General features: G+C 72.6%; 93 protein-coding genes, 2 tRNA genes and 3 pseudogenes (1 of these 98 cut by a window edge). 45 read left to right on the top strand and 53 right to left on the bottom strand.

Features of this window, described 5'->3' with window-relative positions; translation table 11 throughout:
- The 17 genes from AB0E62_RS06895 to AB0E62_RS06815 form a co-directional block, all read right to left on the bottom strand.
- Positions 1-101 (bottom strand): sugar phosphate nucleotidyltransferase (locus AB0E62_RS06895; RefSeq protein WP_358262032.1); only part of this gene is annotated, 101 nt, incomplete at its 3' end.
- Between the two features lie 157 nt (positions 102-258).
- The gene (locus tag AB0E62_RS06890) at positions 259-4830 is read right to left on the bottom strand and encodes an Rne/Rng family ribonuclease (protein ID WP_362189144.1); all 4572 of its coding nucleotides are present in this window, start codon (positions 4828-4830) and stop codon (positions 259-261) included.
- A gap of 262 nt (positions 4831-5092) precedes the next feature.
- Positions 5093-5869, bottom strand: coding sequence for a TIGR03936 family radical SAM-associated protein (locus AB0E62_RS06885; RefSeq protein WP_362189141.1), 777 nt, complete (start codon positions 5867-5869; stop codon positions 5093-5095).
- 48 nt (positions 5870-5917) lie between these two features.
- Positions 5918-6997, bottom strand: coding sequence for a hypothetical protein (locus AB0E62_RS06880; protein ID WP_362189138.1), 1080 nt, complete (start codon positions 6995-6997; stop codon positions 5918-5920).
- 85 nt (positions 6998-7082) lie between these two features.
- Positions 7083-8429, bottom strand: a complete 1347-nt coding sequence (locus tag AB0E62_RS06875) for a vanadium-dependent haloperoxidase (protein ID WP_362189135.1) — start codon at positions 8427-8429, stop codon at positions 7083-7085.
- Between the two features lie 118 nt (positions 8430-8547).
- The gene (locus tag AB0E62_RS06870) at positions 8548-10605 is read right to left on the bottom strand and encodes a restriction endonuclease (RefSeq protein WP_362189132.1); all 2058 of its coding nucleotides are present in this window, start codon (positions 10603-10605) and stop codon (positions 8548-8550) included.
- A 187-nt stretch (positions 10606-10792) separates the two neighbouring features.
- On the bottom strand, positions 10793-12754 hold the full coding sequence (locus AB0E62_RS06865; protein WP_362189129.1) for a TIGR03960 family B12-binding radical SAM protein: 1962 nt from the start codon (positions 12752-12754) through the stop codon (positions 10793-10795).
- A 70-nt stretch (positions 12755-12824) separates the two neighbouring features.
- Positions 12825-14324, bottom strand: a complete 1500-nt coding sequence (locus tag AB0E62_RS06860; protein WP_362189127.1) for a CYTH and CHAD domain-containing protein — start codon at positions 14322-14324, stop codon at positions 12825-12827.
- A gap of 60 nt (positions 14325-14384) precedes the next feature.
- Entirely contained in the window at positions 14385-15581 is a 1197-nt protein-coding gene (rodA, locus tag AB0E62_RS06855; protein WP_362189124.1) for a rod shape-determining protein RodA, read from the bottom strand.
- Positions 15578-17833 (bottom strand): penicillin-binding protein 2, encoded by a 2256-nt coding sequence (gene mrdA, locus AB0E62_RS06850; protein ID WP_362189121.1) that lies wholly within the window; start codon positions 17831-17833, stop codon positions 15578-15580. The genes rodA and mrdA overlap by 4 nt, the downstream gene beginning before the upstream one ends.
- A gap of 188 nt (positions 17834-18021) precedes the next feature.
- On the bottom strand, positions 18022-18699 hold the full coding sequence (mreD, locus tag AB0E62_RS06845; protein WP_362189118.1) for a rod shape-determining protein MreD: 678 nt from the start codon (positions 18697-18699) through the stop codon (positions 18022-18024).
- A gap of 12 nt (positions 18700-18711) precedes the next feature.
- Positions 18712-19680: a rod shape-determining protein MreC gene (mreC, locus tag AB0E62_RS06840; RefSeq protein WP_362189115.1), complete on the bottom strand. Its 969-nt coding sequence runs from the start codon at positions 19678-19680 to the stop codon at positions 18712-18714.
- Positions 19681-19847: 167 nt separating this feature from the next.
- The gene (locus tag AB0E62_RS06835) at positions 19848-20867 is read right to left on the bottom strand and encodes a rod shape-determining protein (protein WP_362189196.1); all 1020 of its coding nucleotides are present in this window, start codon (positions 20865-20867) and stop codon (positions 19848-19850) included.
- A gap of 271 nt (positions 20868-21138) precedes the next feature.
- Positions 21139-21552, bottom strand: coding sequence for a nucleoside-diphosphate kinase (ndk, locus tag AB0E62_RS06830; protein ID WP_181793777.1), 414 nt, complete (start codon positions 21550-21552; stop codon positions 21139-21141).
- 65 nt (positions 21553-21617) lie between these two features.
- Positions 21618-21980, bottom strand: coding sequence for a DUF4233 domain-containing protein (locus AB0E62_RS06825; protein WP_362189111.1), 363 nt, complete (start codon positions 21978-21980; stop codon positions 21618-21620).
- Between the two features lie 8 nt (positions 21981-21988).
- Positions 21989-23503, bottom strand: coding sequence for a folylpolyglutamate synthase/dihydrofolate synthase family protein (locus tag AB0E62_RS06820; RefSeq protein ID WP_362189108.1), 1515 nt, complete (start codon positions 23501-23503; stop codon positions 21989-21991).
- A 180-nt stretch (positions 23504-23683) separates the two neighbouring features.
- Positions 23684-26308, bottom strand: a complete 2625-nt coding sequence (locus tag AB0E62_RS06815) for a valine--tRNA ligase (protein ID WP_362189105.1) — start codon at positions 26306-26308, stop codon at positions 23684-23686.
- Between the two features lie 137 nt (positions 26309-26445).
- On the opposite strand from AB0E62_RS06815, the gene AB0E62_RS06810 reads away from it, so the two are divergent.
- A complete protein-coding gene (locus AB0E62_RS06810) occupies positions 26446-27441 on the top strand; it encodes a hypothetical protein (RefSeq protein WP_362189102.1) in 996 nt (331 codons plus the stop codon).
- 69 nt (positions 27442-27510) lie between these two features.
- On the opposite strand, the gene clpX is transcribed toward AB0E62_RS06810, so the two are convergent.
- The 5 genes from clpX to AB0E62_RS06785 all read right to left on the bottom strand — a co-directional run bounded on the left by clpX (position 27511) and on the right by AB0E62_RS06785 (position 32333).
- Positions 27511-28797, bottom strand: coding sequence for an ATP-dependent Clp protease ATP-binding subunit ClpX (clpX, locus tag AB0E62_RS06805; protein WP_014672712.1), 1287 nt, complete (start codon positions 28795-28797; stop codon positions 27511-27513).
- 174 nt (positions 28798-28971) lie between these two features.
- Positions 28972-29637, bottom strand: coding sequence for an ATP-dependent Clp protease proteolytic subunit (locus AB0E62_RS06800; protein ID WP_362189099.1), 666 nt, complete (start codon positions 29635-29637; stop codon positions 28972-28974).
- Positions 29638-29706: 69 nt separating this feature from the next.
- Positions 29707-30312 carry an ATP-dependent Clp protease proteolytic subunit gene (locus tag AB0E62_RS06795; protein ID WP_189984334.1) on the bottom strand — a complete coding sequence of 202 codons (606 nt, stop codon included), beginning with the start codon at positions 30310-30312 and terminating at the stop codon, positions 29707-29709.
- 392 nt (positions 30313-30704) lie between these two features.
- Complete coding sequence (tig, locus tag AB0E62_RS06790) at positions 30705-32078, bottom strand: trigger factor (protein WP_362189096.1); 1374 nt, start codon at positions 32076-32078, stop codon at positions 30705-30707.
- A gap of 178 nt (positions 32079-32256) precedes the next feature.
- Positions 32257-32333: transfer RNA gene (locus AB0E62_RS06785), tRNA-Pro, on the bottom strand.
- A gap of 238 nt (positions 32334-32571) precedes the next feature.
- Here AB0E62_RS06785 and AB0E62_RS06780 point away from each other — a divergent pair.
- Both AB0E62_RS06780 and AB0E62_RS06775 read left to right on the top strand, forming a co-directional pair.
- A tRNA-Gly gene (locus tag AB0E62_RS06780) sits at positions 32572-32645 on the top strand.
- 69 nt (positions 32646-32714) lie between these two features.
- Positions 32715-32972: a hypothetical protein gene (locus AB0E62_RS06775; protein WP_362189093.1), complete on the top strand. Its 258-nt coding sequence runs from the start codon at positions 32715-32717 to the stop codon at positions 32970-32972.
- A 104-nt stretch (positions 32973-33076) separates the two neighbouring features.
- On the opposite strand, the gene AB0E62_RS06770 is transcribed toward AB0E62_RS06775, so the two are convergent.
- The 3 genes from AB0E62_RS06770 to AB0E62_RS06760 form a co-directional block, all read right to left on the bottom strand.
- Positions 33077-33271: a hypothetical protein gene (locus AB0E62_RS06770; protein WP_030790404.1), complete on the bottom strand. Its 195-nt coding sequence runs from the start codon at positions 33269-33271 to the stop codon at positions 33077-33079.
- 383 nt (positions 33272-33654) lie between these two features.
- Positions 33655-33792, bottom strand: coding sequence for a hypothetical protein (locus AB0E62_RS06765; protein ID WP_362189091.1), 138 nt, complete (start codon positions 33790-33792; stop codon positions 33655-33657).
- A gap of 346 nt (positions 33793-34138) precedes the next feature.
- On the bottom strand, positions 34139-35308 hold the full coding sequence (locus AB0E62_RS06760) for a PP2C family protein-serine/threonine phosphatase (RefSeq protein ID WP_362189088.1): 1170 nt from the start codon (positions 35306-35308) through the stop codon (positions 34139-34141).
- Between the two features lie 161 nt (positions 35309-35469).
- Between AB0E62_RS06760 and AB0E62_RS06755 the strand changes: the two genes are divergently transcribed.
- Positions 35470-36714 (top strand): GNAT family N-acetyltransferase, encoded by a 1245-nt coding sequence (locus AB0E62_RS06755; protein ID WP_362189085.1) that lies wholly within the window; start codon positions 35470-35472, stop codon positions 36712-36714.
- Here the strand turns inward: AB0E62_RS06755 and AB0E62_RS06750 are convergent.
- Positions 36711-37532, bottom strand: coding sequence for a DNA-formamidopyrimidine glycosylase family protein (locus tag AB0E62_RS06750; protein ID WP_362189082.1), 822 nt, complete (start codon positions 37530-37532; stop codon positions 36711-36713). The two genes, AB0E62_RS06755 and AB0E62_RS06750, sit on opposite strands and share 4 nt — an antisense overlap.
- Positions 37533-37686: 154 nt before the next feature.
- The gene (locus AB0E62_RS06745) at positions 37687-38172 is read right to left on the bottom strand and encodes a ribose-5-phosphate isomerase (RefSeq protein WP_362189080.1); all 486 of its coding nucleotides are present in this window, start codon (positions 38170-38172) and stop codon (positions 37687-37689) included.
- A gap of 215 nt (positions 38173-38387) precedes the next feature.
- Between AB0E62_RS06745 and AB0E62_RS06740 the strand changes: the two genes are divergently transcribed.
- Positions 38388-39806 carry an amino acid permease gene (locus AB0E62_RS06740; protein WP_362189077.1) on the top strand — a complete coding sequence of 473 codons (1419 nt, stop codon included), beginning with the start codon at positions 38388-38390 and terminating at the stop codon, positions 39804-39806.
- A 145-nt stretch (positions 39807-39951) separates the two neighbouring features.
- Here the strand turns inward: AB0E62_RS06740 and AB0E62_RS06735 are convergent, their stop codons facing one another.
- Entirely contained in the window at positions 39952-40533 is a 582-nt protein-coding gene (locus AB0E62_RS06735) for a biotin transporter BioY (protein ID WP_362189074.1), read from the bottom strand.
- A 389-nt stretch (positions 40534-40922) separates the two neighbouring features.
- Here AB0E62_RS06735 and AB0E62_RS06730 point away from each other — a divergent pair, with 389 nt between their 5' ends.
- Positions 40923-42305, top strand: a complete 1383-nt coding sequence (locus AB0E62_RS06730; protein ID WP_362189071.1) for an amino acid permease — start codon at positions 40923-40925, stop codon at positions 42303-42305.
- 31 nt (positions 42306-42336) lie between these two features.
- Here the strand turns inward: AB0E62_RS06730 and AB0E62_RS06725 are convergent, their stop codons facing one another.
- Positions 42337-42801 carry an SUKH-3 domain-containing protein gene (locus AB0E62_RS06725; protein ID WP_362189068.1) on the bottom strand — a complete coding sequence of 155 codons (465 nt, stop codon included), beginning with the start codon at positions 42799-42801 and terminating at the stop codon, positions 42337-42339.
- Between the two features lie 143 nt (positions 42802-42944).
- Here AB0E62_RS06725 and AB0E62_RS06720 point away from each other — a divergent pair, with 143 nt between their 5' ends.
- Positions 42945-43592, top strand: a complete 648-nt coding sequence (locus AB0E62_RS06720; RefSeq protein WP_362189065.1) for a superoxide dismutase — start codon at positions 42945-42947, stop codon at positions 43590-43592.
- Positions 43593-43711: 119 nt separating this feature from the next.
- On the opposite strand, the gene AB0E62_RS06715 is transcribed toward AB0E62_RS06720, so the two are convergent.
- On the bottom strand, positions 43712-44374 hold the full coding sequence (locus AB0E62_RS06715) for a DsbA family protein (protein WP_362189062.1): 663 nt from the start codon (positions 44372-44374) through the stop codon (positions 43712-43714).
- Between the two features lie 139 nt (positions 44375-44513).
- Between AB0E62_RS06715 and pepN (AB0E62_RS06710) the strand changes: the two genes are divergently transcribed.
- The 3 genes from pepN (AB0E62_RS06710) to AB0E62_RS06700 all read left to right on the top strand — a co-directional run bounded on the left by pepN (AB0E62_RS06710) (position 44514) and on the right by AB0E62_RS06700 (position 49251).
- A complete protein-coding gene (pepN, locus tag AB0E62_RS06710) occupies positions 44514-47093 on the top strand; it encodes an aminopeptidase N (RefSeq protein ID WP_362189060.1) in 2580 nt (859 codons plus the stop codon).
- A 207-nt stretch (positions 47094-47300) separates the two neighbouring features.
- Positions 47301-48338, top strand: coding sequence for a hypothetical protein (locus tag AB0E62_RS06705; protein WP_362189057.1), 1038 nt, complete (start codon positions 47301-47303; stop codon positions 48336-48338).
- Between the two features lie 100 nt (positions 48339-48438).
- On the top strand, positions 48439-49251 hold the full coding sequence (locus AB0E62_RS06700; protein ID WP_362189054.1) for an SGNH/GDSL hydrolase family protein: 813 nt from the start codon (positions 48439-48441) through the stop codon (positions 49249-49251).
- Here AB0E62_RS06700 and AB0E62_RS06695 read toward each other — a convergent pair.
- Positions 49218-50378, bottom strand: coding sequence for a serine hydrolase domain-containing protein (locus tag AB0E62_RS06695; protein ID WP_362189051.1), 1161 nt, complete (start codon positions 50376-50378; stop codon positions 49218-49220). The genes AB0E62_RS06700 and AB0E62_RS06695 overlap by 34 nt on opposite strands.
- Before the next feature lie 123 nt (positions 50379-50501).
- A complete protein-coding gene (locus tag AB0E62_RS06690; RefSeq protein ID WP_362189048.1) occupies positions 50502-50972 on the bottom strand; it encodes an NUDIX hydrolase in 471 nt (156 codons plus the stop codon).
- A gap of 231 nt (positions 50973-51203) precedes the next feature.
- Here AB0E62_RS06690 and AB0E62_RS06685 point away from each other — a divergent pair, with 231 nt between their 5' ends.
- On the top strand, positions 51204-54500 hold the full coding sequence (locus AB0E62_RS06685) for a S8 family serine peptidase (protein ID WP_362189045.1): 3297 nt from the start codon (positions 51204-51206) through the stop codon (positions 54498-54500).
- A 68-nt stretch (positions 54501-54568) separates the two neighbouring features.
- Here the strand turns inward: AB0E62_RS06685 and AB0E62_RS06680 are convergent, their stop codons facing one another.
- Both AB0E62_RS06680 and AB0E62_RS06675 read right to left on the bottom strand, forming a co-directional pair.
- The gene (locus AB0E62_RS06680) at positions 54569-55558 is read right to left on the bottom strand and encodes a hypothetical protein (RefSeq protein ID WP_362189042.1); all 990 of its coding nucleotides are present in this window, start codon (positions 55556-55558) and stop codon (positions 54569-54571) included.
- A gap of 1 nt (position 55559) precedes the next feature.
- Positions 55560-56108 carry a sigma-70 family RNA polymerase sigma factor gene (locus tag AB0E62_RS06675; protein WP_362189193.1) on the bottom strand — a complete coding sequence of 183 codons (549 nt, stop codon included), beginning with the start codon at positions 56106-56108 and terminating at the stop codon, positions 55560-55562.
- Between the two features lie 331 nt (positions 56109-56439).
- Here AB0E62_RS06675 and AB0E62_RS06670 point away from each other — a divergent pair, with 331 nt between their 5' ends.
- The gene (locus AB0E62_RS06670) at positions 56440-57462 is read left to right on the top strand and encodes an aspartate-semialdehyde dehydrogenase (RefSeq protein WP_362189039.1); all 1023 of its coding nucleotides are present in this window, start codon (positions 56440-56442) and stop codon (positions 57460-57462) included.
- Between the two features lie 23 nt (positions 57463-57485).
- On the opposite strand, the gene AB0E62_RS06665 is transcribed toward AB0E62_RS06670, so the two are convergent.
- A complete protein-coding gene (locus AB0E62_RS06665; protein ID WP_362189190.1) occupies positions 57486-58613 on the bottom strand; it encodes an MFS transporter in 1128 nt (375 codons plus the stop codon).
- Positions 58614-58791: 178 nt separating this feature from the next.
- Between AB0E62_RS06665 and AB0E62_RS06660 the strand changes: the two genes are divergently transcribed.
- From AB0E62_RS06660 to pepN (AB0E62_RS06650), 3 genes are all read left to right on the top strand, one after another.
- A complete protein-coding gene (locus AB0E62_RS06660) occupies positions 58792-59676 on the top strand; it encodes a LysR family transcriptional regulator (RefSeq protein ID WP_362189036.1) in 885 nt (294 codons plus the stop codon).
- Positions 59677-59941: 265 nt separating this feature from the next.
- Entirely contained in the window at positions 59942-60172 is a 231-nt protein-coding gene (locus tag AB0E62_RS06655; protein ID WP_362189033.1) for a hypothetical protein, read from the top strand.
- 180 nt (positions 60173-60352) lie between these two features.
- A complete protein-coding gene (gene pepN, locus AB0E62_RS06650) occupies positions 60353-62929 on the top strand; it encodes an aminopeptidase N (RefSeq protein ID WP_362189030.1) in 2577 nt (858 codons plus the stop codon).
- A 59-nt stretch (positions 62930-62988) separates the two neighbouring features.
- Here pepN (AB0E62_RS06650) and AB0E62_RS06645 read toward each other — a convergent pair whose 3' ends face one another.
- Both AB0E62_RS06645 and AB0E62_RS06640 read right to left on the bottom strand, forming a co-directional pair.
- Positions 62989-63534, bottom strand: coding sequence for an NUDIX domain-containing protein (locus AB0E62_RS06645; RefSeq protein WP_362189027.1), 546 nt, complete (start codon positions 63532-63534; stop codon positions 62989-62991).
- A 9-nt stretch (positions 63535-63543) separates the two neighbouring features.
- Positions 63544-63840, bottom strand: a complete 297-nt coding sequence (locus AB0E62_RS06640) for a hypothetical protein (protein WP_362189024.1) — start codon at positions 63838-63840, stop codon at positions 63544-63546.
- Between AB0E62_RS06640 and AB0E62_RS06635 the strand changes: the two are divergent.
- Positions 63803-64147 (top strand): annotated as a pseudogene (locus AB0E62_RS06635) (UTRA domain-containing protein); the annotation flags it as partial. The gene AB0E62_RS06640 and the pseudogene AB0E62_RS06635 overlap by 38 nt on opposite strands.
- Before the next feature lie 3 nt (positions 64148-64150).
- Here AB0E62_RS06635 and AB0E62_RS06630 read toward each other — a convergent pair.
- Both AB0E62_RS06630 and AB0E62_RS06625 read right to left on the bottom strand, forming a co-directional pair.
- Positions 64151-64564, bottom strand: a pseudogene (locus AB0E62_RS06630) (DMT family transporter); the annotation flags it as partial.
- Positions 64565-64602: 38 nt separating this feature from the next.
- Positions 64603-65550: an EamA family transporter gene (locus tag AB0E62_RS06625; RefSeq protein ID WP_362189022.1), complete on the bottom strand. Its 948-nt coding sequence runs from the start codon at positions 65548-65550 to the stop codon at positions 64603-64605.
- A 129-nt stretch (positions 65551-65679) separates the two neighbouring features.
- Between AB0E62_RS06625 and AB0E62_RS06620 the strand changes: the two genes are divergently transcribed.
- Positions 65680-66180 carry a MarR family transcriptional regulator gene (locus AB0E62_RS06620; protein WP_362189019.1) on the top strand — a complete coding sequence of 167 codons (501 nt, stop codon included), beginning with the start codon at positions 65680-65682 and terminating at the stop codon, positions 66178-66180.
- 145 nt (positions 66181-66325) lie between these two features.
- Here the strand turns inward: AB0E62_RS06620 and AB0E62_RS06615 are convergent, their stop codons facing one another.
- The 4 genes from AB0E62_RS06615 to AB0E62_RS06600 form a co-directional block, all read right to left on the bottom strand.
- Entirely contained in the window at positions 66326-66607 is a 282-nt protein-coding gene (locus AB0E62_RS06615; protein WP_362189016.1) for a hypothetical protein, read from the bottom strand.
- A 103-nt stretch (positions 66608-66710) separates the two neighbouring features.
- Positions 66711-68828: a 4-alpha-glucanotransferase gene (malQ, locus tag AB0E62_RS06610; RefSeq protein WP_362189013.1), complete on the bottom strand. Its 2118-nt coding sequence runs from the start codon at positions 68826-68828 to the stop codon at positions 66711-66713.
- Positions 68829-69068: a hypothetical protein gene (locus AB0E62_RS06605; RefSeq protein WP_362189010.1), complete on the bottom strand. Its 240-nt coding sequence runs from the start codon at positions 69066-69068 to the stop codon at positions 68829-68831.
- A gap of 251 nt (positions 69069-69319) precedes the next feature.
- Complete coding sequence (locus AB0E62_RS06600) at positions 69320-69856, bottom strand: HNH endonuclease (RefSeq protein ID WP_030608086.1); 537 nt, start codon at positions 69854-69856, stop codon at positions 69320-69322.
- Positions 69857-70170: 314 nt separating this feature from the next.
- Between AB0E62_RS06600 and AB0E62_RS06595 the strand changes: the two genes are divergently transcribed.
- The 11 genes from AB0E62_RS06595 to AB0E62_RS06545 all read left to right on the top strand — a co-directional run bounded on the left by AB0E62_RS06595 (position 70171) and on the right by AB0E62_RS06545 (position 86159).
- The gene (locus tag AB0E62_RS06595) at positions 70171-71283 is read left to right on the top strand and encodes a mechanosensitive ion channel family protein (RefSeq protein WP_362189007.1); all 1113 of its coding nucleotides are present in this window, start codon (positions 70171-70173) and stop codon (positions 71281-71283) included.
- A gap of 235 nt (positions 71284-71518) precedes the next feature.
- Positions 71519-72730 (top strand): ROK family transcriptional regulator, encoded by a 1212-nt coding sequence (locus tag AB0E62_RS06590; RefSeq protein WP_362189005.1) that lies wholly within the window; start codon positions 71519-71521, stop codon positions 72728-72730.
- A 115-nt stretch (positions 72731-72845) separates the two neighbouring features.
- On the top strand, positions 72846-74111 hold the full coding sequence (locus tag AB0E62_RS06585; protein ID WP_362189002.1) for a 6-phospho-beta-glucosidase: 1266 nt from the start codon (positions 72846-72848) through the stop codon (positions 74109-74111).
- On the top strand, positions 74102-75082 hold the full coding sequence (locus AB0E62_RS06580; RefSeq protein WP_362188999.1) for a BadF/BadG/BcrA/BcrD ATPase family protein: 981 nt from the start codon (positions 74102-74104) through the stop codon (positions 75080-75082). The genes AB0E62_RS06585 and AB0E62_RS06580 overlap by 10 nt, the downstream gene beginning before the upstream one ends.
- A 283-nt stretch (positions 75083-75365) precedes the next feature.
- Positions 75366-76736 (top strand): hypothetical protein, encoded by a 1371-nt coding sequence (locus AB0E62_RS06575; protein WP_362189188.1) that lies wholly within the window; start codon positions 75366-75368, stop codon positions 76734-76736.
- A gap of 14 nt (positions 76737-76750) precedes the next feature.
- Complete coding sequence (locus AB0E62_RS06570) at positions 76751-77782, top strand: glutamate ABC transporter substrate-binding protein (protein ID WP_362188997.1); 1032 nt, start codon at positions 76751-76753, stop codon at positions 77780-77782.
- Between the two features lie 41 nt (positions 77783-77823).
- Positions 77824-79104: a hypothetical protein gene (locus tag AB0E62_RS06565; RefSeq protein WP_362188994.1), complete on the top strand. Its 1281-nt coding sequence runs from the start codon at positions 77824-77826 to the stop codon at positions 79102-79104.
- On the top strand, positions 79101-81584 hold the full coding sequence (locus AB0E62_RS06560; RefSeq protein WP_362188991.1) for a tetratricopeptide repeat protein: 2484 nt from the start codon (positions 79101-79103) through the stop codon (positions 81582-81584). The genes AB0E62_RS06565 and AB0E62_RS06560 overlap by 4 nt, the downstream gene beginning before the upstream one ends.
- Before the next feature lie 4 nt (positions 81585-81588).
- Complete coding sequence (locus AB0E62_RS06555; RefSeq protein ID WP_362188988.1) at positions 81589-82866, top strand: protein phosphatase 2C domain-containing protein; 1278 nt, start codon at positions 81589-81591, stop codon at positions 82864-82866.
- A gap of 115 nt (positions 82867-82981) precedes the next feature.
- Positions 82982-84322 (top strand): VWA domain-containing protein, encoded by a 1341-nt coding sequence (locus AB0E62_RS06550; RefSeq protein ID WP_362188985.1) that lies wholly within the window; start codon positions 82982-82984, stop codon positions 84320-84322.
- A 34-nt stretch (positions 84323-84356) separates the two neighbouring features.
- The gene (locus AB0E62_RS06545; RefSeq protein WP_362188982.1) at positions 84357-86159 is read left to right on the top strand and encodes an FHA domain-containing protein; all 1803 of its coding nucleotides are present in this window, start codon (positions 84357-84359) and stop codon (positions 86157-86159) included.
- A 6-nt stretch (positions 86160-86165) separates the two neighbouring features.
- On the opposite strand, the gene AB0E62_RS06540 is transcribed toward AB0E62_RS06545, so the two are convergent.
- Positions 86166-87143: a methyltransferase domain-containing protein gene (locus tag AB0E62_RS06540; protein WP_362188979.1), complete on the bottom strand. Its 978-nt coding sequence runs from the start codon at positions 87141-87143 to the stop codon at positions 86166-86168.
- An 85-nt stretch (positions 87144-87228) separates the two neighbouring features.
- On the opposite strand from AB0E62_RS06540, the gene AB0E62_RS06535 reads away from it, so the two are divergent.
- Positions 87229-87633: a globin gene (locus AB0E62_RS06535; RefSeq protein ID WP_362188976.1), complete on the top strand. Its 405-nt coding sequence runs from the start codon at positions 87229-87231 to the stop codon at positions 87631-87633.
- A 13-nt stretch (positions 87634-87646) separates the two neighbouring features.
- On the opposite strand, the gene AB0E62_RS06530 is transcribed toward AB0E62_RS06535, so the two are convergent.
- The 3 genes from AB0E62_RS06530 to ettA are packed head-to-tail and all read right to left on the bottom strand — an operon-like array spanning position 87647 to position 90426.
- Positions 87647-88327 (bottom strand): hypothetical protein, encoded by a 681-nt coding sequence (locus tag AB0E62_RS06530; protein ID WP_362188973.1) that lies wholly within the window; start codon positions 88325-88327, stop codon positions 87647-87649.
- Entirely contained in the window at positions 88324-88755 is a 432-nt protein-coding gene (locus tag AB0E62_RS06525; RefSeq protein ID WP_362188970.1) for a thioesterase family protein, read from the bottom strand. Before AB0E62_RS06525 ends, AB0E62_RS06530 begins: the two co-directional genes overlap by 4 nt.
- Positions 88756-88761: 6 nt before the next feature.
- Positions 88762-90426 carry an energy-dependent translational throttle protein EttA gene (gene ettA, locus AB0E62_RS06520; protein WP_362188967.1) on the bottom strand — a complete coding sequence of 555 codons (1665 nt, stop codon included), beginning with the start codon at positions 90424-90426 and terminating at the stop codon, positions 88762-88764.
- A gap of 631 nt (positions 90427-91057) precedes the next feature.
- Between ettA and AB0E62_RS06515 the strand changes: the two genes are divergently transcribed.
- From AB0E62_RS06515 to AB0E62_RS06505, 3 genes are all read left to right on the top strand, one after another.
- Positions 91058-91687 carry a DUF6230 family protein gene (locus AB0E62_RS06515; RefSeq protein WP_362188964.1) on the top strand — a complete coding sequence of 210 codons (630 nt, stop codon included), beginning with the start codon at positions 91058-91060 and terminating at the stop codon, positions 91685-91687.
- 201 nt (positions 91688-91888) lie between these two features.
- A complete protein-coding gene (locus AB0E62_RS06510; protein WP_362188961.1) occupies positions 91889-92815 on the top strand; it encodes a DUF6114 domain-containing protein in 927 nt (308 codons plus the stop codon).
- A 63-nt stretch (positions 92816-92878) separates the two neighbouring features.
- On the top strand, positions 92879-93322 hold the full coding sequence (locus tag AB0E62_RS06505; protein ID WP_362188958.1) for a hypothetical protein: 444 nt from the start codon (positions 92879-92881) through the stop codon (positions 93320-93322).
- A gap of 202 nt (positions 93323-93524) precedes the next feature.
- Here the strand turns inward: AB0E62_RS06505 and AB0E62_RS06500 are convergent, their stop codons facing one another.
- Entirely contained in the window at positions 93525-93803 is a 279-nt protein-coding gene (locus AB0E62_RS06500) for an ASCH domain-containing protein (RefSeq protein ID WP_362188955.1), read from the bottom strand.
- 1415 nt (positions 93804-95218) lie between these two features.
- On the opposite strand from AB0E62_RS06500, the gene AB0E62_RS06495 reads away from it, so the two are divergent.
- Both AB0E62_RS06495 and AB0E62_RS06490 read left to right on the top strand, forming a co-directional pair.
- Positions 95219-95395: a hypothetical protein gene (locus tag AB0E62_RS06495; protein ID WP_362189199.1), complete on the top strand. Its 177-nt coding sequence runs from the start codon at positions 95219-95221 to the stop codon at positions 95393-95395.
- Positions 95396-95571: 176 nt separating this feature from the next.
- Positions 95572-95823: a hypothetical protein gene (locus AB0E62_RS06490; RefSeq protein WP_362188952.1), complete on the top strand. Its 252-nt coding sequence runs from the start codon at positions 95572-95574 to the stop codon at positions 95821-95823.
- Between the two features lie 247 nt (positions 95824-96070).
- Here the strand turns inward: AB0E62_RS06490 and AB0E62_RS06485 are convergent, their stop codons facing one another.
- Both AB0E62_RS06485 and AB0E62_RS06480 read right to left on the bottom strand, forming a co-directional pair.
- Positions 96071-96505 carry a DUF6415 family natural product biosynthesis protein gene (locus tag AB0E62_RS06485; protein ID WP_362188949.1) on the bottom strand — a complete coding sequence of 145 codons (435 nt, stop codon included), beginning with the start codon at positions 96503-96505 and terminating at the stop codon, positions 96071-96073.
- Positions 96506-96606: 101 nt separating this feature from the next.
- Positions 96607-96981 carry an ATP-binding protein gene (locus AB0E62_RS06480; protein WP_362189185.1) on the bottom strand — a complete coding sequence of 125 codons (375 nt, stop codon included), beginning with the start codon at positions 96979-96981 and terminating at the stop codon, positions 96607-96609.
- Between the two features lie 461 nt (positions 96982-97442).
- On the opposite strand from AB0E62_RS06480, the gene AB0E62_RS06475 reads away from it, so the two are divergent.
- Entirely contained in the window at positions 97443-98834 is a 1392-nt protein-coding gene (locus AB0E62_RS06475; RefSeq protein ID WP_362189182.1) for a Tat pathway signal protein, read from the top strand.
- A 39-nt stretch (positions 98835-98873) separates the two neighbouring features.
- On the top strand, positions 98874-99350 hold the full coding sequence (locus AB0E62_RS06470; protein ID WP_136099921.1) for a TrmO family methyltransferase: 477 nt from the start codon (positions 98874-98876) through the stop codon (positions 99348-99350).
- A gap of 19 nt (positions 99351-99369) precedes the next feature.
- On the opposite strand, the gene AB0E62_RS06465 is transcribed toward AB0E62_RS06470, so the two are convergent.
- Positions 99370-100599: a hypothetical protein gene (locus tag AB0E62_RS06465; RefSeq protein ID WP_362188946.1), complete on the bottom strand. Its 1230-nt coding sequence runs from the start codon at positions 100597-100599 to the stop codon at positions 99370-99372.
- 330 nt (positions 100600-100929) lie between these two features.
- On the opposite strand from AB0E62_RS06465, the gene AB0E62_RS06460 reads away from it, so the two are divergent.
- The 8 genes and pseudogenes from AB0E62_RS06460 (at position 100930) to AB0E62_RS06425 (ending at position 107535) form a co-directional block, all read left to right on the top strand.
- Entirely contained in the window at positions 100930-101787 is an 858-nt protein-coding gene (locus tag AB0E62_RS06460; protein WP_362188943.1) for a sugar phosphate isomerase/epimerase family protein, read from the top strand.
- The gene (locus AB0E62_RS06455) at positions 101784-102719 is read left to right on the top strand and encodes a Gfo/Idh/MocA family oxidoreductase (protein ID WP_362188940.1); all 936 of its coding nucleotides are present in this window, start codon (positions 101784-101786) and stop codon (positions 102717-102719) included. Before AB0E62_RS06460 ends, AB0E62_RS06455 begins: the two co-directional genes overlap by 4 nt.
- Entirely contained in the window at positions 102667-103893 is a 1227-nt protein-coding gene (locus AB0E62_RS06450; RefSeq protein ID WP_362188937.1) for a methionine adenosyltransferase, read from the top strand. The genes AB0E62_RS06455 and AB0E62_RS06450 overlap by 53 nt, the downstream gene beginning before the upstream one ends.
- Entirely contained in the window at positions 103890-104768 is an 879-nt protein-coding gene (locus AB0E62_RS06445) for a hypothetical protein (RefSeq protein WP_362188934.1), read from the top strand. Before AB0E62_RS06450 ends, AB0E62_RS06445 begins: the two co-directional genes overlap by 4 nt.
- Positions 104765-105823, top strand: a complete 1059-nt coding sequence (locus tag AB0E62_RS06440; protein ID WP_362188931.1) for a hypothetical protein — start codon at positions 104765-104767, stop codon at positions 105821-105823. Before AB0E62_RS06445 ends, AB0E62_RS06440 begins: the two co-directional genes overlap by 4 nt.
- Complete coding sequence (locus tag AB0E62_RS06435; RefSeq protein ID WP_362188928.1) at positions 105820-106548, top strand: coenzyme F420-0:L-glutamate ligase; 729 nt, start codon at positions 105820-105822, stop codon at positions 106546-106548. Before AB0E62_RS06440 ends, AB0E62_RS06435 begins: the two co-directional genes overlap by 4 nt.
- Positions 106549-106780: 232 nt before the next feature.
- A pseudogene (locus AB0E62_RS06430) lies at positions 106781-107197 on the top strand (YdcF family protein); the annotation flags it as partial.
- Between the two features lie 11 nt (positions 107198-107208).
- Positions 107209-107535, top strand: coding sequence for a hypothetical protein (locus AB0E62_RS06425; protein ID WP_362188925.1), 327 nt, complete (start codon positions 107209-107211; stop codon positions 107533-107535).
- Positions 107536-108493: 958 nt separating this feature from the next.
- Here AB0E62_RS06425 and AB0E62_RS06420 read toward each other — a convergent pair.
- Entirely contained in the window at positions 108494-109201 is a 708-nt protein-coding gene (locus AB0E62_RS06420; RefSeq protein ID WP_362188922.1) for a CBM20 domain-containing protein, read from the bottom strand.
- Positions 109202-109755: 554 nt separating this feature from the next.
- Between AB0E62_RS06420 and AB0E62_RS06415 the strand changes: the two genes are divergently transcribed.
- Complete coding sequence (locus tag AB0E62_RS06415) at positions 109756-110271, top strand: hypothetical protein (protein ID WP_362188920.1); 516 nt, start codon at positions 109756-109758, stop codon at positions 110269-110271.
- A 134-nt stretch (positions 110272-110405) separates the two neighbouring features.
- Here AB0E62_RS06415 and AB0E62_RS06410 read toward each other — a convergent pair whose 3' ends face one another.
- Positions 110406-111790 carry the final stretch of a LuxR C-terminal-related transcriptional regulator gene (locus tag AB0E62_RS06410; protein WP_362188918.1) on the bottom strand. The gene runs 1414 nt beyond the window's last position, so 1385 of the gene's 2799 nt are visible here — the last part of the coding sequence; its start codon lies off the right edge, out of view; its stop codon occupies positions 110406-110408.

Below are 111790 nucleotides of genomic sequence, written 5' to 3'. Positions count from 1 at the left end.
TCCACGCCCTCCGGCCCCACCGGCACCAGCGCCTTGGGCAGCGTGTCGGTGTAGGGGCGCAGACGCCGTCCGGCGCCGGCCGCCAGCACAAGGCCTATCATCGCGGTTTCTCTCCTTTGGTTCAGGTGCGGACCGTCGGCCCCGTCCGGCCGGGGCGCCGTACGCGGTCGACGGTCGGTCGCCCGCCGGCCGGGGCCGGCGGGCAAAACGGGTGTGGCCCTGTCCGTGGACAGGACCACACCCTGTACGGCGGCGCGCTCAGTCGTCGGCGGCCGGGGACGACGGCGCGGACTTCGCCGTCGACTTCGCGGCGGCCGTCTTGGCGGTCTTCGTCGCCTTCTTGGCCGTCGTCTTCTTCGCGGCCGTCTTCTTGGCCGCGGTCTTCTTGGTGGTGGCCTTCTTCGCCGCCGCCTTCTTCGCCGGTGCCTTCTTGGCCGCCGTCTTACGGGCGGTCTTCTTGGCCGGGGCGGCCGCCTCGGCCTCCTCGGCTCCCTCGGTCACCGGAGCCTCGGCCACGGGGGCCTCGGCCGCCGGAGCTTCCGCCGCCGGAGGGGCCGCCTCGGACGCTGCCGACGGGACGACCACGACGGCCGCCTCCTCGGGCGCGGTCGGCGCGGTGGCCTTGCGCACCGCACGGCGGCGCGGGCGGGCCGGCGCCGGGGCGCTGTCGACCACCGGCTGCTCCGCCTCGGCGGGCTTCCCGGCCTCGGCCGGGGCCTCGGCGACCACGGCGGACGGCTCCGCCGGGGCCGGTACGGCCTCGGCCGCGGGCGCGGTCTCCGGCACCGTCACCACGGCCGCCTCGGCGCCCGCGGGGGAGCCGGCCGGGGCCGACACCTTCCGGGTCGCCCGACGGCGCGTACGGCCCTTGGGCGCGGCCTCCTCGGCGGCCGGGGCCTCCGCCTGCGGCGCCGGGACCACCTGGTCCTCGACCGCCGCCGGCTCGGCCAGCGCCTCGGCTGCGGACTCCTGCCGCACCGGGCGCGCCGCCGCCTCCTCGGCGGTGACGTCCTGGGCGGTCGGCGCCGCGGCCTCCGCGACCGGCTGCCCGGCCTCGGCCTTCTCCTCCGTGCGAGCGGCCTTCTCTGCCTTCTCTGCCTTCTCGGCCTTCGGCGCGCCGGCCGGAGCGGACGCCCGGCGGCTCGCCCGGCGCCGGGTACGGCCACGGGTGGCCGCCGCCTCCGCCTCGGCGACGCTGCTGTACAGCTCCTCGTCCGGCGCGAAGTCGGGCGCGGGCAGGGCGACCGGCTCGGCGGCCTCGGCGGCCACCTCGGCGGCGGACTCCACCTCGGGCGTGACGGCTGTACCGGCCTCCACGGCCACGGCGGGGGTCTCGTGCACGTGCTCGTGCACGGGCTCCGCCGCGTCGGCGCCCCGGCCGCCGCGCTTCTTGCGCTTGCCGCCGCCACCGTTGGCCGTGGCCTGGTCCAGGTGGACGATGACTCCGCGGCCGTTGCAGTGGACGCAGGTCTCGGAGAAGGACTCCAGCAGGCCCTGGCCGACCCGCTTGCGGGTCATCTGCACCAGGCCCAGCGAGGTGACCTCGGCCACCTGGTGCTTCGTACGGTCCCGGCCCAGGCACTCCAGCAGGCGGCGCAGCACCAGGTCGCGGTTGGACTCCAGGACCATGTCGATGAAGTCGATCACGATGATGCCGCCGAGGTCGCGCAGCCGCAGCTGGCGCACGATCTCCTCGGCCGCCTCCAGGTTGTTCCTGGTGACCGTCTCCTCCAGGTTGCCGCCCTGGCCGGTGAACTTGCCGGTGTTGACGTCGATGACGACCATCGCCTCGGTCCGGTCGATCACCAGCGAACCGCCGCTGGGCAGCCAGACCTTGCGGTCCAGCGCCTTGGCGAGCTGCTCGTCGATCCGGTAGGTGGCGAAGACGTCGACCTCGCTCGTCCACCTCGACAGCCGGCCGGCCAGGTCCGGGGCGACGTGCGAGACGTAGCCGTGGATGGTCTGCCAGGCGTCGTCGCCGCTGACGATGACCTTGGAGAAGTCCTCGTTGAAGATGTCGCGCACGACCCGGACGGTCATGTCCGGCTCGCCGTACAGCAGCGTCGGGGCGTTGCCGCTCTTGGCCTTCTTCTGGATCTCCTCCCACTGCGCCTGGAGCCGTTCGACGTCACGGCGCAGCTCGTCCTCGCTCGCGCCCTCGGCGGCGGTGCGCACGATGACGCCCGCGTCCTCGGGGACGATCTTCTTGAGGATGGTCTTCAGCCGGGCCCGCTCGGTGTCGGGCAGCTTGCGGCTGATGCCGGTCATCGAGCCCTCGGGCACGTACACCAGGTAGCGGCCCGGGAGGGAGACCTGGCTGGTCAGACGGGCGCCCTTGTGGCCGATCGGGTCCTTGGTGACCTGCACCAGGACGGACTGGCCGGACTTCAGGGCGGACTCGATGCGGCGCGGCCCGCCCGACATGCCGAGCGCCTCGAAGTTGACCTCGCCGGCGTACAGGACGGCGTTGCGGCCCTTGCCGATGTCGATGAAGGCGGCCTCCATCGACGGCAGCACGTTCTGGACCTTGCCCAGGTAGACGTTGCCGACGTACGAGGTCGACTGCTCCTTGTTGACGTAGTGCTCGACGAGCACGCCGTCCTCCAGGACGCCGATCTGCGTACGGTCACCGTGCTGGCGGACCACCATCACGCGCTCGACGGCCTCGCGGCGGGCCAGGAACTCGGCCTCGGTGATGATCGGGACGCGCCGGCGGCCCTGCTCACGGCCTTCCCGGCGGCGCTGCTTCTTGGCCTCCAGCCGGGTCGAGCCCTTGATGGACTGCACCTCGTCGGACGGCTCGCTGGGCTTGCGCGGCTCGCGGACCTTGACGACGGTGCGCTCCGGGTCGTCGGCGGACGGCTCGGTGTCGGCGCCGCTGTCACCGGCCCGGCGCCGGCGGCGACGGCGCCGGCGGCTGCTGGCGCTGGACCCGGCGTGCTCGTCGGCGCGGCCCTCCTCGGCGTCCTCTTCGTCCTGCTCGGCGGTGTCCTCGGCGTCCTGCGCGGCCTGCTCGGCGGCCAGTTCCTCGGCGTCGGCGTCCGCGCCGTCGCCGGACTCGCCGTCGGCCGCGTCACCGCGCCGGCGGCGGCGTCCGCCCCGGCGGCGACGGCGGCGCGAGCCGGACTCCTCGTAGCCGTCGGGGCCGTCGGTCTCGTCGCCTTCCTCGTCGTCGGCGAGGTCCTCGGCGGGCTCGGGGGCCTCCTCGGCCTCCTCCGGCTCCTCCTCGGCGGCGGGCTCGGCGGGCGGGGTCTCCTCGGCGGCGGCGCGGCGGCGACGGCGACGGCGGGTGCCGGTCTCGGCGCGCTCCTCCGGGTACTCCTCGGGCTCCTCCGCCTCGGCGGCCTCGGCCGCGGCCTCGGCGGCGGCGCGCTCCGGGGTCTGGAAGCGGGGTTCGGTGAACACCGGCGCCTGGAAGACGGCGACGGCGGGACGGGCCGGGCGGCGCTTGCCCTTCGCCTCGGCGGGCTCGGCCGGTTCGGCGGGCTCGGCGGGCTCGGGCGCGGCGGACTGCGCGGGCTCGGCGAACCCGGACGCGGCCCGTACGGCGCGGCGCCGGGCGCGGCGCGGCGCGGCGGCCTCGGCGGCGGGCGCGGGGATCTGCGGGGCCTCGGCGGCGGGGGCCGGCTCGGTGGTGTGCGTGGTCACGGGGGCCTCCGGCTCCGCGGGGGTGGCCGGAGTCCGCTCCTCGGCCCGGGTGGCGGCGGGGGCCTCGGCGGCCTCCTCACCGGCGGGCGCGGAGACCCGGCGGGTGGCCCGGCGCCGGGTGCGGCGCGGGGCGGCCTCTTCGACGGGCACCCCGGCAGCCGCCTCGGCGGGCGCCTCCTGCGGCTCGGTCTCGGCGGCGGGCACCTCTTCGGCACCCTTGGGCGCACCGGCGGGCGCCGACGCACGACGCGTGGCCCGGCGACGCGGACGCGCGGGCTCGGCAGCTTCTTCGGCGGCCGGCTCCGGCTCGGCGGAAGCGGTGGGCTCCGGCGCGGCGGCCACGGCGGGCTCGCTCACCTCGGCGGCGGCCTCGGCCGCCTCGGCACCCTTGGGCGCACCGGCGGGCGCCGACGCACGACGCGTGGCCCGGCGACGCGGACGCGCGGGCTCGGCGGCCTCTTCGGCGGCCGGCTCCGGCGCCGCTTCCGTCCCCGCGGCTGCCGGGGCGGCGGTCTCGGCGGCGGGGGCGGCCGTCTCAGGGGCCTCGGCCGCCGGCGCAGCGGCGGGGGCCGACACGCGGCGCGTGGCCCGGCGGCGCGGACGCGCGGCGGGAGCGGCCTCGGCGGGCGTCTCCGCCGCGGCGGTCTCGGCCTCGGCGGGCGTCTCGACGGCCGGAGCGGTCCCGGTGGTCTCGTCGGTGGCGGTGGGCGCGGTCGGCGCGGACACGCTGCGGGTGGCCCGGCGCCGGGTGCGGCGCGGCGCGGCCTCCTCGCCGACGACGACGGCGCCGGCCTCGGGGACGGCGGGGGCCGGCTCGGCGGCGGCCGGGACGACGGTCTCGGCGGCCTCTGCGGCCTCGGCGGTCACCGGGGAACCGGCAGGGGCCGACGCACGGCGTGTGGCCCGGCGACGCGGACGCGCGGCGGGCTCCGCGGCCTCTGCCGCCTCTTCGGTCGCCTGGGCCTCTTCGGCGCCGGTGGTCTCGTCGTCCTCGACCGCCTCGGCGACCTCGTCGGTCTCCGCGGCCGGTATGGCCGGCACGGTGACCTCGGCGGGCGCCTCGGCCGCCGCTGCGGGCGGGCCCGCCGGGCGGGAGGCGGCACGGCGACGCCTGCGCGGGGGCAGGGTGTCGCTGGGGGTGTTCAGTTCGGAACCCTCTTGGGGTTCGTTCGGTCCGAGCATGCGGGCATTTCTCCCGTCAGGCTCCCGGGCGCCGCACCTGGTCCGGCGCCGGTCTCGAGGGACCGTCCGCCGTTGACGTCCGCGGCCCGCGCGATGCGCGGTGGCCGCCGTCCGGGGCGCGGGCGCCGCACGGGAGCACTCTGTGTCCTGTCTCGCCGGTTCCGTACGCCTTGTCGGTACGGCCTGGCGAAAGTCTTCTGGTCGGTGCGCTGCCCGACCCAGGTGGCTCCCGAGTCCGAGGGCGGCGCTACGACGTCCGTCCCTACGCGGGACCTTCCGGCACCGGCGCCGTCGCGGCGGCGGCCGGCTGGGCCGTCAGGGCCCCGGCAGCCTCGCGGTCGGGCGCGAGCGGGTCGGTCACCGTGCCGGTCTCTTCATCGAACAGCCCCTGCGCCAGCCTGGTCACCGCTGCGGGGACCGGCGGCGCCAGGTCGGCCACGGCGCGGAGACCGGACAGGACGTCGTCGGGTCGTACGGCAGGCGTCACGTGCCGAACAACCAGCCGCAGTATCGCACAGGGCCGGTCGCTCGGCCTATCAGCCGGAGCGCCGTGCGTTTCCAGGCTCACCACCGCCGGGCGGGCGTCGAAGGTGCGGACGCCGTTCTTGGTCATCCGCTGCACCTCCACGGCGCCGGCCCCGGTGAAGGCCTCGACCGCGCGCTCGGCCTCGGCCGGCTCGACGCCGTCCAGCCGCAGCTCCCACACGGAGGCCGTCAGCCGGTCTGCGAGGCCGGAGGTCCGTGCCTCGACCGCCTCGATGATGTCGAGCCCGGCGGGCAGCGACTCGTCGAGGAGGACGCGCAGGGTCTCCGGGTCGCGCGGTGCGGTGAGCGCGATCTCCAGGTACTCCGCCTCACTGCCCGTGCCGGTGGGTGCGGCATTGGCGTACGACACCTTGGGGTGCGGCGTGAACCCGGCCGAGTACGCCATGGGCACCTCGGCGCGGCGCAGCGCCCGCTCGAAGGCGCGCTGGAAGTCTCGGTGGCTGGTGAACCTCAGGCGGCCGCGCTTGGTGTAGCGCAGACGGATGCGCTGCACCGCGGGTGCGGGCGGCGGGCCTTCGGGCTGTCGCTTGCCCAGTGTCGCTCAGTCCTTCGTGAGTGCGGTCGTACTCCTACCAAGAGTACGTGTGCCGGGAGCCACGGGTTCCCGCCGGTCCACCGCGGCCGGCTGCCGCGGGGTGCCGAACAGCATCCGCCGGAACTCGGCGCGGGCCTGCCGCACCGTGTCGCGGGCCGTGGTCACCGCTTCCCGGGTAACCCGTCCCACCGCGCGTACGCCCGCGGCGACGGGCCGCAGGACGGCGGCGCGCACGGCGTGCCCGACGGGGGTCAGGACGGCCCGGTACGCCCAGCGCGCCGGCTCCACGAAGATCCACCGGAAGAGGGTGCCGAGGGCCCGCCCGGCGGCCCGGGAGATCCGCCCCGCGATCCGCCAGGCGTGCCCGAGGGCGTCCCCCACCTCGCGGGCGACGAACGCCAGGAACCGGCCGACGGGCGCGAGCACCCAGCGCCACAGCGCGAGCGCGGGCAGGACGAACAGCACGCGGGCCGTCCAGTACAGGGCCAGGCCGATCCCGGTGACGAGCAGGCCCAGCAGCCGGGCGAGTCCTCGCGCGCACCAGGCGACGGCCCGGCCGACGGGCGCGAGCACCCAGGTGTACAGCCAACGCACGGGGACGACGACCAGGTACCGCACCAGCCAGGCGAGGGCCGCGCAGACGCCGAGCCCGAGGGCGGCCAGTACGGCGCCGACGCCCTTCAGCACCCGGGCCAGCGCCCGCCCGACGGGGACCAGCACGCGCGCGTACACCCACGCGAGGGCGTGTCCGACGGGGGTGAGGACGTACCGGTGGAACCACACGGCGGGTACGACGACGAGGACCCGGCCGAGCCAGGCGAGCGCCCTGCCGACGGGGACCAGGAGGTAGCGCCACAGGGCCACGAACGGCCACACGAACAGGGCCCTGCCGGTCCACCGGAGGGCGCGTCCGAGCGGCCTGAGCACGGTGTCCCGCAGCAGCCGCCCGGCGACGACGAGCACGTCCCACACCATCCGCACCGGCACGACCAGCACCAGGACGACGATCCGCACGGGCAGGCGGACGGCGACGACCAGGCACCCTTCGGGCTGGTGGCGCGGTTCCGGCGGCTTCTGAAGATCCATGTCCGAAAAGACGCGGGAACCCGCCGATCGGATCCAGATCTGTCATGTTCATCGCGGAACAGTGCCGTCGCCCCGGCCCCCCGGGTCAGTCGGTGGTGCCGCCCCCGGCGACCGGCCGGAAATAGTGGTCCAGCGCCCAGGCGGCCACCCGGGCGCCGGCGCGGCGGCCGGCCACGCCCGCCGTACGGAAGTGAACGCCGCCCCACACCCGGGCGTCGACGACGTCCCGGTCGAGGTCGTCGGCCCACCGGTAGTACCGCCTGGTGCCGGTGACCTCCGAGGGGACGTCGAGGTCGATGCGCGAGGTGCCGAGGACGCCGGTCAGGGCGCGTGTCACGGCGGCGGCGACGGTCGGGTGGCCGGCGAGGTAGTCCGGGTGGGGCGGCGTGGGGAGCAGCGGCTCCCAGTCGGGATCGGCCGTCGTCGCGGCGTTGCCGTCGGTGTCCGCGAGGCGGATGGCGGTGATCGGCCGCCAGAAGCCGTAGTGGAGCTTGGCGTCCCAGGCGGTGACGACGGCGTCGGTGGCCGACGCGTTCACGGCGGCGAACAGCCGGGCCGTCGCGGCGATGCCGAGCCGGTGCCGGGCTGCGTGGTCGCGTACGGCCGTCTGGACCTGCGCGACCAGGTTGCCGCTGAAGAAGAGGGCGGTCGCGGTCTGCCGCGCGGTCCTGCCCGAACCGGCCCTCGCGCCCATGACCCGCACCTCCCGGACGTCCTTGGCGTAGGCGGCCGAGGACAGGGCGGGCGGCGGGCCGGGACGGAACTGGCGCGGGGAGGTGAGCAGGAGGGGGCGGAGCCTGGCGAGCCAGGTGTCGAGGAAGGGCTGGTACGCGGGCGGGGTGGGCCGCCAGACGCCCGGGGCCGGGGAAGCGGTGTACGGGACGTCCGCGAATCTGCCGTCCCCTTCGCGGAGTGCGACGATGCGGGCGGCGGCGCGCTTCCCGTAGGCCACGCCCAGGTCTCTGGCCCGGTCGGCCGGGAGAGCGTCGAGCGAGCCGGCGTAGGCGGTGTCGAGCCGCTCCCTGAAGGCGGGGAAGTACGCGAGCAGGACGTCGTGGGCCGCGGTCGCGGCGGCCGCCGCGGAGGACGCCCCGGCCGGACCGCGCTCGCGCCACTTGTACAGGGCGTAGCCGCCTTCGATCCCCACCACGGCGTTGTACACGGCGACGGAGACGAACCCCTGCCAGACCGCCGCCTGCCCGGAGGGACGGGGGCCGAGGGCGGCCGTGATGGTGTCGGTGGCGACGGCGTTCCACTCCCGGACCACGCCCGCCGGGCCGGCACCGGTCCGCTGCCCCGCGCCGGGGGGAGTCGTCGCGGCGGGGGGAGTCGTCGCGGCGGTGAGCGTCAGAAGGGCGACGGCCGCGACGGCGCAGGCCAGGACCCGGACACGGGAACGCGGCGGAACGGGGACAGGAGGCTCTTGGTACACGGCGTGCTCCATGGCGTCGAGTGCCCAAGAACTAACAGCGGCCCCCCGCACCGCCAAGGCAACGCGCCGCGCCCGAGCGCCCGCTCACCCGCCACCGCACTTCTTCAGTCCCGTGGCGTCACTCCACCTCGATGCCGTACTCCTGGACGAGCTGCTCCAGCCCCCCGGTGTACCCCTTCCCTCCAAGCACGAAGTCCCAGTCGCCACTGGGCCTGCGCCGGAAGGAACCGAGCACCAGTGCCGTCTCGCCGGAACGGCCATCGGAGACTTCGAGTCGGCCGAGCTCAGTCATTGCCGGGTCCAGCAACCGGATACACGCATCGGTGAATCCGGACAGGTCGGCCCCCGGGTTCACCTCCGGGTCCACGGCCGCCACGAGCACGAACCGATCAGCTGCTCCCGGCAGCGCGTCGAAGGAGACATGGAGTGCCGCCCTGTCCGGCGCCACGGCCGGCACCGCGCGTACCGAGCCGTCCGGGGTCCGCGGGTTGTTGAAGAAGACGAAGTGGTCTTCGCTCAGGATCCGGTCGCCACGGCAGACGAGAGCGCATACGTCCAGTGCCACACTGCCGGACCACGTCATCCCCAACACGTTGTGGTTGTCGGGCGCTGTTGCAGGACTGGACGGCGACGGCCGCGCTGGAGTCGGTCGTCCACCCTCTCCCAGGCGCCCGCGAAGCCCATGCCGGTGCAGCAGGTCGACGAGTTCACCGCCCGTGATGAGCTCCAAAGGCTTGCCCCTGGCGAACGTGTATGAGCCGGGGCCGAAGCCCGCCGTGGTCACCAGCACTCCCTTGTTGGCGCCGACGTCCTGGACCGTTCCGTACAGATCACGCACCGCGGTGGGCGGCACTGTGCTGCGGTAACGCTTCACCTGTACGACGATCTTGCCGCCACGGATGGGCGTCGGGTCCAACGCGTCGACGTCCACGCCCCCGTCATTCGAGCGTTGGGTCGTCACAGCCTGCATCCCCATGGCACGGAACAAGTCGGCAACGAGTGACTCGAACGCAATCGGATCCATGTCATACAGATCCGGCTCCTCATCACCGCCGTGGGCGGCGACATGATCACCGACATCCTGAGGCTTTCGGCCCGGGCGTACGGAAGAGAGCTGATCAGGGCGGGACGCGAGCTGGCCCCTCAACGCGTCGGTCAGACAGCTGATCGCGTCCACCTGTTCCAGGTGAAGGCCGGTGAACGCCGCCCGCCGGGCCATGACGGTCGCAAGAAAGATGTGCGTTCGTCTGCCCGTCGCCGGATCATGGGCGTCCACGAAGCCGTTCAGGACCACCGAGTCGAGGATGCCGTACTCGTCCGCGACGAAAAGCTGATGCAGGACCAGCAGCAGGCTCTGCGCCAGCACCTCTCGGTACAGCCCACGGCGCTGGGTCACAGGACGCGCGGATTCCTTCTCCTCGTCCTGGGCGGGCACGTACCTCACGGATTTCGCCTCGGGAACCACGTCGTACCCAGGCAGCTCCCAGTCCAGGACCAGCTGCCGGGCCGCTGAGTCGAAGGCTGCCGCGACCTGCCGAGGAAACCCTTCGGGCCAGGCAGTCGACGAGTAGAGAGCCGCGGAGAAGTACTCGACAACGGAGTCAGGATCTCCCCGCCTGACACCCTCGGTCACCTCGACGATGCCGGCATTGTGCCGACGCACCTCCGCCCGCTGGGCCCCGGTCCTCTGCTCGTACTCTCGCTGGAGGGCCGCCAGCTGCCGCTGTCGCTGTGCTTCGGCGGCTTGCGCGGCGTGCCAGTCCCGTTCGAAACGAGCCTGCGCCTCCGCCTGAGCCTGGACTCGCCGGTTCGCGGTCCAGCCTCCCTGCGCCTGGTACTGGCTCGGATCCGGCATGCGCACGGGCCAGGCGAGCTGTCCCGGGTCGAACGGCGGTATCTCTTCCGCGCGCATCAGGGACGACGCCCTGAAGGCCGGCGCCCGACAACCCGCGGCCAGCAGCCCCTGGAGGGAGGCGACCCGCGCGTCCAACTCCTCCGTGCGCCGTCTCGCCTCTGCCTGCCGGTACTGCCGGTACTCCTGCGTGGCACGTCGTTGATACGCCCGCGCCTGCCGTGCCTCTTCCCGGCGCCGTCTGGCTTCGGCTTCCACTTGACGCTGGTGCTGACGCTGCATTTCTGCCCAGGCACCGACAAAACCAGCAGAGCGACGACTCATGCGCTACGGGCCCTCCCCAGGATGTCGGCAGAGCCGACCGAGCTCTGGTTGCCCCCACAACCAGTGGTACGACTTTAACCAGCAATCACCGCTACGGTCCTCAACTTGCCGAAGGCACCTTGCACCGGTTGTCACGGCAGGTCATGACACCTGCGCCCCCTCCGAAGCGAAGGGGGCGCTCATGGTGTCAGTGCGCGTGACCACTCGAAGCCGGCGTCGGACCGGCGTTCTTCACCGTCAGGGGCAGCAGCTTCTTGCCCGTGGGGCCGATCTGGATGTGGGTGTCCATCTGCGGGCACACCCCGCAGTCGAAGCACGGCGTCCAGCGGCAGTCCTCGACCTCGGTCTCGTCGAGGGCGTCCTGCCAGTCCTCCCAGAGCCAGTCCTTGTCCAGGCCGGAGTCGAGGTGGTCCCAGGGCAGGACCTCCTCGTACGTGCGCTCGCGGGTGGTGTACCAGTCGACGTCCACGCCGAAGGGGGCGAGCGCCTTGTCGGCGCAGGCCATCCAGCGGTCGTAGGAGAAGTGCTCGCGCCAGCCGTCGAACCGGCCGCCGTCGTCGTACACCGCGCGGATCACCGCGCCGATGCGGCGGTCGCCGCGGGAGAGCAGGCCCTCCACGATGCCGGGCTTGCCGTCGTGGTACCGGAAGCCGATCGAGCGGCCGTACTTCTTGTCGCCGCGGATCTTGTCGCGCAGCTTCGCCAGGCGCGCGTCCGTCTCCTCGGCCGACAGCTGCGGCGCCCACTGGAACGGGGTGTGGGGCTTGGGCACGAAGCCGCCGATGGAGACCGTGCAGCGGATGTCGTTGGAGCCGGAGACCTCGCGGCCCTTCTGGATCACGCGCGTGGCCATGTCGGCGATCTGGAGGACGTCGTCGTCGGTCTCGGTCGGCAGGCCGCACATGAAGTACAGCTTCACCTGGCGCCAGCCGTTGCCGTACGCCGTCGCCACCGTGCGGATCAGGTCCTCTTCCGAGACCATCTTGTTGATGACCTTGCGGATGCGCTCCGAGCCGCCCTCGGGGGCGAAGGTCAGACCGGACCGGCGGCCGTTGCGGGTCAGCTCGTTGGCCAGGTCGATGTTGAAGGCGTCCACGCGGGTGGAGGGCAGGGAGAGGCCGATCTTGTCGTCCTCGTACCGGTCGGCGAGGCCCTTGGCGACGTCGCCGATCTCGCTGTGGTCGGCGGAGGACAGGGACAGCAGGCCCACCTCCTCGAACCCGGTCGCCTTCAGGCCCTTGTCGACCATCTCGCCGATGCCCGTGATGGACCGCTCGCGCACCGGTCGGGTGATCATGCCGGCCTGGCAGAAGCGGCAGCCGCGGGTGCAGCCGCGGAAGATCTCCACGGACATCCGCTCGTGGACGGTCTCGGCGAGCGGCACCAGGGGCTGCTTCGGGTACGGCCACTCGTCCAGGTCCATGACCGTGTGCTTGGACACCCGCCACGGCACGCCGGAGCGGTTGGGCACCACGCGGGCGATGCGGCCGTCCGGCAGGTACTCCACGTCGTAGAAGGCCGGGATGTACACCCCGCCCGTCTTCGCGAGCCGCAGGAGCACCTCCTCGCGGCCGCCGGGGCGGCCCTCGGCCTTCCACTCGCGGATGATCCGGGTCATGTCGAGGACGGCCTGCTCGCCGTCGCCGATCACGGCCGCGTCGATGAAGTCGGCGATGGGCTCCGGGTTGAAGGCCGCGTGACCGCCGGCCAGGACGATCGGGTCGTCCTCGGTGCGGTCCCGGGACTCCAGCGGGATGCCCGCCAGGTCCAGCGCGGTGAGCATGTTCGTGTAGCCCAGCTCCGTGGAGAAGCTGAGGCCGAACACGTCGAAGGCCTTCACCGGGCGGTGGCTGTCCACCGTGAACTGCGGGACGCCGTGCTCACGCATCAGCGCCTCCAGGTCCGGCCAGACGCTGTAGGTGCGCTCGGCGAGGACGCCCTCCTGCTCGTTGAGGACCTCGTAGAGGATCATGACGCCCTGGTTGGGCAGGCCGACCTCGTACGCGTCCGGGTACATGAGCGCCCAGCGGACATCGCACTCGTCCCACGGCTTGACCGTGGAGTTGAGCTCTCCGCCGACGTACTGGATCGGCTTCTGCACGTGCGGGAGCAGAGCTTCGAGCTGCGGGAAAACCGACTCGACAGGCATCTCGCGAACCTTCATGAGCTGACGGGGGTGACCATCAAGCGTAACCCGACCGGCGGGCCGTCCCGAACGCTCAGCGGGACAGCACGGTGCCGGCCTTCTTCCAGCGCTCGGCCAGCTCCGCCTCCAGCCGGGCCGCGCGGCTCTCCTCCCTGCCGTACAGCAGCCCGTGGGTGAACGCGCTCTCCCCGGCCGCGTGGGCCACCGCGGCCAGCTCGCGCAGGGCGCGGCGGGCCATGACGCCGTCCTGGTGGTCGCCGAGCAGGGTGGTCAGGCCCTTCATGGCCTTGGTGAGGGAACGGGCGGGGGCGCCCAGGGCCTCGGTGGCGGCCTCGGCCGCGTACCGGGTGCGCTTGGCCTTCTTGCGGGCCTCGTGCAGGGCGCGGTCGCGCTCCTCGCCCGGCGGCAGCGCGAGCGCGTGCTCCATCAGGGCCGTGAGCTTGCGCCCGTCCTTGCGTACGGCCCGGGCGAGCGCCTTCTTCGGTTTCCGGCCGGCCGCCGCGCGCAGCGGGGGGTCGGCGAGCAGGGCGTCGAGGGCGTCCAGCAGGGCCAGGTAGCGGTGGGAGTCCAGGACGCCGGTGAGATGGGCGTGGGCGCCGTGGCGGGCCTCGGCCCAGGCGGTGAGCCGTTCCCGGACGGGGCCGGTGACCAGGGCGGGCGGCAGCGCGTCCAGGGCGGTCGTCAGCCGGTCGGCCAGCACTTCCTGGTCGCGGTCGACGCCCAGCTCGCCCGCGAGCCACTTCAGCTCGGCGCCGACGGGGCCGGTGACGGCGCGGTCGAGCAGGCCTGTGAACGTACGCAGGGTGCCGCGGGCCCGGCGGGTGGCGACCCGCATCCGGTGCACCGAGTCGGGGATGCCCCGGCGCACGGCGGGGTCCAGCGCGACCAGCGCGTCCCGCTGGGCGCGCAGATAGGCGAGGACATGGTCGCCGGCGGTCTCGGGGGCGGCGGGCACGGCCGGCTCGGCGGGGCGGTCCGGCGCGGTCTGGGCCAGGGCGCGGGCCAGTTTGGAGGGGGACGCGGACGGCCGCAGGCCCGCCGCGCGCAGCCGCTTCTCCAGCCGGTCGAGCAGGGCCGGGTCGCCGCCGTCGGCGAGTTCCACCTCGATCTCGGTCCACCGGGCGGTCGCGCCGGGGCCGGTGAGCCGCTCGGCGGTCACGGTGTCGAGGCTGGCCTCGGCCAGCAGGGTGCCGTTCGCGTCGACCAGGTGCCGTACGTCCCGGGCGGAGCGCAGCCGGACCAGCGGCACCAGTGCCCGGTCCCGGACCCGGGAGCGGACGAGGGCGGCGATCTCCTCGGGCACGGTGTCGCCGAGCGGCGCCCGGATCTCGTCGCGGACCCCGGGGGCGACGGGGAACTTCAGATGCCAGCCGGCGTCCGCGCCCCCGGTGCGGCGGCGCAGGGTGAGCGAGGCCGCGGCGAGGCGTTCGTCGGCGGTGTCGTAGTAGGTGGCGTCCAGCTCGACCACGCCCCGGTCCAGGACGGCGGCCACCGGGCCGACGCCGGTCAGGTCGGGCAGCCCGCTCCCGTCGGCTTCGTACTTGCGCTCGATCTCACGTTTCGTGTCCGCCATGTACCGAATCTAGTGGCGGCGGCGCCGCCGCGGCAGGGGGCGCCGCCGCCACCGGGAGGGCTAGGCCGACATCGGCCGCTGCACCTTGATCGACTGGAGCAGTCCCACGGCCACCCACACGGCGAACATGGAGGAGCCGCCGTAGGACACGAAGGGCAGGGGCAGACCGGTGACCGGCATGATGCCGAGGGTCATGCCGATGTTCTCGAAGGACTGGAAGGCGAACCAGGCGACGATCCCGGCGGCCACGATCGTGCCGTACAGCTCGGTCGAGTCCCGCGCTATCCGGCAGGCGCGCCACAGCAGCAGGCCGAGCAGGAAGATGATGAGACCGGCGCCGACGAAGCCCAGCTCCTCCCCCGCGACCGTGAACACGAAGTCGGTCTGCTGCTCGGGCACGAACTGGCCGGTGGTCTGCGAGCCGTGGAAGAGTCCGGCGCCCGTCAGTCCGCCGGAACCGATGGCGATACGGGCCTGGTTGGTGTTGTAGCCGACGCCCGAGGGGTCCAGGTCCGGGTTGGCGAAGGCCGCGAACCGGTTGATCTGGTACTCGTCCAGGATGTGCAGCTGCCAGATCGCCACACAGCCGATCACCCCGGCGGCGAGCAGACCGAACACCCACCGGTTGGAGGCGCCGGAGGCCAGCAGCACGCCCAGGATGATCGCCACCATGGCCAGGACCGAGCCGAGGTCGGGCATCAGCAGCAGGATCATGATGGGTACGGCGGACAGGCACAGCGCCTGGAACACCGTGCGGTGGTCGGGGTACGGCTTGTCGCCCGCGTCCACCCGCGCCGACAGCAGCATGGCCATGCCCAGGATGATCGAGATCTTGAGGAACTCGGCCGGCTGGAGCGAGAAGCCGCCGATGACCAGCCAGTTGCGCTGGCCGTTGATCGTCGCCCCGAGAGGGGTGAGGACGACCAGGGCGAGGAGCACCGACAGGCCGTAGAGGACCGGCACGGCGTTGCGCAGGGCGCGGTGGCCGAGCCAGATCGTGGCGATCATCAGGGCGATCCCGATGCCGAGGTTCATCAGGTGCCGCAGCAGGAAGAAGTACGGGTCGCCCTGGTTGATCTCGGTGCGGTTGCGGGTCGCCGAGAACACCAGCAGCGAGCCCAGCAGGGACAGCGCGGTGGCCGCGAGCAGGATCGGCCAGTCCAGCCGGCGGGTTAGCGAGTCGCGGGCGAAGATCCTGGTCCAGCCGGGCCGCTCGGGGCCGTACCGGGAGACGGAGAAGCTGTTCGTGCCGGTCATGAGGGCATCCTCCGGCTTCCCCGGGCCCGGTGCCCGCGGCGCCTGCGGGTGTCGCGGTTGCCGGTCGTGGGCGACGGCGTGGTGCCCGCGGGCTGCTGGTCGTCGCCGTTGGTCGGGTTGTCCTGCTGGGCGGCCTCGGTCTCCTTGGCCGGGTCGCCGGTGACCTTCGGGGCGGCGATGGTGCCGTCCGTGCGGACCTTGGGCAGACTCTTCTGCGGCTCGGGCAGCAGCGCCTTCCGGTCGTCGACGGAGCCGTCGCCCTGGACGCCGTAGAGCGCGCTGTAGATGTTGCGCACGGCTTCACCGGAGGCGCCGGAACCCGTACCGGCCTGGGCGATCGTCATGATCACCGTGTAGTCCTTCGAGTAGGTGGCGAGCCAGGACGTGGTCTGCTTGCCGTAGACCTCCGCCGTGCCGGTCTTGGCGTGCAGCGGGATCTTGTCCTGGGGCCAGCCGCCGAACTTCCAGGCCGCCGTACCGCGGGTGATGACGCCGGCGAAGGCGTCATCCATGCCCTTGAGGGTGGCCTGGCTGACCGGGAGCTTCCCGCGCTTCTTCGGCTTGATCTCCCGCACGGTCTTGCCGTCGGGGCTGATGACCGCCTTGCCGATGGTCGGCTGGTACATCGTGCCGCCGTTGGCCACGGCGCCGTAGATCACGGCCTCCTGGATCGGCGTGACCAGCGTGTCGCCCTGGCCGATGGAGTAGTTGATCGAGTCGCCCTCGCGCATCTTGTTGCCTTCGAGGCAGTTCTCGTAGGCGATCTTCTCGACGTACGAGCCGTCCTTCTTGCCGGACTTGCACCAGGCGTCCTTGTTGGCCTCCCAGTACGCCTGCTTCCAGCGGCGGTCGGGGACGCGTCCGGTGACCTCGTTGGGCAGGTCGACGCCGGTCTCCTTGCCGAGGCCGAACTGGTGGGCGGCCTGGTAGAAGTAGTCCTTGGGGCGGCCCTTGGGGTTGCTGCCGCCGTCCTTCTTCCACTCCTTGTCGGCCAGGTAGTAGAAGACGGTGTCGCAGGAGACCTCCAGGGCGCGGCCCAGGGAGATGGGGCCGAAGTTCTCGCCCTCGAAGTTCTTGAAGACCTGGTTGCCCACCGAGTAGGAGCTGGTGCACGGGTAGCGCCCGTCGAAGGGGTAGCCGGCCTCGACGGCGGCGGCCGTGGAGATCACCTTGAACGTCGAACCGGGCGCGGCCTGACCCTGTATGGCCCGGTTCAGCAGGGGGTAGTCGGAGTCCTTCCCCGTGAGGGCCTTGTAGTCCTTGGCGGAGATGCCGCCGACCCAGACGTTCGGGTCGTAGGTCGGCGCGGAGGCCATCGCGACGATCCGGCCGGTCTTGGCCTCCATCACGACCACGGCGCCGGAGTCGGCCTTGTAGTTGGTGCCGGTGATCTTGTCGTACTGCTGGCGGGCGGCCTTCATGGCCTTGTCCAGCTCGTACTCCGCGACCCGCTGGACGCGGGAGTCGATGCTGGTGACCAGGTTCGCACCGGGCTCGGCCGCCTCCGACTCGGCCTTGCCGGTGACCCGGCCGAGGTTGTCGACCTCGTAGCGGGTGACGCCGGCCTTGCCGCGCAGCACCTTGTCGTACGTCCGCTCCAGGCCGGAGCGGCCGACCATGTCGGAGCGCAGATACGGCGAGTCGGTGTCCTTGGCCTGCTGGATCTCCTCGTCGGTGACGGGCGAGAGATAGCCGAGCACCTGGGCGGTGTTGGACTTGCCGGGGCCCGGATAGCGGCGCACGGCCTCGGGCTCGGCGGTGATGCCGGGGAAGTCCTCGGAGCGCTCGCGGATCTGCAGGGCCTGCTTGGGCGTGGCCTCGTCGGTGATCGGGATCGGCTGGTACGGCGAGCCGTTCCAGCAGGGGCGGGGGGTCTTGGCGTCGCACAGCCGGACCTTCTGCATGACCTCCGTCGGGCTCATGCCGAGGACACCGGCCAGCTTGGTGAGGACGGCCTTGCCGTCGTCGCGCTGCTTGGTCAGCTCGGTGCGGGAGGCGGAGACCACCAGCCGGGTCTCGTTGTCCGCGAGGGGCACCCCGCGGGCGTCCAGGATGTCCCCGCGCACGGCGGGCTGGACCACCTGCTGGACGTGGTTGCCCGACGCCTCCTTCTGGTACTCCGCGCCCTCGCGGATCTGGAGGTACCACAGCCGGCCGCCGAGCGTGCCGAGGAGGGAGAGGACGAGGATCTGGATCACGACGAGCCGGACCTGGACCCGCGGGGTCCGACCGGTCTCGGGAATGTTGGTCACTGCGGCTGTCTCCCCCTCTCAGTGCGCGGACGTCCGCGCGCGGACGTCTGTGCGTGACATGTGCGGACGAGGTGTCCGGCGGCGAACCCGCTGCCCTCGTACGCCTGGTGAACGACCGGCCGGTGAACTCCCGTTCCAGGACGGCCGACCCGTTCGAGTGAACCTGCCGGGCGCGGACCCGTCGCCGCTCACAGCCGCTTGACCCCCTTGATGCGGCCGACCCGGGCGGAGCGGGTACGGGCCTTGGCCTTGAGCGCACCGATGCCGCCGCGCCGCTCGCCGACGCGCAGGCCGGTGCCGGAGGACAGCCAGCCGGAGGAGATGTCCCCGGCCTTGGCGGCGGGGCCGGTCTCGGTGAGCGGGTCGTTGTCCGCGCGGCGGGCGAGCCACATCACCCCGGGCACCACGAACGGGGCGAGCAGCAGGTCGTACAGGGCGGCCGAGAACAGCAGCCCGGGCAGGCCGACATGGCGGGCGGCGGTGTCGCCGACCAGGGCGCCCACCCCGGCGTAGAGCAGGGTGGAGCCGACGGCGGCGGCGACCACGACGGCCATCGGCCCGGCCGCCGACTTCAGCCGGCCGTTCTCCGGGCGGATCAGCCCGGCGAAGTAGCCGGTGACGCACAGCACCAGCGCGTAGCGGCCGGCCGCGTGGTCGGCGGGCGGGGCCAGGTCGGCGAGCAGGCCCGCGCCGAACCCGACGAGGGCGCCGCCGACATGGCCGTACACCATCGCCAGGCCGAGGACGGTGAGCAGCAGCAGGTCGGGCACCGCGCCGGGCAGATGCAGCCGGGCCAGGACGCACACCTGAACGACCAGGGCCACCACGACCAGCGCGCTGGAGAGCAGGATCCGGTTGACACGCATGGGATTCGGCTCCTACTGCTGCTCGTCGCTGGCGGTGTCGGTGTCGGCACCGGTGTCCGGGGTGCGGGCGCCGGTCGACGGGTCGACCGTGACGGTCACCGTAGGCGTCGGCACCGGCTTCGGCCTGTCCGGGAGCACGGTGTCCCGCGGGTCCTTCTTGGGACCCTGCATGACCACGCCGACGATGTCGAGCTTGGTGAAGCTCACGTACGGGGTGACGGACAGGGTGCGGGTCAGGGCGCCGCCGGAGGGGTCGACACGGGAGACCACGCCGACCGGGACCCCGGGCACGAACGGCTTGTCGGACTGCGAGCCGAAGGTGACGAGCCGGGCGCCCTTCTTCACCTCCGCCTTGCCGTTGAGCAGTTCCACGCGCAGCGGACGGTCGCCCTGGCCGGAGGCGAAGCCGAGTTCGTCGCTGCCCTCCATGCGGGTGCCGACGGTGAAGTCCGGGTCGTTGGCGAGCAGCACGGTGGAGGTGCTCGGACCGACGGTGGTGACCCGGCCGACGAGGCCGTCGCCGTTGAGGACGGTCATGTCCCGCTTGATGCCGTCGTCGGCGCCCACGTCGATGGTGATGGTCCAGGAGAAGCCCTGCGCCGACCCTATGGCGATGACCTGGGCGCCCTTGATGGCGTACTGCCCCTCGCCGGCGGTCTTCATCAGTTTGTCGAGCTGCCGCAGCCGGCTGCGGTTGCGGTCGTCGCTGCCGAGCTTGGCCTTGAGGGCCGCGTTCTCCTTCTCCAGCGCGGCGAGCCGGTCGTGCCGGCCGCCGGAGTCGCGGACGGCGGAGACGGCGTCGCCGACCGGGTCGACCGCGCCGGACAATCCGTCCTCGACCGGGCCGAACACCGCCGCGGCGGCGTGCCGGGCACCGTCGACCGGGGAGTTCCGTCCTCCGCGGATGTCCACCGTGATCAACGCGAACGCGATGGCGACCAGCAGGACCAGGAGCAGCCGGCTCTCTTTCGTGTCCCTCACGTGCGGCGGCCGTGCCCTTCCTCAAGTAGGAATTCGGCGGGCCCTCGGGAAAACGCGAATGGTGCGGCGCAAACCGAAGAGGCCCAATAGGGGGAGCGTATGCCTCTATATCAACGATCCGCCGCACGAGAGGAGAACGTCTCGTACGGCGGAATGGAGGAGCGACCTCATCTGCGCGGCTGGGCGTCCAGAACCTGCTGCAGCGCCTCGAACTCCTCGACGCACTTCCCGGAGCCGAGCGCGACGCTGTCCAGCGGGTCCTCGGCGATGTGGATCGGCATGCCGGTCTCCCGCCGCAGCCGCTCGTCCAGCCCGCGCAGCAGCGCACCGCCGCCGGTCAGCACGATGCCCCGGTCCATGATGTCGCCGGACAGCTCCGGCGGGCACTTGTCGAGGGTGGTCTTCACCGCGTCCACGATCGCGTTGACCGGCTCCTCGATCGCCTTGCGGACCTCGGCCGCCGAGATGACGACCGTCTTCGGCAGCCCGGACACCAGGTCCCGGCCGCGGACTTCGGTGTGCTCGTCGGCGTCCAGGTCGTACGCCGAACCGATCGTGATCTTGATCTGCTCGGCGGTGCGCTCGCCCAGCAGAAGGCTGTACTCCTTCTTGATGTACTGGATGATCGCGTTGTCCAGCTCGTCCCCGGCGACGCGGATGGACTGGGCGGTGACGATGCCGCCGAGCGAGATGACCGCGACCTCCGTGGTGCCTCCGCCGATGTCGACCACCATGTTGCCGGTGGCCTCGTGCACCGGCAGACCGGAGCCGATGGCGGCGGCCATGGGCTCCTCGATGATGTGCACCTGGCGGGCGCCGGCCTGGGAGGACGCCTCGATGACCGCGCGGCGCTCGACCCCCGTGATGCCCGAGGGCACGCAGACCACGACCCGCGGCCGGGCCAGGTACCGCCGCTTGTGGATCTTCAGGATGAAGTAGCGCAGCATCCGCTCGGTGATCTCGAAGTCGGCGATCACGCCGTCCTTCAGCGGACGCACGGCCACGATGTTGCCCGGCGTCCGGCCGATCATCTTCTTCGCTTCGGAACCGACCGCGAGGATCCCACCCGTGTTGGTGTTGATCGCCACGACGGACGGCTCGTTCAGGACGATTCCGCGACCCCTGACGTACACCAGCGTGTTGGCGGTCCCGAGGTCGACAGCCATGTCACGGCCGATGAACGACATTGAGTTCCCCATCCGGATTCATCTGGCCTTCCTGCGGCTTTTGAGGGCATGTCAGGTAGGCGAGGCGGGTGCTGTGACGTGAAGGCTTCCATCGTAAACGCGCCGCCACGAACACTGCGCGAGGGTCTCCGCCATTGTCACCAGATGGCGTGCCGCCCCGCTTGTGGAGACGGGCGTTCGGGGGCGCCCGTTCCCTCAAATGCGCGGACCGTCGGCATGGGTGCGCGAAAGGCCCGGGACCGTGCCCGGGCCCGCTCCGCCGCCACCGGTCCTACGCGCGACCGGGGAAGAAGATCTTCACCTCGCGCTCGGCGGACTCCTCCGAGTCGGAGGCGTGGATCAGGTTCTCGCGGACGATCACGCCGAAGTCACCGCGGATCGAGCCGGGCGCGGCGGCGACCGGGTCGGTCGGGCCCGCCAGCTGACGCACGCCCTCGATCACCCGCTCACCCTCCACGATCAGCGCGACGACCGGGCCGGAGGACATGAACTCCACCAGCGGCTCGTAGAACGGCTTGCCCACGTGCTCGGCGTAGTGCTGCTCCAGGGTGGCACGGTCCAGGGTGCGCAGCTCCAGCGCGGTGATCTGCCAGCCGGCCTTGCGCTCGATACGGCCGATGATCTCACCGGTCAGCCCACGACGGACGGCGTCGGGCTTGAGGAGGACAAGGGTGCGCTGGCTCACGAGGGGCTCCTTACACGACTCACGGGTGCGGTGGCACGAGGTTACAGGGCGTGCCGGGACGTCCGTCACGCAGCGTCAGCCGGGGAGGAGGACGACTGCGACCCGGCCGCGAAGCGGGCCTTCGCCTCGTCCACCTTTCTCCCGAAGTGCACCGATGCCCACCACAGCGCCGCGAAGACCGCGCCCATGAAGAACATGGTCGGCACGAAGACGCCGGAGGCGATCAGGGCGAGCTGCAGGGCCCAGCCCAGGGCCACCCCGCCGGGCCGGGTCACCATGCCGCACAGCAGCACGCACAGCAGCATGGCGATGCCGCTGACCAGCCACACCGTCGACGTGGCCAGGTCCGGGTCCTTCATGGCGACCAGCCCGGCGAAGCCGATGATGAAGAACTCGCCGATCAGGGTCGACGCACAGAGCGTACGCATCTCGTCTCTCAGCCCTTCCCCAGCAGCAGCCGGGCCTCGCCGACCGTGATGACGGAACCGGTGACCAGCACGCCGCCGCCCGCGAACTCGCCCTCCTCCTCGGCCAGCGTGATCGCGGCCTCCAGGGCGTCCGGCAGCCGGGGCTCGACCTGCACCCGCTCGTCGCCGAAGACCTCGACGGCGATCGCGGCCAGCTCGTCCGCGTCCATGGCGCGGTGGCTGGAGTTCTGGGTGACGACGACCTCGGCGAAGATCGGCTCGAAGGCCTCCAGCAGCCCCCGCACGTTCTTGTCGCCGCTCGCGCCGACGACCCCGATCAGCCGGCTGAAGTCGAACGCCTCGCGCACCGCCTCCGCGGTGGCCTCGGCGCCGGCCGGGTTGTGCGCGGCGTCCAGCACGACGGTGGGAGACCGCCGGACGACCTCCAGCCGGCCCGGGGAGGACACGGCCGCGAACGCCTTGCGCACGGTGTCGATGTCCAGCGGCTCCGCGCGCTGCGCGCCGACGCCGAAGAACGCCTCCACGGCGGCGAGCGCGACGGCCGCGTTGTGCGCCTGGTGGGCGCCGTGCAGCGGGAGGTACACCTCCGGGTACTCGCCGCCGAGGCCACGCAGGGTGATCAGCTGTCCGCCGACGGCGACCTGCCGGGCGACGATGCCGAACTCGAGCCCCTCGCGGGCGACCGTGGCGTCCACCTCGACGGCCTTCTTCAGCAGCACCTGCGCCGCGTCCACCGGCTGCTGGGCCAGGATGACGGTCGCGTCCTGCTTGATGATGCCGCTCTTCTCGCCGGCGATCTCCGCGGTGGTCTCGCCGAGCCGGTCGGTGTGGTCGAGACCGATGGGGGTCACGACGGCCACGTCACCGTCGATGACGTTGGTGGCGTCCCAGGAGCCGCCCATGCCGACCTCGACGACGGCCACGTCCACGGGGGCGTCGGCGAAGGCGGCGTACGCCATGCCGGTGAGGACCTCGAAGAAGGAGAGCCGGTACTCCTGCTGTCCGTCGACCATCTCGACGTACGGCTTGATGTCCCGGTACGTCTCGATGAACCGCTCGGCGGAGACCGGGGCGCCGTCCAGGCTGATCCGCTCCGTGATCGACTGCACGTGCGGGCTGGTGTAGCGGCCGGTGCGCAGCTCGAAGGCGCCGAGCAGGGCCTCGATCATGCGGGCGGTGGAGGTCTTGCCGTTCGTGCCCGTGATGTGGATCGAGGGGTACGTGCGCTGGGGCTCGCCCAGGACGTCCATCAGCGCGGAGATCCTGCTGACCGAGGGCTCCAGCTTGGTCTCGCCCCAGCGGGTGGCCAGCTCGGCCTCGACCTCGCGCAGCGCCTCGTCGACCTCGGGGTCCTCCGGGCGCGCGGGTACGTCGGCCTGCGGCGGGCCGCCCTGGGTGCGCAAGGTGCGGCTGCCGGCCTCGATCACCGCGAGGTCGGGGTCGCGGGTGGTCTCGGCTTCGATGATCTCGTCGAAGCTGTCGAGGGGGTCGGGGGTGTCGCTGGTGCCGGGGTGGTCGCTCACGGTGCCCAGTCTACGGAGACCGGCCGACAAAGGGTGCGGTGGCTCGGTCCGCCTGTGGACAGGGGGTGGCGGGGGGCGCGGGAGCGGGCTCCGGCCGCTCCTCGCGCGGTTCCCGGCGTCCCTGGCGAGGCATGCCGAAGGCCCCGGCGCCTGGAGGGCACCGGGGCCTTCGGCAACGGCTCACGCCTGCGGCAGCTTCTCCAGCTGCGCGGTGATGCGGGCGATGTCCTCGTCGGCCTTGGCGAGGCGGGTGCGGATCTTGTCCACGACGTGGTCGGGGGCCTTGGCGAGGAAGGCCTCGTTGCCGAGCTTGGCCGTGGCCTGGGCCTTCTCCTTCTCGGCCGCCGCCAGGTCCTTCGCCAGGCGCTTGCGTTCCGCGGCGACGTCGATCGTGCCGGAGAGGTCGAGCGCGACCTGGGCGCCCGCGACCGGCAGGGTCGCCGTGGCCGTGAAGGACTCGCCCTCGGGCTGGAGCCGCAGCAGCTGCCGGATGGCGGCCTCGTGCGGGGCGAGGGCCGTGCCGTCCAGGGTCAGGCGGGCCGGGACCCGCTGGCCGGGCTGGAGGCCCTGGTCGGCGCGGAAGCGGCGGACCTCGGTGATGACCGACTGGAGGGTGGAGATCTCCTGCTCGGCCGCCGCGTCCCGGAAGCCGCTGTCGGCCGGCCAGTCGGCGATCACGACCGACTCGCCGCCGGTCAGCGTGGTCCACAGGGTCTCGGTGACGAACGGGACGACCGGGTGGAGCAGCTTGAGGGTGACGTCGAGGACCTCGCCCAGGACCCGCTTGCTGACCTCGGCCGGCTCGCCGCCCGCCTGGAAGACGGTCTTGGACAGCTCGACGTACCAGTCGAAAACCTCGTCCCACGCGAAGTGGAAGAGGGCGTCGGACAGCTTGGCGAACTGGAAGTCGTCGTAGAGGGCGTCGACTTCGGCGACCACCGAGTTCAGGCGGGAGAGGATCCAGCGGTCGGTCGCGGACATCTTCGCCGGGTCCGGCAGCGGGCCCTCGACCGTCGCACCGTTCATCAGCGCGAAGCGGGTCGCGTTCCAGATCTTGTTGGCGAAGTTCCGGGAGCCCTGGACCCAGTCCTCGCCGATCGGCACGTCGACGCCCGGGTTGGCACCGCGGGCCAGGGTGAAGCGCAGGGCGTCGGAGCCGTACTTGTCCATCCAGTCCAGCGGGTTGACCGCGTTGCCGAAGGACTTCGACATCTTCTTGCCGAACTGGTCGCGGACCATGCCGTGCAGGGCGATGGTGTGGAACGGCGGGGTGCCGTCCATCGCGTACAGGCCGAACATCATCATCCGGGCGACCCAGAAGAAGAGGATGTCGTAGCCGGTGACCAGGACCGAGTTCGGGTAGAACTTCGCGAGCGACTCGGTCCGCTCGGGCCAGCCGAGGGTGGAGAACGGCCACAGGCCGGAGGAGAACCAGGTGTCGAGGACGTCGGTGTCCTGGTGCCAGCCCTCGCCCGTGGGCGGCTGCTCGTCGGGGCCGACGCAGACGACCTCGCCGTCCGGGCCGTACCAGACCGGGATGCGGTGGCCCCACCACAGCTGGCGCGAGATGCACCAGTCGTGGAGGTTGTCGACCCAGTCGAAGTACCGCTTCTCCATCTCCTGCGGGTGGATCTTGACCTTGCCGTCGCGGACGGCGTCGCCGGCGGCCTTGGCCAGCGGGCCGACCTTGACCCACCACTGCATCGACAGGCGCGGCTCGATGGTGGTCTTGCAGCGCGAGCAGTGGCCGACGGAGTGGACGTAGGGCCGCTTCTCGGCGACGATCCGGCCCTCGGCGCGCAGCGCGGCGACGATCGCGGAGCGGGCCTCCAGGCGGTCCATGCCCTGGAAGGGGCCGTGGACGGTGATGACGGCGTGCTCGTCCATCACGGTGAGGGACGGCAGGTCGTGGCGCCGGCCGATCTCGAAGTCGTTCGGGTCGTGGGCCGGGGTGACCTTGACGGCACCCGTGCCGAACTCCGGGTCGACGTGGGTGTCGGCGACGACCGGGATGGAACGGTCGGTCAGCGGCAGCCGGATGAGCTTGCCGACGAGGTGCTTGTAGCGCTCGTCGTCGGGGTGGACGGCGACGGCCGTGTCACCGAGCATCGTCTCGGCGCGGGTGGTGGCCACGACGATGGAGTCCTCCCCGTCGCCGTAGCGCATGGAGACCAGTTCGCCGTCGTCGTCCTGGTACTCGACCTCGATGTCCGAGATGGCCGTCAGGCAGCGCGGGCACCAGTTGATGATGCGCTCGGCGCGGTAGATCAGCTCGTCGTCGTAGAGCCTCTTGAAGATGGTCTGGACGGCCTGGGACAGGCCCTCGTCCATGGTGAAGCGCTCACGGGACCAGGCGACGCCGTCGCCGAGGCGGCGCATCTGGCCGCTGATCTGGCCGCCGGACTCGGCCTTCCACTGCCAGACGCGCTCGACGAAGGCCTCGCGGCCCAGGTCGTGACGGGACTTGCCCTCCTTGCCCAGCTCGCGCTCGACCACGTTCTGCGTGGCGATGCCGGCGTGGTCCATGCCGGGCTGCCACAGCGTCTCGTGGCCCTGCATGCGCTTGCGGCGGGTGAGCGCGTCGATCAGGGTGTGCTCGAAGGCGTGCCCGAGGTGCAGGCTTCCGGTGACGTTCGGCGGCGGAATGACGACGGTGTACGGCGGCTTGTCGCTCTTCGCGTCCGCCTCGAAGTAACCCCGCTCCACCCAGCGCTCGTACAACGGCCCCTCTACATCGGCCGGCGCGTACTGGGTCGGCAGTTCGGTGTCGGGCGCGGGGGGCTGCTGCTGAGCGTTGTCGGTCACGGGGGCCAGTTTAGAGGTGTCACGGGGTGGTCCCGAAACGCGTTTGTTCTGTAACGGTGCGGCCCCCGATGCCGTGGGTTTCCCGGGCCTGGGCCAGGATGTCACGAACACATAAGCTTCTGGAGGGGAACCCAGGAATGAGCAACAACCAGCCGGGCCCGTACGGCCAGCCGCCCCAGCAGCCGGGTCCGTACGGCCAGCCGGGGCAGCCTGGGCCGTACGGCCAGCCGGGCCCCTACGGCCAGCCGCCGCAGGCTCCCCAGCCCGGCTACGGCTACCCCCAGCAGGCCCCTCCGGCGCCGCAGCCCGGGTACGGCTACCCGCAGCAGGGCATGCCGCCGCAGGGCGCCCCGCAGGGCATGCCCCCGCAGCCCGGCCCGTACGGCCAGCCGCCCCAGCAGCCGAACCCCTACGGCCAGCAGCAGCCCTACGGCATGCCGCCGCAGCCGCCGCAGCCGGCCGGCGGGAAGAAGAAGACCGGTCTGATCATCGGCGCGGTGGCCGTGGTGGCCGCACTGGCGGTCGGCGGGTACTTCGTGCTCGGCGGCAGCGGCGGGGGCGGTGTCGCGGACGACGGCCCGCACAAGCTGACGACGCCGGCCACGGTGCTCACCGAGTACAAGAAGAAGGACGGCGACAGCGACACGATGACGAAGGAGGATCTGAAGGACGCCGAGAAGTGGGGCGTACATGATCCGAAGGACGTCAGCGCGAAGTACGAGTCCGGCGACGAGGACAACCCGCTGAGCAAGAAGATGATCCAGTTCGGCGGTGTGTACGGCACGATCGACGATCCCGAGAAGGCCGTCGACGCGATGTTCGCTTTCATGAAGACGAAGGCCCTGGAGGAGAAGGACAGCGAGGTCACCCTCAGCGGCGAGCCGAAGGCGTACACGCCGGCCGGGCTCGACGGCGCGGTCCTCAAGTGCCAGCAGGCCAGCGTCCCAACCGGCGCGAGCAACGGCGGGCCGAAGAACGTGACGATGAGCATCTGCATCTGGGGCGACCACAGCACCCTCGGCCTGGTCATGCCGATGGACGTCGCCAACCTCGCGGCGGGCCGCAGCGGCGATCCGGCGGCCGACGCGGCACTCGTGGCCAAGTTCCGCGGTGAGGTCCGCGTCAAGGCCTGACGCGTCCGCTGCGGCGAAGGGGCCCCGGTCGGTCGACCGGGGCCCCTTCTGCGCGTGTCCGTCCGGCGGTCACGCCGTCTTCTGCTCCCCCGAACCCCGTCCCCGGGCGTCGCGCGGGATCAGGGTGGGGTTGACGTTGGAGAGGACCACGTCGGCGGTGATGACCACGCGGGCCACGTCCTTGCGGGACGGGACCTCGTACATCACGCCCTGGAGGACCTCTTCCATGATGGCGCGCAGGCCGCGGGCGCCGGTCTGGCGGAGGATGGCCTGGTCGGCGATGGCCTCCAGCGCCTCACGCTCGAAGTCCAGCTCGACGCCGTCGAGTTCGAACAGCCGCTGGTACTGCTTGACCAGGGCGTTGCGCGGCTCGACCAGGATCTTCAGCAGCGCCTCGCGGTCCAGGTTGTGCACGGACGTGATCACGGGCAGCCGGCCGATGAACTCGGGGATCATGCCGAACTTGACCAGGTCCTCCGGCATGACGTCCTCGAAGACGTCCTTGGCCTCCAGCTCGCGCTTGGACAGGATCGTGGCGCCGAAGCCGATGCCCTTGGCGCCGGCCCGGGCCTCGATGATCTTCTCCAGGCCCGCGAAGGCGCCGCCCACGATGAACAGCACGTTCGTCGTGTCGATCTGGATGAACTCCTGGTGCGGGTGTTTGCGGCCGCCCTGCGGCGGGACCGAGGCCGTCGTCCCCTCCAGGATCTTCAGCAGCGCCTGCTGGACGCCCTCGCCGCTGACGTCCCGGGTGATCGACGGGTTCTCGCTCTTGCGGGCGACCTTGTCGATCTCGTCGATGTAGATGATCCCGGTCTCGGCCTTCTTGACGTCGTAGTCCGCCGCCTGGATCAGCTTCAGCAGGATGTTCTCGACGTCCTCGCCGACATAGCCCGCCTCGGTCAGCGCCGTGGCGTCGGCGATCGCGAACGGGACGTTCAGCATGCGCGCCAGGGTCTGCGCGAGCAGGGTCTTGCCGGAGCCCGTGGGGCCGAGCAGCAGGATGTTGGACTTCGCCAGTTCGATCGCGTCGTCCCGGCCGCTCGCGCCGCCGTTCTCGCCCGCCTGGACCCGCTTGTAGTGGTTGTACACCGCGACGGAGAGCGCCTTCTTGGCGGCCTCCTGGCCGACCACGTAGCCCTCGAGGAATTCGTAGATCTCGCGGGGCTTGGGCAGTTCCTCCCAGCGCACCTCGCTGGTCTCCGCGAGTTCTTCCTCGATGATCTCGTTACAGAGATCGATGCACTCGTCGCAGATGTACACACCGGGCCCTGCGATGAGCTTCTTGACCTGCTTCTGGCTCTTGCCGCAGAACGAGCACTTGAGCAGATCGCCGCCGTCACCGATGCGTGCCACGGTGTGCTTCCCCTTCGCCTGGGAGACGCCTGGACGTCGTGAACGAGTCCAGCGGCTCCTGGTGCTGCCTTATGTCCGACGGTACCTTGCCGGGCCCGGTGTTCGGGCCCCCCTTGGCAGGGTTCACTTTGCCGTGCACCGCGCCAAGGGGGGCTCGGAGTGCCGCGATCCGCGTCAGCGGACGGCGGCGTTGTTCAGCTTGCGGGTGGAGATGATCTGGTCGACGAGGCCGTACTCCAGCGCCTCCTCGGCCGTGAGGATCTTGTCGCGCTCGATGTCCTCGCGGACCTTCTCGAGCGGCCGGTTCGAGTGCTTGGCCAGCATGTTCTCCAGCTGCTCGCGCATCCGGGTGAACTCGTTGGCGATGATCTCCAGGTCGGAGAGCTGGCCGCGGCCGGTGGAGCCGGCCGGCTGGTGGATCAGCACCCGGGAGTTCGGCAGCGCCATGCGCTTGCCGGGGGTGCCGGCGGCGAGCAGGATGGCCGCGGCGGAGGCCGCCTGGCCCATGCAGACCGTCTGGATGTCGGGCTTCACGAACTGCATCGTGTCGTAGATCGCCGTCAGGGCGGTCATGTCGCCGCCGGGGCTGTTGATGTAGATCGAGATGTCCCGGTCGGGGTCCATCGACTCCAGGCACAGCAGCTGCGCCATGACGTCGTTGGCGGAGGCGTCGTCGATCTGGACGCCCAGGAAGATCACGCGCTCCTCGAAGAGCTTCGCGTACGGGTCGTACTCGCGGACGCCCTGGGAGGTGCGCTCGACGAAGCGCGGGATGACGTAGCGGCTGTCGGGCCGGGGGCCCTCGTACATGCCGCTGGCGGCGCCGGGGAAGTTGCTCATGGGGTGTTCACCGTCCTGGTGGCGTTCTGGGGGCTTCGGTCTCGGCGGTGCGTGGCGTGGCCGGGCCGGTCAGGCACCGGTGCCGCCGCCACCCGGAACACCCGAGGCGTGCGTGATGATCTCGTCAATAAGACCGTACTCCTTGGCCTCTTCCGGGGTGAACCAGCGGTCGCGGTCGCCGTCGCGGATGATCGTCTCGACCGTCTGGCCGGAGTGCAGCGCGGTGAGCTCCGACATGCGCTTCTTGGTACGCATCAGGTACTCGGCCTGGATCTTGATGTCCGAGACCGTGCCGCCGAGGCCGGCGGAGCCCTGGTGCATCATGATGTCCGCGTGCGGCAGGGCGAAGCGCTTGCCGGCGGCACCGCCGGTGAGCAGGAACTGGCCCATCGAGGCCGCCATGCCCATCGCGATCGTGACCACGTCGTTCGGGATGTACTGCATGGTGTCGTAGATCGCCATGCCGGCCGTCACCGAGCCGCCGGGGCTGTTGATGTAGAGGTAGATGTCCTTGTCGGGATCGGCGGCAAGGAGCAGCAGCTGCGCCGTGATCTTGTTGGCGATGTCGTCGTCAACCTGCTGGCCGAGGAAGATGATCCGCTCGTTGAGCAGCCGGTTGTAGACCTGGTCGCCGAGGCCACCACCGATGGAAGGCTCGCCGGCGGCGGAGGGCATCAGATTCGTCACGTATCCACCTGCTCGTCTTACGACGGCGCCGGGCCGTCTCACGTCGTCCTGCCGGAGGCTTGGCGGGGGGTGTCAGGAGACTCCCCTGCCCCCGTATTCATGGACCCTAACGCTCAGGCTCCTTCGGGGAATCCCGGAGATGGGGGTGTTCGCCGGGGGCGTAGCGCGGGGCCGGCCGCCGGACGCGGCGCGCGGGGCCGGCCGCCGACGCCGGGCGCGGTGCGCGGGGAGCGGTGCGGCACGTCGTGGGGCCGCGGGCGCGTCCCGGCTCGTCCCCCGGTCCCCGCGCCCCTCGGGCCGGCCCGCCGCCCCGGTACGCGAACGGGCCCCGGGGAAGTCCCCGGGGCCCGCTGTACGCCTTACCGGCGCCGGAGGGCGGCTCAGCCCTCGGCGTTCTCCTCGGCGGACCCGGAAGCCTCGGCCTTGGCCTCGGTCTCCTCCTCCTCGTCGTCCAGGTCGACGGTCTCGCCGTTGGTGTCCTTCACCGTGGCGGCCTCGACCACGACGGCCAGGGCCTTGCCGCGGGCGACCTCGCCGACGAGGAGCGGAACCTGGCCGCCCTCGACGACGGCCTGGGCGAACTGGTCGGGGGACATGCCGGAGGAGGCGGCACGCCGCATGAGGTGCTCGGTGAGCTCCTCCTGGTTGACGTTGAGCTGCTCCTTCTTGACCAGCTCGTCCAGGACGAACTGGGTCTTGATGCCCTTGACCGCCGCCTCGCGGGTCTCGGTCTCGAACTCCTCGGCGGTCTTGCCCTGGATCTCCAGGTACTTGTCGAGGGTCAGGCCCATCTGGGCGAGCTGGTGGTGCTCCAGGTTGTGCTTGCGGGTGTTGATCTCGTCCTCGAGCAGCTTCTCGGGGACGGGGACCTCCACCAGCTCCAGCAGCTTCTCCAGGACGCGCTCCTGGGCCTGCGTGGCCTGGTCGAACTGCTTCATGTTGGCGAGGCGCTTGCGGCTGTCCGCCTTCAGCTCCTCCAGGGTGTCGAACTCGGAGGCGAGCTGCGCGAACTCGTCGTCCAGCTCGGGCAGTTCACGCTTGGCGACCTGGGTGACCTTGACGGTGACCTCGGCCTCCTTGCCGGCGGCGGAGCCGCCCTTCAGCTCGGAGGTGAAGGTGGCCTCGCCACCAGCCTCCAGGCCCTTCACGGCGTCGTCGATGCCCTCCAGCAGCTCACCGGAGCCGATGGTGTAGGACACGCCGTTGGCGATGCCGTCCTCCAGGACCTCGCCGTCGACCTTGGCCTCAAGGTCGATCGTGACGACGTCGCCGTCCTCGGCCGCGCGCTCGACCGGGGTGGTGGAGGCGAAGCGCTCGCGGAGCTGCTCGACCGACTTCTCGACGTCCTCGTCGGTGACCTCGACGGCGTCGACCTCGACCTCGATGCCGGAGTAGTCCGGGATCTCCAGGGCCGGGCGGATGTCGACCTCGGCGGTGAAGTTCAGCGTCTCGCCGTCCTTCAGCTCCGTGATGTCGACCTCGGGCTGGCCCAGCACGTTGAGCTCGGCCTCGTTGACCGCCTCGGTGTAGAACTTCGGCAGCGCGTCGTTGACGGCCTCCTCCAGCACCGCACCGCGGCCGAACCGCTGGTCGATCACGCGGGCCGGGATCTTGCCCTTACGGAAGCCCTTCACCGTGACCTGCTGGTTGATCTTCTTGTACGCCGCGTCGAGGCTGTCCTTGAGCTCCTCGAAGGGCACCTCGACAGTGAGCCGAACCCGGGTCGGGTTCAGGGTCTCCACGGCGCTCTTCACGGTTCGGTCTCCTTGTGGCTGACTTCTTGGTTTCTGCCGGAGCCAGACAGGTCCGGCGGATTCGCCGCCCGGACGAGTACGTAGGCCGTGAGGGCCAGGACACACGGGCGCGCAGCTTGCATAGTAACCGCAGCCGGTCAGCGCCCCAAAAGGCGATCTCCACGACGTCGTGTGCCGGTGGTCGGGGTGGCGGGATTTGAACCCACGGCCTTCCGCTCCCAAAGCGGACGCGCTACCAAGCTGCGCCACACCCCGTCTGGTGTGCGACACGTAGGGTACATGCCCCGGCCCGTCGCGTCGGCCGGTTTACCGGCGGCAACACGCGGGGCGCGCCGCGGGGCCGCCGCCGCTCGGCGTGGCGGCGCCTCAGGGTCTGCGCCTCAGGGTCTGTCGCGAGTCTCACGGCCGTCATGGTCGAAGTCGTTGGCCTCGGCGGCGGGCGACCCGCTACGATGCCTCCAGTTCCGGGGTCACCGACCCGCGGCGCGGTGTTGCGGGCGTAGCTCAATGGTAGAGCCCTAGTCTTCCAAACTAGCTACGCGGGTTCGATTCCCGTCGCCCGCTCCAGGTCGGCCCGGGGCCAGGCGGAGGAGCGTTCCTCCGCCTGGCCCCGGCCGCTTTTCGTATGTTCATGCCATGACGCGCCCTCTGACGCCCTCGGATCACATCGGCGACCGGGAGGCCTTCCTCGCCTTCCTCTCACGCCTGCGCGCCGACTACGAGGCCAACGGTCCGCAGTGGGAGAACCCGACACTGGACGGGTTCCTGGAGGCGCTCGAGGCCTGGGTCGAGGGATCCGCGGCCTGGTACCGGCACTTCGACCACGAGATGCCGGCCGACGGCGACTGGACCTTCTTCGCCCGCGCCCTGACCGCCGCCCGGGTCTACGAGTAGGACCGCCAGGTTCGCGCGCGGCCGGGCCGTCCGCGCGTCTTCGCACGCCCGGGCCGCCGGTGGGTGTGGCGTGCGGCGGCTCGGCGGGGCGGGGCCTGGGCGGGTCAGAACCTGATCGAGTTGATGGAGTCCGCTATCGAGTTCAGGAAGCGGGTGAGCGGTGGGGCCATGCCGGTCGAGGCCAGGAAGAAGCCGAAGAGGATCGCGACGATGGCGGGGCCGGCCTTGAGGTTCCCCCCTCGGATCAGCACCACCAGGATGACCGCCAACAACAGCACCACGGACAGTGAAATGGCCACAACTGATCACACCCTCGGTCGGTCCGCTCTCCCGGCCCGGAGGTACGGCCCGCGCACCCCCGCCAGGGACATCGTGCCACCAACCCGGCCCCCGTATGCGGCTGATGACGAATCGTCGGGCCGTGCCGCCCGTGGCGGGCGATCCGCCGCACAGTAATTCGATCAAGCACCCACGCGGGGCCCGCCCCGGAATTACCCGACTTCGTTTCCGTGCCCGCACATCTCATGCTCATGTAATTAGAAATTGATGACACAGAGGCGGCGATGCATGCCCCTTTTAGTCAGGATTAATCAGGACATTGCGTGAATACTCGAACCCGCTAACCGGGAATGATTGCGGGGGTTACCCAAAAGCAGCGCGCGCATCCGGTCGTACTTCCCGGTCAGCCGGGTCCGGACCGGCTCGGCGAGGGCGGCGAGGCGCCGCGGGTCGGCGTTGTGCGCGAGGTCGGCCTGTCGGTCTGGCCGTGGTGGGCGGCACGGGCGAGGGCCCCGACCTCGGTGAGGGTCAGCAGCGGCATGCCGTCAGTGTCCCGCAGGAGCTGAGGGGTGGGCCGGCGGCGTCCTCCGCGGCGGGCGGGGTGCTCCCCCGGTGTCCCGGCGGTGGGGTGGGAACCGTGCGCTGGGTCGCGCGCGGTGAGGCGGGGCCGGGCCCCTGGTACTCCCTGCCCGCGGCGGACGGGAGCGTTCCCCTCGGCGGCTCCCGGGCGGGCCGCCGAGGGGAACGTGCCGGAACGGCTCGGCACCCGGCCGGGCCGGCCACGGAACGGCTCGGTGCCTGGTCGGCTTCACGCCAGAACGACTTCACGCCTGACCGGCTCTGCTCCTGACCGGCTTCCGGTCTGACCGGCTCGGTGCCGGATCCGTTCAGCGGTTCGTGGAGGTCTCGCGGCAGATCAGCAGCAGGGCCCGGTCGTCGTTGACGTCCTTGGCGACCGCTTCGATGAGGTGCCAGGCGGCGCCGTGGAAGCCGCCCGGCACATAGCGGTCGGCCTCGCCGGTGAGCCGGTCGATGCCCTCCACGATGTCCCGCTCGGCGGTCTCCACCAGACCGTCTGTGAACAGCATCAACACGTCCCCGGGCCGCAGCGAGCCCTTCACGGGGTCGAACTGGGCGCCGTCGTACACACCGAGCAGCGGACCCTCGGCCGCCTTCTCCTCCCAGCGTCCGCTGCCCGCGCTCAGCTGGAGCCCCGGCGGATGGCCCGCGGAGTACAGCTCGTAGTCCCCGGAGTCCAGGTCCAGCACCAGGTGGATGGAGGTGGCGAAGCCCTCCTCCCAGTCCTGGCGGAGCAGATAGCCGTTCGCGGCCGGCAGGAAGGCGTGCGGGGGCAGCGAGCCGAGGAGACCGCCGAAGGCACCGGACAGCAGCAGGGCGCGGGAACCGGCGTCCATGCCCTTGCCGGAGACGTCGGTGAGGACGACCTCCAGCGTCCGCCCGCCGTTCGTCCGGGCCGCGACGACGAAGTCACCGGAGAAGGACTGCCCGCCCGCCGGGCGCAGCGCCATCTCGTGGTGCCAGCCCTTGGGCAGCTTCGGCAGCTTGCTCTGCACCCGGATCCGCTCGCGCAGGTCGAACAGCATGGTGCCGCCGCGCCGCCAGGGCACCCCGACCCGGCTGCGGAACTGCGCGGTCAGCAGCCCGAAGAAGCCGCACGCGGCGACCACCAGGACCACACCGGGGGTGACCCGGGAGGGCCCCTCGGTGTACGGGCCGAGCCGCACCGACTCCACGATGAGCGCGGTGGCCGCCGCCGCGTACAGCCCGAGCAGGCTCGCCGGGCGCAGCAGCAGACCGCCGGCCACGATCGGCAGCACCAGACTCGCCGGGGACCACCACACCGAGTCGAACAGGGTCAGGGCCGCGAGGAGCGGGACGGTCAGCAGCAGTCCGGCGAAGGCGATCCAGTCGGAGCCGTCGCCGCGGAAGTAGTCCACGGCGCTTTTGCGCAGCCCGACGCGGGCCCGGTGCCACCGCTTCTTGCACCGGGCCGCGAACGTGTCGGCCTTCGCGCGCCGCTGTCGTCCTGCTGCCATCAGTTCGGGACCCTATCCAGCGGACCGGCCGCTTGGCACGGGAGGTCCCACTTGTCCCCCGTGCGGAATTCCGCTTCGCCGCGCGCACGCCGGGCCGCGCGGCGCCCGCGCCGGGAGGAAATCCGCTGGCCCGCTCCCCGGTGCCCTGATAGGCATGGCGCATGGGGACTGTTCACGGAACCGAGTTGAGGGTGCTGCGCGAGGACGAGTGGGACCGGTGGTACGACGCCTTGTACCGGGCCTTCGGCGCGGGGCCGACCTCCGGCGAGGAACGCGAGGTGGAGCGCGCGGCCACGGAGTTCGACCGCTCCCTCGCGGCCTGGGACGGGGACACGCTCGTCGGTACGTCGGGGGCGTTCAGCTTCCGGCTGACCGTGCCGGGCGGCGCCTCGGTCCCCACCGCAGGGGTGACGATGGTGAGCGTCGCGGCCACCCACCGGCGGCGCGGGGTGCTGACCTCGATGATGCGCCGTCAGCTGGACGACTTCCAGGCGCGGGGCGAGCCGGTGGCGATGCTGACCGCGTCCGAGCCGGCCATCTACGGCCGCTTCGGGTACGGCGTCGCCACGTTCCGGATCAGCGCCGAGATCGACACCGGCCGGGTGACCCTGGCCCTGCCCGCCGGCACCGACGAGGTGCGGGTGCGGTCCGCGGCGCCGGCCGAGGTGCTGGACGCCTGCGAGGCGGTGTACGCGGCCCTGGTCCCGCGCCGGCCCGGCATGCTGGCCCGGCAGCCGCACTGGGAGCGGGTCCCCCTGGTCGATCCGGAGCGCCATCGGGACGGGGGGACGCCGTTGCAGTGCGTGGTCGCCGAACGGGACGGCGAGATCACCGGGTACGCCCGCTTCCACACCAAGGGCGGGTGGAGCGCGGGCGGTGCGGCCGAGGGCACGGTACGGCTGCGGGACCTGGCCGGGCTGGACCCGGCGAGCGAGGCCGCGCTGTGGCGCTTCCTGTTCGGCATCGACCTGATGACGACGTTGTCGGTGCCGTCGCGGCCGGTGGACGACGCCCTGCGGTACCTGGTCTCCGACATCCGCCGCTGCGATCCGCGGCTGCGTGACGACGCCTTCGTCCGGCTGGTGGACGTGGGCGCGGCGCTGTCGGCGCGGACCTATCAGGCGCCGGTGGACGTGGTGTTCGAGGTGGAGGACGCCTTCTGCCCCTGGAACGCGGGGCGTTGGCGGCTGTCGGGCGACACGAAGGGCGCATCCTGCGAGCGTACGGCCGATGCGGCGGAACTCGCCGTGGACGTACGGGAGCTGGGCTCGGCCTACCTCGGCGGGGTGCCCCTGCTGTCGCTGGCCGCGGCCGGCCGGGTACGGGAGCTGAGGCCCGGGGCGCTGACGGAGGCGTCGGTGGCGTTCGGCTCACCGCTGGCCCCGTGGCTGCCGCACGGTTTCTAGCCGTCGGCCCGGGCCCCCTGGCAGGTGGGGCACCAGAAGAGGTTGCGGGCGGCGAGGCCGGCGGTGCGGATCTCGTCGCCGCAGATGTGGCAGGGCAGGTGCGCGCGGCGGTAGACGTAGACCTCGCCGCCGTGGTCGTCCACGCGGGGCGGGCGGCCCATCGCCTCCGGGGTGTGCTCGGGGCGGACGGTGTCGATCCGGTTGTTCCGCACGCCCTCGCGCATCAGCCCGACGAGGTCGGCCCAGATCGCGTCCCACTCGGCCGGGGTGATGTCACGGCCGGCGCGGTACGGGTCGATGCCGTGCCGGAACAGCACCTCCGCGCGGTAGACGTTGCCGACGCCGGCGACGGTCTTCTGGTCCATGAGCAGCGCGGCGATCGTCGTACGGCTGCGGGAGATCCTGCGGTACGCGGCGGCCGGGTCGGCGTCCGCGCGCAGCGGGTCGGGGCCGAGCCGGTCGTGGATCTGCCGCTTCTCGGCGTCCGTGATCAGGGCGCAGGTGGTGGGGCCGCGCAGGTCCACGTACGACGTGTCGTTCGCCAGGCGGAGCCGGACGGTGTCCGTGGGCGGGGGCGCGGGGGCGTCGCCGAAGCCGACCTTGCCGAAGAGGCCGAGGTGGATGTGGACCCAGTCGGCGTCCCGGAACCCGAGGAAGAGGTGCTTGCCGTGGGCCTCGGTGGCGGTCAGCTCGGTGCGGTCCAGCAGGGCGGCGGCGTCGGAGAACTTGCCCTGGGGGCTGGTGACGCGGGGTGCCGTCCCCAGGAAGCGCCCGGCGTAGTCCTGGGCCAGCCGGTGAATGGTGTGCCCTTCCGGCACAGCGGGTGTCCTTTCCTGCGACTTCGCCGCCCCTCCGGAGCGGGCGCCTCGGGGCACCACGGGTGGGCGTCCCGGGCTGCCGGCCGGTCGCCGGGAGGGGCGGACGGGCGGACCGGGGCCCTGGAGGCGGGCCCGGTCCGCGTCCGCGTCGGCGTCAGCCCTGGGGGTGGTGGGCCGGGATCGGCGGCAGGGCGCCCGTCGTCTCGTAGTCCGCCAGCATCTCGATGCGCCGGACGTGCCGCTCGTCACCGGAGAACGGCGTGTTCAGGAAGACCTCGACGAACTTGGTCGCCTCCTCGGTGCTGTGCATGCGCGCACCCACGGCCACGACGTTGGCGTTGTTGTGCTGACGCCCGAGCGCCGCCGTCTCCTCGCTCCAGGCCAGCGCGGCCCGCACGCCCTTCACCTTGTTCGCGGCGATCTGCTCACCGTTGCCGGAGCCGCCGATCACGATGCCGAGGGCGTCGGCGTCGGCGGCCGTCCGCTCCGCGGCACGCAGGCAGAACGGCGGGTAGTCGTCCTGGGCGTCGTAAATGTGCGGCCCGCAGTCGACGGGCTCGTGCCCGGCCGCCTTCAGCCACTCGACGAGGTGGTTCTTCAGTTCGTAGCCCGCATGGTCGGAGCCGAGATACACGCGCATGCCACGAGTGTGACACGCCGCTACCGGGGCAGCAGCCTCAGGGTGCCGACGGCCGGCCGGCCCACAAGCATGTGAGTCATGCCATAGATCCTCAAGGGAACCACAGGTAACGATACGGATTCGGAGGTTCCCGATTCCGTTCGCCTCGGATTCACTGGACCGACTCGTACACCGCTCGTACGGGCAGCTCCACCTGGCGCAAAGGAATTCCGTCCATGACCCCTGGTTCGGGCCTCCAAGCAGGACTCAAGAACCGCCATCTGTCGATGATCGCGATCGGTGGCGTCATCGGAGCCGGTCTCTTCGTCGGTTCCAGTTCGGGTATCGCCACCGCGGGACCCGGCATCCTCCTGTCCTATGCCCTCGTCGGCACGCTCGTCGTCCTCGTGATGCGGATGCTCGGCGAGATGTCCGCGGCCAACCCCACCTCCGGCTCCTTCTCCGCGCACGCCGACCGCGCGCTCGGCCGCTGGGCCGGTTTCTCCATCGGCTGGCTCTACTGGTTCTTCTGGGTCGTCGTGCTCGCGGTCGAGGCGACCGCCGGCGCGAAGATACTCGAGGGCTGGGTCCCGGCCGTCCCGCAGTGGGGCTGGGCACTGATCGTGATGACCGTGCTGACCGCGACCAACCTGGTCTCCGTCGGCTCCTACGGCGAGTTCGAGTTCTGGTTCGCCGGCATCAAGGTCGTGGCGATCGGCGCGTTCGTCGTCATCGGTCTGCTCGCCGTGTTCGGCGTGCTGCCCGGCGTGGACGCCGACAAGGCGTCCTTCGGCAACCTCACCTCGCACGGCGGCTTCCTGCCGCACGGTCCGGGCGCGATCCTGACCGGTGTGCTGCTGGTCGTGTTCTCCTTCATGGGCAGCGAGATCGCCACCCTGGCGGCGGGCGAGTCCGAGGACCCGCAGCGCGCGGTCACCAAGTCCACCAACAGCATCATCTGGCGGATCGGCGTCTTCTACCTGGGCTCGATCCTGGTCGTGGTCTCGCTGCTGCCGTGGGACGACCCGACCATCGCGAAGGACGGCTCCTACGTCGCCGCGCTGAACTCGCTGGGCATCGCCCACGCCGGCCAGATCATGAACGTCATCGTGCTGACGTCGGTGCTGTCCTGTCTGAACTCCGGCCTGTACACGGCGTCCCGGATGGCCTTCTCGCTCGGTGAGCGCGGTGACGCGCCCAAGGCGTTCGCCCGGGTCACCAGCCGGGGCGTGCCGATGGCCGCGATCCTCGCCTCGGTCGTGTTCGGCTTCGTCGCCGTCTTCTTCAACTACCTGTCGCCAGACAAGATCTTCCTCTTCCTGGTCAACTCCTCCGGCGCGGTCGCGCTGTTCGTGTGGCTGGTGATCTGCTTCTCGCAGCTGCGGATGCGCAAGATCATCCAGCGGGAGGCGCCGGAGAAGCTGGTCGTGAGGATGTGGCTGTACCCGTATCTGACCTGGGCGACGGCGACGCTGATCGTGGGCGTGCTCGTCTACATGCTGTTCGACACCGAGCACGACGGCCGCAAGACGGTGCTGCTGTCGCTGCTGGTCGCGGCGATCGTGCTGGTGATCGCGGTGGTCAGGCAGCGGATGGCGGCGGCCCGCCCGGCGCCCGCGGCAGAGTCCCCGGCCGACAAGGTGTCCATCGGCTGATCCGCCCCCGCCGTACCGGCCGTACCGCCTCACCGGCCGTACGGAACGAAGAGGCTCGCCAGGGTCGTGGAGTGATCCCGACCCGGCGAGCCTCTGTCGTGCCGGTCTCCAGGCCCTGTCGGGCCCAGGTCCTGTCTGACAGGGCCTAGCGGTTGCCGAGCGCCTTCCAGGCGGCGGGCAGGGCGCCCATGGCCAGGGCGGCCTTGAGGGCGTCCCCGATCAGGAACGGGGTGAGGCCCGCCGCGATCGCCTGGGAGGCGGACAGGTGGGCGGCCAGGGCCAGGTAGGGCACGCCGACGGCGTAGATGACGGCCTCGCCGAGGACCATCGCGCCGGCCATGCGCAGCGGCGAGCGGTCGGCGCCGCGCCGGGCCAGGGTGCCGACGACGGCGGAGGCCAGCAGCATGCCGAGGACGTAGCCGAAGGAGACGAGACCGGTGCCGGCCTTGCCGTCCGCGAACCACGGCACGCCCGCCAGGCCGGCGACCGCGTACAGGGCGAGGGAGAGGACGCCGCGGCGGGCGCCGAGGGCGGTGCCGACGAGCAGCGCGGCGAAGGTCTGGCCGGTCACCGGCACCGGGGAGCCGGGCACCGGCACCGACAGCTGGGCCGCGAGGCCGGTGAGCGCGGCGCCGCCGACCACGAGGGCGGCGTCGCGGACGCGGGAGGCCGGGAGCAGGTCGGCGAGGACTGCGCCGGGACGGACGGTGGCGGTGGCGGTGCTCATGGGGACTCCACGGAGTGGTGTGGACACGTCGGGACACCGTGACGCTATACCGGCCCGTTCGCGCCGATCACCGTCCGCGCTCGACAAAGGCCTGAGCGGCTGCTTGGTGGGCTCCGGACAAACGAAGCGGCTTACACCGGCCCGGGCGTGACGCTGATCACTGGGGCGGGGACGTTTCCGTCACGTACTTCGAGACGCCCTCCGACTGTGGGGTCCCGCCAAAGGGCGAGCAAGTCGTGCACGAACCCTGTTCACGCTCGTCGTCGTAACCGTAGATTAACCCTGCGCACCAGAGGTGTCCGGATAGTGGTCAGACCCTTCGCCTGAGCGAACGGGACGCGGAGACTGGCGGCGTTTTGCCGCCCATCGCACGGGGGAGAGCAGCACCCATGCCCAACAGCACGACCACGGAGACGGCACCGCAGCAGGCGGACGGCTCCCTCTCCCACGGCCTCAAACAGCGTCATCTGTCGATGATCGCCCTGGGCGGGGTGATCGGCGCCGGCCTCTTCGTCGGTTCCGGCGCGGGCATCGCCGCCGCCGGGCCGTCCATCGTCCTCGCCTACGCCCTCTCCGGGGTGCTGGTGATGCTGGTGATGCGGATGCTCGGCGAGATGTCGGCCGCCTACCCGTCGTCGGGCTCCTTCTCCACGCACGCCGAGCGCGCCATCGGCCCCTGGGCGGGCTTCGCGTCGGGCTGGTCGTTCTGGGTGCTCCAGTGCACGGCGGTGGGCCTGGAGGGCATCGGCGCGGCGAAGATCGTCCAGGGCTGGCTGCCGGGCACCCCGCAGTGGATGTGGGTGGCCCTGTTCATGGTGGTGTTCTGCGGCACGAACCTGGCCGCCGTGAAGAACTTCGGCGAGTTCGAGTTCTGGTTCGCCGCGCTGAAGATCGGTGCGATCAGCCTGTTCCTGGTCCTGGGCGTGCTGGCCATCGCGGGCGTGCTGCCCGGCACGGACGCGCCCGGCACCTCGAACCTCAGTGACTTCCTGCCGAACGGCGGCAACGGCCTGGTGATCGGCCTGCTCGCCTCGGTCTTCGCGTACGGCGGCCTGGAGACGGTCACCATCGCGGCGGCCGAGTCCCAGGACCCGGTGCGGGGCGTGGCGTCCGCCGTGCGCACGGCGATGTGGCGCATCGCCGTGTTCTACATCGGCTCGATGGCGGTCGCCGTCACCCTGGTCCCGTGGGACTCCAAGGAGGTCACGGCGAAGGGCCCGTACATCGCCACGCTCGAACACCTGGGCATCCCCGGGGCGAGCCGGCTGATGGACGTGGTCATCTTCATCGCCCTCCTCTCCGCCATGAACGCCAACATCTACGGCTCCTCGCGCATCGCCTTCTCGCTGGTCGAGCGGGGTCAGGGCCCGAAGGTGCTGGCACGGCTGTCCGGCGGGGTGCCCCGGATCGCGGTGGTCGCCTCGTGCGTGCTGGGCTTCGTCTGCGTGCTGCTCAGCTACTGGCGGCCTGACGACATCTTCAAGTGGCTGCTGAACATGATCGGCGCGGTCATCCTGATCGTCTGGATCTTCATCGCCGTCTCCCAGCTGCTGCTGCGCCGCCGCATCGAGCGTGAGGCCCCCGGGCGGCTGGTCGTGCGGATGTGGGCGTTCCCGTGGCTGACCTGGGTGGCGCTGGCCGGCATGGCCGCGATCTTCGTGCTGATGTGGCGCGAGCCGGACACCCGGACCCAGCTGTACTCCTCGGGCGGCATGGCCGTGGTCCTGGCCGCGGTCGGCTACGCCTGGCAGCGGCTGCGCGCCAGGGACTGAGCGCGGGGGCGGGATCCGCCCGGGGCGCCCGTCACGTGGCGGGGTCCAGCGGATGTCCCCGCGAATACCTCATCAGCGCCGAGTACTTCTCCTCGCCGAGGAAGTACTCGCCGCTGTGGTGCAGGTAGAAGAAGCGCCCCGCTTCGTCCATGAGGACCGTCCCGCCGTCGTAGGTGTCGTGCGCGACGGGGAAGAGGTTCCTCCCCAGTGCGTCGGCGAGTTCCCGGACGTCTTCCGCCGCGCCCCGGTACATCAGCCGCGGACGGAACTCCACCCTGTCGCCGGTGGAGGCGTGCCGGGGCGCCACGAGGCCGACGTGTTCGCGCAGGAACGCCAGAGCGGGCGCGACGACCTCGAGCCGGCCGCCGTCCGCGCGGAAGTCCCGCAGGACACCCGCCACCTCCGCGGCGGCGAGGGCGTCGTACCGGCGCCCCGGACACCATCCGGCGTCCGACAGCCAGGCGTCCACCGCCTCGGGTGACTTCAACACGGGCACGGCCCCATCGTCACAGACGCCGCGCGTCCCCGGACACAGGCCCCCACACGAAAACGCGTGGGGGCCTTCCTGTTGCCCTGATCCACTTGTTGCTAGCGTGTAGTTGCAAGAGACTTGCAATAAGGTTCCGGAGGGGAACACCCATGCCCGTCTACACGCTGCCCGAGCTGCCCTACGACTACTCCGCGCTCGCCCCCGTCATCAGCCCGGAGATCATCGAGCTGCACCACGACAAGCACCACGCGGCCTATGTGAAGGGCGCCAACGACACCCTGGAGCAGCTGGCCGAGGCGCGGGACAAGGAGTCGTGGGGCTCGGTCAACGGCCTGGAGAAGAACCTGGCCTTCCACCTCTCCGGGCACATCCTGCACTCGATCTACTGGCAGAACATGACCGGCCCGAAGGACGGCGGCGGCGAGCCGCTGGCGCAGGACGGCGTCGGCGAGCTGGCCGAGGCCATCAGGGAGTCCTTCGGCTCCTTCGCCGGCTTCAAGGCCCAGCTGTCCAAGGCCGCCGCCACCACCCAGGGCTCCGGCTGGGGCGTGCTCGCCCACGAGCCGCTCAGCGGCCGCCTGATCGTCGAGCAGGTCTACGACCACCAGGGCAACGTCGGCCAGGGTTCCACCCCGATCCTGGTCTTCGACGCCTGGGAGCACGCCTTCTACCTCCAGTACAAGAACCAGAAGGTCGACTTCATCGAGGCCATGTGGCAGGTCGTCAACTGGCAGGACGTGGCCAGGCGCTACGAGGCCGCCAGGTCCCGCGCCGACGTGCTGCTGCTCGCGCCCTGACCGGGCGCCCGGATCGTCCTGCCTCGTGATCGTCTTCTCACCCTTCACGGCGGCAGGCGGATGAGAGAAGACCCCCGTGAGGACGTGACTCACGGGGGTCTTCCCTGTACGGACAGCGGTTACAGGTTGCTGAAGTCCGGGCCCTTGGTCCGGGTCCGCTTGATCTCGTAGAAGCCCGGTACCGAGGCGACCGCCACCGTGCCGTCCCACAGGCGGGCCGCCTGCTCGCCCTTGGGGGCGGGGGTGACGACGGGGCCGAAGAAGGCGATCTGCTCGCCGTCGGGGCCGGGCAGGGCGATGACCGGCGTGCCGACGTCCTGGCCGACCTTCTCGATGCCCTCCTTGTGGGAGGCGCGCAGCTCGGCCTCGAACTCGAAGTCCTCCTGGCCGGCGTAGTCGATCAGCTCGGCGGGCAGGCCGACGTCGGCGAGCGCGCCCGCGATGGCCTCCAGGGTCGCACCCTCGCCCTTGTTGTGGATGCGGGTGCCCAGCGCGGTGTAGAGCGGGCCGACGACGTCCTCGCCGTGCTTCTGCCAGGCCGCGGTGACCACGCGGACCGCCGGCCAGGCCTTGGTGGTCAGCAGCTCGCGGTACTCGGCGGGCAGCTCGTCCAGCTTGTCCTCGTTGAGGACCGCGAGGCTCATCACGTGCCAGCGGACCTCGATGTCGCGGAGCTTCTCCACCTCCAGCACCCAGCGGGAGGTCATCCAGGCCCACGGGCAGAGCGGGTCGAACCAGAAGTCGACGGGGGTCTTGCCGGGCGAGGGGGCGGTCTCGGACATGGCGCTCCTTGGCGAAACGTATGTTTCCCGCGTCAACGAGGCGGGCGCCACCCGCATTCCCCGCTGTCCGCCGTCAGGACCGCATGGCAGGATCGGTCCTGTCTCAGCCGCTCTGTACGCGATCAAGGGAGTGCCGTCCGTGCCCGGTGAGAATCTGTCCCGCGACGAGGCCCGGGAGCGGGCCGCCCTGCTGTCCGTCGACGGTTACGAGGTGTTCCTGGACCTGCGGTCCGCCGTCGGCGACGGGGACGGCGAGCCGCGCACGTTCCGTTCGGTGACCACCCTGCGGTTCCGCTGCAACGAGCCGGGCGCCGCCAGCTTCGCCGATCTGATCGCCCCCCGGGTCACCTCGGTCTCGCTCAACGGCCGGGACCTGGACCCGGGCGAGGTCTTCGACGGCTCGCGGATCGCCCTGGAGGACCTGGCGGCGGAGAACGAGCTGGTGGTGGACGCGCAGTGCGCGTACTCGCGCACCGGCGAGGGCATGCACCGCTTCGTCGACCCGGAGGACGGCGAGGTCTACCTGTACACGCAGTACGAACCGGCCGACGCCCGCCGGGTGTTCGCGAACTTCGAGCAGCCGGACCTGAAGGCGCCGTACCGGTTCGAGGTGCGGGCGCCGGAGGGCTGGACGGTGTGGGGCAACGGCGCCGGCGAGCTGGTGGACGGGGTGTGGCGGTTCGCCGAGACGAAGCCGGTCTCGACGTACATCACGTGTGTGGTGGCGGGCCCGTACCACTATGTGACGGACTCCTACAGCCGCACCCTCGAGGACGGCACGAAGCTGGAGATCCCGCTCGGCGCGATGTGCCGCAGGACGCTCGCGCCGTACTTCGACGCCGACGACATCTTCCTGGTCACCAAGCAGGGCCTGGACTTCTTCCACGAGCACTTCGACTACCCGTACCCGTTCGGGAAGTACGACCAGGCGTTCGTGCCGGAGTACAACCTGGGGGCGATGGAGAACCCGGGCCTGGTGACGTTCCGGGAGGAGTACGTCTTCCGGGGGAAGGTGACGCAGGCGTCGTACGAGGCGCGGGCCAACGTCATCCTGCACGAGATGGCGCACATGTGGTTCGGCGACCTGGTCACCATGGAGTGGTGGGACGACCTGTGGCTCAAGGAGTCCTTCGCGGACTTCATGGGCACGTTCGCGAACGTGGGCGCGACCCGGTTCAAGGACGCCTGGATCACCTTCGCCAACCGGCGCAAGGCGTGGGCGTACCGGGCGGACCAGCTGCCCTCCACGCACCCGGTCACGGCGGACATCCGCGATCTGCAGGACGCCAAGCTGAACTTCGACGGCATCACCTACGCCAAGGGCGCCTCGGTGCTCAAGCAGCTGGTGGCGTACGTCGGCCAGGACGCGTTCCTGGAGGGCGCCCGGCGCTACTTCAAGCGGCACGCGTACGGCAACACGCGCCTGGGCGACCTGCTGTCGGTGCTGGGCGAGACGAGCGGCCGGGACATGAGCGCGTGGGCGCGGTCGTGGCTGCAGACGGCGGGCGTGAACGCGCTGACCCCGCAGGTGCTGCTGGACACCACGGGCGGGCGGATCGCCGAGCTGGCCGTCGTCCAGGAGGCCCCGGAATCGCACCCGGAGCTGCGTCCGCACCGGATCGTGGTGGGCCTGTACCGGCGGACGCCCGAGGGCACACTGGAGCGGTACGCGCGCGCGGAGACGGACGTGCACGAGCCGCGCACGGTGGTGGCGGAGCTGGCCGGACAGCAGGCGCCGGAGCTGGTGCTGGTCAACGACGACGACCTGACCTACTGCAAGACCCGGTTCGACGCGACCTCGCTGGAGACGCTCCGCACGGACCTGGGCGGGCTGACGGATCCGCTGGCGCGCGCCCTGTGCTGGTCGGCGCTGTGGAACATGACCCGGGACGGGCTGCTGCCGGCGCGGGAGTTCATCGCTCTGGTGCTGCGGTTCGCGGGCCGGGAGTCGGACATCGGCGTCCTGCAGATGCTGCACGCCTGGGCGAACACGGCGTTGACCCACTACGCGGCGCCGGCCTGGCGGGAGACCGGCGGCGCGCTGCTGGCCGAGGGGGCGCTGCGGGAGCTGCGGTCGGCCGCGCCGGGCAGCGAGCACCAGCTGGCCTGGGCGCGGTTCTTCGCCTCGGCGGCCTCCTCGGAGCCGGACCTGAAGCTGCTGACGGAGCTGCTGGACGGCACCGCGCGGATCGAGGGCCTGGAGGTGGACCAGGAGCTGCGCTGGGTGTTCCTGGAGCCGCTGGCGGCGCACGGGGCGGCCGACGAGTCGGTGCTGGCGGCGGAGCTGGCCCGGGACGACACGGCGTCCGGCAAGCGGCACCAGGTGCGGTGTCTGGCCGCGCGGCCGCAGGCCGCGGTCAAGGCGCAGGCGTGGGCGCAGGTGGTGGAGTCGGACGCGCTGTCGAACGCGCTGGTGGAGGCGACGATCGCGGGCTTCGCCCAGTCGTCGCAGCGGGAGCTGACCGCGCCGTACGCGCAGCTGTACTTCGCGGCGATCGAGCGGGTGTGGCGGGAGCGGTCGATCCAGATCGGCATGGATGTGGTGCGGGGGCTGTTCCCGGCGCTGCAGGACCGGCCGGAGACCCTGGAGGCGACGGACGCCTGGCTCGCCGGGCACGAGGACGCGGCGCCGGCGCTGCGGCGGCTGGTGCTGGAGGCGCGGGACGACCTGGCCCGGGCGCTGCGCGCGCAGGAGTGCGACGCGGCGGCCGGCCGCTGAGCCTTGGCCTGAGCCTGCCCGGTCGGTGACCGTTACGAAATCCGGGCAGACAGAGCCGTAACCCCTGGTCCGCACCCGTTCGGACCAGGGGTTTCCGCCGCCTCCTCGGCATCCGAACACCTGACCTTTAGTACCGTCTTGTCCGCATTCTTCGACGGATGTGTAACAGCGGTTACGGGCCCGGCGGGGCGGGGGAAATCCGAGGCCATGACGCACGACGCCCCCCTCTCCCCGCGCCCTCTGCACCACCTCGCCGACGTCCACCGACGGGTCCTGACGGCGGCCCAGCTGCGCGCCCACGGCGTGTCCCCGGCCGAGCTGGCCGAGCGGTGCGGTCCCGACGGCCCCTGGCGGGAGCTGCTGCCGCGGGTGATCCTGCTGCACTCCGGCCCGCCCACCGGGGAGGAGCGGCTGCACGGGGCCCTGCTGTACGCGGCCGGCGCGGCGCGGCAGGGTGTGCCGGCCCAGCCGACCGCCCAGGGCCCGCACCGGCCGCAGTACCCGGACGCGGTGCTCACCGGGCCGGCGGCGCTGGCCCTGCACGGGTTCTCGGCCGCCCCGCCGCCGGCCGCGCTGAACCGGGTGGACGTCCTGGTGTCCCGGCCGCGCCGGCCGCGCTCCGTCGGCTACGTCCGCGTCCTGCGCACCGCCGAGCCGCCCGAGCCGCAGTGGATGGCGGGGCTGCCCGTGGCACCGGTGGCCCGGGCGCTGGCGGACGCGCTGGCGGAGCCGACGGACACCGAGACGGTCCGGCGGCTGCTGACCGAGGCGGTGCGCGGCGGGCACTGCGAACCGGGCCCGCTGCTGCGGGAGCTGGCCCGGGCGCGGCTGCTGCACCGGCCGCACGTGGCGGACGCGGTGGACGCGGTGTTCGCGGAGGGCCGCTCGGTCGCCGAGGGCCGGCTGTACCGGATGGTCCGCGAGTACGGCCTGCCCGACCCGCTGTGGAACGTCGGGCTGCGGCTGCCCGGCGGCCCGGACCTGGGCCGCCTGGACGCCTACTGGCCGGACCACGCGGTGGCGGTCGAGCTGGACACCCGGGTCACCCGGCACGACGAGGACGCCGCGTGGTCGCGGTACGCCGGCAAGCGCGAGCACCTGGAGCGCCTCGGCATCACGGTCGTGCACCTCACGCCGAGGAAGCTGCGGGACTGCCCGGAGCAGCAGGCGACGGTGGTGCGGACGGCGCTGATGGCCTCCGCCGACCGCGACCCGGCCGCGTACGTCGTCGTGCTGCCCCGGTAGCCGCCGGACCGGCCAGTTCTGATCGTCCGCCCGGGTGAGGACTCACCCGGGCGGACGCACGCGGCGGGCGGGGCGGTACGGGCCCCGGTACAGGAGAGTCATGAGAAAGACCCGAACGACGGCGGTCGCCTGCTCCCTGCTCCTCGCGGCGGCGTGCGCGCTCGCCGGCCCCGCGACCGCCCAGGTGACCCCGCGCGCCCCGGCCGGCGGCTATGTGGCCCTCGGCGACTCCTACTCCTCCGGTGTCGGCGCCGGCGACTACCTGGCCTCCGGCAAGGAGTGCAAGCGCAGCAGCCGGGCCTTCCCCGTGCTGTGGGCCGAGGCCCACGCGCCGGCCACGTTCAGCTTCGCCGCGTGCAACGGCGCCGGCACCGACGAGGTGCTGGCCGAGCAGCTCGGCCACCTCAGCCCGCGCACCTCCCTGGTCTCCCTCACCGTCGGCGGCAGCGACTCGGGCTTCGCCGGGGTCATGGCGCTCTGCGCGATCGGCGGTGCCGACCGCTGCCACAGCGCCGTGTCCCGGGCCCTGGACACCATGGACGGGTCGCTGACGGACCGTCTCGACCGCCTCTACACGGCGATCCGGGACCGGGCGCCCGCCGCCCGGGTCGTGGTGCTGGGCTACCCGCACCTGTACCACCTCAAGGGCGGCTGCGCGCTCGGCCTCCAGGACGGCGAGCGCGCCGCCCTGAACGACGCCGTGGACCATCTGAACGGGGTGATCGCGGGGCGGGCGGCCGCCCACGGGTTCACCTTCGCCGACGTCACCGCCGCCTTCTCCGGCCACGAGATCTGCTCGTCCCGCCCCTGGCTGCGCAGCGTCGACGTCCTGGCGCTCACCGAGTCGTACCACCCCACGGCGCCGGGCCAGTCGCTCGGCTACCTGCCGGTGCTCACCCGTGTCTCCGGCTGACAGAACTCCTTCTCGATCACGGCCGTCGTGTCCCCGGCCCAGTCGCCGTTGAGGTTGAGGGCCAGGGCGTGCCGGCCGTCCTCCGTCGCCGCCGCCTCGGACACCGAGCCGTGGATCCCGCCGTCGTGGCCCCAGACGTGGGTTCCGCAGGCCAGCCGGGTGTCCATGAGGCCGAGGCCGTAGCGGACGCCGGGGTGCACCTTGGTGTCCACGGCGTCCTTCATCTCCCGCAGCTGGCGGGGCGGCAGCAGTGCCCCGCCGAGCAGGGCGCGGTAGAAGCGGGTGAGGTCGGCGGAGTCCGAGATCATCTCGCCGGCGGAGGAGGCCAGGGAGGGGTTGAGGGCCGTGACGTCGCGGACCGGGCCGCCGGGGACGCGGAACGTCGAGTACGCCCTGCCGCTCGGCCGGGGCAGGGTGGTGCGGGTGCCGGGCAGCGAGGTGGCCCCGAGGCGCAGCGGGGCGATGACGCGGCGGGTGATCTCGGTGGCGTACGGGCGGCCCGTCACCTTCTCGATCAGCATCCCGGCGATGACGTAGTTGGTGTTGGAGTACCCCCAGGAGGCGCCCGGCGCGAAGTCCGGCGCGTGCCGCATGGCCACGTCCACCAGGTCCCGCGGGGTGAGGGTGTCGTAGCGGTGCTGGAGGAAGCCGGCCTCGGTGAAGTGGTCGCGCCGGAAGTCGTCGTCGTCGAGGTAGTCGTGGATGCCGCTGGTGTGGTTGAGCAACTGCCGGACGCTGATGCGGCGGCCGTCGTGGTCGTGGCCGCGGACCAGGCCCGGCAGCCAGGTGTCCACCGAGTCGTCCAGGGAGAGCCGGCCCTCCGCCTCCAGCTGGAGCAGGACGGTGGCGACGAAGGTCTTGGTGATGCTGCCGACGCGGTAGTGGTCGCGGGCCGACCGCGGCCGGCCGGTACGGATGTCGCCCACGCCGGCCGCCGTCGACCAGGTGCCGTGGGCGTCCCGCACGGTGGCGGTCGCGCCGGGCGCCCCGGCCGCGACGGCGGCCCGGACGGCCGCGCGGGTCGCGGTGTGCTCTCCGGGCGCGGGCCCGGCGGCGAGGGCCGGGCCCGCGAGGGCCGCCGTGAGGAGCAGGGCGGTGGTACCCGTCACAACTGTGCGTACGCGCATGTCTTCCCCAGCCTGTGGGTGCGGAGCGGTCGGGGGGAGGGACCGGGGCCGGGGCGCGCGGGTTGCCCGGGTGCGGGCCGGTTGAGTGACAACCGGCCATTTCCGGGACGGCTCTCTCCGCGCCTACGGAGCCACTTCTTCCGGCCGGTCCGGGAGCCGTCCGTGCGGCGGGCGTTCGCGCCACAGCCGCAGCCCGATGTCGACGAGCGGCACCCGGACCAGACCGGGGACGGCGGCCAGGTCGTGCCAGGCGGCGAAGTCGGTGGAGCCGCCGGTCTCGTAGCGGAGTTCGCCCCCGGTGACCTCGCCCGTGTAGATGATCCGCAGGGCCTGGTGGTCCAGGTGGCGGCCGATGCGCGGGTCCCCGGTCAGCCGGCGGGAGTGGACGCCGAGCAGGCCGGTCACCTCGATGCGGTAGCCGGTCTCCTCGGTGACCTCGCGGCGGACGGTGTCGTACGGGTCCTCGCCGTGTTCCATGCCGCCGCCGGGCAGCACCCACTCCGGGACACCGCCGGGCCCGGGTGACCGGGCGAGCAGGAGTTGTCCGTCACGGAAGCACACGGCGTAGGCCGCCACCCTCAAGTTCCTTCGCATGGACGGACGTTAGCCGGGCGGTGTGCGCGCCGGCGGGGGATTTTCCCGGTGCGGGCGGGGCAGCCCGCACGCAATGACCGAATTGCGACTCATACCGTCGGAACATGCCCGTTTCACATAGCGGGTTTTCCCCATACGTTCATTTCGATTGCGTCAACGGTCCCCAAAATCGCTCCCTTTCGGTCAGGCTGAGCGCTTCCGTCCGCTCGTTCCTTGACCTGAGGGATGCCGATGACCCACACCGCCCCCGAGCGTGATCCCATATCCGGCCCGAGACGCCTGGCCCGCACAGCCGTGGCCGTGGGCGTGGTGGCCGCCCTCGCCGCGGCCGGACCGGTGCCGGCGGCCCTCGCCGCCGGGCCCTCGCCCGCCCCGGCCGCCGGGCCGGGCGTCAAGTCCGGCCCCGACAAGCTGGGTCCGGACGACGCCGCCCTGCTCGCCGAGGCCAAGGCCGACGGCGCCAAGAGCGTCACCCTGATGATCGCGACCTCGCCCGGGAAGACGGAGCGGGTCGCCGGGGAGCTGGACGCGGTCGACGGCGGCCTGGTGGGCCGCACCGACGACGAGCTCGGCTACGTCCGGGCCACCGTCCCGACGAGCCGCGCGGATTCGGCCATCGACGCCGCCGTGAAGCTCTCCTCCGTGCGGGCCATCGACCTCAAGCAGGAGATCCCGCTGGACGACCCGGTGCCCACGGGCGCCAAGTCCCCCTCAGGCACGGCGGCTTACCCGGCGCCTGGCCGCAACACCCCGGCGGAGAACCCGTACAACCCCTCCTTCGAGACCGGTGCCGTGGACTTCGTCCGGGAGCACCCGAAGGCGGACGGGCGCGGGGTCACCATCGGCATCCTCGACTCCGGCGTCGACCTCGGCCACCCGGCGCTGCGCACGACGACCACCGGCGAGCGGAAGATCGTCGACTGGGTGACCGCGACCGACCCGGTCACCGACGGCGACGGCACCTGGCGGCGGATGACCACCGGCGTCACCGGCCCGGCCTTCTCGGTCACCACCGCGCAGGGCACCGAGAAGTTCACGGCGCCCGAGGGCTCGTACAAGTTCAACTACCTGTACGAGTCCGCGACCGCCGGCGGCGACGAGAAGGGCGACCTCAACCGGGACGGCGACACCACCGACGCCTGGGGCGTGCTGTACGACCCGGCCGCCGGCACGGTCCGCGTCGACACGAACGACAACCTGGACTTCACCGACGACCCGGCGATGAAGCCGTACAAGGACGGCTTCCAGGTCGGCCACTTCGGCACCGACGACCCGGCGACCGACGTCGCCGAGCGCGTCCCGTTCGTGGTCGAGACCCGCAAGGACGTCGTCTACAACGCCTCCGGCGCCAAGGCCGACTACGTCAGCATCGGTGTCATCGAGTCCGAGCACGGCACCCATGTCGCCGGCATCACCGCCGCCCACGGGCTGTTCGGCGGCAAGATGAACGGCGCGGCCCCCGGCGCGAGGATCGTCTCCTCGCGGGCCTGCACCTGGACCGGCGGCTGCACCAACGTCGCCCTCACCGAGGGCATGATCGACCTGGTGACCAAGCGCGGCGTCGACATCGTCAACATGTCGATCGGCGGACTGCCCGCGCTCAACGACGGCAACAACGCGCGCGCCGAGCTGTACACCCGGCTCATCGACACCTACGGCGTCCAGCTGGTGATCTCCGCCGGCAACTCCGGGCCGGGCGCCAACACCATCGGTGACCCGGGCCTGGCCGACAAGGTGATCTCCGTCGGCGCGACGATCTCCAAGGAGACGTGGGCCGCCGACTACGGCTCGGTCGTCGAGAAGAAGTACGCGATGATGCCGTTCTCCTCGCGCGGCCCGCGTGAAGACGGCGGCTTCACCCCGACCCTGAGCGCGCCCGGCGCCGCGGTCAACACCACCCAGACCTGGCTGCCGGGCGCCCCGGTCGCCGAGGCGGGCTACTCCCTCCCGGCCGGCTACTCGATGCTCCAGGGCACCTCGATGGCCGCCCCGCAGGCCACCGGCGCCTCCGCCCTGCTACTGTCGGCCGCCAAGCGCGAGGGCATCGGCCTCACCCCGGCCCGGCTGCGCACCGCGCTGACCTCGACCGCCGACCACATCAAGGGCGTCCAGGCGTACGAGGAGGGCGCGGGCCTGATCAACGTCGTGGACGCCTGGGACGCCATCGAGGACGGCGCCGACGCCCACGACTACACGGTCGTGGCGCCGGTCGACACCGCGATCGACGACGCCCTGAAGACCCCCGGCCACGGCACCGGCCTCTACGACCGCGAGGGCGGCCTGGAGGCGGGCCGGAAGAAGACGTACGACGTCACGATCACCCGTACGTCCGGCCCCGACAAGGCGGTCCGGCACGAGCTGCACTTCGAGAACAACGCCGGGCACACCTTCCGGATCGTCGGTGACGACGTCGTCCGCCTCCCGCTGAACCAGCCGGTGACGGTCAGGGTGCAGGCGGCGCCGGGGTCCGCGGGCCTCAAGAGCGCGATCCTGGAGGTCGACGACCCGAGGACCGAGGGCATCGACAAGCAGATCCTCACCACGGTCGTCGTCGCCGAACCGGTGAAGCACACCTGGTCCGCGACCGGTTCCGTGCAGCGCAACAGCACCCGGTCGTACTTCCTGACCGTGCCCGGGGGCGCCACCAGCCTGGAGGTCGCGCTCGGCGGGCTGAAGGACGGCAGCCAGACCCGGTTCATCGCCGTCCACCCCTACGGCGTCCCGTCCGACAACACCGGCACGCCGTACTGCTACCACAATTACCTCAACGGCAACGGCTGCAAGCCCGGCGTGCGCGCCTACGCCGACCCGCAGCCCGGCGTCTGGGAGGTCGAGGTCGAGTCCCGGCGCACCTCCCCGCTGCTCGACAACCCCTACCGGCTGGACGTCTCCGTCCTCGGCGCGGCCTTCGACCCGGAGACCGTGACCGTGCCCGAGGCCAGGGTGGGGACCCCGGTCGCCGCGACCTGGAAGGTGACCAACGGGTACGCCCCGCTGGACGGCACGCTGACCGGCGGCCCGCTCGGCTCCGCCGAGTCCGCCCGGCCGGCGATCAGGCAGGGCGAGACGCGGACCACCACGGTGGCCGTCCCGGCCGGCGCGACCTCGCTCGACGTCGCCATCGGGGGCGTCTCGGACGCGGCGGCCGACCTGGACCTGGCGGTGTACGACGCGTCCGGCAAGGAGGTCGGCAAGTCCGCCGACGGCGACTCGGAGGAGGCGGTCACCGTGCCGTCCCCGGCAGCCGGCACCTACACCATCGAGGTCGTGGGCTACGCGGTCCCGGCCGGCTCGACCGACTACGACTACCGTGACGTGTTCTTCTCCGCCGCGCTCGGCTCCGTCACGGTCGCCGACCCGGCCCCGGTCCACCTCGCCACGGGCGCCTCGGCGACGGTCACCGGCCAGGTCACGGCCACGGCCGAGGCCCCGGCGGGCCGTGAGTTCTTCGGCCGGGTCCAGCTGGTGAACGCGCGCGGTACGACGGCCGGCACGGCCAGTGTGAAGCTCGGCAAGGTCACGCCGTAACGGGGTGACGGCCGGGGAGGAGGGGCGGGTGTCCGTACGGACACCCGCCCCTCCTCCCGTGCCGGGCGTCAGCCGCCCTGCTGGAGGGTGTCGTCGGCGACCGGGCAGGGCGCGTCGCGGGAGCCGGACCGGGCCGTGGTGATCCAGGCGCGCTCGGTGGCCACGCGGGTGTCGCCGACGGCCCACAGGGTCGCGTACCGCTCGCCCTGTTCCACCCCGACCAGCACGTGCTGTCCCGCCCGCGGCGCCGGCCGGGCGTCCGCGCCGAGCAGGACGGTGACGTCGGCGGGACCGTCGGCGGGCTTGTAGGAGCGGGTCACGGTGAGCGTGACCCGGCTCCCGGAGTCCTCCGGCCGCCGCTCCACCCGCGCCACGGTGCCCTCCACGACCAGCCGCGAGCAGGCCAGCCGGCGCTCCGGCTCCGCCCACCGCCCCCCGCTCACTGCCTTGCTACCAGCGGCGTCGGCGCCACCCGCCGCCGAGTCACCGCCGCCGTCGGCCGTGCCGCCGCCCCGGGTCACCATCCAGCCGAAGCCCAGCACCAGCGCGAAGACCACGGCCCCGGCGAGCGTGCCGAGCACGCCCCGTACCGCCCGCCGCCGCCCGCCGGCCCGCCCGGGCCGAGGCGGCCGCGCCGCTCCGGCGGGGCGGGGACGGCGGCGGGGGCGGGGGGTGACCGGCGGGGGGGCCGGGGACCCGGTGGGCACGGTGCCGTCGGTCGCGATGTCTCCTGCCGCCTCTGCCCCGGCCGGCCCTTCCGCACCGGTCCGTCGCTCATCGGCCCGGTCCCCGTGGGTGCGGCCCCCGCTCGCGGTCTCCTCCCGGGCCGCCTCCCCGGTCAGCGCCCCGGCCAGCCGCGCCAGCCCCTCCCGCAGGACCGCCACGTCGGCCTGCGCGGCCCGGTGCGCGGCGAGGAAGACGGGGTCGCGGCGGGCCCCGGCCGGGAGGGCTTCCCCGGTGATCGCGGCCATCAGGGCGTCCGTACCGCCGTACTCCGCCGGTCCGCCGGCATCCCGGTCGCCTCCGGGAGCTCCCGCGTTCCCCTGGTCGGCGGTCATGTCACACCACCTCGTCCTCGTGCAGGCGGGCGCGCAGGGCGCGGACCGCCGTGTGGAGCCTGCTCTTGACCGTGCCCTCGGGGATGCCCAGCTCCTCGGCGATGTCCCGTACGGGCAGGTCGGCGAAGAAGCGCAGGACGACCACCTGCCGCTGGGCGGCCGGCAGCCCGTCCAGGCCGCGGGCGACGGCGAGGGAGAGCAGGCTGGTCTCCTCCCCGGAGGGGCCCGCGGGTTCGCACAGCGCCGCCAGCCGCTCCCCCAGCCGCTCCCGGCGCCGCCTGGCCCGGTGCCAGTCCATCGCCAGGTTGGACGCGACGACCGCGGCCCACGCCGACACGTCCCGCGGCGCCTGTCGCCCGCTCGCCGCCCGTTCCAGCAGCCGCAGCCGGACCTGCTGTACCCCGTCCGGCAGGTCCGACTGCGGCACCCCGCCCAGCGCGAGCACCGCCCGCACCCGGCGTTCCTGGGCCGCGTCCAGCGGATCGTCGCCGGCCCGGTCCCGGCCGGCGACGGTCGCTCCCTGGTCGCGGCGCGCCTTTCCGCGCAGCACAAGCCACCCCCTCACGCGTGTGCCCCTACGACGCGGCAGCGGGCCCGAACGTTCGGCGTCCGGCGGCCGGCCGTGGAGGCGTACGTCACACCTTCGTGTGGCCGGGGCCCGCGCGGGCAGGGACGGGACGGCACAGCTTGCGGCGCGGGGCCCTCCCGGACGGGAATTCCTCCAGCTCAGCGGGGTGCCGGGCGAACGCGGGGAACCGTTCGCGGGGTGGTTCTGTCCCATTCCTCGGGCAGGCCGGGCAAAGAATTGGACAGGTGGGCCGGGGTCGGCCGCATGATGGAAACGCCCCGGTCAGGCAAGAGAGACACAAGAGGGAGTCACCGTGAGGGTCGGAATCGTCGGAGCCACCGGTCAGGTCGGCACGGTCATGCGCAGGATCCTCGCGGAGCGCAACTTCCCGGTCACGCAGTTGCGCCTGTTCGCCTCGGCCCGTTCGGCCGGGACGGTGCTGGACGGGGTGACGGTGGAGGACGCGGCGACCGCCGACTACACCGGCCTGGACATCGTGCTCTTCTCCGCGGGCGGCGCGACCTCCAAGGCGCTGGCCGAGAAGGTCGCCTCCCAGGGCGCCGTCGTGATCGACAACTCCTCGGCCTGGCGCAAGGACCCCGAGGTCCCGCTGGTGGTCTCCGAGGTGAACCCGCACGCGATCGCCGACCGTCCCAAGGGCATCATCGCCAACCCGAACTGCACCACGATGGCCGCGATGCCGGTGCTGAGGCCGCTGCACGAGGAGGCCGGCCTCGAAGCGCTGGTCGTCGCCACCTACCAGGCGGTGTCCGGCTCGGGTCTCGCGGGCGTGGCCGAGCTGCACGGCCAGGTGCAGAAGGTGGCGGCCGAGGCCGACAAGCTCACCCACGACGGGCAGGCCGTCGACTTCCCCGAGCCGCAGGTCTACAAGCGCGCCATCGCCTTCAACGTGCTCCCGCTCGCCGGTTCGATCGTCGACGACGGTCTGAACGAGACCGACGAGGAGCAGAAGCTGCGCAACGAGTCCCGCAAGATCCTGGAGATCCCGGAGCTGAAGGTGTCCGGCACCTGTGTGCGCGTGCCGGTGTTCTCCGGCCACTCCCTCCAGGTCAACGCCCGCTTCGCCCGCCCGCTCTCCCCGGAGCGCGCCACCGAGCTGCTGGCGAAGGCGCCGGGCGTGGCCCTGTCCGACATCCCGACCCCGCTCCAGGCGGCCGGCCAGGACCCGTCGTACGTCGGCCGGATCCGTCGCGACGAGACGGTGGACAACGGTCTGGCGCTGTTCATCTCCAACGACAACCTCCGCAAGGGCGCCGCGCTGAACGCGGTGCAGATCGCGGAGCTGGTGGCGGCGGAGCTGTCGGCGAAGAAGTAGGGGCCGCACGCGGTCCGGGGCGGTCACGGTGACGTGGCCGCCCCGCGCGCGTTCCGGCCCGGGACGAGGGCCGCCAGCCACGCGAGCACACCGCCCATGACCAGCGCGGCGGTCGGTCCCGGCCCGTCCGCGAGGCGTCCGCCGGCCAGCGCGCCGAGGGCGATGGCCGCGTTGAACACCCCGGCGAACAGGGCGGACGCCGCCTCCGGGGCCTCGGGCGCGGCGGCCGCGAGGGCCCGCTGGCCGGACACGGACACCCCGCCGTAGGCCAGTCCCCACACCAGCAGCAGCGCGGCCGACCCGGCGGTGGAGCCGCCCGCCGGGGCGAGCAGCAGGACGACCGCGCCGAGCACGGTGGCGATCAGCCGCAGGGCGCCGCGCGGACGGCGGGCCGCGAGCGCGCCGCCCGCGAAGTTCCCGGCGACGCCCGCGAGTCCGTAGCCGAGCAGCAGGGTGCCGACCAGGCCCGGTCCGGTGCCCGGGACGCGCTCCAGCACGGGCCGGACGTAGGTGTAGGCGGCGAAGTGGCCCGTGACCAGCAGGGCGATGGTGGCCAGCAGCCGGCGCACCCGCGCGGCACCGAGCAGCCGGGGGAACGCGCCGAGGCGGACGGCCCCCTCGGCGGGCAGCGGCGGCAGCACGACGGCCAGCCCGGCCGCCACCAGCAGCGCGCAGCCGGTCATCGCGGCGAAGGCGGCGCGCCAGCCCGCCGCCGCGCCGAGGAAGGTCCCGGCGGGCACGCCGAGCACCGAGGCGACCGCGATCCCGCTGAAGACCAGCGCGGTGGCCCGGCCGGCCGAGGGTCCGGGCAGCAGCCGCGCCCCGAGTCCGGCGGCCACCGCCCACACCCCGCCCATGCACACCCCGACCAGCAGCCGGGCGACGAGCACCACGGGGAAGGCGGGGGCGAGCGCGGTGAGCAGGTTGGCGGCGGCGAGCAGGAGCAGCAGCGCGCACAGCACGGTCCGGCGGTCGGCGCGGCGCACGGCGACCGGCAGCAGCGGTGCGGCGACGGCGGCGACCAGTCCGGGCAGGGTGACCGCGAGGCCCGCGGTGCCGGCGGAGACGTCCAGTCCCGCGCCGAGCGAGGTGAGCAGGCCGACGGGGAGCATCTCCGTGGTGACGACGGCGAAGGTGGCGGCGGCGAGCATCCCGACGGCGGCCCAGGGCCGTCGCACGGGCTCTGACGGGGTGTCGGGCCGGGCGGAGGAGAGGGGGGTGCGGGTTCGGCGGAAGACCATGCCCTCCAGCCTTTGCCGCGGGCCGCGCGGGAACAACGGCGTTCCGCTCACCCTTGCATGAGCGGGAGTGATCGGTGGAGGGAGACGCGTGTCCGGGCTGGAGCTACGGGAGTTGGAGTGCTTCCTGGCACTCGCCGAGGAACTGCACTTCGGCCGGGCCGGGGAGCGGTTGTTCGTCTCGCAGAGCCGGGTGAGCCAGTTGCTGGCCGCGCTGGAACGCCGGGTGGGGGCCCGGCTGGTGCACCGCTCCAGCCGCCGGGTGGCGCTGACCCCGCTCGGCGAACGCTTCCTGGAGCGGCTGCGTCCGGCGTACGGGGCGCTGCACGCGGCGGTGGCGGACGCGCGGGCGGCGGCCCGGGGCGGGGCCGGGCCGCTGCGGCTGGGTTTCCAGGGGACGGCCTACGCGGCGCTGCTGGAGGCGGTCGCGGCCTTCGAGGCCGAGGACCCGGCCCGGTCGGTCGGCCTGGTGGAGATCCCCTACGCGGATCCGTTCGGGGCGGTGCGGCGGGGCGCGGTGGACGCGGCGGTGGTGCTGCTGCCGGTGGCGGAAACCGACCTGGTCGTCGGCCCGGTCTTCTCCCGGCAGCGGCACACGCTGGCGGTCTCCCGCCGGCACGCGTTCGCCGCGCGGGAGCGGGTCGGCGCGGCGGACCTCGCGGCCGTCCCGCTGATCGGGGCGGCGGCGCCGGCCCCGCCGTACTGGCGTGCCGCCCGCGCGCCCGGCGCGCTGCCCGGTCCGGCGGCCACGACCCTTCAGGAGGCCCTGTCCCTGGCCGCCGCCGGCCGCGGCGCGCTCCTGCTGTGCCGTCCGACGGCCGCCCAGCACCGGCGCACCGACCTCGTCTACGTCCCCGTGGACGGCGTCCCCGACTCCGAACTCGCCCTGGTCTGGCACCGGGACGCGGAGACGGAGACGGTACGGGAGTTCGCCCGGACGCTGGCGGAGGTGGAGGCCCGGCGGCTGGGCGGATGACGCCTCAGGGCGGTGGCGGACGGGCGGGGGCCGGGGCGGTCCGAGATGCCGAGCCGTCGCGGGGCCGCTAGCGTGTGGGAGGAGGGCCGCGATCGGGCGGTGTGCCCGGCGTCGGCGAGTGCCCCGGTCACGGGCCCGGCAGGGCGCGGACCGTGTCTCTCGCCCGCGGCACCGGCTACGCCCGTGACGTGCCTGTGCGCACCGCGGCAGCACCGTCGCCCCCGTACCGGAAACCCCCACGAGGGCGTGGAAGGAAGGTAGGCCCATGAAAGCATCACGCGTGAGGCGTCTGTTCGCGGCGACCGCGGCCGGCGCCGTCCTGGCCGGCGGCGCCGCCATCGGCACGGCGGGTACGGCCTCGGCCGCACCGGGGCAGGTCGCGACCCACCACGGCTGCGGCTGGGGCAACGGGTGCGGCTTCCGGAACAACTTCTTCGGCAACGGCTTCCACAACGGCTTCGTCGGCACCGGTGTCGTGGTGATCGTGGTGAGCTGAGCGCGCGCCGCGCAACGGCGAGACGCGGAAGGCCGTCCCCGGGCGGCCTTCCGCGTGCCGTGTGCGGCCGGGTGTCCGTCCTGGTCCGGCGCCACGCGCACCGGCGGGAACCGGACATCGCGTTCCCCGTCACTCCCATGGAAGGATGGCGCAACCGACACATAACGAGGAGATGACCGCGTGCCTGGCACAAACCTGACTCGCGAAGAGGCGCAGCAGCGGGCCGAGCTGCTCACCGTTGACTCGTACGAGATCGATCTCGACCTCTCCGGCGCGCAGGGTGGGGGTACCTACCGGTCCGTGACCACGGTGCGCTTCGACGTCACCCGGGGCGGCGCCGAGTCCTTCATCGACCTGGTTGCCCCGGCCGTCCACGAGGTGGTCCTCAACGGCGACCCGCTCGATCCCGCCGAGGTCTTCAAGGACTCGCGGATCGCGCTGCCGGGTCTGCTGGAGGGCCCCAACGTCCTGCGGGTCGTCGCGGACTGCGCCTACACCAACACCGGTGAGGGTCTGCACCGCTTCGTCGACCCGGTGGACGAGCAGGCGTACCTGTACACGCAGTTCGAGGTGCCGGACGCCCGCCGCGTCTTCGCCTCCTTCGAGCAGCCGGACCTGAAGGCCACCTTCACGTTCACGGTGAAGGCGCCCGAGGGCTGGACCGTCATCTCCAACTCGCCGGCCCCGGAGCCGAAGGACAACGTCTGGTCCTTCGAGCCGACCCCGCGGATCTCGACGTACATCACCGCGCTGATCGCCGGCCCGTACCACTCGGTGCACAGCGTGTACGAGAAGGACGGCCGGTCGGTGCCGCTCGGCATCTACTGCCGGCCCTCGCTCGCCGAGTTCCTGGACGCCGACGCCATCTTCGAGGTCACCCGGCAGGGCTTCGACTGGTTCCAGGAGAAGTTCGACTACGCCTACCCGTTCGAGAAGTACGACCAGCTGTTCGTGCCCGAGTTCAACGCGGGCGCGATGGAGAACGCGGGCGCGGTGACCATCCGCGACCAGTACGTCTTCCGGTCCAAGGTGACCGACGCGGCGTACGAGGTGCGCGCGGAGACGATCCTGCACGAGCTGGCCCACATGTGGTTCGGCGACCTGGTCACCATGGAGTGGTGGAACGACCTGTGGCTGAACGAGTCGTTCGCCACGTACACGTCGATCGCCTGCCAGGCCGCGGCCCCCGGTTCCCGCTGGCCGCACTCGTGGACCACGTTCGCCAACTCCATGAAGACCTGGGCGTACCGGCAGGACCAGCTGCCGTCCACCCACCCGATCATGGCGGACATCCGCGACCTGGACGACGTGCTCGTCAACTTCGACGGCATCACCTACGCCAAGGGCGCCAGCGTGCTCAAGCAGCTCGTGGCGTACGTCGGCGAGGACGAGTTCTTCAAGGGCGTGCAGGCGTACTTCAAGCGGCACGCGTTCGGCAACACCCGCCTGTCGGACCTGCTGGGCGCCCTGGAGGAGACCTCCGGCCGGGACCTGAAGACCTGGTCGAAGAAGTGGCTGGAGACGGCCGGCATCAACATCCTGCGCCCCGAGGTGGAGACGGACGCCGACGGGGTCATCACCTCCTTCGCCGTCCGCCAGGAGGCCCCGGCGCTGCCCGCCGGCGCCCAGGGCGAGCCGGTGCTGCGCCCGCACCGCATCGCGATCGGCCTCTACGACCTGTCCGACGCGGGCAAGCTGGTGCGCACCGACCGGATCGAGCTGGACGTCGACGGTGAGCTGACGGCCGTGCCGCAGCTGGCGGGCAGGCGCCGCCCGGCCGTGGTGCTGCTCAACGACGACGACCTGTCGTACGCCAAGGTCCGGCTGGACGAGCGGTCGCTCGCGGTGGTCACCGAGCACCTCGGCGACTTCACCGAGTCGCTGCCGCGCGCGCTGTGCTGGGCGTCGGCCTGGGACATGACGCGGGACGGCGAACTGGCCACCCGCGACTACCTCTCCCTGGTGCTGTCGGGCATCGGCAAGGAGTCCGACATCGGCGTGGTGCAGTCGCTGCACCGCCAGGTGAAGCTGGCCGTCGACCTGTACGCCGACCCGTCCGCCCGCGAGGCGCTGCTGACCCGCTGGACCGACGCCACGCTGGCGCACCTGCGGGCGGCCGAGGCGGGCAGCGACCACCAGCTGGCCTGGGCCCGGGCGTTCGCGGCGACCGCGCGCACCCCCGAGCAGCTCGACCTGCTGGAGGCGCTGCTCGACGGCACGCAGACCGTCGAGGGCCTGGCCGTGGACACCGAGCTGCGCTGGGCGTTCGTGGAGCGGCTCGCGGCGGTCGGCCGGTACGACGAGACAGAGATCGCGGCCGAGTACGAGCGGGACCGGACGGCGGCCGGCGAGCGGCACGCGGCCACCGCCCGCGCCGCGCGCCCGACGCCGGAGGCGAAGGCGGAGGCGTGGGCCTCGGTCGTCGACTCCGACAAGCTGCCCAACGCCGTGCAGGAGGCCGTGATCGGCGGCTTCGTGCAGACCGACCAGCGGGAGCTGCTCGCGCCGTACACCGACCGGTACTTCGAGGTCCTCAAGGACGTGTGGGCGTCCCGGTCGCACGAGATGGCCCAGCAGATCGCGGTCGGTCTGTACCCGGCGGTCCAGGTGTCCGAGGACACCCTCGCCAAGACGGACACCTGGCTGGCCACGGCCGAGCCGAACGCGGCCCTGCGCCGCCTGGTCTCCGAGTCCCGCGCGGGCATCGAACGGGCCCTGAAGGCCCAGGCGGCGGACGCGGCTGCGACGTCCCACTGACCCACCACCGAAGGGCGCCCGGTCTCCGCACCGGGCGCCCTTTCGTGTGCGCCGACCGATCAGCGCAGGGCGAGGAGAACCCGGTCGCGCAGCGCCTCGTCCTCGATCGTGTCGGCGGATCGCCAGGCGGCGTCCGTCACCTCCTCGGCCTGGAGTTCACCGACGCCGGCCGCCGTGCGGAACACGAACCGGAAGTCGAAGTGCCGGTGTTCCGGCTCGCCCTTGGCGGGATGGGCCGGGATCGGGTGGATGTCGATGTGCACGGGCCACTCCCCTACCGGGACGACAGCCGAGCCAGGGATGCCGGTTTCCTCGGTCAGCTCGCGCAGTGCCGCGGCGAGGAGAGTGGCGTCGCCCGGCTCCAGGTGTCCGCCGGGCAGCAGCCAGCGTTTCAGGGCCAGGTGCTCGATGTGGAGGACTCGTCCGGCGGGATCGGCCAGGACCGCTCCCGCCGTGGCGTGCCCCCGGAACTCCTTGCGACTGGTGATGTCCGCCGCCGGGTCGTCGAGGAGTGCCGTGATGCAGGCGAGCCGCTCCTTCTCCTCGGGGCGGGCATTCAGGTACGCGTCGACGGTCGCGCGGATGTGATCGGCTGTGACGGGCACAGTACGTCCTCACTGGTTGAAGTAGTCGAGCCGGGTCGCGGCGATGGCGGCGCGATCGGCCGGGCCGGTCTCGTGCATGCCCGGGCAGAGTCCGCCACCGGCGAGCACGGCGGAAGCGGCGACTATCCCGGCCTGCACCAGGAAGATGAACGGCCCCACGCTGGCGCCGTGCAGGAAGTTGACGGCGTTGCCGCCGTTGAGGAGGGAGAAGTAGTGCCCTGTCGTCAGGTACCGGGTGATGTGCGGGCCGACCTGGGTGCGCTCGTACGCTCCGGCCGGGCCCGGGCAGCCGTTCCGCTGGCTCACCGAGGCCGGGAAGCTGGGCGGCGAAGCCCGAAGCACCCTCCTCGGCGTGAGTGAGGTCCGGCCTCCCGCCGATGTCGCGGCGGTCCTGGGCATCGCCGACGACGAGACGGTCTTCCTGCGGCACCAGGTGCTCTCCATCGACGGGGAGCCTGTCGAACTGGTCAAGTCGTACTATCCCTCGGCACTCGCCAGAGGGACCGCCATCGCGGAGAAGCGGAAGATCAGGGGCGGCACCCCCGCCCTGCTCGCCGAACTCGGTCTCCCGCCGCGCCTGAGTGTGGACCGCGTCTCCGCACGAGTGCCGACCCACCCCGCCCAGCCGCTCGAACAGGGCCATGAGCACCGGTGAGGCGGCCATGATCATGCCCATGGTGGCGGCCGGGGTGGTCAGGCCGGCCTGGTTGACCAGGGTGTTGTAGACAGCGACGCCGAGGAGGGAGACGAGGAGGACGTAGCGGGCGTGCCGCCGCAGGAGGTGCCGTTGCCGCCAGGCCCGGCGGGCGCCGAAGGGGGCGACGGCGAGCAGCGCGATCACCCACCGCCAGAAGGCGTGCTGGACGGGCGGGACGCTGTCGTGCAGACCGCGCGAGGTGACGAAGCTGCCGGACCAGACGACCGTGGCGAGCGCGGCGCAGGCGAGGCCGAGAAGGGGGGCGGCGGCCTGGCGGGAGCGGGGGGCGCGGGGGGCGGTGGCGAGGGTGGTCTGGTGCGCGGCTGCGGGCACAGGGGGCCTTCCTGCTCGGCTGGGACGGGGCGGTCGTTCTACCGTCGCAGGGCCGGAAGCATCAGGTCCATCGAATCTTTGCGATCGTTCTTTTCAGCTCGCCTGAACAGTCGGGTCCCGCCGCCACCCAGCTGCCCCGCGACCGTCGCCCCGAACGCCAGCGCGAGGCCCGTCGTCTGCACCGGGGTGAGCGCCTGGCCGAGGGCCGCCCAGCCGACGACCGCCGCGGTCAGCGGGGAGAGCGGGCCGAGGAATCCGGCCTGGGTGGCAGTGAGCCGGCCGATCCCGCGGAACCAGAGCCAGTAGGCGAGGGCCGTGTTGGCCAGGGCCAGGTAGAGGTAGCCGCCCACGGCCCGGCCGTCGAGGGCGGGCGGGGCGCCCTCGGCCAGCAGCGCGACCGGCGCGATGAGCAGGCCGCCCGCGGTGAGCTGCCAGCCGGTCAGGGCCAGCGGCCCGACCCCCGCCGGGCGGCCCCAGCGCTTGGTCAGCACGGTGCCGGTGGCCATGGCGGCGGTGGAGGCGAGGGCCGCGAGGACGCCGACCAGGTCCAGCGCGCCGGCTCCCTTCAGCACGACGAGGCTGACGCCGAACGCGGCCACCAGCCCGGTGAGCAGCGTGCGGAGGGCGGGCCGCTGCCCGAGGAGCAGCGCGGACAGGCCGACGACGAACAGCGGCCCGGCCGAGCCGACGACCGCGGCCATCCCGCCGGGCAGCCGGTACGCCGCGACGAACAGCAGCGGGAAGAAGGCGCCGATGTTCAGCGCCCCGAGGACGGCCGCCTTGGCCCACCAGATGCCGCGCGGCAGCACCCGGGTCGCGGCGAGCAGCAGCAGACCCGCGGGCAGGGCCCGCAGCAGGGCCGTGAACAGGGGGCGGTCCGGCGGCAGGAACTCGGTGGTGACGGCGTAGGTGGTGCCCCAGGAGACGGGAGCGAGCGCGGTGACGGCGATGGCGGCGGCCGTGCCGGGCGTGCGGGTGGTGGCCATGGCGGAGCCCCTTCGGAGAGTCGTACGGGCTAGGTAGCTAGTAAGTAGCTTAGCGCTAAGCTACTTAGACGCAAGTGGCTTCCAAGTGGCTTTCTTGCGGGCAAGCTAGAGGGCCCCGATAATCGGGGCATGCACGCACAGCCAGCCGACCCGGTCGACGCGATCATCGAACAGTGGGCGCGGGTCCGCCCCGACCTGGACACCCGGCCGATGGAGGTCTTCGGCCGGATCTTCCGGCTCTCCCGCGCGATGGGCGACCGGATGGAGCGGGCCTACCGGGCCCACGGGATCTCCCGGGGCGAGTTCGACGTCCTCGCCACCCTGCGCCGCTCCGGCGAGCCGTACACGCTCTCCCCGCGCGAGCTGTCGGCCACCCTCATGCTCACCACCGGCGGGACCACCGGCCGCCTGGACAAACTGGAACGCGCCGGGCTGCTGCGCCGCTCCCCCGACCCGCACGACCGGCGCGGTCTGAAGGTGACCCTCACCGACGAGGGGCTGCGGCTGATCGACGAGGCGGTGGAGGCGGGGCTGGCCGAGGAGAGCGCCGCGCTGGCCGGCCTGGACGCGCAGCAGGCCGGCCACCTGGCCGGCCTGCTGCGCACGCTGCTCGCCGCCACGGCCGAGTAGCGCGCACGGAGAACGCCGGCGCGCCGCCGGTCACCCCGGTACGGCGCACACGGAAAACGCCGGGGGCGCCGGTCTCACCCGGGTACGGCGTACGCGCGTACCGACGGGAGGACGGGCGCCCCCGGCGAACGAACCGACGAGGCGGTCAGGCCTTGGCCCCTGCCCCGGACTTGACGTTGACGTTGGACGAGGTGGTGTCCTTCTTGGCCCGCGTCCTGTCCAGCAGCATGACCAGACCGGCGATGACCGCGAACAGCACCAGCGGGAGGAAGACGTACAGGCCCAGCGTCTGGATGACGCTCAGGCCCGGGCCGGGGTCGTCACCGTCGTCGCGGGTCAGCGCGAGCGCGGGGGACGACATGAGCAGCATCATCAGCGTCGTACCGGCGGCCAGGGCGCCGGCGCGCAGGGCGTTGTTCTTGTCCACGCATTCAAGTTAGCGAACCGGGCTGAAGGCCGCGCGCCCGGGGTGCCTTACCGCCGGGGGCACGGCGGCCGGCGACGCGGGGGCCGGAGCCCCCGCGCACCGCTCACGGCGCCCGGTCCTCAGTCTCCCGGCCGTGGTCCTCCCGGAGCACGCCCAGCAGTCCGCGCAGCCGCGGCGAGGCGACCAGTTCCTCCAGGGCGACCGGGCGGCCCTCCGCGTCGGCGAGCGGCAGCCGCCAGTTCGGGTACTCGTCCCAGGTGCCGGGCAGGTTCTGCGGGCGGCGGTCGCCGACGCCGTCCGGGAGCCAGACCCCGATCAGCCGGGCGGGGGTGCGCAGCAGGAAGCGGTGGACGGCGCGGATCTCCTCCTCCTCGGCGGAGCCGGGCGGACCGGCCGCCGTCAGGTCCAGAAGGCCGAGGCTGCCGAGCAGGGCCAGCCACTCCGCCGCGTCGGCGGTGGCCTCGGCCTTCTCCTCGACGGCCGGGCGGGCCAGCAGGCCGAGGCGGTCGCGCAGTTCGACGTGGTCGCCGGTGAGACGGGCGGCGGTGGGCGGCAGATCGTGCGTGGTGGCGGTGGCCAGGCAGTCGGCGCGCCAGCGCTCGGGCGGCAGCGGGCGGCCGTCGCCCTCCCAGTCCCGCTCGAACCACAGCACGGAGGTGCCGAGCACCCCGCGCCGCTGGAGCGCCTCGCGCACCCCGGGCTCGACGGTGCCCAGGTCCTCGCCGATCACCACCGCCCCGGCGCGGCCGGCCTCCAGCGCGAGGACGGCGAGCAGGGCGTCGGCGTCGTAGTGGACGTAGGTGCCCTCGGTGGGCGGGCTGCCCGCCGGGACCCACCAGAGCCGGAACAGGCCCATGACGTGGTCGATGCGCAGGGCGCCGGCGTAACGGAACAGGGCGCGCAGCAGCTCGCGGTAGGGCGCGTAACCGGTCTCCGCCAGCCGGTCAGGGCGCCAGGGCGGCAGGCCCCAGTCCTGGCCGCGGGCGTTGAAGGCGTCCGGCGGGGCGCCGACGGACATGCCGGCGGCGAACACGTCCTGCTGGGCCCAGGCGTCGGCGCCGGCCGGATGCACGCCGACGGCGAGGTCGTGCACGATCCCGACGGGCTGGCCGGCCTCGCGGGCGGCGCGCTGGGCGGCCCGGAGCTGGCCGTCGGTGAGCCAGGCCAGGCGGGCGTGGAACTCCACCCGGCCGGCGAGCTCGGACCGGGCCCGGGCGGTGGCGGCCGAGCGCGGGTCGCGCAGTCCGTCCGGCCAGCCGTGCCAGTCGGGGCCGTGCACCTCGGCGAGGGCGCACCAGGTGGCGTGGTCGACGAGGGCCTGGCCGTGGGCGGCGCGGAAGGCGTCGTAGGCGGCCTGCCGGCCGGGGCCCAGGGGCACCTCCAGGACCAGTTCCAGGGCCTCCCGCTTCAGTTCCCACACGGCGTCCCGGTCGATGAGCGCGCCCTTCTCCAGGACGGCGGCGCGCAGCCGCCCGGCCCGCTCCACCAGCGCGCCGAGCCGCTCGCGGTCCTCTACGTACGCGAACTCGGGGACGTCCTCGATCCGCAGGTGGACGGGGTCGGGAAAGCGGCGGGAGGAGGGGCGGTACGGGGAGGGGTCGGTGGGCGCGCCGGGTACGGCCGCGTGCAACGGATTGACCTGCACGAACCCGGCGCCGGCGGTGCGTCCGGCCCAGCCGGCCAGCTCCGCGAGGTCGGCGAGGTCGCCCATGCCCCAGGAGCGGCGGGAGAGCAGGGAGTACAGCTGGACGAGGAGGCCGTACGCGCGGGCGGGCGGGGCGGGGAGCCGGTCCGGCGCGACGACGAGGTGGGCCTCGCCGGTGCGGCCGTCTGGGGCGGTGGCGGTCAGCCGGTGGACGCCGGGCGGCAGGTCCGCGACGTCCTCCCGGTCCTGCCCGTCCTCCGTCCCGACGCGCAGCCGGGTGCCGGGGGGCAGGCCGGTCAGGGCGGCGGGCGGCTCGGCGCCGGCCCAGTGGACCACCGTCGGCGGCAGCAGCCGCTCGCTCAGCTCGCGCTCCCGGGCGGCGAGGGCGGCGCGCACCGCGTCCGGGCCGCTCGCGTCGACGCCGAGGGCCGCGAGGGCGGCGGTCACGGCGGAGGCGGGGACCTGGACCGTACGGTCCGGGGCGGGGCGGTAGGACGTGGCGACCCCGTACAGGCCGGCGAGCCGGGCGAGGTCGGCGGACGGCGTGTCGGGGTGCTCCTCGGGCGCCGCGGCCATCTACAGCCCCGGCGCGCAGAAGTCCGGGACCGGGTCGGACTCGCTGGTCAGCGGGGCGGCCTCGGCGAGCGGGGGCTCGCTGGTCAGCGGCTCGGCGTCGGGCAGCGGCGGTTCGCTGGTCAGCGGGGCCTGCGCGGACGCGCTCTCCGCGCTGAAGACGCACACCGGCGCCTGGCCGGGCTCGGCGGACGGTGCCGCCACGGGTTTGGACGGGGCCGGGATCTTGAGGCGAGCGGCCACGGGGGCCTCCTTGTCGGGGTGCGGGTGCCACGGCCCGTACGGGACGGGTTACCGCAGCCCTACCCCGTGAGCCCCGGGCCACGCGCGGCAACTGCCCGGTACCCGGGTGATGCGGAGCCCGGCCGGGTGACGGCTCGGCGGCGGGCGGCCTCCGGGCAGCCCGGCGCCCGAGCGGGCGCGGAGAACCGCGCGCGGACCCCGCACACCCGCCGAGCGCGGTCCCACCGGTCCGGAACGCCAGATCCGGAACGCTAGGCGGACACCCCGTCGATCCGGGCCAGGGCGTCGTCCGCGCCGTACGGCTGCAAGTACGGCAGCCAGCGCGGGTCGCGGTGCCCGGTGCCGATGATGCGCCAGGCCAGCCCGGTCGGCGGGGCCGGCTTGTGCCGCAGCCGCCAGCCCAGCTCGACCAGGTGGCGGTCGGCCTTGACGTGGTTGCAGCGGCGGCAGGAGGCCACCACGTTGTCCCAGACGTGCTTGCCCCCGCGGCTGCGCGGGATGACGTGGTCGACGCTGGTTGCGACGCCACCGCAGTACATGCACCGGCCCCCGTCGCGCGCGAAGAGCGCACGGCGGGTCAACGGGACGGGGCCGCGGTAGGGCACCCGGACGAACCGTTTGAGCCGGACCACGCTGGGTGCGGGGAGGGTGACGGTGGCGCTGTGCATATAGGCGCCGGATTCCTCAAGGGAGACGGCCTTGTTCTCCAGGACGAGGACGAGCGCGCGGCGGAGCGGTACGACGCCGAGCGGCTCGTACGACGCGTTGAGGACCAGGACATGCGGCACGGGTGCCTCCTTGGGCGTCGGCGGCGCGTGGCTCGCGCCGGGACGAACTGCAGTCAGTCTCCCCTCAGGCCTGGTGGAAGCGCCACCATGTCCCGGTAACGGGCTGGGAGTGTTTTCGACCACATCTGATTCATCCCCCGTCCCAGGGCCTGTTCAAGCCCGCGTGAGCCGTGTCTCTCCTGCCCGTCCGGCACCCGGATCGGCGGGGGCCTGCCGCGCTGCCCCGTTAGTGTGGTGGTTCCGTCCGCCCGGTGACCTTTTCGTGACCTTGCCCCCCGCCGGCGCGGACCGCGCAGCACCTGGAGGTACCTGCCGTGTCGTCCCTGTCCGCCCTCCTCGTGGCCGCCGGCGCGTCGCCGTCCCCGTCCCCGTCACCGTCGCAGTCGACGACCCCGGCCGTGCCGACGCTCCAGGACGCCCAGGAGAGCGCGACGAACGCGGCGAGCTGGGTCGAGCAGAACTGGTCGACGTGGCTCGCGATGGGTCTGCGCATCCTGCTGATCGTGGTCGTGGCGGCGGCCCTGCGGGCGGCGGTGCGGCGGGCGATCACCCAGCTGATCGACCGGATGGGCCGTACCGCGCAGGCCGTGGACGGCACCGCGCTGGGCGGGCTGCTGGTCAACGCCGAGCGGCGGCGGCAGCGGTCGGCGGCGATCGGCTCGGTGCTGCGCTCGGTGGCCAGCTTCCTCATCCTCGGCACGGCCGCGCTGATGGTGCTGTCCACCTTCGAGATCAACCTGGCGCCGCTGCTGGCGTCGGCCGGTGTCGCGGGCGTGGCGATCGGTTTCGGCGCGCGCAACCTGGTGACGGACTTCCTGTCCGGCGTGTTCATGATCCTGGAGGACCAGTACGGCGTCGGTGACGTGATCGACGCGGGCGTGGCCACCGGCGAGGTGATCGAGGTCGGGCTGCGCGTGACCAAGCTGCGCGGCGACAACGGCGAGATCTGGTACGTCCGCAACGGCGAGGTCAAGCGGATCGGGAACCTGTCGCAGGGCTGGGCGACGGCCGGGGTCGACGTGACCGTCCGGGCGAGCGAGGACCTGGACCGGGTCAAGGCCACGCTGGACGGGGTCGCCGAGCGGATGAGCCGGGAGGAGCCCTGGAACGAGCTGCTGTGGGGCCCGGTGGAGGTCCTCGGCCTGGACTCGGTGCTGATCGACTCCATGGTGGTCCGGGTCTCGGCGAAGACCATGCCGGGCAAGTCGGTGACGGTGGAGCGGGAGCTGCGCTGGCGGATCAAGCGGGCGTTCGACGCGGCGAGCATCCGGATCGTGGGCGGCGCGACGGCGGTCGAGGACGCCGAGGACACCCCGGACCCGACGGCGACGGTGGCGGCCCCGTCGGCGTACTCCAACGCGGACTCGCCGCAGTCGGCGGCGGCCTCCCCGATCGTCACCCAGCGGCCGGCACCCCCGGCGAAATAGCGGAACGGATTCAGCACGCTCGTTCGAGTGAACGGATGGGGCATTCCGGCGCGGGGGCGCACGGAATGCCCCATCGTTGTGCCGGGCACCGCCCCTTCGCCCACGGCTGAGCCCCGGTCGCTGTCCGCCGGCGCCTATTGACGCCCTCTTCCTCCCCGGCTTACGGTCCTCCCATTCAGACAGGAAACTTTCCTAACAATCCTCCGGGGTGGCGGAAGGTCAGGAGGGGGCTCCCATGGCAGGAACCAGCGGTACGCCGGGCACCCCGCGCGTCCTGCGCGCCATGAACGACCGCGCCGCGCTGGACCTGCTGCTGGCACACGGACCGCTGTCCCGCACCCGGATCGGCAGGCTCACCGGCCTGTCCAAGCCCACCGCCTCCCAGCTGCTGGCCCGTCTGGAGGCCGCCGGGCTGGTCCGGGTCACCGGCACCAGCGAGGGCCGCCCGGGGCCCAGCGCCCAGCTGTACGCCATCGATCCGGCCGTGGCGTACGCCGCCGGGCTCGACGTCACCGCGCGGCGCATCCGGGCCGCCGTCGCCGACATCACCGGCCGCACGGTCGGCGAGTACGAGCTGCCCACCCCCGGCCGGCGGCCCGCCCAGCCGGTCGTACGGCAGGTGACGGACGCCCTCGACGGCGCGGTGAAGGCCGCCGGGCTCGTCCGGTCCGATGTGCGCCGGCTGGTCATCGGCACCCCCGGCGCCTTCGATCCGGGCACCGGGCGGCTGCGCTACGCCGCCCATCTGCCCGGCTGGCACTCCCCCACGCTGCTCGCCGACCTCGCGGCGGAGCTGCCGATGCCGGTGGAGTACGAGAACGACGTCAACCTCGCCGCCCTGGCCGAACAGCGGCTCGGCGCGGCCCGCGGCCACGAGGACTTCGTGCTGCTGTGGAACCAGGAGGGCCTGGGCGCGGCCCTGGTCCTGGGCGGCCGGCTGCACCGCGGCTGGACCGGCGGCGCCGGCGAGGTCGGCTTCCTGCCGGTGCCGGGCGCCCCCCTGGTCCGCCAGGTCACCCGGGCGGGCAGCGGCGGCTACCAGGAACTGGCCGGCGCCCAGGCGCTGCCGGGGCTGGCCCGGGAACTCGGCATATCCGACGTGCCCCGGGCGCCGTACGCCGAGGCCGCCGCCCGGCTCGTGGCCCGCGCCGCCGACCACGCCGACGGCCCCCACCGGGACCTGCTCCGGGCCTACGCCACCCGGCTGGCCACCGGTCTCGCCTCGCTCGTCTCCGTCCTCGACCCCGAACTCGTCGTCCTCGGCGGCTCGGCCCTGACGGCCGGCGGCGAGGTGCTGCGGGGGCTCGTCCAGGCCGAACTGGCGGAACTGGCCGCGGCCCGGCCCCGGCTGGCCGTCGCCGAGGTCCGCGAGCACCCCGTGCTGCGCGGTGCGCTGGAGTCCGCGCTGGCCGCCACCCGCGACGAGGTCTTCGACACCGCGCGCTGAGCGCCCCCGCTTTCTCGCTCCACCCCGAACTGTCCCCTCCTTTCCTCGCCCGGAACGACTACCCGGACGTCCGTCGAAGGCGTGACGCCCACCGGAGCAAAGGGTTGATCTGACTGTGAAACTGACCGTGGTCGGCGGCGGCTCGACCTACACCCCCGAACTCGTCGACGGCTTCGCCCGCCTGCGCGACACCCTGCCCGTGGAGGAACTGGTCCTGGTCGACCCGGCCGCGGACCGGCTGGAGCTGGTCGGCGGCCTGGCCCGGCGGATCTTCGCCCGGCAGGGCCACGGCGGCCGGATCGTCACCACCTCCGACCTGGACGCGGGGGTCGACGGCGCCGACGCCGTCCTGCTCCAGCTGCGCGTCGGCGGCCAGGCGGCCCGCGAACGGGACGAGACCTGGCCGCTGGAGTGCGGCTGCGTCGGCCAGGAGACCACCGGCGCGGGCGGCCTGGCCAAGGCGCTGCGCACGGTCCCGGTCGTCCTGGACATCGCCGAACGGGTCCGCCGGGCCAACCCGCGCGCCTGGATCATCGACTTCACCAACCCGGTCGGCATCGTCACCCGCGCCCTGCTCCGGGCCGGGCACCGGGCGGTCGGCCTGTGCAACGTGGCGATCGGCTTCCAGCGCAAGTTCGCCGCCCTGCTGGACACCGCCCCCGCCGAAATCCACCTGGCGCACGTGGGACTGAACCACCTCACCTGGGAGACCGGGGTGCGGCTGGGCGGACCGGACGGCGAGGACGTGCTGCCCCGGCTGCTGACCGAGCACGGCGAGGCCATCGCCGCCGACGTCCGCCTGCCCCGCCCCCTGCTGGACCGCCTCGGCGTGGTCCCCTCCTACTACCTGCGCTACTACTACGCCCACGACGAGGTCGTCCGCGAACTGCGCACCAAGCCCTCCCGGGCCGCCGAAGTGGCCGCCATGGAGAGGGAGCTGCTGGAGATGTACGGCGACCCGGCCCTGGACGAGAAACCGGAGCTGCTCGCCAGGCGCGGCGGCGCGTTCTACTCGGAGGCCGCCGTGGACCTCGCGGCGGCCCTGCTGGGCGGCGGGGGCAGCCCGTACCAGGTGGTGAACACGCTCAACCGGGGCACGCTGCCGTTCCTGCCCGACGACGCGGTGATCGAGGTGCAGGCCGCGGTCGGCCCGGCGGGCCCGGTCCCGCTGCCCGTCCCGGCGCTCGACCCGCTGTTCTCGGGGCTGATCGCGAACGTGACGGCGTACGAGGACCTGGCCCTGGACGCGGCGCTGCGCGGCGGCCGGGACCGGGTGTTCCGCGCGCTGCTGGCACACCCCCTGATCGGGCAGTACGCGTACGCCGACACCCTCACCGACCGGCTGGTCGCGCACAACCGGGAGTACCTCGCGTGGGCCTGACCCCGACCGTGCTCGCCATCGACGCGGGCAACAGCAAGACCGACGTGGCCGTGGTCGGCGCCGGCGGCGAGGTGCTGGCCACGGCCCGCGGCGGCGGCTTCCGCCCGCCCGCGGTGGGGGTGCCGGCGGCGGTGGAGGCGCTGGCCGGTCCGGTCGCGCGCGCCTTCGCCGAGGCGGGGGTCGCTTCCGTCTCCCATGTGTCGGCGTGCCTGGCCAACGCCGACCTCCCGGTGGAGGAGGAGCGGCTGGCGGGCGCGCTGCGTGCGCGGGCGTGGGGTGCGTCGGTGGAGGTCCGCAACGACACCTTCGCCGTCCTGCGGGCGGGCGTCGCCGAGCCGCGCGGGGTGGCGGTGGTGTGCGGGGCGGGGATCAACTGCGTGGGCATGCGCCCCGACGGACGCACCGCCCGCTTTCCGGCCGTCGGCCGGATCTCCGGGGACTGGGGCGGCGGCTGGGGGCTGGCCGAGGAGGCGCTGTGGCACGCGGCCCGCGCGGAGGACGGCCGCGGCGGGCCGACCGCGCTGGCCCGCACCCTGCCCGCGCGCTTCGGGCTGCCCACGATGTACGCGCTGATCGAGGCCCTGCACCTGGAGCGGATCGCGCCCGAGCGCCGGCACGAGCTGACGCCGGTGCTGTTCGCCACGGCGGCGGACGGCGACCCGGTGGCGCGCGCGCTGGTCACCCGGCTCGCCGAGGAGGTCACGGCGATGGTCACGGTGGCGCTGTCCCGGCTGGACCTGCTCGGCGAACCGGTCCCGGTCCTGCTCGGCGGCAGCGTCCTCACCGCCGGTCACCGGCAGCTGGACGACGCCGTGCGCGCCCTGCTCGCCGACCGTGCCCCCGAGGCCGACGTCCGCGTGGTCACGGCCCGCCCGGTGCTGGGCGCGGTCCTGCTGGGCCTGGACCACCTGGGCGCCGGGGCGGAGGCCGGCGAAAGGGCGCGGAAGCACTGGGAGACGCCCGGCCCCTGACCGGTTCCGGTTCCCCCCGGAACCGGTCACCGGCCGTCCCCGGGGGAACCGATGCCCCGTCACCGGCGTCTTCCCGCGCGGGGGATGGTGCGTGCGCCGGCCCGCGCCCCGGGGGCCCGCGCGATCCGGACCAAGATCCAGTGAAGCCGGTGCGGATGCCGGTGCGGGCGGTGATACTGGGCGGCGAACGGATGACCATGGGGGAGGTCGAGTGACACACCCGCCGAAGAGCAGCGCGCCGCCACCGCCGGCCGGGCCCGCCGGTGCCGCCGGCCTCCCCGGCATCCCCGCCCAGCCCCAGGGGCACCCCCTGCCCGCCGCGGCGCCCGCCCCGTCCGCGCGGCGCACCGCGTTCGCCGAGGGCGTCGAGCGGGTGGCGGCCGCCGCGACCACCGAGCCGGGGCGGCTGCGGATCATCGGTGCCGTACTGGCCCTGCTGGTCCTCGTGTTCGGCGCGGTCACCGCCTGGCAGACCAGTACCCGCTCGGCCGCCGCCGACGACGTGCTGCGCCGCAGCCAGCCGCTCAGCTTCGGCGCGGCCGGCATCTACCGCTCGCTGGCCGACGCCAACACCGCCGCCTCCACCGGGTTCCTGGCGGGCGGACAGGAGAACGCCAAGGCCCGCGGCCAGTACGAGAGGGACATCCGGGAGGCCGCCGCCGGACTCGTCACCGCCGCCGCCAACGCCGAGCCCGGCTCGGCCGCCGAGGCGACCGTCACCCGGCTGAACCGGCTGCTGCCCGAGTACAAGGGCCTCGTCGAGCGGGCCCGGACGTACAACCGGCAGGGTTATCCGGTGGGCGGCGCCTATCTGCGGTACGCCGACGAGAAGATGCAGAAGCACATGCTCCCGGCGGCCGAGGCGCTCTACACCACGGAGAACCGCCGGCTGGAGGCCGACTACGGCGACGCGACACCGTACCCGTGGGCGGCGATCGCGCTCGGCGTGCTCGCCCTGGCCGCGCTCGGCTGGGCCCAGCACCGCCTGTACCGGCGCACCCACCGCGTCCTCAACCGCGGCCTGGTCGCCGCCACCGCCGCGACCACGGCCGCCCTGCTGTGGCTGGTGGTGGGCCACGCGGTCGCCCGCTCGGGGCTCGACGGCTCCCACGAGCACGGGATCCGCTCGCTCAACGTGCTGCACGACGCCCGGATCGCCGCCCTGAAGGCGCGCGGCAACGAGAACCTGAGCCTGGTGGCGCGCGGCGCGGACACCGTCACGGTGGCCGGGCGGACGTACGACGCCCACTACTACGACTTCGACAAGGACATGGCGGTGCTCCGCGAGGCGCTGACCGAGGCGGCGCGGCTCGCCGACGACGACGCGGGCACCGCCCCGGTCACGGCCGCCCAGGGCGACACGGCCGTGTGGCAGCGGCGGCACGCCGCGGCCCGCGCCGAGGACGAGAACGGCAACTACCAGCAGGCCCTGGACAAGGTGATCGGCGCCGAGGGCGCGACCGCCGAGTGCTTCGACGGCGTCGACCGCGGCCTGGAGCGGGCCATCGGCCACGAGCGGAACGAATTCAGGAGGGCCGCCGGTGACGGACGGGACGCGCTGGCCTGGCTGCCGGGGGGCACCGCCGCCCTCGCGGTGCTGGGCGCGGCGGGTGCCGTGGCCGGCATAGGCCGCAGGCTTTCGGAGTACCGGTGACAGGGGGCAGGGCGATGGACGCGAACCGTGCGCGGGCCTCGCTGCGGGGCTGGGGCGGAGTCGCCACCATGGCCGTACTGTGCGCGCTGGCGCTGGCGTTCGTCCTGCTGCTGCCCTGCACGCAGCGGGTGACGGCCGAGCCGGGCCGGGCCGCACGGCAGACCGCCACCGGCACCCAGGCCCGCGCCGACGGCTGCGTGGACGCGGAGGCGCACGAGCGGACGCTCGCCCCGTCCGCCGCGGACGGCCCGACGATCCGGGCGATCCAGGCCCGCACGGGCGCCAAACGCAAACTGGTCGTCGGCGTCGACCAGAACAGCTACCGCTGGGGCTACCGCAACCCGAACACCGAGGGCGCCCGGCTGGAGGGCTTCGACATCGACCTCGCGCACCGGATCGCCGAGGACATCCTCGGCGACCGGGACGCGGTGCAGTTCAAGGCGATCCCGACCAGCCTGCGCATCCCGGCGATCCAGGACGGGCGCGTGGACATGGTCGTCCGCACGATGACGATCACCTGCGACCGGCTGCGCCAAGTCGCGTTCTCCGCGCCCTACTTCCGCACCGGCCAGCAGGTCCTCGCCCCCAAGTCCTCCCCGGTCACCGGCTACGACGGCTCGCTGGCGGGCAGGAAGGTGTGCACGGCGACCGGTTCGACCGCGTACGCCAAGCTGGACGCCGACCGCAAGGCGGGCCGGCTGCCCGGTTCCACCGACCTGTCCACCACCGTGCCCAACCAGCTGGACTGCCTGGTCCGGCTGCAACTCGGCGAGGTGGACGCGGTGGTGACCGACGGGGCGCTCGCGGCGAGCCAGGCCGCCCAGGACCCGACCGTCGAACTCAAGGGCGGGGCGTTCACGACCGAGTACTACGGCGTGGCGATGAAGAAGGACGCCGACGATCTGGTACGCCGGGTCAACCGCGTTCTGGTGGACTATCGCGCGAACGGCTGGCAGCGGTCGTACGACGAGTGGCTGTCGGCGACACTGGGCAGGGACCCGGCCGCGTCGAAGCCGCCCGCGCCACGCTATCTGCGCGGCAGTTGAGCCGCGGAAGACCGGAACCGACAGCGAGCGAGAGGTGATCGATGGGCGTCACGGACCCCGCCGGGCCGGTGATGGACCGGGACGAGGCGGACCGTGCGCTGGCGCGGCTCGGCCAGGAGCACGAGGCGATCGAGACCTCCCTGCTGGCCCTCCAGGACCACGCGGGCCGCAGACTCCTCGAAGGCGCCGGGCTGACCGGTGTCACCCGGGAACGCTGGCAGGCCACGGAGGCGCGGATCACCCTGCTGTGGACGTACTTCGACGCGTACACGGCGGCGCTGCGCGGTGCCCGTGAGATCCGGGCCCGGCGCCGCTGGTCCAGCCGCGAGGACCTGGCGGAGCTGACCGGACTGCTGCGCGGCGCGTCCGTGACCGTCCCCGGCGGCGAGAGCGGCAGGCTCAGCGAGACGTTCACGCTGCCGGAGCTGGTGGACCGGATGAACGAGCTGTACGCGACGAGCCTGGACGTGATCGTCGCCGCCGACGCGGTGTGGTCCGCGCTGCCCGCGCGGATCGACCTGCTCGCCGCGGAACTCCAGCGCACCCGGCAGCTCGCGCACTCCGTCGGGGTGCGCCCGGGCGAGCACCCGGCCGGTGACGACCTGGAGCGGATCACCCGCACGCTGACCCGGCTGCGCGAGGACGTCGTCACCGACCCGCTCGCGTTCTGGGTGCCCGCCGAGGGCAGTTCCGCACCGGGCGGCGGACGCCCCGACACGACGGTGTACGACCGTGCGGCGCGCGCCCTGGAGGACGTGCGCCGGGAGATCGACGCGGTGCTGACGGTACGTCAGGACGCGGAGGCGCGGCTGGTCCGGGTGCGGGACGTGCTCTCCCGGGCGGAGCGCACCCTCGCCGAGGCCCGGACCGCGCGCGTCGAGGTGCTGGCGAAGATCGCCGCCACCGAGGTGCCGGTGGTCGGCGGCCCGCCGACCGCGCTCCAGGAGCAGCTGGCGACCGCCGTCGAGTACCGCAGGCAGGGCCGGTGGCACCGGCTCTCCCCGCTGCTGGAGGCGCTGGAGGAGAAGGCGGAGGACGAACTGCTGCGCGCCCGCGAGTCGTTGACCGCGGTCACCGCGCCGCTCGCGGTCCGCGCCGAACTGCGCGGCCGGCTCGACGCCTACAAGGCGAAGGTCACGCGGCACGGCCTGGCCGAGGACCCGCTGCTGGTGGAGCGGTACGACGCGGCCCGCCGCATGCTGTGGAGCGCGCCCTGCGACCTGCGCGTGGCCGAACAGGCCGTGCTGCGCTACCAGCGGGCGGCGGCCGAACTGCTCGACGGCACGGGCGGGCCCGAGGACCGCGAGGGGGACGCGTCATGAGTCAGCCGGGGCAGACCTGCCAGCGGCCGGGGTGCGAGGGCGCCTACGAGGACATGGGCGGCGGCGGGCTGTACTGCGACACCTGCGGTCTGGCGCCGGTGGTGGCCGGGGGGCTCCCCTCCGGGGGGCTCCCCTCCGGGGGAGGAATGGTGGTCTCGCCGGCCACCGGGGTCGCCAAGGGGGCCGCGGACGGCCCCGGTTCGCGCAGCTCGCGGACGGCCTCGCAGTCGTCGCGGTCGCGCCGCTCGGTGTCCGGACGGCTGTCCCGTTCGGTGTCGGGACGGTCCACGGGCCGCTCGGTGTCGGTGCGCAGCTCCGGCTCCGCCTCCGGTGCCTCGGCGCGCGGGCGGCTGGGCGCCGGGCTGGTGTCCGTGCCGCAGGTGCCGCGGCCCGACCCGCGCGCGATGGTGCTGGAGCGCCCGGAGGTGCCCGAGCGCAAGCGGTTCTGCTCCCGGTCGGACTGCGGGGCGCCGGTGGGCCGGGCACGCGGCGACCGGCCGGGCCGCACGGAAGGTTTCTGCACCAAGTGCGGGCACCCGTACTCCTTCGTGCCCAAGCTGCGCGCCGGGGACATCGTGCACGGCCAGTACGAGGTCGCGGGCTGCCTCGCGCACGGCGGGCTGGGCTGGATCTACCTCGCCGTGGACCGGGCCGTCTCCGACCGCTGGGTGGTGCTCAAGGGCCTGCTGGACACCGGCGACCAGGACGCCATGGCCGCGGCGATCTCCGAGCGGCGCTTCCTCGCCGAGATCGAGCACGCCAACATCGTGCGGATCTACAACTTCGTGGAGCACCTGGACCAGCGCACCGGCTCCCTCGACGGCTACATCGTCATGGAGTACGTCGGCGGCAAGTCCCTGAAGGAGATCGCCAACGCCCGCCGGGCCCCCGACGGCCGCCGCGACCCGCTGCCGGTGGAACAGGCGTGCGCCTACGGCATCGAGGCCCTGGAGGCGCTCGGCCACCTGCACAGCAGGAACCTGCTGTACTGCGACTTCAAGGTCGACAACGCCATCCAGACCGAGGACCAGCTCAAGCTGATCGACATGGGCGCCGTCCGCCGGATGGACGACGAGGAGTCGGCGATCTACGGCACGGTGGGCTACCAGGCCCCGGAGGTCGCCGAGACCGGCCCGTCGGTGGCCAGCGACCTGTACACGGTGGGCCGCACCCTGGCGGTGCTCACCTTCGACTTCCAGGGCTACACCACCGTCCACGCCGATTCCCTCCCCGACCCGGACACCATCGAGGTGTTCCGCCGCTACGAGTCCTTCTACCGGCTGCTGGTGCGCGCCACCGACCCCGACCCCGACCGCAGGTTCGGCTCCGCCGAGGAGATGGCCGAGCAGCTCACCGGCGTGCTGCGCGAGGTGGTCGCGCTGCAGAGCGGCCAGCCGCGGCCCGCGCTGTCCACCCTGTTCGGACCCGAGGTGAGGGTCACGGACACCGAGCTGTTCCCGCCGCCGGCCGGGGAGGTGTCCCGGCTCGGCGCCCGCCGGGACCGCAGGAGCCGGGCCGCCGCTCCCGCCCTTCCTCCGGCGGCGCTCGTGCGGCCCGCGGACACCCCGGCGGCCGCCCTGGCACTGCCCCTGCCGCTGGTCGACCCCGGCGACCCGGGCGCCGGTTTCCTGGCGGGCCTGCCGGCCTCCGTCCCGGCCGAGCTGATCAGTACCCTGGCCGCCGCGCCCACCCGGACCGTGGAGACCCGGCTGCGGCAGGTCCGCGCCCGGCTGGAGAGCGGCGACCACCAGGGCGCCCTGACGGGCCTGGCCGAGCTGGAGGAGGAACGGCCCGACGACTGGCGGGTGGTGTGGCTGCGCGGCGTGGCCGCCCTGGTCACCGGCGACTTCGCGGGCGCCGCCCTGGCCTTCGACGCGGTCTACGACGCCTTCCCCGGCGAGGCCGCGCCCAAGCTGGCCCTCGCCCTGTGCGCCGAGGTGCTGGGCCAGACGGACAACGCGGCCGAGTACTACCGGCTGGTGTGGACGACCGACCGGAGCTTCGTGAGCGCCGCGTTCGGGCTGGCCCGGGTGCGGCTCGCGGCCGGCGACCGGCAGGGCGCCGTACAGACGCTGGAATCGGTGCCGGAGTCGTCCATCCACTACACGGCCGCCCGGGTCGCCGCCGTCCGGGCCCGGCTGAGAGGTCGTACGCCGGGCCCGGGTGACGTACCGTTCGGGGACGACCTGGCGGCCGCCGCCGGGCAGGTCGAGGCGCTCCAGGCCTACGGTCTGGACCCGGCGCGGCGCGCGCGGCTGTCGGCGGAAGTGCTCGGCGGCGCGCTGGACTGGGTACTCTCCGGGGGCGCCGGATCCGCCGCGGCGGGCCGGACGCTGCTGGGCAGCGGTCTGGACGAGCGGGGTCTGCGCTTCGGGCTGGAGCGCGCCTACCGCACGCTGGCCCGGCTGGCGCCCGGCGGCAAGGAGAGGATCGAGCTGGTGGAACGGGCCAACCGTTACCGCCCCCGGACGTGGGTGTAAGTCGATGTCGCAGATGCCCCGGCAGGCCGCACTGCCGAAGTGCCCGAGCTGCGCGGAACCGGTGGAGCCGGGTGACCTGTTCTGCGGAGCGTGCGGATACGACCTGTCGGTGGTGCCCGCGCCGCCGCAGGACCATCCGACGCTCCCCATGACCGGTGCCGCCGGGCCCGTCAACCCCGCGCCCCCGCCCGCGCAGGACCCGCCGGGCAGCGGCGCGGACGGCGGCGCGCCGCACGGACAGGCGCCCGAGGACGGGCAGTGGGCCGGTTCCGGGGTGCGGTTCGACCGCCCGGCGGAGCCCGAGGAGTACCCGTTGCAGGCACCGGACCCGCGGCTGACCGCCCCGGCCGCCGCCCCCGCCGCCCCGGCGCGGCGGTGCGTGGCCTGCCGCACGGGCCGGGTGGACGACGACGGCTACTGCGAGAACTGCGGGCACGCCCAGCCCCGCGAACGCGACCACCTGGAGCGGGAGACGGGCCCGGTCGCGGCCGTCAGCGACCGCGGTCTGCGCCACCACCGCAACGAGGACGCCTTCGCCGTCGGCCACACCACGCTGCCCGACGGCACCCCGGCGGCACTGGCGATCGTCTGTGACGGCGTGTCCTCCGCGACCCGCCCCGACGCCGCCTCCCAGGCCGCCTCCCGGGCGGCCGGCGACTCCCTGCTGGCCGCGCTGGAGCACGGCGCCCATCCGCAGACGGCGATGCACGAGGCGATCGTCGCCGCCGCGCACGCCGTCAACGCGCTCGCCGACGAGCCCGCCACGGCCCGCGAGCACGCCCCGCACCAGAACGCGCCGGCCTGCACGATCGTCGGCGCGGTGGTCACCTCCGGGCTGCTGGTCGTCGGCTGGGTCGGCGACAGCCGGGTCTACTGGGTGCCCACCGACCGCACCGCGCCGCCCGCCCGGCTCACCGAGGACGACTCCTGGGCCGCGCAGATGGTGGCCGCCGGACTGATGAGCGAGGCCGAGGCGTACGCCGACGAACGGGCCCACGCGATCACCGGCTGGCTCGGCGCGGACGCCTACGAACTGGAGCCGCACACCGCCTGCTTCCGGCCGGACCGGCCCGGCACGGTGGTGGTGTGCACCGACGGACTGTGGAACTACGCCGAGACGGCCCGGGAGATGTCCGAGGTGGTCCCGCCGGACGCGGCGGCCCGCCCGCTGCACGGCGCCCGGGTGCTGGTCGGGCACGCCCTGGACGGCGGGGGCCACGACAACGTAACAGTGGCGCTGCTGCCGTTCCCGGCGCCCGCGCAGGGGGCAGGATCGGCCTGAGGGCCGTATCCGGCAGGACCACGGCACGGGGAAGCGGGGGCGGACCGGAGGGGACCGGTCCGTCCGCGGCCGGCGCCACGCGCCGGCGGGGCATTCGAGGGGGATGCGACACAGCATGGCCAACTTCGCGAAGTCGAACGTGCCGCGGTTCTCGGTGGACGTCTACCAGAACGAGTACCTGCCCGAGGGCGGCGGCGAGGTCGACGCCATAGTGACGGTGACCGCGGCCGGCGGCGGCACCGTCGGCGACGCCGTCCCGGCACCGGCGCGTCCGGCGGCACCGCCTTCCGCCGCGGTGGCGGTCATGGTCGACTGCTCGGGCTCCATGGACTACCCGCCCGCGAAGATGCGGGGCGCCCGGGACGCCACGGCCGCCGCGATCGACACCCTGCGCGACGGCACCCGCTTCGCGGTGATCGCCGGCACCCATGTCGCGCAGGAGGTCTACCCGGGCGGCGGGCGGCTCGCGGTCGCCGACGCCACCACCCGCGGGCAGGCCAGGCAGGCGCTGCGCCGGCTGAGCGCGGGCGGCGGCACGGCCATCGGCACCTGGCTGCGGCTCGCCGACCGGCTGCTGTCCGCGGCGGACGTCACCCTCCGGCACGGCATCCTGCTCACCGACGGCCGCAACGAACACGAGTCGCCCGAGGACCTGCGGGCCACCCTGGACGCCTGCGCGGGCCGGTTCACCTGCGACGCGCGGGGCGTGGGCACGGACTGGGACGTGAAAGAAGTCACAGGCATCGCCTCGGCACTGCTCGGCACCGCCGACATCGTCGCCGATCCGGGCCGTCTCGCCGCCGACTTCACGCGGATGATGGAGACGGCGATGGGCAAGGAGGTCGCCGACGTCGCCCTGCGGGTGTGGACGCCGGCCGGGGCGGCCCTGCGGTTCGTCAAGCAAGTAGCGCCCTCCGTCGAGGACTTGACGGGCCGGCGCACCGAGGCCGGGCCGCGCGCCGGGGACTACCCCACCGGTTCCTGGGGCGACGAGTCCCGTGACTACCACCTGTGCGTGACGGTCCCGCCGGCCGGGCTGGGCCAGGAGATGCTGGCGGCACGGGTCTCCCTCGTCGTCCCACAACCGGACGGAACGGCACAGAACCTCGGCGCCCAGGGCCTCGTACGGGCCGTGTGGACCGACGACCTGGCCGCCTCCACCGCCATGAGCCCCCAAGTCGCCCACTACACCGGGCAGGCCGAACTGGCGCAAGCCATCCAGCAAGGGATCGACCTGCGCAAAGCGGGCGATTTCGATGGAGCAACCGCCAAACTGGGCCGGGCCGTTCAGCTCGCGAACGCCTCGGGGAACGCGGATACTGCGAAACTGCTTGCGAAGGTGGTGGACGTGGTCGACGCCGCGACAGGTACTGTGCGGTTGAAGACGAGGGTCACGGAGGCCGACGAGATGACTCTGGAGACCCGGTCCACCAAGACCGTCCGTGTGAAGAAGTGACCCTCCAGAGCGTAGGAGAAGGGGAAGCACCGACATGCCGACCTGCCCGAACGGACACCAGTCGGGTTCCGACGACTGGTGCGAGGTCTGCGGTCACCGCATGGCCGGTGCCGTACCTCCGCCCCCGCCGCCGCCCCCGAACGCGGGCGGTTACGGCTTCCCCCCGCCCGCGGGTGCCCCCGGCCGGCCCGGTCCCGCCGGGGCCGGCCCCGAACCGGAGCTGTGCCCGCAGTGCCGCACGCCCCGCGAGGGCGGCGCGCCCTTCTGCGAGGAGTGCCGGTGGAACTTCCTGACCAACACGGCGACCTCCTACACCCCGGCGGCCCCGCGCCCGCCGCAGCCCCGGTTCCAGCCGCCGAGCTCGACCTACGGCGGCGGTGACGGGTACGAGTACCAGGGCTCGCGTCCCTCGCGGGTGAACCGGCCCGCCGAGCCGATCCCGTCCTTCGGCAGCGAACCGTCGGGCCCGACCCCGTTCGTCCCCGACAACCGCCGCCCGCCGGCGCCCCCGCAGGGCTTCGGCCAGGGCCCCGGCGGCCCGGGTCAGGCCGGCCCGGGAGCCGGTGGTCCCGGTGCCGGTGGTCCCGCGGCTGGTGGTCCCGGTGCCGGTGGTCCCGGTGCCGGTGGCGCGTCCGGTCCGGGCGGATTCCCGGGGCAGGGCTCTGGTCCGGGCGGGTTCCCGGGGCAGGCGCCCGGTGGGCCCGGCGGTCCTGGGACCAGTGGGCCCGGGGCTGGTGGTCCCGGTGCTGGTGGTCCCGGTGCCGGTCGTCCGGCGGGGCCGCCGTCCGGCTTCGGCGGCGGTCCCGGACAGGGTCAGGGTCCCGGGCAGGGCCAGGGTCCCGGGCAGGGCCAGGGTCCCGGTTCCGGCGGCCCCTCCGGTCCGTCCGGCTTCGGCGGCGGCCCGGGTCAGGGTCCCGGTTCCGGGTTCGGCGGCGGTCCGGGGCAGGGCCCCGGCGGCCCCTCCCGTCCCGGCGGCCCGTCCGGCTTCGGCGGTGATCCCTCACGTCCGGTTCCGCCCCCGCCGGGCCCGACGCCGCCCGCCGGTCCGGGCGGTCCCGGCGGTGCCCCGCAGGCGTTTCAGCAGGCCGGGGCCTCGGCTCCGCCCGCCCCGCCCGCGTTCCCGCGCGCGAACCGGCGGCCCCCGGCCGGTGAGGACGACTGGGTGATCTCCCCGCCGTCCTCCGGCGGCCCGGGCCAGGACCCTGGCGGCCAGGGCGGCGGCTACGGCTACCCGCACCCCGGTGCCACCCAGGCTCCGCCCGGCCCGGGCGGTCCCGGCGGAGCCCCCGGAGCTCCGGGCGGCCCCGGCGGCTTCCCGCAGGCACCGCACGCGCCGCACGCGCCGCAGGCACCTCACGGCTCGCAGCCGCCGCAGGCACCGCAGCCGCCTCAGGCGCCCCGGCCCCCGCAGCAGCGCCAGGCGCCCCAGTCGGGCACCTGGACCGCGACCATCGGCCCGGACCGCGAGTACTTCATGGCGATGATGCAGCGTTCCGGCCCCGAGGCCGCGGGTCTGAACCTGCCCGCGTACTCCCCCGAGCAGCAGCGCACGCTCACCGGCAACCAGGTGACCATCGGGCGCCGCCGGCACTCCACCGGCGACACCCCGGACATCGACCTGTCGGTGCCGCCGGAGGACCCGGGCGTCTCGCACCAGCACGCCATGCTGGTGCAGCAGCCGGACGGCAGCTGGGCGGTCGTCGACCAGAACTCGACCAACGGCACCACCGTCAACATGTCCGAGGAGCCGATCCAGCCGTTCGTGCCGGTCCCGCTCCAGGACGGCGACCGGGTGCACGTGGGCGCCTGGACGACGATCACCGTCCGCCGGGGCTGACCGCACTCAGGGCAGCGGCCAGGCGTACGGCCCCTCCGGGTCGTCCAGCCAGACCCAGGCGTGCTCGCCGCGGACCGTGACGCCGTAGCGGCCGTGGCCCGGCTCGCCCTCGCGCTCCCACAGCGCGTAGGCCTCCCGGGCGTCGAGCGCGCCCCGGGTGAGCGCGAGCAGGAAGCGGAACGGCTCCTGCGCACGGGCCCGGGCGGGCAGTCCGGCCAGGCTGACGCTCCCGGGTTCCGCCCTGCCCTGTCCGCGCAGCGGCACGAAGAAGACGGCCCCGGGCAGGAAGCGGCCCTCGGCGCGCTCCGCGTCCCGCACGGTCAGGGCGAGCAGTCCGGTGCCGAGCGGGGTCAGGACGCGGGCGCCGGGGCGGCACTGGGCGAGCCAGGCGCGCGGCACCGTGCACAGCTCGCAGGTGGCGATGATCCGGTCGTAGGGGGCGCGTTCGGGCACTCCGCGCGCCCCGTCACCGGTGACCACGGCCGGGTGGAAACCGGCCGCCGCCAGGTGCCGCCGGGCCGACTCGGTGATCTCCGGTTCCAGGTCGACGGTGGTCACCAGCCCGTCGGCGCCGAGCCGGTGGGCGAGCAGGGCCGCGTTGTAGCCGGTGCCGGCGCCCACCTCCAGCACCCGGTCGCCGTCCTCGACGCGCAGGGCGACCAGCATCCGGGCCATCAGGGAGGGCTGGCTGCTGGAGGAGACCAGCTCGCCGTCGCGCAGCCGGGTGGCCAGCGGCACGTCCGCGTAGGCGCCGCGCACCCAGCGCTCCCGGGCCGCCGGTTCGGGGCTCTCGCCCCAGCGGCGTTCGTAGCCGCGCGGCCCCGGCACGTAGTAGTAGGGCACGAACAGGTGCCGGGGCACCGCCGCGAACGCCTCCCGCCACACCGGGTCCCCGGACCAGGCCCCGTCGGCGTCGATCTCCCGCACCAGCTCGGCCCGCGCCGCGTCGGCGAGAGCCTCGGTCGCGGTGTCGTGGACGCCCATACGTCCACAGTAGGGGCGCACGGCCCCCGCCCGGGGCGGTCCTAAGTCTTCCGTCCTGGGTCACCGCGTCTGAGACGATGGACGGGTGAATGAGATTCGGCGCGGCACGCTTCAGGAGCAGACCTTCTACGAGCAGGTCGGCGGGGAGGAGACCTTCCGCCGGCTCGTCCACCGTTTCTACGAGGGAGTGGCCGGGGACCCGCTCCTGCGGCCGATGTACCCGGAGGAGGACCTGGGTCCGGCCGAGGAACGGCTGGCCCTGTTCCTGATGCAGTACTGGGGCGGCCCCACGACCTACAGCGAGAACCGCGGCCACCCCCGGCTGCGCATGCGGCACGCCCCGTTCACCGTGGACCGGGCGGCGCACGACGCCTGGCTGCGGCACATGCGGGTGGCCGTCGACGAACTCGGGCTGTCCGAGGAGCACGAACGCACGCTGTGGAACTACCTGACGTACGCCGCCGCGTCGATGGTGAACACCGCCGGCTGAGCCCGGGCGCGGCTCAGCGCACGCTGACCCCGAGGGAGCCGAGCGGCCCCGCCTGCCGTACGACCACCGAGCCGTACGGCGTACGCAGCCGGAGCCAGGATCCCGAGGAGAACAGCCCGGTGCCGCCGGGCCCGGTGCCCGGCCGGAGGAAGCCCAGGGACTGGGCCGCGTGCACGGCCCGCACCGGCAGCCCGGTGTCCGCTGTCCGCCGGGACCAGATGTCCCGCCCGATCCGGTCCAGCTCCGCGCGGGTACGGGCCTCGGGGGCCAGTTCCTCGGTGCGGGAGCGGAACTCGGCCACCGCGGCGGCGACCGTGGCGCGCAGCGCGTCCGGCGCGGGCAGCCCCGGTACGGGCCGCCAGCCGGCGCGCGGCGGCAGCAGTCCGGCCCACGGCGGACCGGTGACCGCGCCCGGGACGGCCGCGGTGGCCGCCCGCTCGTCCACGGACTCCAGCAGCTCGCCGGCCGAGACGGTCACGTCGAGGGTGGCGTCGAGCCCGTCCTCGTACGGCTTGGCCAGCCGCACCGCGCGGACGGCCAGCACCTCGAAGGACGGCGGCCGGCCGAAGACGGCGAGTGCCGTGCCGGCCGCCTGGAGGCGCACCGCGGCCCCACGGTCGTAGTGGAGCAGCCGGGAGAGGAAGGCGGCGAGGTCCGCCGCCTCCGTCTCGTCGGCCAGGTGCAGCACCGTCATGCGGCGACGGCCTCCCCCTCGGCCTCCGCGGCGCCCTCGGCGGCGTCCGTGTACTCCTCGAGGAAGTCACGCTCCTCCGCCGTGATCCGCCGCGGACGCTGGGCGGCGAAGTCGAACGGGACGATGACCGTCGACGCCCGGACGTAGACGAGATCGCCGTCCTTCACCTCGTAGGCGAGGGTGAAGGAGGCGGCCCTGATCTCGGTGACCCACATCTCGATGGTCACCGGCTCGTGCCGGTGGACGAGCTGCCGCTTGTAGTCGATCTCGTGCCGCGCCACCACGGACCCCTGCCGGAAATCCTTGTCCGGGCGGAACAGGAAGTCGATCCGGGCCTCCTCCAGATAGCGGAGGAACTCGACGTTGTTGACGTGGCCGTACGCGTCCATGTCCGCCCAGCGCAGCGGGCAGCGGTAGATGTGACGCAAGACCGATCAGCCCCGGGTCAGCTTCTTGTAGGTGGCCCGGTGCGGACGCGCGGCGTCCGGACCCAGCCGCTCGATCTTGTTCTTCTCGTACGACTCGAAGTTGCCCTCGAACCAGAACCACTTCGACTCACCCTCGTAGGCGAGGATGTGCGTCGCGACGCGGTCGAGGAACCAGCGGTCGTGGGAGACGACGACGGCGCAGCCGGGGAAGTCCAGCAGGGCGTTCTCCAGGCTGGAGAGCGTCTCCACGTCGAGGTCGTTGGTGGGCTCGTCGAGGAGGAGCAGGTTGCCGCCCTGCTTCAGGGTCAGCGCCAGGTTGAGCCGGTTGCGCTCACCGCCGGACAGGACGCCGGCCGGCTTCTGCTGGTCCGGGCCCTTGAAGCCGAAGGCCGACACGTACGCCCGGCTCGGCATCTCGACCTGGCCGACGTTGATGTAGTCGAGCCCGTCGGAGACGACCTCCCACAGCGTCTTCTTCGGGTCGATGTTGGCGCGGGTCTGGTCGACGTACGAGATCTTGACGGTCTCGCCGACCTTGATGTCACCGGTGTCCGGCGTCTCCAGGCCCTGGATCATCTTGAACAGGGTGGTCTTGCCGGCGCCGTTCGGGCCGATGACACCCACGATGCCGTTGCGCGGCAGCGTGAAGGACAGCCCGTCGACCAGCACCTTGTCGCCGAAGGCCTTGTGCAGGTCGTTGACCTCGACCACGACGTTGCCCAGGCGCGGGCCCGGCGGGATCTGGATCTCCTCGAAGTCCAGCTTCCGCATCTTCTCGGCCTCGGCGGCCATCTCCTCGTAGCGGGCCAGACGCGCCTTGGACTTGGCCTGCCGCCCCTTGGCGTTCGACCGCACCCACTCGAGCTCTTCCTTGAGCCGCTTCTGCCGCTTGGCGTCCTTCTGGCCCTCGACCTTCAGACGGGAGGCCTTGGTCTCCAGGTAGGTGGAGTAGTTGCCCTGGTACGGGTACGCGCGCCCGCGGTCCAGCTCCAGGATCCACTCGGCCACGTTGTCCAGGAAGTACCGGTCGTGGGTGATGGCGACGACGGTGCCCGGGTACTTGGCCAGGTGCTGCTCCAGCCAGTTCACCGACTCGGCGTCGAGGTGGTTGGTGGGCTCGTCCAGGAGCAGCAGGTCGGGCTGCTCCAGCAGCAGCTTGCAGAGCGCGACGCGGCGCTTCTCACCACCGGAGAGGTTGACCACGGGCCAGTCGCCCGGGGGGCACCCGAGCGCGTCCATGGCCTGCTCCAGCTGGGCGTCGAGGTCCCAGGCGTTCGCGTGGTCCAGCTCCTCCTGGAGCTTGCCCATCTCGTCGAGCAGCGCGTCGGAGTAGTCGGTCGCCATCAGCTCGGCGATCTCGTTGAACCGGTCGAGCTTGCCCTTGATCTCGGCGACACCCTCCTGGACGTTCTCCAGGACGGTCTTCTCCTCGTTCAGCGGGGGCTCCTGGAGCAGGATGCCGACGCTGTAGCCGGGCGAGAGGAAGGCGTCACCGTTGGACGGCTGCTCCAGCCCCGCCATGATCTTCAGCACGGTCGACTTACCGGCACCGTTCGGGCCGACGACGCCGATCTTCGCCCCGGGGAGGAAGTTCAGGGTGACGTCATCGAGGATCACCTTGTCGCCGTGCGCCTTGCGCGCCTTGCGCATGGTGTAAATGAACTCAGCCAAGAGAAACCGTCCGGCAGCTTGAAATCTGGCAGTGGGCAGATACACCCCATCTTGCCGTACCGCCACCCCTACGGGGAAACCCGCCGGGCTGGGGGACTCTGACCTGGGGTTTCACTGTGGCGCGCTGCGTCTCGCCTGTCACTGCCGGTCGCCGTCGGTCGGCTTCGGGCGCCCTCGCACGGCCCAGGGACGGCCCAGAGTCGATCACCGGGAACGGCCCACGGCGCCGTCCTGATCCTCGTGGTGCGCGGAGCACCGGACGTACCCTCCGCCACCATGGCCAAGGTCATCCGCCGCCACGCCCGGGAACTCGACCGGCAGGGCGGCCGGCTGATCCTCGCGGGCGTCACACCGGGCCTCGAACGCATCCTGCGCATGACCGGAGTCGACCGTGACCTGGGCCCGGGCGGCATCGTCCCGGCGGCGGGCGCCGTCTTCGACCCCCTGGAACAGGCCCTGGCCGACGCACGCTCCTGGGTCGCGGCACGCTCCGGCGAGACGAGGGACGGCGGCCGGCCGCCAGACACCACCCAGCCCGTCGACATGACCGAACCCGGGGTTCCCGCAACCCGGGAGCCCGGTTCCGTCCGCCATCCGCAGGACCCGGCATTCCACAAGCCAAGGAGACGGGATGTCGCATCACGTCGGCCGGACCCGTTGGCGGCGTTTCGCGGTGCTCATGGTCCCCAGCGTCGCGCTCAGCGCGGCCCTCGGGATCGCTATGGCGCAGGGAGCGCTGGCCGCCTCGTTCCTGGTCTCCGGCCAGCGGTTCCAGGTCACCGCCGACACCCTGACCGCCCGCGGGATCAGCATCTACGGCATGGTCGACGTCTCCAAGGACGGCGACCACGTACCCGTGCTGGTCACCGAAGCCCGGCACGTTACGGTCGACGATCTGTGCCAGTCCGTACCGATCGACATCCCGGGACTGGGCACGTACACGCTGAAACTCACCGATGGGCAGGACCGCCCGGCCGAGGCGTCGCACATGTTCCTCGACGCGACCTTCGAAGCCGCCGGACAGGCGAACTTCGAGGACATCGACATCGGCATCGCGCAGGGCGAGATCACCAAGGGTCCGATCAACCCGGACGACAGGACCTCGCGCTTCTTCGACTTCGACCCCAGCGGCTTCGGACAGCAGGCCGACTCGGTCCGTCTGACCGACGTGCACGTCACCGCGGCCGCCATCTCTGCCGGAACGTTCAACATCCCCGGGATGCGCGTACGGATCGAAGAGAGCCACCACGACTGCGGCTGACCACCGGCGAGAAGGTTGACGGACCCCGCCCCGCCTTCTCCGGGCTCCCCGTCGTAGTCCGCCCCGCTGATCAGGACGACACGTGCTCAACCACATCCCCGGCAGCCGACTCCTGCCGCGCGGCAAAGCCGCCGACACCCGACGCAGAATCGGCACCTGACGAGGCGAACGCCCCTTCTACGCCCCGCCGGACTGTTCACCATGGCAGTGGGCGTGCCCATCCTGTACTGGCCTTACGCGAACCTGGACATGGACGGGGTGCCCCTGGCCCTCGCCACCACCTCCGGCAGCGGATCCCTGATCACCGGCGTCCTGCTCATCGCCCTGGGCCTCGCCCTCTGGTTCCGCCCCCACCAGCGGGTGTTCGCCGGGCTCGCCACCCTCCTGCTCGCTCTCATCTCCTTTCCCGTCGCGAACTTCGGCGGTCTCTCCCTCGGCCTGACCGCCGGCCTGGTCGGCGGCTGCCTGGCTTGCTCCTGGACACCGCCCGACCCCGCCGAACCACCACCATCGGGCACCGACCGCCGCCCGGGCCGCTCCCCTCCCCACCGGAGACAGCCAACGTGGCGACTGACCACTCCACGCCTCTCACCGGGACGCGACCACGTCCCCGCACGTCTCAACCCGCCCTCTGCGCACTGGCCGCCGCCACCCTCCCCTTGGCCCTGCACTTCCCCATCCCCTGGACGACGAGCCCATCCCCAGCTCCCAGTGCCACAGCGAGCCCCACGGCAGACGAGAACACGTCACCGACCCCCGCACGCACCGCACCGACACCCCAGCTCGTTATGCCGTCTCCCGGCACCACCCCACACCACTCCACCAGCTCCACGCCCACGACCTCCGGCCCCGCAGCGACACCCACGCCCACCATCCGGGGGCCCCGGGACACCCCGCGAGCAACCACGACACCCCCGCCCAGGCGCTCCGCCGCACCGCTCGACCGACCACCGGCGCGTCCCGCGCGCACCCCCTGGACGCTGCATGCCGACCGGTTCGTCCTGCGCGCCGCCACCTTCCACGGCACGGTCACCGGGATTCGTAGATCCCCCAACGGCTGCCTGCCCGCACGAGCCCACCTCACCCGAATGGCTCAGCCCTCATGGCCGCGAGCCGCTGGGGAGCTGAAGGTCGAAGCACGTGAGGCGGGCAGCCTGAGCGCCGCCCGCCACGGGAGAACGGAGTGCGACCATGACCGCACAGCCTCACCCGGGCGAACCGTCCGGCGGTTACGTCCCGCCCCCTACCCGGCACAGCGCCTTGGCCACCGGCGGCGCCACCTTCGCCGGCGTCCTGCTGCTCGTCAACGGCATCCTGGCGATCCTGCAGGGCATCTCCGCGATCGCCAGGGACGACGTCTACGCCCGCATCGGCGACTACGTCTACAAGATCAACCTCACCGGCTGGGGCTGGATCCTGCTGATCCTCGGCGTCATCGCCGCCGTCACGGGCTGGGGCATCCTCTCCCGGGCCTCCTGGGCCCGCGCCGTCGGCATCGCGCTGGCGTCGCTGAGCCTGATCGCGCAGTTCCTGTTCCTGCCGTACCAGCCGTTGTGGTCGATCATCGTCATGGCCATCAACGTGTTCGTGATCTGGGCCCTCGCCTCCCACACGCCGGAGCCCACCCGGCGATGACACGCCGCCGGCGATGCCCCCAACTGGATCATCGGCGCACAGTGCCGTGACGGGCGTCGAGTCGCGGCGTGGAGCCTGCCCAACGGGTTTGTAGCGGGTCCTGGCGGTGGGAAGCACGATGCCCGCGTGGGAACGGCCATGCTCAGCCGCCGGTCTGGGCGAGATGGAGGGCGAAGACACCGAGGGCTTCCTTCTCGGGCGGTTAGATGTAGCGGATCGCGACGACGAGTTGGTCGTGGGTCATGTCCGGGCCGCCGATCGCGGCCGGGTCCTCGGCGTCGAGCATGGCCTGGAAGGACTCGTGCTCGCTGACCTGGGTGACGCGGGTGGTGAGAGTGTCGTCGCCGCTGCTGATCCGTAGGGTGTCTCCGGCGGTGGTCTTACTGATCTTGGGGTAGCCGACGCGTACCTCGATGGTCTTCGCTCCGTCGGCGATCAGGCCGAAGGAGGGTTTGCGGATGTTCAGCGTGTGCTCGGCCATCGGTCCTCCTTCACGTTCCGGACGGTGTTGTGGGCAGGGCCGGGCGGACGGCCGCGTCGGCGCTTGCGAGCCGTTCGCGCAGGCCCGCGACGGCTGCCTGGCGGGGATAGCGGTGGGTGAGGAAGGTGGTGAGGGCCTTGGCCGAGTCGAAGGGCCTGGTGGCCGAGGGCGGCGGCGTCGGGGTCGCCGAGCCGGCCTGTCCAAGGCCCCGGATGTGCGCTCGCCGCGTGGAGCCCGTCAGACGGGGCGAGCGCTTGTCGAACGGCGCGATACCTATCGGCGGTGAGTGGTTGGAGCCGATGCCGATTGCGAGGGTGTCGTGCTGGCCGGTGCCTTCGTAGTGGTTCCCGGCCCGCCGGCCAGGGCCAGCAGTACCAGGAGCAGCACCAGACCTCCGCCTCCGGTGCCCGCCGCCACGGCGACGGTGCGTGGGTGGATGGACCGATGGTGCCCGCGCACGCGGGTCCCGTCGGAGCGGTAGTACGGGTGGACGTAGGTTGTCGGCGCGGCAGCGGGTACCGGGCGGGGCTGCGCGGTTGTGTGTCGGGCAGTTGCACCGGGCTGTGCGGTGCGCGGCTTGGTGCGGCGATTGTGGCCTTTGACGAAGGTGCCGTCGCGGCGGTAGTGGGGGCGTACGTAGGTCACGGGCGGTCCTCGGCAGTGAGAGGGGGCAGGTGCACCCCCAGACGGGGCCGGGTACTCCTCGGCACAGCAATCGACGGTAGCGGCCGGCACTGACAACCGGGGGCCGCCGACTGCTCAGCTGCACACGCCAGTTGGGCGGCAATGGCCGATTTTCGGACGGGTGATTCCGACGGTGAGCCGGCTGTTCCGTGCTGGGTTGGAGGGCCCGTGAACGTGAGACTGCTGCTGGTCACGGTCGGCCGGTGGAAGCGCGTGCACCCGTAGGACCTGGTCGTGCCGACCTGCTCGCACTCCTCACCCCCGGGGGCCGGAGTTCCGGAACGTTGACCAGATGTGGTTCCCCAGCGGCGGTTCGAGGGCTTGCCCTACTCACTTGCCGGATGCCTGCATCACAGTGCTTCGAGACCGACGCGCGTGACCTGCTGTCCACGGACGACTTCCACGGCGCGCTTTGCTTCGGCGGCGGCGAGGTCACCTCGGCGCTGGCGTGAGGGAACACGATCCGCTGGCCGACTGTGGGTAGGTGCACGGCGGTGACGAACGTTGCCAGTGCTGTGGCGGCGGGGCGGTCGTGTACGTGCTGTGCCCGCTGAAGGCCGTTGGCACGGAACCGACAGCTGATCGGCGCCATAGGCAAAACTATCCGGGCCCAACCCGGACCTGTCCGGACGGCACGCCCTCCGAACTGGTCGTGTGCCGCGCCTGGATGCGGAATTTCGCGAGAGTTGCGGAGCTAAGCCTCGTGTGTCGCAAGGTGCGGCCTGACACGGATGGACCGTGTCTCACCGCCCTTGGAGTTCGTCATGAACGGTCTGGACACCCGTACCGCTGTACTGCTGCTGGCCGGCGCCACCGGTACGTACATCGCCTTCCTGCACCCTGCCGTCGGAGTCGCGCTTCTCGTGGGTTTGGCTGTGGTAGGTCTGCTCCACACCCTGCTGCGGTGACACCGTCCAACAGTCGACTGGTTGTTGAACAGCGTCGCGTTCGGACGTTGTACGCCCGGCTGGCCCTAACTCGCCATGGCCAGCCCGGGCGTTCAGTCCCCCCGCAAGTTCCCCCACGAAGTACGCCTCTGGGCAGGTTGGACCGAAGCCCCAACCGTGCCGGGAGTAGGACGCCTGTGCTGCGCCGGCGTGGTGGCGCGGCGGGGCACGTAAACGCGGGTGACCTCGATGATCAACGCCCGGGACAGGACGTAAGCGTTGCCGTCCTCGAATTGAAGCAGCTTGCGCTGTCCGCCGACCTCGCGTACGTCGGCCACAGCGTGAGGGATGCCGCCCACACTGATCACGTCACCACGGCGGACGTGGTCACCGGTGACAGTGACGGTATGCACGATCTCTTGCGTCATGTCCAGTTTCCGATCTGCTGAGGTGGTTGGAGTGTGGGTCCCGCTTCCTGCTCCGGGACCCACAGCCGCGCTGTCGCCGCGTCTTCCGGCTGGCGGTGATGGCTGAAGGTGTCCGCCGGGGCGTAACCAAGTCCCTGTTGTCTGCGGTGACGGCCACGACGCCGTCCAGATCCCAGGGCTCGCGGTCCCAGTAGTGCTCGTAGTCGTACGGCGTCGGAAGCGCGAAGACTGCCAGCCTGCTGGCGAGGCACCGGCGTGGTCGTGGTCATCATTCGATCAGCCGTGTCGTCTCGACCAACCCGGTTACGCTGCTGGCCTTCTCCAGGCGATCGGCCAGTTGGAGCGTGACCTCGCCCAGCCGCCGGAGGAACCCCAGTGCCTGCCGCGGGTCAGCGGGCAACCGTTCCGATTGCAGTGCGCGAGCCCGTTCGATCAACCCGGTGACGTCCGGATGCTTTCGTTCGACCTCGTCTCGTCGGCCCCGGTGCACGAGCTGGGTGATTGCCGCGCGGAAGCGCTGTGCGAGTTCGGCAGGGTCCTCGTGACCAGACGCCGTTCCGCCGAACTGCCTCGGTCTGAGAGCGCCGACGGCGTGATGGCTGACCTCGTCGCCGAAGATCGTGTCGAGGCCGTCGAACACGGAGTCCCAGTCCACCGGGGCCCAGCCACGCATCTTTTCCAGTACCTGCTGGTAGCCCTGCACACCGAGCGATGGTTCGGCAGGGGCAGCGGGGATGGTGGGGTCCTGTTCCCGTACCGGCAGGGGTGAGCGGTATCCGGCCTGGTCCCGTAGAGCGGCGTGCGTCATCGGATCACCGCCACACTCAGCTCAAACCAGGTGGTGGTGCCGTCGCAGCTGACTCCCCAGGTCCCCTGTCGGTTGTCCGCGATCGCCTTCACGAGCAGCAGGCCACGGCCGTGCTCGTCGTCATCGCGGGGCCTGCGGAGAATGGGCCGGTGCCTGGTCACTTGGTGACGCACGTCGATCCGGAGGACGTCGTCCTGGACCGCCATGGACAAGGTGATCATGTCGGTGCCGGTGTGCAGGAAGGCGTTGGTGACCAGTTCGGACACGACGAGCCGGACGTCGCCGGTCAGGAGTGAGGGGACGGCCCACTTCCGCATCAACGCATCGGCGATACGCCTTGCCTGGCCGGCGCATGTCGGAGACGGGGGCATGGCGACCTGGAACTCGGCCGGAGACTGGGCGCCGTGTTCGCCAGTAGAGAGGTGCATGCGGGTGCTCCGCTCGTTCGAGTAGCTGGCTCTACAAGAGCGAACCGCTTAACCCGGGAGCCCGGCATGGGGCCAAGAGGTCGGGGATGGTCAACGTGGTCAAAGATCGTCCACGGGGGTCCTGCGGACGGTCCCCACCGGAAACCGGCATGGGATCAGGGGGAAAGTGCCGATGTCGTCGCGGACGCGATGGGCGGAGGGGTCCGTAACCCGGTGCTGCGCGGCGAGCCGCCACGTGTCGGCCCTGCCCATCCGAAGCCACCACTGAGTGACGTTCCGCGGTCTTACGCATACCCAACGGCAGGCCCGCATCTACGGTGGACACGTATCTGGTTCCGCCTTGCCGCTGCTGGAGCGGGCCGGACGACCTGGTCGGAGATCGCTTTCAACGCTGGGGGCGCAGGATGGCGCGCGAGAGGAACGAGCGGTTAGCCGCGCTCTTGCTGGAAGCCGGCTGGACACGGGCGCAGACGGCCACCGCGTACAACCGTGTCGCCGCCGAGACGCTGAACGGCGAGGTACGGGAGAACTCCAGGATCGGGCGCTCGCACGTGAGCATGTGGGTGGGAGGAGCGCGCCCGTCTGGCATCGCGCCCGCTATCTTGTGCGAGGCGCTGTCCCGTCGTCTGAAGCGTGAAATCACGGCCCAGGAGGCCGGGTTAGCGGCCTCCACCTCACCGGCGCACGGAGCACTGGACTGGCACGTCGACCCTTTGACCGCGCTGAAGGATTTGAGGAGCGGATTGGACACGGACCGGCGTCGGCTGCTGAGGAACGGGGTCTACTCCGCCGCGGCATTGGTCCTCCCCGACGAGACGTGGTGGGAGGCGATGTCCCGACCGCCGGCGGACGCGGGAGCCGGGGGTAGACGTGTCGGTCAGGGAGACGTCGAGACCGTTCGGGAGCTGACTCTCGCGTTCTCGCGCATGGACCAGCGGCGCGGTGGTGGCCACGGGCGGCGGGCGGTCGACGAGTACCTGCGTCATGAGGCCCTGCACTTCCTTCGCGGGCGGTTCACCGACGAGCAGAGCCGGCGAGCCATGTTCTCCGCCACAGCGGAACTAGCCTACGTATCGGGCTGGATGGCCTTCGACAACAGCGAACACGCCGTGGCACTCCAGCGCTTCAACACCGCGGTGAAACTGGCGGCGCGGGCCGGCGACGCTCCCTTGAGCGGACACATCCTGCGGGCGATGGCGCACCAAGCGCTCGACCTCGGCTTCCGCCGCGAAGCCCTTCAGGTCGCCCAGGCGTCGGTGCACGGCCAGCGGTACGCGGCCGCCACCCCGCGCGAGCGAGCCCTGCTCGGTGTGGTGCACGCCCGCACCCTGGCCGCGAACGACCGCCGCCAGGAAGCCGCCCAGGCGCTGCTGCGGGCCGAGGACGATCTCTCGAACGCGCACGACGGTATCCGGGAGCCGGACCGGACGTTCTTCTTCGGCGAGGCTTCCCTGGCCCATGAAACCGCCTGCACGCTGCGGGACCTTGGCGATCATCAGCGTGCGGTCAAAGAGTTCCGGCGGTCTGTGCGGACGCGCGGAGCGGCGTTCCGGCGTACCCACGCCGTCACCCTCGGGTACATGGGCGCGACCCAGATCGCGCAAGGCGCAGTCGAGGAGGCGTGTGCGACCTGGACCAGTGTTCTGGACGCGATGGAAGACGGCATCTACTCCGGCCGGGCCCGGCAGACGGTCGTCGACATGCGGCACCTGCTGTCGCCCTACCGCAAGCGCGGGATCCGCGCGGTCAGCGCTCTCGACGCCCGCGCGGCCACGTATCTCGCCCAAGTAAATTGATCAGGCGCGTCGTTGAGGGCGAGTCGGAGGGTTGGTGCCGTGGTGCTGGAGATCAGGCCGATCGGAACGGTGGTCGAAGGACGCACCGAGGTGGCGGATGATTACTGGGGTGGCGTCGAGTCCGTGATCCAGCTCGATGAGTCGGAGTTCCCTCTCGACTCCGTGCAGGGACTGGACGAGTTCTCGCACCTGGTGGTCGTGTGGCACTTCGACAAGGCATCGCCCAGTGACGTCGAGTATCACGCGCGCAGTCCGAGGGGGAACCCGGACTGGCCGGCCACGGGAACGTTCGCGCACCGCAATCACCGCCGCCCCAACCAGCTCGCGCAGAGCTTCCCCCGCCTCCTAAAGATCGACGGGCTCAGGCTGCATGTGACCGACCTGGACGCCGTCGTCGGCACGAAGATCTACGACCTGTCGCCGTACTTCGAGGAGATGGGACCGCGGGGACCCGTGCGGGAGCCCTCCTGGCCTGGGGAGATGCTGAAGGACTACTGGGCGGACAAGACCTCTTAAGCACCCGAGGCCGGGACCGTCACGCTCTCCATCCGGGGCCCGGAGCGCACTGCCCCGCGTTGAACCGGTTCTGGGTCGGCTGTCCGACCGCGTAGCGGGCGGTGTTGTCCAGGCGGGTGGTGAAGTTGCCCGCCGGGTCCCGGGTGAGCAGGAGCAGGGGCTCGGTGGCTGCCAGGTCGGGGGTGTCGGTGATGCCGCCGACTTTGCGGGTGGCGGTGACGGCGACGAGGTCACCGCCGGAGGCTGCGGTGTCGAGGTACGCGGCGTTACGACGGCCGCGCTCCCCGTTGAGCAGGCACTTGGCGGCGCCGAGGACGCCGAGGGTGAGGCAGCCGCCGATCAGGACCACGGTGGTTCCCTGGTCCAGGGTGAGGCGGGTGATCACGCTCAGGTCGGCCAGCAGTTCGCCCTCGGGTGCCCACAGAGGGGCCAGGCGGATGCCTTGGCCGTCGGAGAAGGTGATGGCCGGATCCGGGGGCGGGGTGAAGCGGTAGGGCAGGTGGGGGCTGAACTCGGCGTACGCGGAGTTGCGGTCCGGGGCGCCCAGGATGATCAGGCTGTCGGGTTCGGCGTTGTAGTACTCGCCGGGGTGGAAGTCGCGGATGGTGGCCGAGGGGAAGCCCTGGGCCAGGTGGACGCGGACGTAGAACAGCGCGTCCAGGTCGGCGAAGCCGGCGTATCTGGCGTACAGCGGGTCGCTGGGGTGTTGCCTGGGCCGGTCGGTGACGGGGAGGGCGGAGCAGATCACGTCCACGCGGGAGCCGGTGGTGATGCCGAAGAACCGGCTCGTCCCGTCGTCCGGGGCCGTCCCGGTGGCGGGGGTGGCGCTGGCCGGTGTGGGTGTCTCGGTGACGTAGCTGCCGTCGGAGATGAGCAGGGCGAGTGTGTCCAGTGCCTGTCCAGCGTGGCGACGTACGGTCTTGGCCGAGCAGCCCAGCACTCGAGCGAGGGATTCCTGCCGCTCGGTCAGCGTCGGCCAGGAGTGCTCACCCAACAGGTTGAAGTCCACGGCGGCATAGCGACGCTCGTGCGGGGTCAGCGCGTCGATCGCCCTGCGCAATGCGGCCACCAGGCGTGTGGTCTCGCTCGCCGTGTGGGACAGCGTCGGGGTCCGGGCGAGCAGAAGCGTCTTCAGAGGAACGCTGAGCGCGGTGACGGCTCCGGGGTGGCCGAGAGCGGGGCCTTGGCGGAGCCGCAACAACTCGGCACGGACTTCCTCCGGGGAGAGCCGCGTCGGGGGAGTGGCCATGTGTCCAACAGACGGCCAGCGGGCGGAATCGGCCCTGTTTTTGGGGCAGTTGGCGGGATGTCCCGCCAAAGGGGTGCGTGGGGATGGTAGGGGCCTTCCTTCTCACCGCTGGAGGTGAAGATGCACGTCGCCGTCGTGCCGGCTCCCGCTCGGGGGCCGCAGCCCCCGCCCCCTCCACCACCCCCTCCTCCGTCTCCGCCGGCCCCGCCGCCTCCGGGCGGTGGCAACTGAGGTCACCGCTGACTGACAGCCCCTGGGCGCTCGGTGCCGGACGGAAGAACGCCGGCACCGGGCCTCCCCCCACCCATGCCACCGAAGGAGATGACGGCCGTGAACCGAACGCCGACCAGCACTCTCGTGCTCAACCCCGACGAACTCGGCCCCGACCCGGTGCCGGGCATGGACCTGGCGGTGAAGCTGGGCATCGGGCATCTGGAGATCCGCTCGGCCGAGGGCGCCAACGCCGTGACGCTGCCCGCCGACCGGCTGCGGCACATCCGAGCCCTGGCCGACGAGCGCGGCCTGAGGGTGGCGGCGCTTGCCTCACCGCTGTGGAAGTGGTGCCGTCCCGAAGCCACGCCAGGGAGAGTCGACACCTTCGGCTTCCCCACCCAGGTCCCGCCCGATGACCGCCTGGGCTGGATCGAGCGGGCCATCGAGGCCGCGCGCATCCTCGGTGCCCCGGTCGTGCGGATCTTCTCCCACTTGCGCGTCGAGCCCGGGTTAACCGAGCAGCTGCTCGGTGACCCGCTGCTGGCGAAGGCCCTGGAAGCGGCTGCCACGGCCGGGGTGCGGTTGCTGCTGGAGAACGAGCCGGTGTGCACCGTCGCCCACGCCGAACCGCTCCTTCAGGTCTTGGAGCGCTACAGCGGGCAGGGTCTGGGGCTGTGGCTGGACGTGGCGAACCTCCATGAAGTCGGCCAGGCCACCCGCGGCACGGTGAAGGCCCTGGCCCCCTACGTGGGGTACGTGCACGTCAAGGACTACCAGCCCACCGACGGCGGCGGCCGGTCCTTCTGCCCGGCCGGGGAGGGCGTGGTGCCGTACGACCAGGTGCTCCCGTTGCTGCACGCCGTTCACCCGGCGCTGCCGTACGCGCTGGAGACCCACGTGCGCGACGCCCCCGCCAAGGCGCTCACAGCGGGTGCCGCGTTCTTGCGCTCGGCCGTCCCAGGAGGTGTCGCGTGAAGCGGGTGCTGCTGGCCGGGGCCGGGGAGGTCGGTGCCAAGCACCTCGCTGCCCTCGCCGGCACGCCTGGCGTGATGGTCGCGGGGGTCGCCGACCCTGCCCCGCGCACCGACGTCCCGAGGGGCGTTCCGGTGTTCGCCTCCTGGCGGGCGGCATTGAAGTCGCTGGCGCCGGACCTCGTAGTGGTGGCCACCCCACCCGGGGCCGCCCTGACCGTAGCCCGGGACGCCGCCCGGGCCGGGGCCATGGTGCTCGTGGAGAAGCCCGTCACCACCGACCCCGCCGTCCTGACACCTCGGCCGGGTGACGAGCGGATCTTCGTCGCGTTCCAGCCGCACTTCGCCCCTGGCCTCGATCATCTGCTCACCTGGCCACCGGCCGTCGTACGCGCGGACGTGATGCTGGCCGTGCGACGCGATCCCGGCTACTTCCGCGGCTGGCGTCGTACCTACGCGACCGCCGGCGGAGTGCTGCACCAGCAGGCCATCCATGGCCTGGCACTCGCCCTGCGGATCCTCCCCGGCGACGTCGAGACGGTCGACGCAGAGGTCGCGCACCACCGGGGCCTGGCCGAGACCGAGGACCGAGTCACAGCCGTCGTCACCTTGACCGGCGGGACCGCGGTGCACATCGACGCACGCGTGGACCACTCCGGCCCGGCGGCCCACGAACTGGCCCTCCATCTCGCCGACGAACGCCTCCTTCGGGTACGCGGCCGGAACCTCGAAGCCGGACTCGGCACCCCGGCCACCGCTCCCACTCATGAGGAACTGCGGCGCGCTATGTACGCCGCAGTTCTGGACGCCGCCGACGGGCGTCCGCCCCATCCCTGCCTGTTCCCGCTGACGGCGCTGCGGCGCCCGCTGGAGGTGATCGACCGTGTCTACCGTGACGCCCGCGTCGTACGGGTTACGGACTCCGCTGCCGCATGAACTGCCCGTCGAGGTCGTCGAACGCAAGGGCATCGGCCACCCCGACACCCTCGCCGACGGCATCGCCGAACTCGCCTCCATCCGCTACAGCCGGCACTGTCTGGACGTGGCGGGGGCGGTACTGCACCACAACCTGGACAAGGTCGCCGTACTCGGCGGCCGGGCCGCGTTCACCGACACCGACGGCGTCTACGACCGGCCGTTGCGGGTCGTGTTCGGCGGCCGGATCTCCACCACCTTCGCCGGGCACCCGCTGCCGGTGCGGGACATCCTGGAACAGGCGGCCGTCGACCACCTGCGCACCGCGCTGCCGGGCTTCGACCGCGTGAGGCTGGAGGTCCGGCACGAGACGACCGACTCCTCCAAGTTCCCGCACTGGTTCGCCCCACGATCGCTGGAGGATCTGCCGGAGCGGCCCCGGGCGTTCTCCAACGACACCGCCTACCTCGTCGGCTCCGCCCCGCGCACGGCCACCGAGACCGTGGTGCTGCTGGCCGAGGCGTGGTTCCGCCGCCTGCCCTGGGCGGGCAGCGACATCAAGGCCCTCGCCGTCCGCGACGGCGCGACCTGGACGGTGACCGTGTGCGTGCCCGCTCTGGCCGGACAGCTGACCGGCGCGGCCGAATTCGACGACGCGGTCACCGCCGCGGCCGGCGAACTGACCGAGCTGCTGGCCGAACGGCTGCCGGGCAGGGCGACGGTGGTGTGCAACACCCGCGGCAGCCGCACCGGCCCGATCTCCGGCCAGTACTTCACGCTCTCCGGATCGGCCGTCGACTACGGCGAGGACGGGCTGGTCGGCCGGGGCAACGCCCGCACGGGAGTGATCAGCGGCGCCCACCTCGCGGGCAATGAGGCCACCTTCGGGAAGAACCCGGCCTACCACGTCGGAAAGGTGGGCGGATGGCTCGCCGATACCGCCGCCCGCACGGTGGCCGCCGAGTTCGGCCCGTGCCGCACCGGGCTGCTGTGGCGCAACGGCGCCGCGTACGACGACCCGGCATCGATCGAGATCACCACCGCCCACCAGGCACCGCCCGGGGCGACGGAGGAACTGGTGCGGGCCACGCTGTCCCAGACCGACTGGATGGATGACCTGCTGGCCGGTCGCTACCTGCCCACCATCGAACCGGTCGAGGATCTGCTGGTTGAACTGGAACGGGCTGCCGGATGACCGCGCACCGACTCACCACCGGCCACGTCTCGGCCCTCCTATTACTGCCCGAGGCACTGGACACCGCGCCCGCGCAGGCCGCCGACCGGTCCCTGCCCGGCGGCTGGACCCTGGAGGCGGCGCCGGACACCAAGGCGGCGGCCGACGTCGAGATCACCACAGGAGCGGCGGCCGTCACCATCGAGCAGGACACCGTACGCCTGCGACTTCCCGCCGCCGCGGCCACCTCGGACACCCTGGCGTACGCCACCTACACCGCGACCGAACGCATCCGCCAGCAGCAGCACAAGGTCACCGTGCACGCCACCGCCCTGATCGCATCCGACGGACAGGCGGTCCTGCTGATCGGAGCGAAGGGCGCCGGCAAGACGTCCACCGCGATCGCCCTCGCGGCCCGCGGCTGGACCCACGCGGGTGACGACCTGGTCGTCCTCGGCGAGTGGGGGGACGGCGGCCTTGCGGTGTGGCCGGGGAAGCCCACCGCAGCCATCCGCGACCCGACCCGACCCCTCGCGCCCAAGTTCCGCCACCTTCTGGAGCCGTTCGCCACCGGCCCGGCTTCACTGGCGAGGGTCGTGCGCGTGGCTGTCCACCCGGCTCTTGCGCAAGCGTCGATGACGCCCGCAGTGCCGTTCTCGGTGAATGAGCGGCTGCGGCTGCACGAGATGTTGGCCCGCTACATCTCCGGCCTGCCCACGCCGGTGACCGGCGTCTCGGGAGCGCCGTACGGCCCGGTGTGGCCGCTGGACACCCCCGCCCTGGCCCGCTGGCGCAGTCACCTCATCACCGCGCTCGCGGGCTGCCGTTTCGACTACCTGCACGCCCCCGACGACGAGACGGCCGCCGACCTGCTGACCGAAGAGGGGACCACATGAAGGCTGCCGCGATCCTGCCCAGCCGCAACGAGCCGGCCACCATCGGCGCCGTCACCACCGCCGTCGACACCGCCCTCGGCAACGTGCCGGCGGTCATCGTCAACGCCGACTCCTCCGACACGCCGAACACCACCGAGAACTTCGCCGCGACCGGCACCCGGGCGAAGAAGGTGCCGCTGGCGGGCCTTACGCGGGGCAAGGGCACCCAGATCCTGGCCGCCGCCCGCCGTCCGGAACTCGCCGACGCCGAGGTGCTACTGATCGCGGACACCGACACCCGCAACCCCGACCCCACCGTCTACGCCGCCCTGCTGGACCACGTACGGGCCGGAGCCGCCCTGGCGATCGCCGACTACCCGAGGTACTGGGACGAAGCCAACCTCACCAATCACCTCGCCCGGCCCTTGATCGCCGCCACCACTGGCCACGACATACCCCAGCCCATCGCAGGCGACCTGGCCCTGTCCCGCCAGGCGCTCGCTGCTGGCCTCCGCGCCGTCGAAGCCCTGCCACGGGAACTGTCGGAACGCGTGGACGGTTACGGCATCGACGCGTTCCTCCTGCTCACCGCCACTGCCATCGGGCCCCTCGCCTCCGTACGGATCGACAAGCCCAAGCAGCACGCCGGCTCCTTCCCTCACCTCCCGGCCATCTACCACCAGGTCGTCCCCGTCCTGCTGCATCTGACCGCGACGCGGACGCCACCGCCCGTACCGCCGGGCGGTGAAGCGACCGTGTACCGCGTTTCTCATCGCGCGGTCGAGCCCGGCCGCCTCCAGACCATGCTCACCACGCTGGAGAGCCTTGGCCAACACCCAGACGGATACGATGAACGCCCGTGGCCACAGCCCGCCGTAGACGCCTGGCACGCCGTGCGCTCCGGGGTTCCAGTGGTCAAAGCGACCCGCCGACTGTGGCCGCATTACCTCCGCCGCGTGGCCGACTGGCTCACCACCGGACAGTACGCCGCGCCCCGGCAGCGGGCCGAGATACTCGCCACTGCGCACACCCGCCTGCACACCGCCGTCCTCACCGCCGCAGGAGCCCGCCGATGACCGCCGCCCCGACCTCAGACTTCTCCGCCTTTGCCCTGGAGCCCTTCCCCGAACTCCAGCCGGGCGACGATCTCGCCGGCACCATCATCGGTGTCCTCAGCCGCACCGGCACCGAACTGCGTGACGGAGACATCGTCGTCGTCGCCAGCAAAGCCGTGTCCGTGGCGGAGAAGCGGTACGTCGACCTGGCCGACGTCACCCCCGGCCCCGAGGCACTCGCCCTGTCCGCCAAGACAGGCAAGCCCGCCGAGATCGTGCAACTGATCCTCGACTCCTCCACCGAGCACTTCCTGGCCACCGAGAAGGGGCCGATCATCGCCCGCCACACGCTCGGCTACCAGCTCACCTCCGCCGGGATCGACCGGGCCGGCACCGAAGGCGCCTGGCTGCTGCCCGCAGAACCCGACGCCTCCGCCCGCTCCCTGCGCGACGCCCTGACTACCTATTCCGGCGCCACCGTCGCCGTGGTCATCGCGGACTCCGACGGCCGCGCCGACAGGCGCGGCGCCACCGTCATCTCCATCGGCGCGGCAGGCGTGGCGCCCCTCCGGGTGACGGAGCACGGCGGCAAACGGCAGGAGGAGACCTTCACCGACCTCATCGCCGCGGCATCTGGCATCATCCTCGGCCAGCGCGGACGGGGCGCCCCGGTCGCGGTCCTGCGCGGCATCGCGTACGACCCCAGCGACGAGGGCGTGGCCGCGATGCTCCACCACAGGTCGTGAACCGAAGAAGCGCTCGTCGCTCTCGGCCTTGTATGGACCAGCCGCTCTCGCCAGCGCTGCGCTGCCTACCAGTTCGCGACTCGGGCGCGGCGGCTGCGAACCGCGCCCTCGGAACCTGGGTGGCCCGGAACGATGGGCTGTCCGTCCTCGATCAGGCGCCGCAGGTGGCCCGGCAGTACGGGCTGAGCCACCAGCTGCGCAGCATCGAGGGCATCCGGAAAGGCCAGCAGGGATGAGCCAGGGAGTGCCAGTGCCGCAGCACGAGCAGCGCCAGATCACCGACGAGCAGTTCCACGACGCGACGCTGATCTGGAACTACCACCAGATGGGCCACGAACAGCGGCCCTGCTCGGCGGCGATCGGCCTGGGAAGCCACGATCTCGGAGTGGCGACCACGACCGCCGGTCTCTACCGCGCCGGCCTGTTCCCGGTCCTGGTCTTCAGCGGCGGCAACAGCCCCACGACCCGTGCCCGCTTCCCACGCGGCGAAGCCGTCCACTACCGCGAGCACGCGCTGAACCTGGGCGTGCCGGACGAGGCGATCCTGGTCGAGCCGAAGGCCGCGAACACCGGGCAGAACATCACCTTCTCGCAGGAGCTGCTGGCCGAGGCCGGCATCGCGGTCGAGTCGCTACTGCTGATCTCAAGGGCTCCTTGCCCGTGGCCGGCGAGGTCGCCGAGGCGAACCCGACCCTGGGCCAAAGCCTGGATTCGATCAACGACGACTCCCACGGCGACGGCCGGCTGATCCGGCTCCGCACGGACGACGCGATGGCGAACGGCCTCCTCAGTGCCGACGAGTACGCCGAGTACATCGCGGAAGACTCGACTGTTCACGGCGATCACTGGGCCCGCGAGCGAGTGGGTGAGGGGCTCCTGTCCGTGGACGGGGCGAGCGCCGGGGGCGCCCCGGCGCCGGTCGTGGCAGTGACGCCCTCCGGGAAGAGAGAGCCCGCCCCTCCCTCTTGGACGACCTCTATTGGATGAGGTCCGGCACCCAACGGCAGTCCGCGAACGGAAGCTAGGAGTGGTCCGCACCGTCCTCGATCTCCGTTGCTGGACGAGGGCCGGCCCATCACGTGGCCCTGGACGCAGCCGCATCCGGCTTCGCGTACGCGACTTCACACGAACCCGGCCCGCTCGTGGCGCGGATCACGCGAAATCGATCGCACGATGCGAGATAGCCCGGGACTGCATGGCTCTCAACTGCCACGCAAGGCCCCTCGGCCCCGCCCGTTCGCCTCGACTTGGGGCACGCGAAGGGCACGCCGCCCCCGAATTGGACTAGACAACAAACAAACCCCAGGCCGCTAACCTGGGGTTTCTCTGGAGCGGGTGACGAGAATCGAACTCGCGCTCTCAGCTTGGGAAGCTCGGGCTCTCGGTAGCCGGCTGCTCGGCTGAACCGCGGCGGAGCGGGCGCGGGGCCTGACTGACCGGCGGCCCGGTCCCCACCGTTCCCCGTGGTGCCCCGCGCGATCCGGCACGGGTCCGGCACGGGCGCTGCCGTCCGTTCTGTGCGTCCGCCGTGAGCCACGGACTGCCCTCAGGTGGTCGCAGCCCGCAAGAACCGTCCGGAGAAGCACCCCGTCACCGCCGACGGGCGGAATGCGGCCGGCACCCGCTAGGTGCGCGGTCTCCCAAGTGCCAGGAGCCCGTCGTCGATGTCGGCCGTGGATCTCAGGGTCCGGCGATGCGAACCGTGACGAGCGGTCGTTGAGGCCGGCTGGGCTGCCCCAGGGAGTCATGACCTGATCCAAGGTCAGCGTGCTCGGGCGGGTGACGCTCGTGCTCCCGCACGCCCTGGTCCACCGGCCGGCCGGTCAGGCCCCTGCGGCCTGCGGGCTGCGCTGCCGGTCCGACCCGGGCACCGGCTCGGACGGGTCGGCGCCGGCCGGGTGTCCCGGGCCCCTGGGGCATGACGTGGGCCGCGGGCGCCGGGGCGTCAGCGCCAGACGTCGTTGAGCGTCACGGTGCCGGCGGACGTGACGAAGACGGTGCGGTTGTCACCGTTCTCCCAGGTGACGGTGCCGTCGGGGTTCTTCTTCAGGTACTTGTACTGCACGGCGGTGCCGGGCGGCAGCTGGTGGGTGCCGGCCCACACCGGATAGGTGGCGGAGTCGGTGGTCAGGGGAAGGGCCTTGGCCGGGTCCCAGGCGCCGAGGTCGGCGACGTTGCCCGAGACGTAGAGGTTCTGGCCCCAGGTGGTGGTGGCGGTGACGTGGAAGGCTGCCTGCACGGGGGCGACGTTCCAACGGTCGTCGTTGCCCGGCCCGTCAGGGGAGACGGTAAAGGTCCGGTTGGGAATGCTTTCCCAGGTCACAGTGCCGGCGGGGGAACGCTTGATGTACTTGTACTGCACCGTGAGGCCGGCGGGCAGCCGGACGCTGGCCGACCAGTGCGGGTAGGCGCTCGCTGTGGTGCCCAGGGGGACGGCCGCTGCCGGGTCCCAGGCACCCAGTTGCGGGGCGCTGCCGGTCACCAGGAGCGTCTCCCCTCCGGTGGTGGCCTGCACGCCGAAGGCGACGGAGACGTCCTGTGCCGTGGTGGCCCGGGCCCGGGGGGCGGTGACCACGAGCAGGCCGGCGAGGAGCACGCCGAGCATGAGGACCGACCGCCAGGCGGACGGAACCCGATGACGTATCGAGGACATGTCACCCCTTGTGTGGTGGGAAGCGGCCACGGACGCCGCTGCGGAAGGAGGCAGGCCCGGGCCCGCCGTCCGCGCTCATCTCAACACAAGTTGAAGCGACTCGGCGCCTGAAGGTGTCTCATATGTTCAACGAGGCATGTGATTTGGTCGCCGAGCGCGAATACACCAGACTTTTCATTAAAAGATTGAACAGAAAGGCGGCTGTCCAGGGAAACGGCTCTCCGCCTGGCCGACCGGCTGCGGAGGCCTTGCAGAGTTGCTCGGTGCTGCTCGGTACCGACGTCCGCAGGCCACCTCACGGCTCCGGCCCGGCTCCGCGGACGTCATCCCGCCCCTTGCGCAAGTTGACGCAAAAGCTTTCATGCGGCCGGCCGGGGAGACGCGAGGTCCTCCCCGCCATCACACGAGGCGCGGCGGCCGACGGCTCCTCACCGTCTCCGGTCACATCAGCCCTGCCCGGAAGCCGGGCACGCACCGGAGGGTCGCCCGGCCGGAGGACGCTTCGCCGGGTGCGCCAAGTGGCGCGGGTGCTGCGCCAGGGTGATCGTGAGGACATGGCTGACTCCCCGGCGGTCGGCACGGCACCGCCCCGGCACCAGGACACGCGGGAGACCGTTCTCTTCGGCGGGGTCTACGGCGCCGTCCTCGCCAGCTCGATGGTCGCGGCGCTCACCCAGTACGGGCACACCTCCGCCGACGTCCGCGGCTACGACGCCGCGTGGGTGCTCGTGACCGGGTGCGCCTCCGCCCTCGCCCACGGCTACGCCCACTACATCGCCGAACGCACCCCGCACCGCCGGGGGGACGCCCTGCTCGCGCTGCGCAACGAGTGGCCGCTCGTCGCGGCCGTGCTGCCCACGGTCTTCCTGCTCGCGGGCGCACGATGGGGGTGGTTGCCCGCGAAGGGTGTCGAGTACGCGGCGTTCGTCCTCAACATCGTCATCCTGTTCGGTCTCGGCCTCCTCACCGCCCGCTGGTCGGCGCGCCGCTGGCCGGCGGCCGTCCTCGTCGGTCTGGGCGACGCGCTGCTGGGGCTGATCGTGGTGGTGGCGAACGCCTTGATCAAGTAGCCGATCCGGTCGCCGGCCGGCCATGGACTGCCGAACGCGGAGTGCGGGCCCCGGCGAGGCGGTCGAGGACGAGCGCCCTGGCCGCCGCACGGTGCTCCGCGATCGGGAGTTGAGCCGAGCGAGTCCCCCTTCCCCTACCGGAAGTGCGCGGCCAGTTCGACGCGGGAGCGCACGCCGAGCCGGGTGAAGATGTTCCTGAGGTGGTACTCGACGGTTCGGATGCTGACCATCAGCACGTCGGCGATCTCCTGGTTGGTCGCGCCCCGGGCGACCAGCTCGCAGATCCGCGTCTGCTGTGGTGTCAGTTCCGCGCCCGTACCGTGCCCGCCTTCGCCGGGCCGGACGGGCGCCTGCACGCGCGCGCCGGTGGCCCGGAGTTCCTCGGTGGCCCGCCGGGCCCAGGACGCGGCACCGTACTGCTGGAAAATCTGTACCGCTTCACGCAGCAGCTCGCGTGCCGGACGGGGCCTGCGGGCGCGCCGCAGCCGATGGGCGTGGAACAGCTCGGTCTTCGCCAACTCCAGTACGGCGCCGTCCTGTCGGTGGAGCCGGGCGGCATGCCGGAACTGCGCGTCGGCCGCCGCGTCGTCGGACTCCAGCAGCGCGTGGCAGCGGTGGGCCAGGGCCAGCCGGGCGGCGCTCGTCCCGCCGGCCGCCCAGGCGTGGTAAGAGCGCAGTGCTTCCGCCGCCTTGGCACGCCGGTCGCACCGCACCGCGGCCTCGACGAAGTGCGGTGTGGCCAGTTGGCGGATGACCAGGTCCGTCTGGTTGCCCACGGCGGTATGGGCCATGCCCGCCAGCCGGGTCAGCGCGTCGGCGGGCCGGTTGTCGGCGAGATCGGCGCAGGCGGATGCCCAGCGGCCGAACGCGGCCGGTCGGCCCAGCCCCCACATGGACACCTGATGTGTGATGGACCGCAGCCTGACCGCCGTGTCGTTCCCGTCACCCCGCAGCGCGGACACCAGCGCGAGCACCGCCAGGTGATCCACGGCGAGGTTGCGCTGCCCCGTCTGGCGGGCCAGCCGCAGCCCGTCCAGAGCCGCTTCCTCGGCCGCCGCGCAGCGGTCGGTCAGCAACGCGGCCAGCGCCTGGTGGACGAGCGCGGCGGGCACCAGGGAGAGCGCGCCCCTGTGCCGGGCCGACTCGGCCGCGGCGACGGCGAAGGCGTGGGCGCGGGCGGCGTCTCCCAGCGTGTAGGCGGCCTGCCCGGCCCACAGCGCGCAGTACGCGTCCGGGATTCCCTCGGCCAGCCGCATCACCCGCCGCAGCAGCCGCCCCGCCTCCCGGTGCCGGCCTTGGAAGGTGGCCGTCATCCCCGCGAAGTGGTCGACGACCAGCCGCGTGACGGGGGTGGCCTCCATACCTCCGCCGCGCCGCAGGGGTGCCGCCCGGCGTGCCAGCGCGAAATAGCCGGCGAAGTCACCGGCCAGGAAGGCGGCCTCACCGGCCAGCATCATCGCCCGCGCCGCAGACTCGTGGCTTTCGTCCAGGAACAGGCCGGCTGCCGTGGACAGTTGCC

It is taken from the genome of Streptomyces sp. NPDC038707, assembly GCF_040636485.1.
In the GTDB taxonomy this organism is placed as follows: domain Bacteria; phylum Actinomycetota; class Actinomycetes; order Streptomycetales; family Streptomycetaceae; genus Streptomyces.
This window is presented reverse-complemented; position numbering and strand designations above follow the sequence as displayed.

What these genes read in the sequence shown, in the direction of transcription:
- AB0E62_RS06745 (WP_362189080.1), bottom strand. Translation starts at nt 38,172, where the DNA reads ATGCGCGTGTATCTCGGCTCCGACCATGCGGGCTACGAACTGAAGAAC.
- AB0E62_RS06445 (WP_362188934.1), top strand. Translation starts at nt 103,890, where the DNA reads ATGACCGCGCACCGACTCACCACCGGCCACGTCTCGGCCCTCCTATTA.
- AB0E62_RS06625 (WP_362189022.1), bottom strand. Translation starts at nt 65,550, where the DNA reads ATGGCCACCACCCGCACGCCCGGCACGGCCGCCGCCATCGCCGTCACC.
- AB0E62_RS06810 (WP_362189102.1), top strand. Translation starts at nt 26,446, where the DNA reads ATGAGCAACAACCAGCCGGGCCCGTACGGCCAGCCGCCCCAGCAGCCG.
- AB0E62_RS06440 (WP_362188931.1), top strand. Translation starts at nt 104,765, where the DNA reads ATGAAGGCTGCCGCGATCCTGCCCAGCCGCAACGAGCCGGCCACCATC.
- AB0E62_RS06825 (WP_362189111.1), bottom strand. Translation starts at nt 21,980, where the DNA reads ATGCGTACGCTCTGTGCGTCGACCCTGATCGGCGAGTTCTTCATCATC.
- AB0E62_RS06800 (WP_362189099.1), bottom strand. Translation starts at nt 29,637, where the DNA reads ATGAGCAACTTCCCCGGCGCCGCCAGCGGCATGTACGAGGGCCCCCGG.
- AB0E62_RS06690 (WP_362189048.1), bottom strand. Translation starts at nt 50,972, where the DNA reads ATGCGAAGGAACTTGAGGGTGGCGGCCTACGCCGTGTGCTTCCGTGAC.
- AB0E62_RS06680 (WP_362189042.1), bottom strand. Translation starts at nt 55,558, where the DNA reads ATGACCGCCGACCAGGGGAACGCGGGAGCTCCCGGAGGCGACCGGGAT.
- AB0E62_RS06860 (WP_362189127.1), bottom strand. Translation starts at nt 14,324, where the DNA reads ATGGCGGACACGAAACGTGAGATCGAGCGCAAGTACGAAGCCGACGGG.
- AB0E62_RS06475 (WP_362189182.1), top strand. Translation starts at nt 97,443, where the DNA reads ATGGCGCGCGAGAGGAACGAGCGGTTAGCCGCGCTCTTGCTGGAAGCC.
- AB0E62_RS06465 (WP_362188946.1), bottom strand. Translation starts at nt 100,599, where the DNA reads ATGGCCACTCCCCCGACGCGGCTCTCCCCGGAGGAAGTCCGTGCCGAG.
- AB0E62_RS06775 (WP_362189093.1), top strand. Translation starts at nt 32,715, where the DNA reads ATGACGCGCCCTCTGACGCCCTCGGATCACATCGGCGACCGGGAGGCC.
- AB0E62_RS06880 (WP_362189138.1), bottom strand. Translation starts at nt 6,997, where the DNA reads ATGGATCTTCAGAAGCCGCCGGAACCGCGCCACCAGCCCGAAGGGTGC.
- AB0E62_RS06415 (WP_362188920.1), top strand. Translation starts at nt 109,756, where the DNA reads ATGGCTGACTCCCCGGCGGTCGGCACGGCACCGCCCCGGCACCAGGAC.
- AB0E62_RS06565 (WP_362188994.1), top strand. Translation starts at nt 77,824, where the DNA reads ATGGGCGTCACGGACCCCGCCGGGCCGGTGATGGACCGGGACGAGGCG.
- AB0E62_RS06700 (WP_362189054.1), top strand. Translation starts at nt 48,439, where the DNA reads ATGAGAAAGACCCGAACGACGGCGGTCGCCTGCTCCCTGCTCCTCGCG.
- AB0E62_RS06550 (WP_362188985.1), top strand. Translation starts at nt 82,982, where the DNA reads ATGGCCAACTTCGCGAAGTCGAACGTGCCGCGGTTCTCGGTGGACGTC.
- AB0E62_RS06420 (WP_362188922.1), bottom strand. Translation starts at nt 109,201, where the DNA reads ATGTCCTCGATACGTCATCGGGTTCCGTCCGCCTGGCGGTCGGTCCTC.
- malQ (WP_362189013.1), bottom strand. Translation starts at nt 68,828, where the DNA reads ATGGCCGCGGCGCCCGAGGAGCACCCCGACACGCCGTCCGCCGACCTC.
- AB0E62_RS06530 (WP_362188973.1), bottom strand. Translation starts at nt 88,327, where the DNA reads ATGACGGTGCTGCACCTGGCCGACGAGACGGAGGCGGCGGACCTCGCC.
- AB0E62_RS06505 (WP_362188958.1), top strand. Translation starts at nt 92,879, where the DNA reads ATGACCGCACAGCCTCACCCGGGCGAACCGTCCGGCGGTTACGTCCCG.
- AB0E62_RS06590 (WP_362189005.1), top strand. Translation starts at nt 71,519, where the DNA reads ATGGCAGGAACCAGCGGTACGCCGGGCACCCCGCGCGTCCTGCGCGCC.
- AB0E62_RS06570 (WP_362188997.1), top strand. Translation starts at nt 76,751, where the DNA reads ATGGACGCGAACCGTGCGCGGGCCTCGCTGCGGGGCTGGGGCGGAGTC.
- AB0E62_RS06740 (WP_362189077.1), top strand. Translation starts at nt 38,388, where the DNA reads ATGACCCCTGGTTCGGGCCTCCAAGCAGGACTCAAGAACCGCCATCTG.
- AB0E62_RS06765 (WP_362189091.1), bottom strand. Translation starts at nt 33,792, where the DNA reads ATGCCGCTGCTGACCCTCACCGAGGTCGGGGCCCTCGCCCGTGCCGCC.
- AB0E62_RS06480 (WP_362189185.1), bottom strand. Translation starts at nt 96,981, where the DNA reads ATGCCCCCGTCTCCGACATGCGCCGGCCAGGCAAGGCGTATCGCCGAT.
- mreD (WP_362189118.1), bottom strand. Translation starts at nt 18,699, where the DNA reads ATGCGTGTCAACCGGATCCTGCTCTCCAGCGCGCTGGTCGTGGTGGCC.
- AB0E62_RS06715 (WP_362189062.1), bottom strand. Translation starts at nt 44,374, where the DNA reads ATGTCCGAGACCGCCCCCTCGCCCGGCAAGACCCCCGTCGACTTCTGG.
- AB0E62_RS06730 (WP_362189071.1), top strand. Translation starts at nt 40,923, where the DNA reads ATGCCCAACAGCACGACCACGGAGACGGCACCGCAGCAGGCGGACGGC.
- AB0E62_RS06545 (WP_362188982.1), top strand. Translation starts at nt 84,357, where the DNA reads ATGCCGACCTGCCCGAACGGACACCAGTCGGGTTCCGACGACTGGTGC.
- AB0E62_RS06865 (WP_362189129.1), bottom strand. Translation starts at nt 12,754, where the DNA reads ATGCCTGTCGAGTCGGTTTTCCCGCAGCTCGAAGCTCTGCTCCCGCAC.
- AB0E62_RS06870 (WP_362189132.1), bottom strand. Translation starts at nt 10,605, where the DNA reads ATGAGTCGTCGCTCTGCTGGTTTTGTCGGTGCCTGGGCAGAAATGCAG.
- AB0E62_RS06755 (WP_362189085.1), top strand. Translation starts at nt 35,470, where the DNA reads ATGGGGACTGTTCACGGAACCGAGTTGAGGGTGCTGCGCGAGGACGAG.
- AB0E62_RS06555 (WP_362188988.1), top strand. Translation starts at nt 81,589, where the DNA reads ATGTCGCAGATGCCCCGGCAGGCCGCACTGCCGAAGTGCCCGAGCTGC.
- AB0E62_RS06560 (WP_362188991.1), top strand. Translation starts at nt 79,101, where the DNA reads ATGAGTCAGCCGGGGCAGACCTGCCAGCGGCCGGGGTGCGAGGGCGCC.
- AB0E62_RS06835 (WP_362189196.1), bottom strand. Translation starts at nt 20,867, where the DNA reads ATGTCGTTCATCGGCCGTGACATGGCTGTCGACCTCGGGACCGCCAAC.
- AB0E62_RS06735 (WP_362189074.1), bottom strand. Translation starts at nt 40,533, where the DNA reads ATGAGCACCGCCACCGCCACCGTCCGTCCCGGCGCAGTCCTCGCCGAC.
- AB0E62_RS06795 (WP_189984334.1), bottom strand. Translation starts at nt 30,312, where the DNA reads ATGCCCTCCGCCGCCGGCGAGCCTTCCATCGGTGGTGGCCTCGGCGAC.
- AB0E62_RS06695 (WP_362189051.1), bottom strand. Translation starts at nt 50,378, where the DNA reads ATGCGCGTACGCACAGTTGTGACGGGTACCACCGCCCTGCTCCTCACG.
- AB0E62_RS06540 (WP_362188979.1), bottom strand. Translation starts at nt 87,143, where the DNA reads ATGGGCGTCCACGACACCGCGACCGAGGCTCTCGCCGACGCGGCGCGG.
- AB0E62_RS06510 (WP_362188961.1), top strand. Translation starts at nt 91,889, where the DNA reads ATGGCAGTGGGCGTGCCCATCCTGTACTGGCCTTACGCGAACCTGGAC.
- AB0E62_RS06435 (WP_362188928.1), top strand. Translation starts at nt 105,820, where the DNA reads ATGACCGCCGCCCCGACCTCAGACTTCTCCGCCTTTGCCCTGGAGCCC.
- AB0E62_RS06890 (WP_362189144.1), bottom strand. Translation starts at nt 4,830, where the DNA reads ATGCTCGGACCGAACGAACCCCAAGAGGGTTCCGAACTGAACACCCCC.
- AB0E62_RS06720 (WP_362189065.1), top strand. Translation starts at nt 42,945, where the DNA reads ATGCCCGTCTACACGCTGCCCGAGCTGCCCTACGACTACTCCGCGCTC.
- AB0E62_RS06760 (WP_362189088.1), bottom strand. Translation starts at nt 35,308, where the DNA reads ATGGCAGCAGGACGACAGCGGCGCGCGAAGGCCGACACGTTCGCGGCC.
- AB0E62_RS06655 (WP_362189033.1), top strand. Translation starts at nt 59,942, where the DNA reads ATGAAAGCATCACGCGTGAGGCGTCTGTTCGCGGCGACCGCGGCCGGC.
- AB0E62_RS06515 (WP_362188964.1), top strand. Translation starts at nt 91,058, where the DNA reads ATGTCGCATCACGTCGGCCGGACCCGTTGGCGGCGTTTCGCGGTGCTC.
- AB0E62_RS06620 (WP_362189019.1), top strand. Translation starts at nt 65,680, where the DNA reads ATGCACGCACAGCCAGCCGACCCGGTCGACGCGATCATCGAACAGTGG.
- AB0E62_RS06705 (WP_362189057.1), top strand. Translation starts at nt 47,301, where the DNA reads ATGACGCACGACGCCCCCCTCTCCCCGCGCCCTCTGCACCACCTCGCC.
- AB0E62_RS06495 (WP_362189199.1), top strand. Translation starts at nt 95,219, where the DNA reads ATGGACCGTGTCTCACCGCCCTTGGAGTTCGTCATGAACGGTCTGGAC.
- AB0E62_RS06665 (WP_362189190.1), bottom strand. Translation starts at nt 58,613, where the DNA reads ATGCTCGCCGCCGCCACCTTCGCCGTCGTCACCACGGAGATGCTCCCC.
- AB0E62_RS06685 (WP_362189045.1), top strand. Translation starts at nt 51,204, where the DNA reads ATGACCCACACCGCCCCCGAGCGTGATCCCATATCCGGCCCGAGACGC.
- AB0E62_RS06500 (WP_362188955.1), bottom strand. Translation starts at nt 93,803, where the DNA reads ATGGCCGAGCACACGCTGAACATCCGCAAACCCTCCTTCGGCCTGATC.
- rodA (WP_362189124.1), bottom strand. Translation starts at nt 15,581, where the DNA reads ATGACCGGCACGAACAGCTTCTCCGTCTCCCGGTACGGCCCCGAGCGG.